We start from the raw sequence: 115,343 nt of genomic DNA on the forward strand, positions 1-115,343 counted from the left end.
CATAGAGGACCAGATCGCGCTGGTTCCAGTCGGGATGGGATGCGAGGTGGTCGGTCGCTGAAATCACCCGCAGAAACATTGTCCGGAAGTACCACTCTTCCCGGGAAAGGACGCCATCCCTGCGATAACGGGCCAACTGGTTTTGACTTAACTCCTGGTAGTAAGCGTCGGATTGGTTGTTTGGCAGACCATGGGCATTGATGTCGAGAGCCAGAAAGCCTTGTCCGGCCCAGTATTCAGCTACGGACAGATTGGCACTCCGAACCCCCGCACCGTGAAGGATCAGGATCGCGGGCAAAGATTGCCGGCCAGCATCTTTTGGCCGTGACAGATACCCGGAGACAGGCATTTCCCCGGCAATGTCAATTGTCAGGTTCCAGGATTCCAAACCGCTCTGCGACGATTCCACCGGAGTGAGCTCCGCTGTGTGGGGAAGGGCCCGCCAGGAGGCCATCTGGCTCTGCCAGAAGTCATCGAAATCAGCAGGCTCCGCTGTGGAAAGCTCAATGGAGGAGGGTTGAAACAGAAGGCCGATTGTCACGTTGTGCGCCGAACTTTCGTCATCATCGCGAAGCAATGCCGCATCAGCCAGGACCAATCCGGGCCCAGGGTCCTGTACTTCGAAAGTATACGATCCCTGCCCGACCTTCCAATTCATCTCCCTCGGCTCACCTCGCCAGCCATTCCTGACGGTTATCCGGCCTTGCCATCCGCTCTCCGCGGCAGTGTCGGGGTTGACCTCAACCGTTACCCGGGCTGTTTCACCCTCGTGATAGATGCCGTTCTCGCGGTCCAGCGACAGGGTTAAGAGATTCTCCTGTGCCGTCAGTAAAGGAACGATGAGCCAGGAGGAACAGACTGCCAGGGACAAGACGGCCTTGGCGGAAATTTTCGTGATAATACTCATAAATACTTTTTGGTTAGGCGAATTGACGTAGCCTACTTTTTCCCTTGTTCGGTCGCCGATCAAGGGTCAACCGCTTTGATGGTTCCGAAAACTGTATGGGTAAATGCAGCAGGCGTCCGGCCGGGGACTTGCAGCCGTAAGTCGCACGCTTTACCCGGGCAAGGTGCAGCCAGGGGCTTCCCTGGGCGTCGGCTGACGTGCGGAAAGCGGACTGGCGGAGCGTTCCAGTCGGAGGGTCAGGATGATGGTGCCGTCGGGGACGTTCGATTCCTTGCATCCAGCCCGCTGAGCGATTCTCGCTCACTTGGAGGTCGTGTTATCCGTCGGACGAAAATCGAGGGTTAAGTGGGGGATGAAAAGGGCGTTGATAAAGTCGTCTTGAAAACTTGGTTGTTCGTTGAGCTCCACGAATTGGAGCCGCTGAATCAGCCGCTCCATGCGGGTTTTAGCACCTGCGTCCACGGTGGCGTTGATCGCGCCTTTTAGGGAGGTGTTCCCGCAAACCTCGATCGCTTCTTCCGGCAAAGGAGGGAGAATGCCGATGTCCATCAAGTCGTGGAGGTCGACCCTCCGACCGAAGTTTCCGGCGAGGTAAACTTTTTTCAAATTGTTGATTTCGATCTCCGCCACGCGGCAGAGGGTGATGATTCCGGAGAAAACCGCCGCTTTGGCTTGGAGGAACGTGCTGATGTCGGTTTCGCTGACGTAGATGTCATCGGTCAGCGAATACACCTTCTCCCCCTCGCCGAGCAGGTTCTTGCGTTCTACTTTTGGATGGCGTCTGGCAAAGCGTCCTTTCTTGCGCAGGATGCCGGCGCGAAAGGCCGCCGCCACGAAGGAGATCACGCCGGATCCGCAGAGGCCGGTGGCGGGTTCGTTATGGATGGTGCTCCAGTGGATTTCCTCGCCGTCGTTCCAGACTTATTCGATGGCGCCGGGGATGGCGCTGGATCCGCAGGCAAGGCCGCCTCCTTCGAACGAGGGACCGGCGGGGACGGCCGAACAATAAAGTTTGCCGTTGGCTTTCAGCGCGATCTCCGCGTTCGTGCCCAAGTCGACGAAGAGCGTCCGGTCGGGGGCGTTCTCCCGGAGCTTTTCTGACCTCGGCTGATGCGAGATCATCGGACGGCGGCGAGTGAGTCCCTCAGAAGAAGGGTTTCGGAAATGTTGTCGGTCCGATTGCATCCTTCCCAGTCGACCCATACGTATTCAAGACATACATACCCGTCGTAGTCCCTGGAACGGAGGCGCCGGATGATCTCGGCGAAATCGATCGTGTTTCCCTTCACCGTCGCCTGCAGTTGCCCTTTGGCGCCCCCGCGGGCATGGAAGTGCGAAGCGTGGTTCAGGAGGGGGTGGACGACGGAATCCTCCATCCCCTGGTAAATGAAATGGCCGTAGTCGAGGGTAAGCGTCAGGCCGGGGACCGCTGCGAGAAACCTCAGGGTCGATTCGGGATCGGACAAGAGGGATCCGACGTGCGGTTCGATGGCGTAAACGATTCCTTCCTCCCGGGCGGCGTTTACCCGCCAGGCGGCCTCCTGCATCGCCAGTTCCCTATCTTTCTCCGCTTCGACTCCCGGGTGGGCGACGCCGGGAAGTCCGGTCAGGTGCCGGCAATCGAGACGGCGGGCGAATTCCAGCATTCCTCGGAAGGTGGCGCGGTTGCGTTCACGCACCGCCGGATCGGGAGCGTTGGCGGCCGCCACCGGCGGTTCTTCTCCGGTTTGTAAAAAAACGTCGGATACGGCCAGGCGGTGGTTCTCCAACTGGCGGCGCAATCGGTCGGCCTGGCCGGAGATGTCGCTCAAGACCGTGCTCGGATAAAGATGCGAACGTCCCTCGAAAATTCCGAGATCGACCGCGTCGAAGTCGAGCAGCCGAAGCAGAGCCAGCACCTTGTCGTGCGGCAGGAGCGGGAAGGTGAAGTCGGCGCAGGAGAATCGAATCATCGGGTCAGTCATTTCAGTTTAGAAAGGTTTCGATCATTGCGATCGCGTTTGGGGAAAAGTCCGCCGCCGTTTTATAAGTTGGTTTTTCAAGGTGATCAGAGTAATGGAAGCGGACCGGGAGGCAACCCCGACCGGTAGGCCGCGTCGAGTTCGTCCAAGGCCGCCGCCGGGCTTGCTCCGTCGCGCAGGCAACGGGCGAGGGCTTCCCCGCCTTTTTCCTGCAACGGCACATACCCGTCGTAGCGGGGACGGACGATCGCCTCTCGCTGGGCCTTTCCGGCTCCGGAGAAAAACCCACCGCAGATGCGGTCGAGTTCCGGGTCCTCCCATGCTTCGGTCCGCGAAGGCTGTCCCCCGGCGAGGGTATAGATTCCCTGTTGAACCTCGGCGCTTCCGGTGAAGAGCGCATAGTCGACCGCCAGCTCGATGTCTCGGCATTTTCGGGAAACCGCGATGCCGGTGCCCCCAATTACACTGCGGAGAGGACGCCCATCATCGAGTTTTATCAGCGGCCCGTAACGGAGGGAATGTTTGCCGAAACCCCGGCGGCAGTAGTTGCGGTAGGAATACGCGAACGGGCAGTAGGCGTATTCGTCGGCGGATGACAACTTTTCGGCGAGACGAATCGGGTTCAATTCGAAGATCGACGCCGGCATCCCGTCGGCCAGGTCCCGCAACAGGTCCAGGGCGGCCAATCCGGTTTCGCGGTCGATCATCCGTTCCCGGTCGGTGAAGCACTGCCCGCCGAGCGCTTCGCAAAGCATGTGGAAATTGAGATAAAGATCGGCCGACCATCCCGGCATGATCACCAGTCCCCGCCGGGAGAGCTCGATCAATTCCCGCCAAGTGGACGGGGGAGAGACGTCCGCCCGTTCCAGCAGGTCGGGACGCCAGCTCGGGGCGGGGGTGGCCGCGTCGACCGGAATCGCGAGGAGTTTGCCTTCGTAGTTATAGCTGTCGAAGGAGGCGCCGATCGAGTGTTGGCTCAATTCATCGATCCGTTCCCGGGGCAGGTGCTGGTTTAAGTCCAGGAGCAAGGAGCGGGCGAAGGCGAAACCGGCCCAGGGATGGTCGATGACCACCAGGTCGAACTTTTCCGCCAGGACGTCGACCGGCATGTGGCCGAACTCATGCAGCGACCGTTTCTCCCAGCGGATGCGGACCCCCGGATGGGTCTCCTCGTAGCGTTGCGCCGTGGCAACCAGGGGAGGGAGCGCCCGGCTGTGATCCCAGGTGATTCCTGTCAGTTTTCGAATCATCCTTAGCTCTCGACTCAGTCGAGATGGAAAACCTCCCGGAGCTCCGTCGCGGCCGGAGTTCCGTCGTCGTTGTATTCCATCACATCGCTCATGAACTCCCACCAGCGTTTGCAGGCGTCGGTCTCGGCGATCGCCGCCCAGCGGGCTTCGTCTTCGACCTCCACGTATCCGAACAATTGCCCGGTTTTCTCGTTCAGGAAGATCGAATAATTGTGGGCGCCATGCTCGCGGAGCACCGCGGCGAGGTCGTTCCAGATCGGATTGTGGCGTTTCTCGTATTCGGCTTCGCAGCCGGGGAAAACCTGCATCATAAAAGCTTTGCGAATCATGGTCTCCTTTCGTGATTTAATGGATGGTCACCGGTTTGCCGGCTTTGGCCGATTGGCAGGCGGCTTCGATGATTTCCATCGATGCGAGCCCGAGGCGGCCGTCGGATCCGTTGGGTGCGACTCCGAGGACGGCGTCGACGAAATTGTTCAAGGGGGCTTTGTCGGGGTAGCGGTCCTGCGCCGGGATTTGCGGAAGTTCCCGTCGTTCCCCCTCGAACGGAACGAACGTGCAAGTGCCGTTCCACAGCTCCATCAGGAGGATCGCCCTGGTCCCGTAAACCCGGACCTCGTAGTTCCTCTCCGACAACGGGGTCGCGGCGGTGCTGGCCAATGAAACGAGCGCACCGTTCTCCAGGGTGACCGTTAACACGTCGTAGATATCGTTGGGCGAGCCGGCGAAATCCATTTTGGCGAACACCTCGGCCGGTTTCAGTCCGGTCAGGAACTTTAGATAGGCGGCCGCGTGGGAAATCTGGCAATAGATCTGTCCGCCGCCGGCGATCGCCGGATCGTTGTAGGATCCTTTGGAGGGCTCCACATAGACCTCGTCCATGCCATGGGTCGGGGTGGTGTTGATTCCGGTCAGCAGTTTGTCGATCGGGTTGGTCATTAAAACCGAGATCATTCGGATCTCTCCCAGCTCGCCTTTCCGAATCATTTCCCGTGCTTCGAGACCGTGGCTGGTGAAATGCCACGGGCAACTGATCAGCAGTTGCAGGTCATTCTCGTCCGCCAGATCGCACAATTCGCGGGCTTCGCCGGCGGTGAAGGTCATCGGTTTTTCCAGCAGGACATGTTTCCCTTTTTGCAGGGCGGCTTTGGCCTGCCGGTAATGCATATTGGGGGTGGTGGCGATCACCACGGCGTCCAGCTCCGGGAGGTCGAGCAAGGCTTCGTAATCGGTGAAAGCCCGTCCGGCTCCGAAGTCTCTGGCGACCCGGTCGGCCTTCTCCTGGGTCCGGCACTGGACCGCCGCCAGCGTGGCCCGGGGATGATCGAGGATCGCGGGAATATGGGCGAAAGTCGCCCACCAGCCGGCGCCGATCACGCCGACGCTCAGTGTTTTTTCATTCGGCATCAGGGAACGTAAGGTTTAAGTTTATCGAAATTGAGCTCTACTCCAAAACCCGGTTTCTTTTCGTCCAGGGTGATGTGCCCGTTCACCGGGAGTGGTTCGCCGATGATGGTGTCGAAGATCGGGTGGAGTTCCTTGCCTTCGCCGGTACTGAGGAATTCGGCGTAGGCGCTATTGGTGTTGGAGAGCACGAAATGGTAATTATATACGGAAGCCCCATGGGGAATCACCTGCATGTCGTATGGTTTGGCCATTGCGGCGATCCGTCGGGTCGGGGTGAGACCGCCGCACCACTGGATTTCCGGTTGGATGATGTCGGTGGCCCGGTTGGCGATGATGTTGTGGAACGCCTTGTAATGATATTCCAGGTTGCCGGTGGCCAGTTGAATCGGGGCGATGCGTTCCCGCAGGTAGGCGTTTTGATCGGTGGCCCATCCGTTTTGCAGGGGATCCTCGAACCATTTGACGTCGTATTCGCGCACCCGTTCGGCCACCCGGCAGGTGAATTCCACATCCCAGGAGAGGTAGCAGTCGACCATCACCTCCATCTTCTCTCCCAGATCCTGACGGAGTTTTCCGATCAGATCGGCCATTTTCAGGATCCCTTCGCGACCCGATTCGACGCCCCACGGGGCGGCGATCTTGACCCCCAAAAAACCGCGATCCTTCCAGTGCTCGGCGTAATCCGGGTGAATGGTGACGTAACACGGGATCGAATCCTTGGTCTTTCCGCCGAGCAATTTGTAAACCGGAATTCCGAGCGCTTTGGCCACCAGATCATAGAGAGCCAAATCGACCCCGGCCATCGCCATGTTGGTGATTCCCCCCAAGCCATAGGGCAGGGTGGAGCGGTTCATCTGATCCCAGATCAACTCGATGTTGAACGGATCCTGTCCGATCAAGAACCGCTTGAAGTGTTGCTCGATCACGGCGCAGGCGAAGGCTCCGCCCCCGTAGTTGACGCAACTGCCGGTCACCCCCTCGTCGGTTTCGATCTCGATTGCGTAGGGATCCTGACCCGGTCCCATCCAGAGGGACCGTATCCGCGAATACTTGGAATGAACCGACATCGGGTTGGCGATCAGCGTCTGGGCCTGCCAGCCCCCGCCCCAGTACTGGGATTCCCCCTGGGCGGCCCCGCGGGCCCCGGTGTCGCCGCTCGAAATGGTGTACAATTTGATCCCGGTGATTTTCATAGTTGATGGAATCATCTCGCGGAACCGCTAGAGTGGCAAACCTCGTCGATTACGAATTTACGACAAATTGTTCTGGCTTTTCGGCACGAGATTCGCCAACCATGATCCGGTGAATACGTTTCATTATCCCCCGGTGAACGCCGCGGCCATGCGAGGTGGGTGTTATCTGACCTCAATCGGTTCCCTGGCATATGGCCGGTCCGAAGTTTATCCGGTTCAGGGGCATCCGGAAGAATTCGCTTTCGATTGGAACCAGGGGCGTGTTTTGTCCGATTTCGCCCTGGTGTTGATCGTGGAAGGAGCGGGGGAGTGGCAGGCGGCCGAAGAGGATCCGGTTGAAGTCCGGGCCGGGCACGGATTCCTGATCGTGCCGGGGCAATGGCACCGTTACCGGCCGCTACCGGCGACCGGGTGGGTGGAAAAATGGATTTGCCTCCGAGGGGCCGCGATTCACGGATTCGTGCGGGCCGGCATACTTCCGGCGGACTGCGTGTTGCTCCCGGATCGCTTCAGTTCGCGGATGGAAGCCCGCTTGGACCGGCTTCGAAACGACGTTCTGGCCGATCCGCTCCGCAATCTACCCTCGTGGGGCGCCCGGGCTTTGGCCATTTTGCTGGAGTCGTGCGGCGATCCCGCGATTCCCGAACATTCGGGGCCGCAACTGGAGCCGCCAGTGGAGAAGGCGGTCCGCTTTATCGAGAACAATTGCCACCGCCCGTTGCACGTCGACCAGGTGTCGACCGTGTGCGGACTGGAACGGCGGACCTTGGAGCGCCGCTTTGATGCGGCGGGGCTCGGACCGGTCGGACGCTTCATTATTCAACAGCGGATCGCCCGGGCGGAAATTCTCCTCGCCGAAAGCAGTCTCACTATCAAGGAGATCGCTTATAGCTGCGGGTTCGGCGCGCCCCAGCGAATGATCTACGATTTCCAACGCCACCGGGGGCTCACGCCCGGCCAATGGCGTGCCCGGAGTTGATTTCTAGCAAATTGTATTTCGGATTTACGACACTTTATTTCTTGCCTTGCGGACGAGAACCCGCTTCGGTATGGGGCTTACCCGATCGACTTCGACATGACCGATTCAACGATCCATCCGCCGAACACTCGCTATCATGACGGGCGCCCGGTGGCGACCATCCGGCTTCCAGCCCGGGACCAAGGCGTGGTATTTTCGCATGGTCAAGGGCCGGACGACTGTGACATTCGCAACGTCCGGGAAGCGGTGGTTTACCAGGAAGACGGTCTGTATCATCTTTTTTATGACGGCTGTGGGCCCAAAGGCTGGCTGGCTTGCCTGGCCATCAGTCGCGATCTTCTCACCTGGGAACGGAAGGGACCGGTCCTCGATTTCGGTGCACCCGGGAGTCCCGACAGCGCGGCGGCCACGTCGCCGTGGATGATCCACCACGACGGTTGGTGGCACATGTTCTACCTGGGAACGCCCAACGCCACGGCGGCACCGGATTACGTGCCGTCATTTCCTTACCTCACGTTGAAGGCACGGGCGCGCAAGTTGGCGGGTCCGTGGGAAAAGCAGCCCTCGGTGACGCCGTTTCTCCCGACGGAGAACACCTGGTATTCGCTTACCGCCAGCCCCGGTTACATCATCCCGCACGGCGAAACGTTTCTTCAATATTTCAGTGGCACGACCTGTGTCCATCCGTTGCCTGATAACGATGTTTCCCGGCTCGACCCCGACTCGGTCAAGCGTACCATCGGTATCGCCGTCACCCGGGATCTCAATGCGGAATGGACCCCGACGCCGGTCCCGATCGTTCCGATTGAGGAACAGATCGAAAACTCCTCACTTTATTACGAACCGGCCAACCAGACCTGGTTTCTTTTCACCAACCATATCGGCTCGGGCGAGGTGGACGGGGTGATTACTGAATTCACCGACGCCATCTGGGTTTACTGGTCTAAGGACCCGCTGAAGTGGGATCCCGCCGACAAAGCGGTGGTTCTCGACGGCTCCAATTGCATTTGGGCGAAGCGCTGCATCGGGATGCCGGCGGTGGTTCCCCATGAAGGTAAACTGGCCATCCTGTATGATGCGGCGCCGGGAGACTCGACCTCCCATATGGGACGGGACATCGGCCTTTGCTGGCTCGACCTGCCCCTGACGCCACCGACCGATCCGCAACACTCAACCCGGAAATGACATGACGCCCATTCGTGGAATCTTCTGCCCGAATATTATTCCATTTAACGACGACCGTTCCATCAACGAGGAGGAGCTTCGACGAATCATCCATTGGTTGATCGAAAAAAACATCGGCGGTTTATACCCGAATGGGAGCACCGGCGAATTCATCCGGTTGAGTTTCGAGGAGCGGTTGCGAGTGGTCGAGATCGTGGCCGAAGAGACCCGGGGACGGCGTCCGATTTTGGCGGGGGCCGCTGAAGGGAACATCGATCTCGTATTGAAAGCCTGCGCCCGCTATGCCGATCTCGGTTGCCGGGCTGTTTCGATCACCGGGCCGTATTTTTTCAAGGTCTCGCCGGAAAGCATCGAACATTATTTCCGCGAGGTGGCCCGGCAGTCGCCGATCGACATCGTTCTCTACAATATTCCTCAGTTTTCGAATGAGATTCCGGTCGAGACTATTCGCCGACTCGCCCTGGATTGTCCTCGAATCGTGGGTACGAAGGACAGCAGTCGGGACATGCCGCGTTTTCTGAATACGTTGAATTCGGTCAAATCCCAGCGTCCCGATTTCGCGGTATTGGTCGGGTGCGAGGAGATTCTCTTTCCCACCCTGATCATGGGGGGCGACGGTGGCACCATCGCCAGTGCTGGTGTGGTGCCGGAGGCGATCGTGAAAATTTGGGACGACTTTCAGTCCGGCGACTACGACTCCTGCAAACGGGTCCAACTCAAGCTGCTGGAATTGATCAACACGATGCTCTTCGCGGGCAATTTTCCGGAAGGATTCCGGGTGGGGGTCGGATTGCGGGGATTCCGCCCGGGCCCCCCGCGTCAGCCGATCAGTCCGGCCGAACAAGGGAAGATTGAGGAGGCCCGTCGGACGATGGCGTGCCTATTGGCGGAATGCGGTTTCAGCGAGGCGGCGGCTGCCTGCGGACGCGGCGCTTCCGGTGAGGGGGCGTTTTCGACCGATCAGTTCGAGGAAATCGTTCGGCAAGTGATGAGTCAGCTGCGGAATCATTGAGTCCGAGGTATCGGATTCCGATGGAAAGCGTTCACGCCAATTCACTTAGTTATCTCGTAATCGGAGTTTACTTTCTCTTTTTGTTGAGCCTCGGATTTATTTTCAAACGGCTCAACAAGGACGATACCGACTACTTCCGCGCTGGTTCCCGCAGTTCCTGGTGGCTGGTCGGGATGAGCATCGTGATGAGCGGGATCAGTACCCAGACGTTCATTGCCAATGCGGGGGTCGCTTACCGTTCGGGTTTCAGCATCCATTGGATCTATGTGGTCAACACGGTCTGTTATCTGCTGTTGTTTCTGGGAATAGCCGCCTGGTATCGTCAGGCGCGAGTGACGACGTTTGCGGAGATGGTCCGGGACCGATTTGGCGTCAGTTTTCAGCAGTTCTTCACTTATTACAGCATCGTCATGGTGGTGATGATGGGGGCGTTGGGGCTCTATCAACTCTCCCTCTTTGCCTCGACGATCTTTCATTTTCCAATCGAACGGGTGATCCTCGTCACCGGTCTGGTGGTGGTGTTTTACACCCTGCTCGGAGGAAATTGGGCGATCCTGGCGGCCGACTTTCTCCAGGGGTTGGTGCTCTTTTCGATGGCACTGTTGATGGCCATCCTTTCGCTGCAACTCATCGGGGGATTCGAAGGGTTTCTCGGGGCGGTCAAATCTCAAGGCTTGCAGAACGACTTCGCCATGGTGACGCGTGGCGGGAAAGGGGGGAATTACGGATTCAGTTGGTTGATTGGCGTGGGGGTCATCCAGATATACGCGATTCTCGGCATCATGGGGAGTCAGCGCTATTTTTCCTGCAAGGACGGCCGGCACGCGCGGAAAGCGGCACTGCTGGCGATGGTGGTTAGCGTCATCGGCATGGCGGTTTTCTTTATTCCTCCGATGGTCGCCCGCCTGCTCTTCGCCGCGGAGATCGAAGGATTGGGGGTGCCGAACCCGACCGACGTTTCTTACGCGTTCATGAGCATGCAACTGCTTCCCAATGGTTTCGTGCCGTTGATGGTGGTCGCCATGTTTTCCGCGCAAATGAGCACTCTCGACACCGCATTGAACGCGAACTCCGCCGTATTCGTTCGAAACGGTTATCCCGCGTTGATGCGGTTGCTGGGAAACATTCCGAGCGAGGATCCGAAATACTTGCTCCGCCTGGGACGCTGTTTTACCTCCGGCCTCGGGATCTGTCTCATCGCGCTTGCACTTCTTATTTCGCGGGTGAATCAAACCATCGGGGTGTTCGAGATTTTTCTGAAAATGGTCGGACTGGTCCTCGTTCCTATGCTCCTTCCGCTTTTCATGGGGATTTTTGTACGGGGGACGCCGATGTGGTCCGGTTGGTTCACGTTTGGGGTGGGCGCATCGGTTTCAATGACCTCGTTTTTCCTGGGGCAAACCGGTCTGATGGATATTCCAGTCCATTTGACGGTCGTCGTGATCAGCGTGGTTGGGGTGGTCGCATACCTTGCGACCATCCCTTTTTATCGGATGCGGCCGGCCGCGGAGCAAGCTCAGGTCGACGAGTTTTTTGTCCGCACCCGAACCCCGGTTGACTTTGAAACGGAGATCGGGGCCGCCAATGATGCCCAACAATTGAAACTCATTGGAACGTTAGCCGTCGTTCTCGGGGTGTTCATCCTCTCTTTTCTGATCTTTCCCAATCCGTTGGGAGGCCGTTTGCAGATTTTGGCGGTTTCGCTCGGGGTGATCAGTGTCGGCATTTTCCTGCTGTGGGCTCGTCGGCGGGTGGGATCCGACTGTTCCAACCCGGTTTCTCCGGGGCCGAACCGCAATGCACCGGTCGGGATCGATTCCGCTGACGACCGATAGGTAAAGGCAATCCGACTATCAGCTGCCTCCCATCCGGATGCGGGGATCGATCCACATCAGCATTCGTTGATGCCAGGAGGGACTGTTTTGCCAGGAAGGGGATGGCAGCTACGGAAGCGGCGGGCCCCACAGCGGAATCGTTGTTCCGTATGTCTACCTCTGGATGGATCCGCAGCTCGAGCCGCAACATCCGGAGGAGGCAGGCCTTCCTTTGAGTCGACGTTTTGCCCGGGGGCAGGTGACGATTCGCGACGGATGGGACGATCTTGATTCAATGGTGACTTTTACCTCGGGGGAGGGAATCACGGGGGTTTGGTACCATGCGGATGAAAATACATTCACTTTCTATGCGCGGGGCGAAAGGCTTGCGATCGACCCTGGAGCCCATCGAGGAAAGACCTCCGACCATAATGCGATTCTTGTCAACGGAGTCGGGCAGGACACCGACGGCGGTGCCGCGGCGGTGCAAGGGAGGCTTGTGGCTTTCGAGGATCTGGAAGATTTCGTGCACGTGACCGGCGACGCCGTCCACGCCTATCGACGACGGGTCGGTCTGCGGCAGGCGATCCGGCATATGGTTTTTGCACGGGCGCCCCAACCGTATCTGCTCGTGGTCGACGAGATGAAGAAGGACGATTCTCGGCATGATTTTACCTGGCTCCTGCAAACCGCTCCGGAAAACACCTTTGAGGTGGATCAGACCAACGGACGAGCGGTGGTCACCGGGAGCAGACGGGGTGCGCAACTGCACGTTCTTTTCTTCGACATCGCGGGGACTCTCTCTCGCTGGAGGCTGGAATCACCGGTGAACGGACCCAGAATCCGGTTTTAAAGGCGACGACGAACGCGGTGAACCCCGGCTTCGTCACCCTCCTCCTGGCGGCGGATCCAGGAGAGGAGTTGCCGGAGATTTCAACACGAGACGAGGGCGAAACGTTTATCGTGGAGCTCCGGTTCCCCGGCGGCGCGGTCGACATCCTGAGGGTCACGCCGGAGGGGATCGATGCGATCCGCAGGCCGTGACTCGGATCGCCCGCTTCGCTCAATAAACGCAATGACCACAGGCAGGAATGCCTGTTTCACTTTCCGCGGTGGAGTGGAGGATTGTATCCTTCTGATTGATACACATAATGGCGGATTTCCTGGAGAGAACCGAGTATTAGGGTGTATTCGTATTCGAATATTGTGTCCTTCTTCAAAACCATGGTCCGCAGTGGGGAAATGTAGCCGGTGGACGCGGAGAAAGGGCCGCCGCCGGGGGAGCCGTGGAAGCCTCCGACGAACAGTTCCGTTTCCGGATAATAAACACCGATGCCCCAGTGGTTTTCATCGACACAGGCCGCCCATTTTTCGTGGCGGCCGCCCTCGCCCCAATAAGCCCAAGGCGGACCGTTGTTTTCGATCCGAGTCAGGGGAGCGCCGGTGAACGGATGCTCGCCTTTGTAGGTGTAGAGCCGGTCGAGGTCGCCGATGGTGTAGACGGCGGGCAGTTCCTGGTGCCGGGCCTTTTCCACCCAGAGGTCGTCCGTCCGGAACTTCGTCAACCGGTTGCGCACCACCACTCGGTTTTCCTCGAGGCGGATCCAGGTTTCGAAGTGGCACTCCGCCGGTTCGTCGTTCATATCCCAGAGGAGAGGTTGGGTTTTGACGTAAATCTCCTCGCCGTCGTTGCGGTATTCCAGGACGCGGGAGGAATTGAAGTAGGTGTCGCCGACCTGGATCGGGTTCCACGGCCAGGGGGACCAGTTTCTCCGCTGTCCTTCGGCGGTTCGGTCGACCGGTTCTCCGGCGTAGAAGGACTGTTGGACCTGACGGCCGCGGTCGAAGTTGTTGATCAGGTTGCGCTCCGACCCGGAAAGACTCAGGTAGGTGATGGCGCCGCCGTAAACGGTGGTATTGATTCCGACCTTGATGGTCCCGTTGTCGAGCGACGATTCGTCGAGGCGGGGACGTTCCGGAGCGGCGGCGAGCGCGGCGGCCGATCCGAAAACCAGGAGCGAAAGTATCGAAACCGAGGGTCGAAGGAAGGTGGCCATGTTTGTAATCATTGGGGAGCCTGTGGTCTGTCCGCGTGTTTGAACCAACTCGGATACGGTTCGTCCTTGATCAGGATGAAGGTGCCGCCATGCTTCGGGAAGAAGGCGCCGAAGTTGCGGTTCTGACCCTGGGGACGGGAGGGATTCCATTCGGGATTCGGGTTCATTCGCTGAGCGTTGGTCTCATCGAGATGCTGCGCCAGTGCCGCGGCGAGGCGCTCGACGATGTCCGGATGGTCGGAGGCGAGGTCGGCGGATTCGGCCGGGTCGTTTCCCAGATCGTAGAGCTCATACTCATCGGTGAGAATGCTGTGATGGAGTTTCCAATCTCCCGAACGGTAGACCGACGAAGGGGTGTTCGTCCCCCGGTAATGGGGGAGATGCCAAACCAGGTCGCGATCGGGGAATCCGTCGTCTTCCTCTCGCAAAATGGGCAGAAGGCTTTGTCCATCCAGATGGGCGTTGGGCTGAAGCGGGAGGGCGGCCATTTCCAGAAAGGTGGGGAAAAAATCCGCGCTGTGGACCGGAACATCGGAGACCGTCCCCGGTTGGATCACTCCCGGCCATCGGATGATCAACGGCACGCGAATGCCGCCTTCATAGTTGCTCCCCTTGCCGTCGCGAAACGGCAGGTTGCTGGTCTCGCCAAGAAAGCCCCCATTGTCGGAGGTGAAGATGACGACGGTGTTGTCGGCCAGTTCGAGTTCGTCCAGTTTGTCGAGCAACGCTTTCACCGCGTCATCCATGTGCGACATCATGCCGGCGTATTCCTGGTTCCGATGGATTTCGCCCTTGGGGACGTCATCGTAGAGGGCCTTGTATTCGGGAGGAACGGCCAGCGGGATGTGTGGAGTATGGTGAAAAAGGGTGAGGATGAACGGGCGGTCCTTGTTTCGTTCGATGAAGTCGAGTGATTGTTCGGTCAATACATCGACTGCTTTGTCGACTTCGTTGATGTATTTGTAATCCGCGCCATAGACCTCGTCGAAGCCATACGTCTCGTGTCCCTTTTGTTGATAAAACACGTATTCGTTCCCCAGGTGCCATTTGCCGAACATGGCGGTCCAATAGCCGACCTCCCGCAAAGCCTTGGCGTAGGTCGCGTGGTAGTTGGGCAATTCCTTCAGGTGGTTGGCCGGGATCAGCCGCGGGTTTGGAGGAAGTCGATCCCAGGGGAGGGCGTCGGTGATATGGACGCGGTGGGGAAATCGCCCGGTCATGACCGATGCGCGGGTGGGGGAACAGACCGTGCTCGCGGAATAGGCCTGGGTGAACCGGATACCCTCCCCGGCCAGGGCGTCGAGGTGCGGGGTCCGATGGTAATCGCTGCCGTAGGAACCGAGGTCGGTGATGCCGAGGTCATCGGTCATGATAAACAGGATGTTCGGCGGCTTCGCCTCGGAACCGAAGGCGGAGGAGGCGAGGAGACAGGCTCCCAGCACGGAAACGGCGAGTGGTTTGGTTTTAATTGCAGGTGTCATTTTGAGAAAGGTGATGGTCACGGTTCCAGCGCGTGTTTTCAAGGATCGGTGATTTCAATTTCGACCGCCAGGAACCGGCGGCTTCCGGTGGCCGGTTCGGAGTCGCTGACGGTCACGACATCGCCTTCGATCTCGATGGCGGAGGCGCCGCTGTTGACGAACGGTTGACCTCCGGTGGCGGAGGCGATGGTCGTCCAGTTCCGGAGATTGGGGGAGGCTTTTACCCGGAAGGTCAGGTCGGTGGCGTTCGGGTTGCGGGTAAAGCGAACGCTCAGGAATTCGTCGGCGACGGCGGTGACCGGAATCGGGTCGCGGCTGGCCTGGTTGGGATTTCCCGCGAAGGCGTATTCGAGAAGATTCGCGATGCCGTCGCCGTCGGGATCGGCATCCGGGTGGGAGTCGGGGCCTGCATCGGGAAAGTGGATCCCGGCCCATCCGGCGTATCCGGAATCGTCGAGAAAACGGGTGATGACCAGGTTGTCGAATTTGGCTCGATGGTTGGCGTTTCCGTGTTGGGAGGAGAGGGTGATGTAGTTGTTCAGGAAGCCTCCTTCCCGGATGTAGCTTCGGTTGTCAAAGTCGTCGGGATCGAGGTCGAGTTGCCGGAAGCCGGCGCCATCGTGTTTGTCGACGAAGGCGTTGAGCGTCAGGGTGCCGGATCCGTCCCAGGCGGTGTTGGTGAAATCGACCCGGAAGGAAGTCATGGTGCCGTTTGGATTGGCGGTGCCGGCCGGGAACGTGAGGGTCGGGTCGGTTGCCAGGGCACCGGCCGGTTTCACCATGATCGCGCCGTTCGACTGCAAGCGGATGGTAAAAAGGTTGGTGCTGCCGCTCTGGCTGGCGATGGCGTCGTGGCCGAGCACCAGCGAGGCCCAGGGCGGGGCGGCGCCGGCCGCCAGCATCATGTCGACCTCGATTCGCATTCGGTTGTATTGAAAGTTCTCGGACAATGCCGTTCGGACGGATTCCGCGGTGTGGGAGGAGTGGGTGAGGCGCTGGTCCGCGGCGAGGATCTGGTGTTTGCCGGGTTGATTGCCGTTGTTTCCGATGGTGTAGGTGAGCGGAGCGAGGGTTCCCGTCTGTCCGGCGAGGGACTCGTTGTAAGGCGGCATGCCATTGCCGGTGACCGTGACAAACTGATCACCCGGCCCCGGGTTGGCGAACGTGTCGGAGAAGAGCACCTCCGGGATCCCCGGCGGATCGTCGTAGACCAAGCCTTCGAATTGATAAACCTGTTGCCGGATTTCGTCGAGGGTGCCCACGATCAGGACGTATTCGTATTCGAAGATGGTGTCCTTTTGGAGAGTCAAGGTTCGCAACGGGGAGATGTAACCGGTCGATGCCGCGAAAGTTCCGCCACCGGGCGATCCGTGGAATCCCCCGATGAACTGTTGGGTATGTTGATAATAGACCCCGACGCCCCAATCCTGGTTGTTGACGAACGCGGCCCACTTTTCATGACGCCCGCCCTGTCCCCAATAGGCCCATGGGGGACCGCTGTTTTGAATCCGGGTCAAGGGGGCGTGGGTGAACGGATCGTCGCCCGCATAGGTGTAAAGGCGCGGCAGATCGGCGATGGTGTAGACGGCCGGCAGTTCCTGGTGCCGGGCGACCGGTTCCCAGCGGTCGTCGGTGCGGAATTTGGTGAGCCGGTTGCGCACCACCACCTGGTTGTCGCGCAGGCGAATCCAGGTTTCGAAGTGGCATTCAGCCAGTTCGTTGTTCATATCCCACAGGAGCGGATGAGTCTTGACGTAGATCTCTTCACCGTCGTTGTGATGGTCGAGCACCGGTGAAGAGTTGAAGTAGGCGTCCCCGACCTGGATCGGGTTCCAGGGCCACGGGGACCAGTTGTTCCGCTGCCCTTCGCTCCGCCGGTCGATGGCCTGGCCGGCGTAGTAGGATTGTTGGACCTGTCTGCCGCGGTCGTGATTGTTGATCAGGTTGTAAGCCGAACCGGAAAGGCTGAGGTAAGTGATGGCGCCGCCGTAGAATGTCGTGTTGACGCCGACCATGATCGTGCCGTTGTCGAGGGACGATTGGGCGAGCGACGCCTCGGCGACATTGGCGAGGCAGAGCGCCCACGAGCACAAGGCAGCGACTCGGGAGATTGGCTTCATGGTTCCGGAAGGATGGACAGGATAACATACGAATCCGCAGCCGGCCTTACGGATGATGCCAAAGACAAGCACGATCCCGCCATTTGGGAAACGGGAGAAGGAGCAGGGCTATGATTTGTTGGAGTCCCGCCTTTAGGCGGTCCGGATGTCTGGAAAAGACCGGCTGAAGCCGGTACTCCAACAAGGCAGAGGCCCCACCGCGGGAGGGTTATCGGCCAGATGAAACAGCTCTGGGTGACGGAGGCTTGGCGAATTCGTGCGGATGATTGGCACGATCATGCGGCTGTTTAAAATCGCCCGGTTTCGCTTCGGGCCGATAGGGTCTCGGAATGAATCGCCGAAAGTTCCTTCAGGCCGGTCTCGTTTCGTCTTTCTTCATCGGCAACGCAAGCGTTCTCCGCGGAAGTTCATCCGGGCGTAGTCGTGCCGGCAAGGCCCGAAACGTCATTTTCCTCGTCAGCGATGGAATGAGCAGCGGAACCCTTGGTTTCGTCGACCAGTTCATTCGCTGGCGCGACGGCCGGCCCTCGAATTGGATCCGGTTGTATGAGGAAGAAAAACTGAAACGAGGTTTGATGGAGACGGCGTCGGCCAATTCGATCGTGACCGATTCCGCGGCTGCGGCGGCCGCCTGGGGATGCGGCTATCGCGTCAACAACGGCTCGGTCAACATCGGGCCGGGCGGCGAGCATCATCGCACGATTCTGCAATTGGCCAAAGCGGAGGGCAAGGCGACCGGTTTGATCACCACGGCCACCGCGACTCACGCCACTCCCGCCGGATTCGCCGCGAATGTATCGTCGCGCGGCCAGGAACCATTGATCGCGGAACAATATTTCGACCGCCGCCTGGACTTGATCCTGGGAGGCGGACGGAACCACTTTGTGGCGGACCGGCGAGAGGATGGGCGCGACCTTTGGCAGGAATTTAAGGAGGCCGGATACGACTGCGTAGCCAACCGGAAGGAACTGCGAGCCGTCCGAGGCAATCAAGCTCCGGTGCTGGGCCTTTTTGCCGATGGGCACCTTCCCTACGAGCTGGACCGGTTGAATAACGAGGAAGACCGGGACGGGATTCCGAGCCTGGCCGAAATGACCCGGATCGGTTTGGAAAAATTGAATCGGCGGGCCGAAGGATTCGTGGTCCAGATCGAAGGGGCTCGCGTGGACCATGGAGCTCACAGCAACGATATCGCCGCTCTGATGCACGATCAAATTGCCTTCGACGATGCCATCGCGGTAGCCACGGAGTTCGCGGAAAACCACGGCGACACCCTGGTGCTGATCACCACCGATCACGGCAACGCGAATCCGGGACTCAACTCCGGAGGAGACGGTGGGCAGCGAAGCTTTGGCATTCTGAGTGACTTCCGCGCGACCCAATCCGCGATATTGTCACGGGTCGACCGGGAAACGTCGCTGGACGTGGTGGTCGAAGCCATCCACGAAGTGACCGGGCTGGAGATCCCCCGGGCCGAGGTCCGTTTTCTCCGCGATTGGTATCGCGGACAGTATCGTGTCCCTTATGGCCGCATGAACCGGCCGACCGCCATCCTGGGGCAAATTCTGGCGAATCACATCGACATCGGCTGGGTCGGCAACGCCCATACCTCCGACCACGTCGAATTGGCGGCGATGGGCCCCGGAAGCGAGCATTTGAAGCCGTTTCAGAAAAATACCGATCTTTTCACGCTGATGGTTGAAAGCCTGGGAATTGGTGCAAGGGGGTAGGGAGTGATTCCGGATCCAGGTGCGCCGGCATAACGCCGGGGTGACATGTCACATTGAACGGAAAGCAGCGAACATGTCCGCGCTCCAAAACGGGGCTCCAGGCTTCTTCCGGGTGACGGCGCTGGCACGATCGTGCTTGCGTTTGGCTCTTTTGTGAAGGCGGTCAGCCATCGGTTGTTGATAAGATGCGGCCAAACCTTGCGAATCAATCTACCCTGCATGAAATGGAGGGTGCAGAATCAAGAAAAATACCATGGGAACGGATCCTGCAATCAATCGACGGAAATTCATCAAGACCAGCTTGGTTGCCGGTGCCGGCCTGGCGTTTCTGCCCGGCTTGACGAACCGGGCTTCGGGGGCGCCTCTCCCGGATGCACCTCTTCCGGGGGGACCAGGGACGGCTTCAGGGACGACCGGGGATCTCCGGTGGGCCGCGGAATATCTGACCGGCGACATGCGGCGGGACACCGTTTTGGCCAATGCCCAGCCGGAGGTGGTCACGGCCCTGCCGCAGTTGAAAACAGACCCCGGCGTCGAGACGATCATCGTCCTGCCCGACACCCAGTTCATGACGTTGCCCACGCGTCCCCCCGGTGCATCGACCCGACGCAATTTCCTCGATCAGGTGGAGTGGATCGCCGAGAACCGGGAGCGTTACAACATCCGCTACGTCATCCATGTGGGAGACATCGTGCAGGGGCGGAGTCATGACGTCTGGCGGTTCGCCCGCCGGGCGATGAGCGTGCTGGATGGGAAAGTGCCGTATGCGATCGTGGGCGGCAATCACGACTATGGTTCGGAGCGTCCGGGTGACACCAGGGAGACCCTGATGAACGATTATTTTCCGGTCGAAAACTTCAAGGCATCCCCGCATTTTGGCGGACTTTTCGAAGAGAACAGCATCGAGAACAGCTATCACCTGCTCACCCTCGGCAAGCAGAAGGTGATGATTCTGAACCTCGAGTGGTCGACGCGGGACGCGGTGGTGGAGTGGGCCAACGAGGTGGTGGCCGCGCATCCGGACCATCGTGTGATTCTGAATACCCACGATTACCTGTATTACGACGGGACCCGTTATGATTGGGACAAATACGGGCGGTCCCAATGGTGGAGTCCGAAGTGGGCTGAGCATTACACGCTGGCCCAGGACATGGAAGCCGCGGGTGGCATCAACGACGGGGAGGATCTTTGGCGGAAACTGGTTTCCAGGCATCCGAATTTCTTCCTGACCCTCAACGGCCATGTGCTTGCCACCGGGCTGGCCCGCCTGGAGAGCCAGGCTCCGGGAGGCAACCATGTGACTCAGATTCTCGTCAATTATCAATGGCCGATGTACGAGCACAAGGGATCCCAGGGATATTTGCGGGCCATGCAGTTCATGCCGGATGGGAAGACGGTGTTCAATTGCTCCTACTCGCCGTCGCTCGAACTTTATCGAATCGACGACTTGAACCAATTCACCTTCTCCATCAATCCGCCGTTTGAAACGGCGTAGTGAACCTTCGGGAATGTTGGCAATGCACGAACCCGCGGGGCGCGAACGCAGACTTCCGACCCTTTCTCTTCTTCTGGCCGGGATCTGTTTCTTCGCGCAGTCCGCCTCCGCCGCAACGTATGCCTGGGATCAGGGAGGCGGCAGCCGGGCATGGAGCGTGGCGGAAAACTGGGCCGGGAATGCGGTCCCCGTTTTCGATGGGACGACCGATCTGGGGTTCGACATCGATGTGGGAGAGTTGCACTTCCAGCGGATTATGGAACACCGGCGGGTGCGCTCGATCACCTTCGGAGAGAACCTCACCAGCGCCGCTGGAGTTTTCCAGATCCAGGGCCGCAATATGGGCGAGGAGAGGGCGCACTTCGTCCTGGCCTTCGGCGCGGATGAGGGGAACGCGTCGCTCCGGATCGTGGATGGGCTGGCACTGGAAAGGATCGATCTTCTCCACAGCCATGGATCCGTTGCGCTCGCCAGCGATCTGGAGATTCGTCATGATTCCACAACTACACTGCTCAGGATCGACCGGCCGGTGACGGGAACCGGGGCCATGATCAAGCATGGACCGGGTGCCATGGAGTTGCGTCGGCCGAGCGATTTCAGCGGCGGGCTCAGGATCATCCAGGGGACGGTGTATGCCTTCAATTCCGCGCAGGCGCTCGGCACCGGACCGGTTCGACTCGGGAAACCCGGGGGCGCGGACGATGTCATGTTGAGGCTCGGGGGCGTCTGGGACGGAGGCGGGGTCGTCTTCACCAACTACGTGGTGGTCTCGTCCGGGGAAGGGGCACGGATCATCCAAAATTCGAGCGAGCACGATGCCGTCGAGTTGCAGAGCGCCAACATCGTTCTGGCCGATGGCAAGGACGTGATCTTTCAAATCGACGACCATGGCCCGGGCAGGAACTCGATGAGCCTGACCCACAACATTACCGGCACGGGCGGAGTGAGGAAACTCGGCGACGGCACGCTGGTCCTGAACGCGGGCAACAATTTCACCGGCGTCACCGCGGTCGAGGCCGGAACGTTGCTGATTGATGAACGAGGTCTCTTGCACAACACCCGGATAATTGAGGTGAACTCCGGCGCCGCCCTCGGGGGCCGTGGAAGAATCGCCGGAGACATCCGGTTCGAAGCCGGAGCCCGGTTCGCGTTCGATTTCGAACGAAACGCGCCGTTGACCGTCGACGCGACGGTTGTTTTCGAGAGGTTCGGCTTCGACGACCTCGCCGGTTTCGGCGAGGATATTCCGCCGGGCTCTTATACCTTGATCGATGGCGATGTCCGGATCGATCCCGCGAATATCGCGAACCTGGGGAGCGAAAATCCTTACGAAATGGGTTCCGGAAAAGTCGCTTATTTTTCCATCTCCTCCTCGGGCGCTCTAGAGGTCATCGTCGAGGAAGAGACGGAAAACTGAGGTGGAGCAAAAAGCTCTCCCGGACCGTTGCCGTTTTACCAACGTTTCGACATCGAATATCATTGCCATGAAGAGGTTCGCTATTCTTAGCCACGCAGGTTTCGCTTTTCTCGGAGGGGTGTTGGTCGGGACCATTTTTGCCGGGGAACCGGCGTCGGAGATCCGTCCGAATTTCCTCTGGCTGGACGCCGAGGACGCGAACGTCAGTTGGATCGGCTGCTACGGCAATCCGGCGGTTTCCACCCCGAACATTGACCGGCTCGCCGCGGAGGGATTCCGGTATACCCATGCTTTTGCCAGCGCCCCGGTCTGTAGTCCTTCCCGCAGCACATGGATCACCGGGATCAACGCCGTGTCGATGGGCACCACCCCCCTTCGCACCAACAACGCCATTCCTCACGACCGAATTCGCTATTATGCCGATTACCTGCGGGAAGCCGGATACTTTGCTTTGCAGCCGGGCAAGACCGATTACAACATCGGCGGCCGACCCGACCGGGACGCATGGGACCGCGGCCGGAGTTGGGACGACCGGGCGGAAGGCCAACCGTTTTTTCATATTGCCCACTTTGCACAAAGTCACGAGGGCCAGGCTTTCGGCGATATCAGTAATCCCCGGCACGACCCGGAGCGGCAACGCATTCGCGCCTACCATCCCGACATTCCGGACATCCGTTACAACTACGCCCACTACGCCGACGCGGTTGAAAGAATGGATGCCGCCGTGGGAAATGTTTTGGCGAGACTCGAAGCGGATGGGTTGGCGGAAAGCACCATCGTCATCTTCACCACCGATTACGGCGGAGTGATGCCGGGCAGCAAACGCTTCTTGACCGACAGCGGCACCCACTCTCCCTTCATCCTGCGCATCCCGGAAAAATTCAAACACCTCTGGCCCGCGGAAGAACCGGGAATAGCGGTGGACCGCCTGGTAAGTTTCGTCGACATGCCAAAAACCTGGTTGAGCATTGCGGGAGCCGAAGTGCCGGATCATATGCAGGGCCGCATTTTCCTCGGTCCGGACAAGGAGCCGGAACCCGAAATGCACTTCGCCTTCACCAGCCGCCAGGCGGAGCGCTTTTACGAGATGCGCGCGGTGCGGACTAAAGACCTGCTGTATATCAAAAATTACAAACCCTACATGTCCACCGGCCAACGCCTGAGTTTCCTTTGGCAAATGATCGCCACCCGGGCTTGGGAAGCGCATCATGAGGCGGGGCTCACCGACGAGGTGACGGGAGCCTTCTTCCAGCGCCGCCAGCCGGTCGAATTGCTTTTCGACGTTCGCGAGGATCCCGACAACGTTATCAATCTGGTCGATCACCCGGATTACCAAGAGGCATTGGAGACCATGCGCTCGGCGCTTCGCGAGTGGCAACTGGAGGTCCGGGACACCGGGATCCTTTCGGAGGAGGAGATGGCTCGCCGGGCGCGGGAACGGAACACAACGATTTACGAACTGGCGCGCGATCCGGAGGCGTATCCCTTGGATCAATACCTCGACGCTGCCGATCTCGCCCTCGCGGCGGACCCCGCGAACATGGCGAGGCTCATTTCATTTACCAACCATGACGACAGCGGGATCCGCTACTGGGGCGTCGTTGGTCTTCTGATGTTTGAAGAGCGTGAACCCGCCTCCCTCGAGGTCTTGAAGGAGCGGCTCGCAGATGACGCCCACGACGTTCGCGCCCTCGCCGCATGGGCGCTCTTTGAATCGGGCGTGGCGAAGGAGGCGGTTCGGGCCTGCCTGATCGACCTCCTGGACGATCGGTCCTACGCGAGTTTGCTCGCGCTCAACGTCATCGATTTGATGGAGGACGATCTTGTCCACTACCTGCCGTCCGTTCGCAAGGTCGCCGCCGATTTCGGCAATTACACCATTCGGATGAGGGAATACTTTGAGAACGGTAAATCGTGGGACACGTTCGGCATGCGGATCCGCGACGGGGAACCGGTGCGGGCGATTCAGGAGTGGGAACGCCGTCGCCAAACGGGGAAAACTGGAAAAACCGGGGACGCGGCTGAAAAATTGGTGTTGGCCGAAGACGGCGCCTGGGGGTACAACTGTCCCCATGCGGTGCTGAGCGGCGGCAAGCTTTTCTTCAGCTACATCGACAGCGCGGGAATGATCCGGGTGGCTTCCCGCGACAACGAAACCAGAGCCATTGAGGAAAGCGCGGTGTTTCAGACGGACGCCGATCTTCACGAGCCGGGAGGCTTGGTGGTTCGGTCCGACGGCCGTATTCAAATATTCATTAACCAACGAGTGAACGGTCGTTACGTCCATGACAAAATCTTCTGGAGGGTCAGTGATGCGCCCGGTGATGTTTCGTCGTTCGGCGAGTTGAAAGAAAGCCCGTCCGTTGGGGCGATACAGGCGCGGCAGTTCTATCCTTTATTGCACCAGTCCAGCGGAGACGTTTTCGTGGTTCTGCCGGCCTATGATCAAGGCCGTCTGCGGATCGGCCTGTGGCGGTTTACCGACGGTGGAGATACGTTCGCGGATTATCACCTGATGTTCGGCCTGGCCGACGATTTGTCGAATAACCGAAGCTACACGCGGGCCTTTATCGAGGACGACGACATACATCTGGTTGCCGTCCGGGTGGGGTGGAACGAGTTATTCGGCGCGGGGACTCTCGGGCGCATCGAGGGGATTTATTACACGCGGTACAATATCGCGGAACAGGCGTTTTTCCATGCCGACGGCCGACGATCCTTCGGGCTCGACGACGCGCCGGTGCACGGCGCGGAGTATTTCGACGAGATCTGGCACTGGGAGCGGGACGGGGATCGGCGAAAACGCGCGAAATGGGCGGACATCGTCGCAAAAGAGGGTCGACCGTATATCGCCTTCACGGTGGTGCCGGCCGACGGCGACGATCCTTTGCACGAAGGTTATTGGGCGACGCCGGATGAGCGGGGCGAGTGGCGGTCGCATTGGGTGGCGACTCTCGCGCGCGGCTGGGACAACACCCCGCGGCGGTGCAATTATTCGATCGCCATTCATCCGGAGCATCCGGAGACGGTGTATGTCGCCATGAGCACGGACGCGGAAGCCGATCGTTCGCAGGTTCACCGGATGCAAACGACTGACGGCGGGCGAAGCTGGAGTTCGGTCGAAGTTCTGTCGGGTGAAGGCCGCATTTCGACTGTGGTTGTCCCATGGAGAATCGACGAAACCGACCGGGAAATCGAGGTGCTCTGGTTGGAGGGACCGATCCGCGGATGGCGGCAATTCGGAACCGGTATCAAAGCGCATCGAATCAACGGATACGAATAAGGACCGCTCATCGTGGCGGCCGTTCTGGTGTCGTTCGATCGTTCCTACCGTTCGATCGGCCGTTCCTACCAGTCGTTCGGTGGTTCCTACCGGTAGATCGGCCGTTCCTACCAGTCGTTCGGTGGTTCCTACCGGTCGTTCAGTGGTTCCTACCGGTCGTTCAGTCATTCCTACCGGTCGTTCAGTCATTCCTACCGGTCGATCGGCCACTCCTACCAGTCGTTTTATCATTCCTACCGGGTAATTTGGCCGTCGGGCGTTCGGTGGGACACAAACGAAGAGACGTTTATCCTTTTTTTATCACTTTCGGATACCATCCGCATCGCCTTGATCCAGGACGCGGTCACGCTGAAAAGCGCTTCGGGACTTATGGCCCGGTCGTCTTCGTGAAAAACGAAAGCCCCGCCGGTTGCGATGGTCCATCACACCCGGCGGGGCCCGTGTTTTCGATGGGTGAAATTATTGTAAGGCGACCTGGACCCGGTAGAAGGCGCGGTCGGCGGGAGTGTCGGTGTCGATCACTTCGGCGGGAGTGCCGTCGCCGATCACGGTGGATCCGACCGGTTCCCAGTTCACCAGGTTGGTCGATCGGGCGACTTGGTATTCGCGACCTTCGACAGTGTCGAAGGTGATCGCGAAGCCGTCTTCGGTCATTTCCATCGCGATCTCGAAGCGGGAAGCCGGATCGGTCGGATCAGTGCCGAAGAGATATTCCTCCCAGTTGGTCAACCCGTCGCCATCCGGATCGGCGTTTTCGTCGCGGTCGGCTCCGACCAGGCCGAAGCGGTCGGCCCATTCCTCGTAGGTTTCGATCGCCGCGGATTCATCCGCGACCACCAGGTCGAGGGTGTTCGGATCAAAATACGCGACCTTGCCTTCCCCGATGCTTTCGGCGTTGGAGGCGCCGAGATTCCGGATGGTGCTGCCGGCATCGACGGTGCCGTTGAAGAGCGTATAGGTTCCGTTTTCCACCGTCTCATCGAGATCGAGAACGTCACTGATTCCGAAATCCTCGAAGAGGATGGGGTCGCCGTTGATCGTGAGGGTGTCGGTGGCGCTAAAAACGAATCCGGCTCCTTCGCGGAAGATGACGTCGCCGATCACCGTTCCGGCGCCGCCGATGGCCTGGCCGTCCGCGAGATCGACTCCGGCGGTCGCGGCGGAGGCGTCCAGGATGCCGTCTTCGGCGATGATGATGCGGTTGCTGACGGTGATCGCGCCGTTCGAGCCGAGGGCGAGGGTGCCTTCATTGACGAGGGTCGGGCCGGAGTAGGCGTTGGTGCCATTGAGGGTGAGGGTGCCCGCTCCATCCTTGATGAGACCGGCGGCGTTGCTGGCGGCCAACCCGGTGGCCCAGGTGACGTCGTTTCCATCGGTGTCGATGCTGATCGCGTTTTCGCTGTTGATGATGCGTGGCGACCAGTCGGTGCCGGCGGAGGCGGCGGTGTAGCGGAGTTGGCCGATTGCGGCGAGACCGCGGAAGGAAATGTTTCCTCCGTTGCCGAGGGCGTTTTCGTGGCCGGCGACCAGAACACCTTCGAAGATCTGGGTCGTTGCCACGAAGGTGTTGTCGCCCGTCAGGATGAGGGTGCCCGCCGCCACCTTGCTCAACGAGGCTCCGCCCGGGTTATTGCCGGAAATAACGCCATCAAACGTGTATTCGTCGGTCCGGGCGAAGGCGAACGTGCCGGCGTTGAGGAGAACGTCTCCGGCCAGCGAGCCGGTTTCGCTGAGGTGACCGACCCGCAGTTGACCGCCGTCGATGGTGGTGCCGCCGGTGTGGGTGACGTCACCGAGGAGGCGCGTGGTGCCGGCCGTCTGGATGAGTTGTCCTTCGCCGGAGATGTCGTTGGGGAGGACCCGGAGGGCCGCGTTGAAGGCGGCATTTGTCCCTGAGTGCAAGGTCGCGCCTTCGGCGATGGTGATCGGACCGGTGCCCGGGAGGGCCACGTTTTCCAGAAGAAGCGTGCCTTCTTCGATGGCAGTGCCTCCTTCGTAGGTGTTGCCTACGTTCCAAAGGGTCAATCGTCCCGATCCGGTCTTGATGATTCCGCCGGAGCCGGTGACCGTGCTGGAGATGCTGATATTGAGAAGGGTTTCACTGTGTGCGATCGCGTCGACGGTGACGTCCTTTCCGGCAGAAAGGTCGATGTTGCCGGTGGCGATGGTCGGATTCGCGGCCTCAAGGTTTCGAATCGTGCGGGCTCCATCCCCGGAATTGACTACGATGTCGCGAGTGAAGTTTCCGTTGTTGATTGCGGCGCTGAAACCGCCCAGCAGCAGGGTCACATCGTTTTCGCTGCCGGTTTCGCCGAGGAAGATGCTTCCCGACCCGGCTCGTGGGTCATTGAAGAAGGTGACCGGACCCTCGAAGATGTTCAATGCGCCGGTCCAGGAGGTGTTGTTCCGGCGGAACTCAAGGTTTCCGAGACCGTATTTGGTGATCGTGCGAGGCCCGCCGGATTCGGTGATCGGCTGCTCGATCATCAAGTTCGCATGAGTCGAATGCTGGTGCACATCCAAGTCGCTTGCGAGGATGATCAAGGCGTTGTTGTTGTTATTGCCGAATCTCATCATTACTTGGGCATTATCTTTCCCGTATTCGTCTTCCATGATGAGGGTTGCATTGCCACTGTCGGCCGCGAAGGTCAGGTGGCGCCCCGGCGTATCGGTTGCCCCCCCACCGGCATTGAAACGGAAGTCGTAGGTTGTGGAACCCGAGACGAGGTTGGACCCCAATGTAATGGATCGTGCGGTTCGGTTCGCGCCGAGGAAAGAAAGGGAGGTTCCGGCCCCGGTGTTTGTATCCCAAACCAAATCGGTCTGGTTGTCGAAGGCGGGAAGGATGCCGCCCGACCAGTTGCCGGCGATGCCCCAGTTGCGGGCTTCCGCCGCGGTCACGCCGGTCCGGCCGACCCACTCGTGCGGAGTGGTGGCCGCGGCATGGGCGGCGAGGAGGAAGCCCAGGAGGGGCACGAAGAGTAGTCTGGAGAACCTTTTCATATTCATGAATGTTGGGAGTTCAATTTGGGTTTGGAGTCAGATTGACAGACCAGTTTAACTGAATTGCGTTCCGGAATGCCTTTGCGATTGGGCCAATCGTTAGCACATTTTGGCCATGAGAATCAGTGTTCCCCGCGAGCGCCTGCTACTGTTGCGTTCGGGTCCGGCGGGTTTCTCTCAGGAGGGCGTCCATTGCGGCGGCGTCGCGTTGGTAATAAGCCTGGAGAACAGCGGGATGCGCGGGCTCCGGCGTTTCGGCCAGGACTTTCCTGACGAAAAGTTCCTTCAGCCAATAGGCGTGGACGTATTTTTCGGCGACGGAGGTTCCCCGGGCGAAGCGAATGATCTCCTCGTCGGCGAGTTGATGGGCGAGGGCGACCCGAAAGAAGCGTTGGGCTTCGCGCCACGACCGGTTGACCGCGTTCGCGTTTTCCTCACGGAGCATTTCCCAATCCATCGTTGTTACGTCGAGGATCGGACCGGACGTGTCGATTCCCAACTCGTTGAGGTCGTCGACGCGGTTCGGAGTGCCGTTTCCATCATAATCGTAAACGATGGTGTCGATGTAGCCGTCACCGTTTTTGTCGAAATACTGGATCACTTCCTCCGGCCGAGTGGCTCGTTTGGGGGAAGAACGTCCCGTGGGATGGACCGCTCCATGGTATTTCGCCTCGCGGTCGACCAGCCAGACTCCGCGTTCCGCTCCGAGAAGGTGAATTTTGCCGTCCCAGGCCGCCCGGTAGAGTTTGCCTTCGCCGCTGAAGTCTTCGTCCCATTCGGCGCGATCGCCCAGCGTATCGGCCTGAGGGTGGTAAATCGGGGAATTCGGATGGCGTCCCTCCAGGATATAGGGGTCTCCGGGATAATAGATTTCGACCCGTTCCCACCGGAAATTGTCCTGATCCTCGTCGAAGGTCATGAATGCCCGCGCCCATTGGCCGCCGAAGATTTTGGCGATGGCATCGTCGCGCCCCAGGAAGCGGAATCGTGTGTTTTGGCGCCATTCGAAATGGCGGTAGTAAGGTTCGGCCCAGTCCGGTGCTTTGATTTGGGGGAATTCGTGGATCTCGTCGTCGTAGCGGACGCCAGGTTCTCCCGCGACGTAGAGGGTCAGGTCGTAGCGAAACTCGTTGCGGTGTCCGGCATCGTTGTGAATGTCGTAACTGACCCAGGCCTCGTTGATCAGGCCGTCATGACGGACCTGGCTTCGATTCGGCCCGGTCAGGACCCGGTCGTCGGCGACGCGGAGGGATACGTTGGGGGTTCCATCTCCGGTTGTATCCCAGAAATGGAACGGGTTTTCCCAGGTGTATTCAATATTCTCATGCGCCCAGGCCGGTGTGGCTTCCTTGAGGAAGGTGCTGTTCCCGGCGTAATTGGTCCGCCAATTACCCGGTTTGTCCCAGCGGGTGAAGCTCAGGGAGAGATCGGTCCAATCGAGATCGGCGAGGACTCCCGAACTGTCGTGATCGATCAGGACAAAGTAGGTGGGGCCGCGGGCGAAAACGCTCCGTGCCCCGGGAGGCGGATTTTGATTGAGTAACTCGATGTCCGGGATGCCGTCGCCGGTGGTGTCGGCCCATTTGATTGTCAGATCGGCCGGTCCGTCGAAGTAGCCGTCGCCATCTTCGTCGATCTGCAAGGCGCCGTTGATCATGTCGCCCCAGGTGCAGGAACCGGTCATCGTGCCGGCTTCGTCGAACCAGCGCATTCGTTTGCCCGCCCACCATCGTTCGAGGATATCCGGCTTGCCGTCTCCGGTCACATCGATGCGGATGATCTCGTCCTGCTTCGCCGGATCGAGTTGGGATCGCCTTGGCGACTCCGGGTCGGTTTCGCGTGGATACACGCCCTCCGCGGCGGCGTTCGCGGCGGCGAGGAAGACGGCGATGGAAACAGCAGCGAACCGTCCGATGGTGGCGAACGGCGCGGCGGAAAGGCTGGGATGATTGATCGCTCTCATCGTGGGTGCGCCCGTCGCCGGGTGGACCAGGCGCGGGCGGAGTGGGTTGGTCAGTCGTTCAAATCGAAAAGCTGGACCATGGCTTGGGTATCGTAGACGTAAAACCGGGTGTAATTGCCTCGCATCCATACGACGGCGCTTCGTCCAATTTCCCAGGCCGGAGAATACGGGCGGAGGTTGTCCGCCGGGGAGTCCTCCGTGAGGGGCGTCCATTTCCAGGTTGCCCCTTTGTCGTGGGTCCGGCCCATGAAAATCTCAAATTGCGGCCGACTGGTGCTCGAACTGACCAGCGGTTCTCCGGTGACCGGGTGGGCGTTGGTGGAAATGTAGACGACATCGGGATTCATCGCGTCGACGGTGGCCAACCCGGTGTAATCGGGCTGTTCCGGCAGGGCAAAATGTCCGCCGCCGTGGGCCAGGTGATGCACGTGGTAGCGCTCCCCATCGAAGCGGGCGTAGAAGTAGCGGTGATCGTCTTTGTCGTCGTTCGCCCGGAACTGAAAGACCGCCACCGGGTGGCCGTCGGGCATGACCCGGATATCGTTTTGCCACCCCCGCCGCATCGTCGCGCCGTCGACCTCGGTTCCGTCCTTGAGGAGAAGGGGGAGTTCCTGGGGCGGCGTCCCGTGCGGATTCGAGAGATTCGGATCGAGAAGTCGGCCCTCCATGTTGTACAGTTTGTTCTCCTCGATGTAACCGGCGTAAATGGAATTCAAATACGGCCCCGGACTGGTTCGGTCGCTGTTGAAGTTTACGATCGGGTGATCGTCGGTGGTGATGATGTAGACCCGTTTTTTGCCGTCGCCGGCGTATTTCACATAGGCGCGGCCGCCCTCGCGGCTATGGGGCCACGGATCGGGGGTGTCGATCAGCCGGCCGCCGTAACGCCAGGTCTCGCCGAGGTCGTCGGAGTGGATGATGTGATGGTCGAATCCCGTCGACCGAATTGAATTGAACACCATCCCTTGGCCGTCGTTGGCTTCGGCCAGATAGAACGGATGCGTGTAGCACAAGCTTTCGCCGGTGATCGCGTTCCGGTTGATCGGGCCCCACTCGGTCGGATCCCCGGGCCGGGTGGAGATTCGCCAACGGAGGTGAACGGATTCCCGATCCTGGGGGGAATAGGTCGGCGAGTTCCGGTCTCCATGCATGGTCCAGGTGGCGAGATAGCGTCCGTCCGGGCGGATCATCAGGCCCGGCGCGACGTGGTCGTCCAATTGCAGCCGGTCATCGAGCTCGAAGCGGCCGCGCTCGGGGTTGCCCGAATCCGCGGTGGCGAGATTGACCCAATAAAGATCGACGTCGCCGCGCTGTTCGCTGTCCGGTTCCCCGAACGTCACCACGGCGGCGAGAAGCAGGGGACGGTCCGGAACGCCGAGATCGATGACCGCCCGCGGGTCCTGGAACCAGCACCACATGGCGGGGCGGTCGGGATCGGAAATCGCGAAGGGCTCGGACCAGCTTCGGGCGATGGCCGAGCGTTCCACGATCGTCCCGGGCGCGTGACCGGCGGGGGTGTCTGGAAGGGACTCCTGGCTGATTCCGGGCCGGGCGGTGAACCGCTCGCCGTTCTCATCGGGTTCGAGGCTCGCGCCCGCCGGGAAAACCGAAAGTTGGGTGAGGCCGGCGAATGAGGCGCGGGTTGGGGGAATGTGGATCCGCAAGCGTCCGTTCACCACCCGAACCGCCCGTCGCTCCACCGCGAAAAGACCCGCCGGAACGACTCCCAGATCGATAGACGGCTCCGTTTCCCCCTGGAAGAAGAGCCGCGCGGTGGCCGGATAGGCCATGTCGCCGATCACGGCTTCGACGACATAATCGCCCGCGGGCAGCGCCACCGCGAATTCGGCGCCGTCGGAAAGAGAGTGGGAGACGGCCGCGAAGGTGTCGCGGAGGGTATTGTCGTGCATCCCCCGTTGGCGGAGCACATCCGGGGGCCGGACCCATCCCCACTGGTTTTCATCGGAGAATCGTGTTGTGCCCGTCTGGATCACCCGTTCCGGCACGTCTATTCCGTCCGGGCCGAAGTTGAACACCAGCGGGTTTTCGTGTGTGAATGACAAATTGGCGGCGGCCGAGTGCGCGAAAAGAGTTGGACCGAGGAGGAGAAACCCAGTCCATCGCCGGAGAGAATAAGGTGATTGAGTCATAGGAGCCAAAATCCGGGCCACGGATGAAGGGGCCGATGCTATCACGGTGCCGGTGCAATCCGCCTTATCGATCCTGCCAAACGGCAGCATGATCGTGCCAATGCCCCGCGGATGGCAGGAATGTGCTAGGAAATGGCCGAATGGTTAAGGCTGATCTTGTACGGATTGATGTAGGCTGGGACCCCGGTGAGAGTTGGGCCGTCAAAACAAGAGGATTCCGGCGGTTTCGCGTCGAAGATCGTATCTCGTCGAGCCGCGCCCGGGTCATTTTCCATAGATCTTTCTCCATGAAAATCGGACTTGGTCTTTACCGGCGGATGTTAACGCCGGACAATTATCGTTTCGCCCGGCAATGCGGATGCACGCATATAGTCGCCCACTTGGTCGATTATATGTCGGCCGGCCAGTTGCAGGGAACGGATGAAACCACAAGTTGGGGCACTAGCGGCAGGCGGGGTGACGATCTGTGGACGGTCGAGGAACTGGAGGGCATCAAGCGAGGGATCGAGGCGGAGGGACTGGTTTGGGAAGCGATCGAGAACTTCGATCCGGTGCATTGGCATGATGTGTTGCTCGACGGCCCCCGCCGGGATGAACAGATGGAAAACCTCAAGACGATGGTCCGACGCGTCGGCGAGGTTGGCATCCCGATCATCGGCTACAACTTTTCGCTCGCGGGAGTCTGGGGACATGTGGTCGGCCCGTGGGGCCGGGGGGGAGCTGAATCGGTGGCTTTTCGCGGACCGGCCGGACCCCGCGAGACCCCGGTGCCGAACGGGCAGGTTTGGAACATGGTTTACGATCCGTCCGCCCCGGCCGGTGTCATCTCGGCGCCCACCCACGAGGAACTGTGGAGCCGGGTGGAGCGCTTTTTAGCGGAGTTGGTCCCGGTGGCGGAGGAAAGCGGGGTTCGCCTTGCGGCCCATCCGGACGATCCGCCCATGCCGACATTGCGTGGGACGCCGCGTCTGGTTTATCAGCCGGAGTTTTACCAACGGCTGCTTGACCTGCGTCCGAGCAAGGCCAACGCCCTGGAGTTTTGTCTTGGCAGTATTTCGGAAATGACGAACGGGAATGTGTATGAGGCGACCGAAACCTATGCGCGGCAGGGGGCGATCGCCTATATCCACTTCAGGAACGTCCGCGGAAAGGTTCCAAACTACGAGGAAGTTTTTGTGGATGAAGGAGACATCGATATGAAACGAATTCTGCGACTCCTTCACCGGAACGATTATGACGGCGTGTTGATTCCCGACCACACCCCTTCGTTGCGCTGTGACGCGCCGTGGCATGCCGGGATGGCCTATGCGCTTGGTTACATTCGTTCGGCGATCGAGGATTTGAAACGATGAGCCAGGGGAAAGAACCAATAGCCGTTGGCTCCGTTTTCGCTCTCGACGGGGAACATGCGTTGATCACGGGAGGAGGAACTGGCCTTGGGCTGGGGATCGCCCGTTGCATGGTGGCCGCCGGAGCCTCAGTGACTTTGGTCGGCCGCCGGGAGGAGCCGTTGAGAAGTGCAGCGGAAGAAATCGGTGGATCCGTCGGATGGATCTCTCATGATATTACCCGCCTTGCTATGGCCGGCGTCCTTGTCGCGAAGGCGGAGGAAGATGCCGGGAGGACGGTCTCGATCCTGGTGAACAATGCCGGTATCCATTTCAAGAAGCCGACCGGCGAGATCTCCGACGAGGACTTTCAAGCGGTGATGCAGACTCATGTCTTTGCCGCTCACGCACTGAACCGTGCCGTGTTGCCGGGTATGCTGGCGCGGGGCGCTGGCAGCATCCTGATGATCGCATCGATGGCATCGCTTTTCGGGATACCGCAGGTGACTGCGTATTCGGCGGCGAAAAGCGCCTACGTCGGAATGGTCCGGACGATGGCTGCGGAAGTTTCCGAACGGGGAGTCCGGGTGAACGCGATCGCTCCGGGTTGGATCGAATCGCCAATGATGCGCGGCGCGCTGGCGGCCGATCCGGAACGTGAGCGGAAAATTCTCGCTCGCACTCCCGCCCGCCGCTTCGGTGCTCCAAGCGAAATCGGTTGGGCGGCGGTTTATCTTTGTTCGCCCGCCGCGGCTTTTATTACCGGCGTGGTATTGCCGGTCGATGGAGGCGCGAGCATCGGATTTTGAATCTGACCAATTAAACCTGAACACATGAAAAAAATTATAATTTGGATGCACGCGCGGAAATTGAGAGGCCCGGCTTTTCTTCTTTTAACCGTTTTGATTGCTCTGGGAGCGGGTTGCGGCGGTCAGGACGGGGCAACCATTATTCGCATTGGGCATGGTCTGCCGGAGGACCACCCGGTCCATCAGGCGCTTCTGAAGGTGCAAACCTACCTTGTGGAGAACGACGTGGGCGATATTCAGATCCGGGTGTTTCCCAACAACGTTCTTGGTTCCTCCGTCGATCACGTCCAAATGATCTCGACCGGACAGATCGATGCGGGAGTGATATCGGTCGCCGCACTTGGACGACAGGTTCCGGAGATGAATGTTCTAAATCTGCCGTTTCTTTTCCGGGACGCCAATCATCAGAGGGAGGTCCTCCACGGCGAAATCGGACACGAACTGCTCGGTCATCTGGAGAGCCGGAACATGTTCGCCTTCGGTTTCTTCACCTCCGGATCCCGAAACATCATGAGCAAGACCCCCGTTCGGCAGCCGGCGGACTTGTCCGGGCTGAACATCCGGGTCATGGAGAGCAGCATGCTTGTCAACACCATCCGTGCGATGGGCGGAAGTCCTGTGACAATGGACATGGCCGAGGTCTATGGGGCGCTGCAGCAGGGGGTTCTCGACGGGTGGGAAAACAACCCGCCGACGGCCTGGTTTTTTCGTATGAATGAAACGGGGACAACTCATTTCTCCTGGACTCACCACTTGCGAATACCCGATGCCGTTCTGGCGAGTGCCGCGCTGCGGACGCGCCTGACCGACGAGCAATTCGCAATACTCGAGGCGGCCTTCGCTTATGCGATCGAACGGCAATGGGAGGATTGGGAAAGATTCAGTGAAGAGGCTGTGGAGGAGCTTAAGCGGGCCGGAATGCAGTTTCACGAAGTTGACGAGAGTGTATTTCGCACCCGGGTTGAGGGTGTCTATACCGCATCCTACGAGCGCTTCGGAGAGGGATTTCGCCGCCTGGCGGAGGCGATACGAGCCCATGGTTCGTCCGATGAGGCCGGTCGCAACGAGTAACGGACCGATGTTTCCGTCCAAAAGGATTTTTGGCGAAATCGAAGAAATCGTTTCCTGCGTTTTGCTGGTGATGCTTTGCGTCACGGTGGCGCTCCAGGTGTTTTCCCGGTTCATCCTCCGGGATCCTTTCATTTGGGCGGAGGAACTGGCGAGGCTGTTCTTTATCTGGACGGCTTTTATCGGTGCGGCGGTGGCGTTGAAGCATCATCGCCATTTTGCGATTGAACTGTTGGCTGCTCGGTTGGCCCGCGGCCGGGGTTTGGCGAGACGTTCCGCGATCTGGATCCGACGGCTGGCGGTGTTATTAGTTGTCCTCCTTTTATTGATACTGACATGGCACGGGTTTGCCCACACATGGGCGGTGCGGGCGACCTCCACCGATATCCTGGAAATCAGTCTGGCCTGGACGTATCTTCCGTTGCCGCTGAGTTGCCTGACGATGTTGATCCGATCTTTGCCGATGTTGGTCAGTCCGCCCGATCCGTTTTCGGGGGCGGCCGAGTCCTCTTTAAAAAGTCGATAATCGCCATGGTCTTGTTTCTGCTCGCCGTTCTTTTCGTCATTCTCCTCGTCCTCGGGGTGCCGATCGCCTTCGCTTTGGTGGCCGCAGCGGTGGTGGCCATGGCGGCGGCGACACCGTTCAGTCTCGAAGTCGTCGTGCAACGGATGGTGGGTGGAGTGAACAGTTTTCCGCTGGTCGCGATTCCCTTTTTCGTGTTCGCGGGACTGATCATGGGGCGGGGAGGAATGAGTGACCGTTTGATCGCATTCGCCCGGAATCTGGTCGGCGCGCTGCCGGCGGGCTTGGCTCTGGTGATGGTGTTGGCCAGCATGATGTTCGCCGCGATCTCAGGATCGGCGGCGGCGACGACCGCGACCATCGGCGCGGTCATGATACCCGCGCTTGCCCGGGCTCCCGGGTTCAACGTTCCGTCCGCCGCCGCGCTGCAGACTACGTCCGGCTGTATTGGTGTGATCATTCCCCCGAGTGTACCCTTGATTCTGATGGGGGTGATCGCTGGAATCAGCGTTGGAGACCTTTTCCTGGCCGGAGTTATTCCCGGCATTCTGATGGGCGTCAGTCTGATGACGATGAGTGTCTTATACACGATCTGGCGGCGGCGGGAGGGAGACGAAGTGACGGGGGGGGCGGCGGCGCCGACGCTGAGGGAGCTCGGCCGGTCAGGGCTCCACGCGATTCTTCCGATGCTGACCCTGGTCATCATCATGGGAGGAATCATCGGCGGTCTGTTCACTCCGACGGAGGCGGGCATCGTGGCCGTCCTTTACGCATTGGTGATATGCACGCTGATTTATGGCGAACTGCGCTGGCGGCATTTTCCGTTGTTGTTGCGGGAAGCGGTGACAATCACGGCGGTCGTGGTCTTGTGTATTTCCGCCGCCGCTCCCTTCGCATGGCTGCTGACGATCGAGCAGGTGCCGCAACAGATTGGTCAAGCGATGCTCGCGCTTACCGAGAACCGAATGATGCTGGTGCTTTTAATGCTGGTTGTTCTGCTGGCGATCGGCACATTTTTGGATTTGACGCCGGCGATGTTGATTCTTGTGCCGGTTTTCCTGCCAATCGCGCGGGCGGTCGGCATGCCCGACCTTCAGTTTGGAGTGATGGTGACAATGGCGCTGGCAATCGGTCAATGCACGCCACCCTTGGGCGTTTCGCTTTTCGTGGCTTGCGGCGTGGCAAAATGCCATATTGCCGAACTGGTCCGACCGCTCTTGCCGTTTCTGCTGGCCCTCTTCATCGCCTTATTGGCGACGGCCTTCCTTCCCGCGCTTTCCACTTGGCTCCCGGCGACCTTTCGGCAATGAATCCGGTCGTCGGGTGACGGAGTTGAATTCGCTTCGAATCGAATACGATCCTGGGACAGAAGGTTACTCCGTCGTTTGCCAGAGGATGCGGTACTCGCCAGCGGGAAAACGGAAACGTTGATTTCCGTCGTCGTTTTCGACCGCGACGATTCCGGGAAGTTCGTCGATGGGGGTGTCGTCGACGCTGAGCGGTCGGGAGGTCGGGACCACCACCATGGCGGTCGAGTTCGGAGGTATCCGGATTTCCATGATCGTCTCATCTCCCTTGTGAGCCCAACCGGAATGGATTTCGCCGTAGGGGGATTTCATCGTGAGTGAGGCGTGGGAGAGGTTGGAGGGGATGTTGGGAGCGATGACGAAATCCTGCATTCCGATGCTGCCGGGGTCGAGACGGATTCCGCAGAGTACCTCGACGAACCAGTTGGCGAAGGCGTGCGACTCGGCTTGAGCGGTTGAATTCAGAGTGATTCCCCCGACCGGATCGCTCCGACTTTCGGGAATGCTGGTTAGGCCGATCTTTTCGGTAAAATAGGCGATGGCGGGATAATCGGTGGAGCGCAGAATCTCGACCGCATCATCCAGATAACCGTGGTCGCTCAGCATATACAGAACCCGGTACCATTCGCGACCCCCGTGGATGGCGTTGTCGAAATGGGTGTTTATCTCGCGGAACGAGATGTCGGCGAGTCGCTGGCGTTCCTCCGGTCGGGCGATTCCTTCCAATACCGCGATCGCGTTGGAGACCGGATTACCGCCGGATGTGAGGAAGCGGGGAGGGGTGCTTTGAATGCGTCGCGCGCCATAGGCGCCGGTTTTGGGGTCGCGCATCTCGCTGTCGCGGATTGCCTCGACGATCTCACCGATTAATTTTTCGTAGTAGGCTTGCTCGTCGGGTTCATTCAGTTTGGCGGCGAGCCAGGAAGCTTTGCGTAGCACATTGATCCAACGACCGAGGGTGACATAGAGTTGGTCCGATTCGAAGGCGCTCTCGGTCCGGCCGGAGGGATGATGCTGGGTATGGTCGCCGGTGTTGGTCGAGGGGGCTTCGGGATCGTGCCTCCACCGCTGGCCGTAACGCGTCGCCTTCCAGGATCGGATTCCCGCGAGGTAGCGCTTTCCTTTGTCGCCCTCCCAGTAAAAATCGATCCACCGGCGGATCAACGGAAAGTAGTTCCGCACCATTTCGATATCCCCGTAGTAGGCGAGGTAGACCCAGGGAAGGTCGATCACCGGGGTTTCGTGGATTGGAGTCGGTGGTATGGCGTCGCGGTAGCTGTAGGCGCGCAGGGTCAGCGTCTGACCGGAGGTCCGGCCATCGGGGAGAATCCAGAGCGCCTGGTCTTCGAGGAACTTGCGGTAAACCAGGGCGAAGTCGCCGATGGCGGTGTTCAAGGGGGCAGGCCAGGTCCAATGCCACGGAGTCTGGTTCCGTTCGGTGGAGTTGTCCCAACTCATCGACTGGGTGTTTTGAAGGGTCGACGAGGTCGCGGCCGCGAAGAGATTGTTGAAGACCGGTTCCGAAGATTCGAAAGTATGGTTCACCGGGAGGTCGTTGCGGATCAGGATCGCCGTGATCGTTTCCAGATCCGGCTTGAAGTCGAGGCCGGTCACTTCGAGGTAACGCATCACTTGCGGCGAGAACCTTGGCGTGAATGTGGTGGGACCGTCGCCGTCGGGAGTGACCGCCCAAGTCATGATCCCGATCGCGCCTCGCCGGAAGACCGGCGGCGCCGAAGCCATCACGGCCGAGGATCGATGCTTGGCCACGATCATTCCGGGGGTGGCTTCGCGGATGTTTCCGTCCGGGTAGCGCAGGTTGTGGTGCCAGTTTTGGGTGGTGATTTCCTCGTTCCAGAGCCACTCGGAAGGCCGCACGAACACGGTCGATCGCTGGTCGGCCGGAAGTTGGAGTTCGACGAAGCCGGTGACGGTTTCCGGCAATTCGAAGACCCAGACGCCAGGCTGCGGTTGCGTGAGGGCGATCGGCGTGACGCGTTTGACGTGCCGTTGCGGTTGGACGCTTTGGGCGATCATGATCGGATCGCCCACCGGATCTTCGAACGTGGAGACCGGACTCCATTCGGAGTCGTTGAATCCAGGAGCATCCCAGCCGGCCGGTTCCAGCTTTGCGTTAAAAATCTCGCCGAGGTAATGATTGCTTGCCAGCAAGCCGCCGTATCCCTGTTTCCATGACTCGTCCGTGCCGAAGATCTCCGAAGTACCATCGGTGAAGGTGATTTCCAATTCGGCCCGCAGGGCGGGGGAATTGTAATGGTGGCTGAACTCGGGGAAGGGCCAGGCCACCGCCTCGCGGGCCCAGCCTTCGTCGAGAATGAAACCGATGGCGTTGCGGCCGGGCTCAAGCATTGCGGTGACATCGTGGGTGACGTATCGCACCGCTTTGGAATACTGGGTGACCACTGGGTCGAGGACATGGTCCGACACCGGCAGGCCATTGAGGCGGGCGTCGACGAAACCGAAGGCGGCGTATCGCAGCCGTGCCGTTTCCACCGGGCGGTCAATTTCGATTTCGGTACGGAAATACGGAACTCGGGGAAGATCCCGGGCTCGACTCACGACGAGGCGGTCCCAGTGACGTAATTGATTCCGCTCGACGCGGTCCCAGTGGTTTTTCCGCGTTTGATAGACCGATTCCTCCGGCAGTATGGCCATTTTGACCCAGCGTTCGAAATCGGAGCCGGAGTTGGCGATGCGTTCCTGCGGCTCGATCCATCGGGCCCGCCATTCAGCGGGATCGAGCACGGCCATCTCGAAGCGGGCCGGCTCCGACCAAGGGCTCTCCTCCTTCTCTTGGTCCCAATAGCGCACTCTCCAGTGGTAGCGTCCCTTCGAAGCGAGCGCTTCGCCCTGGTAATGCACCAGATGGGACTGGCGGGACTCCACCCGGCCGCTGTCCCAGACGATCTCGGCGAATGAATCGTCCCGGGCGACCTGGATGCGGTAAGCGGTCTGCGCCGCCCCACGGCGGTCGTCTTCGAGTTGCCAGGAAAAGGGAGGCCCGGGGTTTTCCACCGCCAGGGGATTCTCGCGGAAATCACAAAGCAGATTTGTCGGCGGATGCGGCTGCCCATGAAGGGCCACCGAAGCAGAGAAAAACAGAGCGAGAAGGAGGACGGGCCTGGACATCGACTTAAAACAATTCGTCATGGCAATTGAAACAAACTATAGTTTTTCGCGTAGTCTAGCATCGGCGGTGCTTGGGAACCTTACCGATGCTGCCAATCGATAGCATTTTTCTGCCATTCTCAGATTTGGCGGCGCTCCGATTGGCAGAATCGTGCTGGGTTTTTGGGAAATCGTTAAGGTTGGGGTTGGATCGATTGTGGTAACTTCATGGCGGAAATCCCGAGGGATAACACGTTCGGGATTCCATGATTTACCATGCCACGAAAAAACAGATTTCATTTATCGTTTCACTTTCTTCTCCTGATCTTTTCGGCGGCCGCGGCCAGCGGATGGGCGGAGGAGCCCAGCGGACCGATCGGTCTCAGGTGCGACTTCCGGGACACGCCGTTAGCGGTGGAAAACCGCACTCCGCCGTTTTCGTGGCGGTTTGACGACGACCGCATCGGGGCGGCCCAAACCGCCTATCGAATCCAGGTGGCATCCGGAAAGGATTTCGGGGAATTGAAATGGGACAGCGGCCGGGTGGAGTCCCGGCGATCCCATCTCGTCCGTTATGAAGGGGAGCCGCTGCGGTCGAAGGGGAGATACTTTTGGCGCGTCCGGTATTGGGATCAGAATGACAATGAGAGCCCATGGTCGGAGCCGGCCCGCTTTGAGATGGGCGTGCTCGAGCCGGGCGAATGGGCGGCGAGGTGGATCCAGCCCGTTGAATGGGAACGGAACGAAGGTCCCGAGATACGGCGCTGGGCGGAGATGGCGATCTTCGCGCCGGAGGCGGTGTACGAAGCGAGGAAGGACCATTGGGACCGGGTGGCGCGAGGGACCTTGATGAATCACTGGGACCGCCTGATTCTCAGCCGGGTCCTCGATTTGAACCGGGTCCCTTACTTTCGCCGGGAGTTCGAATTGGATCGGCCGGTCGAGTCGGCGCGGCTCAGATACTCCGCCATCGGTTTCGTTGAAGTCCGGCTCAATGGCGAACCGGTATCCGGCGATTTGCTCGATCCGGCGGTGAGCCAGTATTCGGTGGCGGTCAATTACGTCACCCACGATGTCACCGGCCTTCTCGGGCCGGGACGGAACGCCCTTGGATTCATCCTGGACGATGGTTGGGCCCGTGAGACGGTGGCCTGGCCGTTCCCCGAGTTTCGGGACAACTACAACACCCCCGCCTTGCGGGCGGAGTTGGAAATTGAATACGCCGATGGCACGGTGGAGATTTTCGTCACGGACGAGTCCTGGAAGCAGGGGCGCGGGGGACTCCTGGCCAGCAATCATTACATCGGGGAGTTTTTCGACGCGAATCTGGAGCCGGAGGGTTGGGATGCGCCCGGTTTCGACGACTCGGATTGGCGGCCGGTGGCGAGTTTCGAAACGCCGGTCGGGGATCCGGTCATCCAGGCGCAAAGCGTCCAACCGCAAAGGGAAATCAAGCGATTTACGCCGATCGCGGTCACCGAACCCCAGCCGGGAGTCTGGGTCTTCGAACTGCCGGAGACCATCACGGGCAACGTGGAAATCAAGCTCCCCGCCGGACAGACAGGAACGGTTTACGTCCGCCCTTCGGAATGGTTGTGGAACGAGGAAATTACCACTCAAAACTGGCATCACAACCTGCGTTATCCCGATGGATCGATCCGGGAGGCGAGTCCTGGGATGATCGTGGCCAAGCATCGGTCCTCGGCCGTGATGAGCGACGCGCCACCGGTCTTCCGGCGAGGCGCGATCGGAATCACCACTTGGGCGGTGAAGCCGGACGGGCGAAATCCGTTGACCTATCAGACCCGGTTTTCCCCGCAAGTGATGCGGTATCTCGAAGTGACCGGGCTCGAATTCACGCCGGATCTCGACACGGTGACCGGCATTCTGATTCACAATGACCTCCCGGTAAACCACGATGCCTTCGACTCATCGGATGAACTGTTGAATCGCATTTTCAAGGCGTCGGCGTCATCGACGTTGCAGAACACCCAGTCGATGAGTTGGGACAATGCCACGGAGCGAAACCAGACTACCTGGCCGTGGACCTGGCCGGCGGCCTTCAATACGGCGATCGGCGATTTCGCGATGGTTTACCGGAAATTCCTCCGGGACCAGGAACTTTGGTTTCTTCCCAATGGCCGCACCTCCGGCCAGACGCTGACCCTGCGGGCCTACAGTTACCGCGATGTGATCCCGGTCATGCCGATCCATGAGACCCCGGTAGTCGATCTGCCTTGGTTGTATCTGACGTATTACGGAGATATTGATACCGTCCGAGACTACTTCCCGAAGATCCGCAAATGGATCGATTTCTATTGGGAAGGCGAAAAAGGGGAGCGTTATCTCGAAGGCATACGCTCGTGGGAAACCAGTCAATACGGCCAACGATGGAGGCCCGATCCCGACGTTCCCTCCACCAATACCGGCGATCACGTCCAACTCGAGCCGACCAGTCAAATGGAGAGCGACTCTTTTTCGGATCCGCTATTTGTGACGGTCGGCCGATGGCTCAACGTGCTGAGCAAAGCCGCCTGGATCGCCGGGCAACTGGGGGAAATCGAAGAACGGCGTTACTACGAGGATCTGGCGGCGGCAATCGTCGACGCGGTTCGGGAGAGTGCAATGCGCGATCCGGAAACCGGTGCGTATGGGGCCCGCCGGGTGAAGTCGGATCCGGTGCGATTTGTGACCGCCGGCGGGAATCCGGTATCGAACGCGATCGCGGTCGAGGAAGGGATCGCACGTCCGGATGAGAGGCAAGAACTTGCCGATCTTACCTTCGATGAAATCGAGACTTATTATGAAGGGGCGATTCCGGGGGGGCGCGAGTGGTATCGTGCATTGTATTTGATAAGTCAATACGGATATATGGACGAGGCCGTCGAAAAGTTGCGTTCGACGGACTTCCCGGCGATCGGATTTTTCATAGAAAAGTTGGGTTTGACGACCATTTCGGAGAGCCGCTCTTTTCCGACCGGAGGAATTCTTCCGAATTCGTCGGCTCAGGCGGAATCGCATGCGTTCGCGAACTGGTTTGTCGAATTGTTGTGCGGGATTCGATTCGATCCTGCCAGTGCAGGCATGCAGGATTTTATGATCGCGCCCCTTATTCCGTCTAATCTGGCCTTCGCGTCGTTGTCGATGGAATCTCCGTATGGGGAAATCCGATCCGGTTGGAAACAGGATGACGATGAAGGCCGGACGATCATGGAGATCCGGATTCCGCCGAATTCGACCGCCGCGGTGGTAGCTCCGACGGGGCGCCCCCTCCAGATCAACGGGCGAGGGATCGACGAGTTTGCAGGAGTTGTCTTGTTGAAATCGGAGGAGGAAGGGACGCAGCGTTTCCGCCTTCCGGCGGGAGAATTCCGGATCTCCTGGGAGAATCGGAAATCGGATTGACCGGATCAGGGGAGGGTTACGCCCGGCGAGTGGTTGTTCATCGGTTTGAGCCGTCCAGGCATCCGGCGGTTGAACTGTTTTTTGAATTCGCCGGGAGCCATGCCCATGATTTGCCGAAATTGGCGGGAGAAATAATTGCTGTCGCCGAACCCGCATTCGAATGCGATTTCGGTGATCGATTTGTCCGTCATTTCGAGGAGGTTCACCGCTTTCATGATGCGCAGGCGCAACAGGTAGGCGAGTGGTGCCTCCTTGGTGACCTCTTTGAACACCCGGTAGAAATTCCGGCGGGACATCCGGGCGATCCGGGCGAGATCGTCCAAATGAAGAGGCTCGGAATAGTGGGTTTCCATGTGGCCGATCGCTCGTCCGACGTTGATGACTTTGGAGGCGTCGGGGGGGGCGTGGTGGCTGTACCAGCGGGAGAGCAAGGTGATCAGGATCATGAAGTGGCCCATCGCGATCAATTCGTAGCCGCTTTCGCCGCCATGGATTTCTTTCTCCATGATGTCGGTCAACGCCCGGACGTTGATCAACTGTTTCATGTCGAGGTGCATGTGCCGTTGGTATTTGCCGCGTTGGCGAAAGGCCGGCTCAACCACGAAAAGCGCCTGATAGCCGGGCAGACTGGTCATTCCGAAGCTGACCTGAGCGAGAAGCGACGGCTCATAGGTGATGTTGATGACCGTGAGTTGATTTGTTTCGGTGTAGGCGTGGGGACGGGATCCGTGCAGGACGAAAACGTTGCCGGCGGAAAGGGGGAAGCGTTCGCCATCGACGACGTTGACCCCGGTCCCGGCGGCGATGATGACGATCTCGGAGAAATCGTGACTATGCATTGGGTAATCGGGGTGGTTTTCCCAAGTCGAAACGTCCAAGGGAAAGTCCCGTTTCCCGAAAACGATTTCGCGGCTGAGCCGTTTGCATTCATCCATGGGGCTCAGAGAGAACGAAGCGGACGGATTAGTCAATTCGTTGCGGTTGGCTGGGTTGGAGTTGTTTGGCGCTGGAAGTGCAAGCGAATTGGCACAATCGTGCTTGTCTTTGGCTCGTTTGTGAAGGTAATCGAGGCGAAATTCTGGTAACTTCCTTTCAATTCAGATTCTATTTCAACCTCGCAAAGATCTCCCGTATGCAAACGATTTCACCCACCTCAATCCGTCGCAAGGCATTCACGCTGATCGAACTGCTCACGGTGATTGCCATCATCGGCATCCTGGCGGCGATTCTGATTCCCGTCGTCGGGTCCGTTCGCCAGTCGGCCCGCAACACGCAGTGCATCACCAACCTTCGGGAAATCCATTTGGCGGTCACGATGTTTGTGGAGGATCGCGGCGGGTATCCGCGGGCGCGGTTGACCGATCTGCCGGGGCACGACCCGGCATTCTGGTTCGGCGCGCTAAGTTCGTACCTGGACGAGGGGCGTCGTTTTGTTCAGCAGGATTGGGAAACGCGAAAACCCTTTACGGTGTTCGCCTGTCCCGAGGGGGACCCCACGGTCTGGGCAAGTGATTACGGTCTCAACGGGTTTCTGCTCAACCCGGGCGTTTCCACTTCGGTGGGACAGACGGTGCCGGAAACCGCGATCGAGGACCATACCGGGGCTGTTTTGGTGGCCGACACCGCCACTTGGCAGCTCGGCAATCAATGGTCGGGCTTCACCACCAGCCAATTGCGTTTTCGGCACCGGGACCAAGCGAATTTGCTTCATTTCGCCGGGAATGTCAGCCAGGTCCGCGAAGCGGATTTGAACGATGCCGATTTCCTGAGGAGATTGGCCGGAAGGGATTGACCCTTCTCGACGCGGCCATCGAATCGGAGGGAGCCGTTGGCCTCCGCCCGAGAGGCGTTTGGCCGACTTGCAATTTGCCTCGGCACCCTCAAGGAATGTGGCTGGCTGCGAGACGATGATTATGGACCAAGCCTTTTGGAACGAATGGAACGATCCCTCAGCTGATTTGCGGGGGAAGCCGTTCTGGAGCTGGAACGGCGAACTCGATCCTGACGAATTGATCCGGCAGGCCCGTATCTTCAAGGAGATGGGAATGGGCGGCTATTTCATGCATTCGCGGACCGGACTGAAAACGGAATACCTCGGCGAAGAATGGTTTCGTTGTATCAACGCCTGCGCCGACGAGTCCGAAAAGATCGGGATGGAGGCGTGGCTTTACGACGAAGACCGGTGGCCAAGCGGATCGGCGGGGGGATTGGCGACCCGCGAGGCGCGCCACCGGATGAAATACCTTCGCCTGACGATGGTCGCTCCCGGGGAGGAACCGAGCTGGCCGGACGAAGAGCATTTTGCGGGCGCCTTTTCCGCCGAAGTCGACGGTCTGGCGCTCGGGGAATACGAAGCCGTCGGGTATCGCGGCGAGGCGACCCCGGGCCGGTCTGTTCTTCTTTTCGCCTGGGAGGAGATGGGCCCGCACTCTTTTTACAACGGCCAGACCTACCTCGACACGATGAGCGCCGAGGCGACCGAACATTTTCTCCAGGTCACGCACGACGCTTACAAGAAACATTGCGGCGACCGGCTGGGACGCAGCATCAAGGGAATTTTTACCGATGAACCGCATCGCGGCTTCGTTTTCTGCGATGCCCACGGGCAACCGGGTGTGCCGAATCCGGCCTGGGTGATTCCATGGACGCCAAAGCTATGGGAAGAATTCCTCGAAGCTTTTGGATACGATCTGCGCGAGCGCCTGCCGGAGTTGTTCCTTTGCCGGCGAGGTTCCAAACTTTCCCCGGTGAAATGGGCCTACATGGAACTCTGTCAGCGGCTCTTCCTGGAAAACTGGGCGCGCCCGATGCAACAGCGCTGCCAGGACCTCGGCTTGATTCTCACCGGGCATGTCCTCCATGAGGATTCGTTGACCGCCCAGGCGGTGCCGTGCGGCTCGATGATGCGGTATTACGAGTTTCTCGATTACCCGGGGGTCGACATCCTGCATTTGCGGAACGATAACTACTGGGTCGTTAAACAGCTGGCATCGGTCGCCCGGCAGTTGGGTCAGCCGTGGTTGTTGTCCGAACTCTACGGGTGCTCCGGGTGGCAGACGCATTTCGGAGACCACAAACGAATCGGCGATTGGCAGGCCCTTTTCGGAATCAATCTCCGTTGTCACCACCTGAGCTGGTATTCGATGGCCGGTGAGGCGAAGCGCGACTTCCCGGCCAGCATCTCGTTTCAGTCCGCCTGGTATCCGGAATACGCCGCGGTTGAAACGTATTTCAGCCGGATGCATCTGCTTCTGCAGACGGGTCGTCCGCTCTGCGATGTTTTGGTGATCAGTCCGGTGGAAAGCCTGTGGGGACAGATTCGTCCGGGATGGGCGACCTGGCTCGGGGCGGTCGATCCGCACGTGTTGGAGCTGGAAGAAGTCTATCGGAAAGTCTTTACCTGGCTTTGCGGTTCCCAGGTCGATTTCGACTACGGGGATGAAGCGCATCTGGCGGAACGCGGGTCGGTCGATGAGGAGGCCGGTCTTCTCTCCCTCGGAAAAATGCGCTACCGGGCGGTGGTGGTGGCGGGCATGGAAACCATGCGCCAAACCACCCTGGAGTTGCTGGCCCGCTTGCGGGAGGCTGGAGGAACGGTGATTTTCGCCGGTTCCGCGCCTGACTATCTCGACTGCTCGCCGTCGGACGATGCGGTCCGTCTGCGCGACCGCTGCCAGGCGGTGCCGCTGGAAAGAGAGGCCCTCGCCGCAGCCGTGCGGTCGGCCAGCGTCGTCGCCGATGAATTGACCTTGAGCGCCTCCGGCAAGGGACTTTTTTGCCAGGTGAGGGTCGAGGGAGACCGCCGGATTATCGCGTTGCTTAATCCCTCGGATACCGAATCCCGAACGAACGTGAGCATCCGGGCGGCCGGTTCCGGTCCGGTGACCGAGCTGAATTGCCTGACCGGGGAGGCGATCGCGGTGGAGGCCGTGGAGGGGAACGGCGAGGTGTCATGGACGACTGATTTCCATCCCTTGCAGGAACGGTTTTTCCTCTGCGGTGCCGAAGTTCCGGAGGCGAAAAGCCCGGCGGTGCCGGTCGAAGGGGAGGAGCGATCGCTCGAAGGGCCTTTTGAATACCAGCTGGACGAACCGAATATCGCGGTCCTGGATTCGGCCGAGTTCTCCGTGGCCGATGGGCCGTGGGAGGAAAAGGAGGAAGTTCTCCGGGTGGAACAAAAACTTTGCGAACGGCTCGGGACGTCGGTCCGCGGAGGGCAGATGGTGCAACCGTGGGCGAGGGGGAAGGAAAAGGCGCCAGGGAAGGGAACGCCGGTCCGTCTTCGTTTTGGTTTCGAGGTCAGGAGGATTCCGGATACGCCGGTCAGTCTCCTGATTGAGGAACCGGAGGCTCAGCGGATCTTCTGTAACGGGGTCGTTTTAGAGGTGCCGGCGAAAACCGAGTGGTTCATCGATCCCTGTTTCCGGATCGTTCCTATTCCCGAAGGCCTTCTCCGGGAAGGATCGAACGAATTGGTTTTGTCGCGGGAATTCCAGGAAGGGACCGACATCGAAGCGATCTATCTCCTGGGCGATTTCGGAGTGGATGCTTCGGAAGGAAAAGTCGCACTTACGGAGTTGCCCTACCGTTTACCGGTCGGCGATTGGACCCGGCATGGGCTTCCCTTTTACACGGGACGGATCGCGTTGCGGGTCGAGGTCGGATCTGCGCGAAAGATCGAAATGGATCCGATGGGTGCAGCGACGCTTGTGGTCCGGCATCCCGATGACGGAACCTCGCGGATCCTGCCTTGGGGACCATTCGCTTGCGATCTCGACGGGCTGGTGAACGACGAAGGGTTCGTGGTGCTCGAGTGGGTGCTCACCCGTCGAAACACGTTTGGTCCCCTCCATCTTGTTCCGATCGAGCAACGGAGCATCGGTCCGGTGCACTTCCGTTCCGAAGGTCCCGACTGGTCGGATGAATATCAACTGGTGCCAACCGGTCTGGCCGCCGGTCCGACCGTCATCGCATGACCGATCGGACAAACCCTTGAAGTATAAACCACGAACTGCCAATGACACAAACCATCCTTACAACCCTGGTTCTCGCGCTCATGTGCAGTGTTGCTTTCTGCGGGGACTTTCGCGTCGGTTCCGGTGAAACGCAGGTCTCCCATGGGACCTTTTCCTCGTCGACGACCGGTTGGGATGGCTCTCCTGAAAGTCCGGATGGCCGGACTGTGGCATATGCGGTTTATCCCGAGGTTCTCGATATCACGGGGCGTCGGGTTTATGATGTGGAGTTGTGGGTATGTGACCGGAAGGAAGATAACTCCTTTTCCAACCATCGTAGGATTTTGGGAGGTCTGAGGGCCGGTCTTCACTATGGGCTTTATCAGCAATGGATCGATCATCGATTATTGACGTATACCAGCTGGGGGCAGGCTGGGATAGTTGATATCGAGACGAACGAGCATGCCTATGGGCCTTTTCCTATGGTGAACTTGGGCCGGCGGCCTCATGGTTCGCGGGTGTTGCTGACCAATTACCGGGCCTCGGAAGCGGATATTCAGGTGCTGAGCGAGCGGCTGGGGATGGTTATGAGGGAGAACGGTATATATGAGCTGGATACTCAAACGGGGGAGGTCCACCTCGTCATATCGACTGCAAGGCTCCGCGAAGAGCATATCGATCAATTGAAGCGGCGAACCGAATTATCGGACAACGTGGCGGAATGGCATTTCAGTCATTTCGATTATTCCCCGGACGGTGAAAGGATCATGTTTATTTTTCGGGGAGGACGGGGAAATCTGAAGACCCATCCCCAGGTCGTAATGTTTATTGATAGCGACGGTGAGAATCTACTGATAACCGAAGGGCGAGCCCTGGTTCACACGGGCTGGTTCGCGGACGGGCTGTTATTATCGGGAATGCTGGTGCATCCGGAAGTCTGGAATTACGAGGAGTGGAATTTCACCGGCGCATCCAATTATGCGTTTCGCGAACCCGCGGAAATCGAGGCGTCCAGGGAGGACGATTCGGTGAAAGGGTCGATTGTCGCCAGAGCGGGGCGGGATTTGGCAAAAGTGGCGGTGGCGGCGGGCCCGGCGAATCATATCGCCCAATCCCCCGACCGGACGTTGATCGCCGGGGAGGTGCTCGCGAGCGATGGAGTGACGCCGCATCCATACCAGCTGTTTTTGTATGTTTTCGGCGAGACGAAACCGGCCGCGACCATCTTCCAAATTCCTTACGCGCCCGTGCTCCGGACCGGGGCGCATGTTGATCCATCTTTTTCCCGTGACGGCAGACGGCTTTATTACAATCGTCCGGTCGGGAACGAAACCTCGCGGATGTTCTGTTATGAAATACCTCCGGAGATCCTGGACCGGGCGGCCAAGGCATTGCCGATGGTAAAGGCGTTGATCGACCAATATGGGAATTAGCCGGTTTGGCACGGATGTGCTATTCAATGGCAGAATGTTTAAGGCCGTATTCCGCCGGATCGGGTATGGTGGCAGCACGATCGGAATTTTATTTTCATGCAAACTCCTGAAGTAGCGGTTTACTATTTCCCGAACTACCATCTCGACCCGCGGAACGAGGCGGTCCACGGTGCTGGCTGGACGGAGTGGGAACTGGTGAAGCGGGCCGAGCCCCGGTTCGAAGGGCATCAACAGCCCAAGCTCCCCCGGGACGGGTTCGAGGACGAAGCCGATCCCCAGGTCATGGCGAAGAAGATTGACGCGGCGGCGGACCACGGGGTGGACGCGTTTATTTTCGACTGGTATTGGTATGATGACGGTCCCTTTCTCCAGCGCGGTCTGGAGGAGGGATTTCTCGGTGCCCCGAACAACGGACGACTCAAATTCGCCCTGATGTGGGCCAATCACGACTGGCTTTCGATCCACCCGCAGAAACGGGCCGATCGTTTCAATGAGCCGAATCTGCTTTATCCCGGCGCGGTCACTCCGAAGACATTTGAGACGATTATGGACCATTGCCTGGAGCATTACTTCAGTCACGGTTCCTATTGGCTGCGGGATGGATGTCCGTATTTCTCGATCTACGCTTTGGAACGGCTGATCGTTGGTTTCGGAGGAATCGAGAAGACCCGCGAACTCCTCGACCGGTTTCGCCAGAAGGTGAAAGCGGCAGGTTTTCCGGATCTCCACCTGAATGCCATCTTGTACGAAAATTCGATTCTCGCCGGAGAGTGCATGCCGCGAAACGCCCTGCAGGTAGTGGAGGAATTGGGCTTCGACAGCGTCAGTTCTTATGTCTGGATCCATCACTACCAGACGGATGAGTTTCCCCAAGTCGAATACGCGGTAATCCGCGACGCCTACTTCGAATGCTGGGACGAAATGGCCGGGAAGACCTCGTTGCCCTATTATCCGAATGTCACGATGGGGTGGGATTCGTCGCCTCGCACCGTGCAGTCGGATGCATTCGATAATCTCGGTTATCCCTTCATGTATTCGATCAGGAATAATTCGCCGGCAGCCTTTCAACGGGCCTTGCAATTGACCAGGCAACGTTTGATGGAGCAGGACGTGCCCCATCCGTTCCTCACCATCAATGCTTGGAACGAATGGACGGAGGGAAGCTACTTGGAACCCGACTTGATCCATGGAATGGGATATCTGGAAGCGATTCGGGAGACTTTCCCGGAAAAGGTGGCAATAACCGACGGAACGGCCCGGGAAACGGTCTGAGATGAGGGTGCTGACGTATGTGGCCGGATGGATCGCTCTGGCCTCCCAGATGTTGCCCGGAAGTTTGGTTGCCGCCGACCCGACGGAGGCGCGGGCGTTGAAACCGAATATCATTTTCATTTTTCCCGACGACGTGTCGGCCCACCGGTTGGCGACCTACGGAGGCGAGATTGAGATGCCGGTTCTGGATCGCCTCGCGCGAGAGGGGATTCGTTTCAACGATGGATGGGCCTCCCCGGTCTGCGGTCCGTCGCGGGCCATGCTTCACACTGGAAAGTATCCGCACAATCAGGGTTATTGGCACAATCCCGTCATGCCCCGGTTGCTGTTCTATGAAGATCCCCGCCACGATCTTTGGATGCGGGTCGCGCAGAGGGAAGGCTATGTTACGGCATTCTTCGACAAGCTTCATCACGATGGAATGGAGCACGACCTCGAAAAACTGTCCGCGCAGATCGAGCAGTACGGAGTCGATTATTATTGGGTGAACCGTTACTGGGATGGCTACGACGGTCCGGACCAGGGGAGGGGAGGACCGGAACGCCGGGGGATGTATGGGGTCTCTTGGTTTTGGCATCCGGGTATTGTCCAAAACGGGAAACCGGTGCCCACTGGTCCGGACGATTTCGGACCGGATTTGTCGGCGCGCGCCATCAAGGACTTCATTCGCGATAACCAGGATCGGCCGTTTTTCATTTATTGGGCGACCTATCTTCCCCACAAGGCCTTCGATCCCGATGCGAACGTCTGGTATTACACCGACGTGCCGGAAGTCGATGCCGACGGGCGAAGGACCGGCGGACGGATTCCGGGAAGACTCGAATCGACCATGCGGCATCTCGACTTGCTGACGGGCGAGATAGTCGAGGAATTGGAGCAGCTCGGCTTGATGGATAACACCATACTTTTCTTCGTCGGGGACAACGGCACGGCCGATGGTGACAAGAATTCGTACGACCGCGACCGTGCGTTGCGGGTGCCGTGGGTCGTTTATGGCGGCCCGGTTCCGGCGCGAGGTCCGTCGGACGTAATGGTGAGCCTGGTCGACATGTGGCCGACGGTGGCCGACCTCACCGGCCACGCCGGTCCCCGCGATGTCGACGGACACAGTTTCGCTCCCTACCTGCTGGGAGAAGAGTTCGAGCCGCGGGAGACTTTGCTGATGGCGTTGAACAACGCCCGTTGGGTGCGGGATGCCGATTGGCTGCTCGACGGACGCGGTCGTTTCTGGGATGTCCGCGACGCCCGGTCGTGGGAGGAATACCGCGATGTCACAAATGTCCGGGATCCGGAGATCATCGAAGCCAGGCTTCGCCTGGAGGCGGTCCGTGATCGCGAACTTCTCCTGCCCGATTACCAAGACCCGCAAACCGTCGACTCCTGGCGGGTGTTTAGGCGTGGCAATCCCCCCGTGGAAGTTTATCGTCCGGATTTCCTGCCCAATTGATCGCCAGACCCGTCCCATGAAGAAGACGCCGAATATCCTTATCATCAACGTCGATCAACAACGTTACGATTCGCTCGGGTTCACCGGCAATCCGATCGTCCGAACACCCCATCTCGACCGGTTGGCGGCGCAGGGAATGCAGTTCGATTCGGCTTACACCCCCTTGCCGGTCTGTTGTCCGGCCCGGCAGACCTTCCTGTCGGGGGTCATGCCGGAAGTCCACGAAGGATTGTGGAACTTCGGTCCCGGCGGTTCCCTCCCGGTCAGCGCGCTTTCCCCCGAACGGCCGATCTGGGTCCGGCAATTGCGCGAGGCCGGATATCGCACCGCCTACCTGGGGAAATGGCACGTCCATCCGGAACTTGATCCGACGGCGTTCGGATATGAAACCTTCGACGATCCTCCCGGCGACAATTTCGCAACGCCCCACAAGGGGACGAAGTATCCCGTGCCGACCAATCCGTGGCCCCAGTTCCCGGTCGGGGCCTATGAAACCTTGCCGGTGGAACAGTGCCATACTCACGTCCTGGCCGATCTTTGTAATCGAAGAATAGATACGCTTGGGACGGGAGAAAGCCCCTGGCATATCCGGCTCGATTTTTCGGAGCCACACTTGCCATGCGTTCCAGCGGAGCCGTTTGCCTCGATGTATCCGCCCGAGTCGATCCCCCCCTGGCCGAATTTTGAGGACGATTTCAAGGGCAAGCCATTCATCCAGGGACAACAGTTGCGCAACTGGGGAATCGAACATTGGACCTGGAAGGAGTGGTCGATTTACCTCTCCGGTTACTACGGGGTCATCTCGCAGGTCGACGATGCCATCGGGAAAGTCATCCGGCATCTCGAAGAAAAAGGCCTGACCGAAGAGACGCTCATCATCTACACCACCGACCACGGCGATGCCGCCGGGAGCCACCGGATGATGGACAAACATTACGTGATGTACGAGGAAGAAGTCCGGGTGCCGATGGTGATCCGCTGGGACGGCGTGATCCGGCCCAACACGTCCTGCCACGATTTCGTGAGCCACTTTCTGGATCTCCCGGTGACGATCCTCGACCTGCTCGAACTGCCGACGCCCGATTGTTACCAGGGCCGCAGTTTTCTGCCGCAATTGCGGGGCCAGCCGGCCGGCGATCCATGGGAATACGGTTTCAGTACTTACAACGGACAACAGTTCGGACTGTATTGCCAGCGGATGATCCGGGACCGGAAATACAAATACATCTGGAACGCCACCGATATCGACGAATGTTACGATTTGGAGAACGATCCGTTTGAAATGAACAACCTGGCCGCCGATCCGGCCAATGAACCACTCTGCCGCCGCTATCGGCGGAAAGTCTGGAAAGTATTCTCCGAACTGAAAGACCCGCTGGTTTGCGGTCCGTGGAACAGCCGGTGGCTTCGCGGCGAAGTCTCGAGTCCCACCGGAGAACCGGCGGAATGAATCCGCCCGCGACCCTTTCACATTTTCTATGAGACAATCCATGCCAAAAACGAAACCCCGTCTTTCAATCCGTTTCGGCTTGAGCGCCGTTCTTGGCGGGCTTCTCCTCGGGTGCGATCCCGCCGGATCGGTGCGGGCCGAGAGCGAGCCTGCAATCCCGCCGGCGACCGCCGGGATCGAGGAGGATTTATACATGCTTTCAAAACAGGCGATCCTGGATAACTTTCTGAATCCACCAAACGAATACAGATTGGTGCAATACCAACTGAACGACAATACCCTGCAAAGATATCCGGAGTACGGAATCGGCGGTTTCATGGCTTTTTTTTATCGGGAACTGTATCAGCAGGGTCCAGCCGCCGCCGAAAAGATCGGGCCTTTGGTCGATGCGGCGGCCGAGAAAAAGATGCCGGTTTGGCTGGCGGACGATTTCGGCTATCCGAGCGGCATGGCCGGGGGGCGCGTGGTGGAGGAAAATCCCGAGTTCGAAGTCCGCGGTCTGGGCCGGGTGGTGCTGACCGGAGAGGGGGCCGGTCCGATCGTCGTGGAACTTCCGGAGAATGCGGAGCGCTTTGTTTCTGCCGTCCTGTATCCGGTGGCGGATGGAGCGGTCGATCTGGCCGGGGGCCGAGTCGTACCGGTCGAAGAACGAAAAATCGAGACGAGCGGATTGGAAGGATCCTGGCAACTCTCGGCCTTCGTCCGGTACGTGCGGGACCGGAATGTCCAGGCGCAATCGACCATGGCGCAGTTCAGGCATACCGGTCGGTTTCCCGATCTATTGAACCGCGATGCGGTCGCCAGCTTCCTGGCTCACATGCACGAACCGATGGTCGCACGGATCGACGATCTCCCGGCCAAGGTCGAAGGTTTTTACACCAACGAGCCGCAGTTGATGCAACTGCATTGGTCGATCGAGGAGGAAGCCTCCTTCGCCGCGGTTTCCTGGAACGAAGATCTTCCCGAACGGTTCCGGGAAATGCACGGCTACGATCTGATGCCGCTGCTCGACGCGCTTTACGAAGGGGATTCTTTGCAGGCCCGGCGGATTCGCATGCACTTTCACCAGACCGTGGCGGAGATGTTCGCCGACAGCTTCGCCCGGCAGATCGCCGATTGGTGCGCCGAGCGAGGCGTCGCCTCCAGCGGACATTTCCTTTTGAACGAATATCTTTCGATGCACGTGGCGGCCTACGGAGACCTGATGAAATTCGCCGCGGAGTTCCATGTGCCGGCGCTCGACATCGGGATTCCGAATCCGGACCGGTTTGATGATTTCGAATATCAACAGGCCAAGTTCTTCAGTTCCATCGCCGCCTGGAAGGAGATGGACACCGTCATTTGCCTGCTGGATCCGATCATCGGGGGAGGGGGGCTGTTGCGGCTTTCGCCGGCCATTCCGTTGTTGTTGAATTCGACCAACCGGGCTTTCTTCAACGGGGCGAATCTCTTTTCCTCCTACCTCCCTCTCGATCCGGTGAATACCGAGGACGCGCGGGGACGGGGCCGCCGGGCGACCGGGTACGAACAGGAGGAATACCGGGCCTTCAACGAATACGTGGGAAGAGTCTCCCTCGTCCTGCGGGGCGCCCGCCGGGAGACCGCGGTCGCCCTTTATTATCCGATCGCCATGTTCCAGACCGAATACCGGCCCTCGACCCTGCACTGGCGGGATGTGGTTCCCGACCACCGGGACCGGCAAGGTTTATGGGACCGGACGGAGAAAGTCCTTCTGGACGCCGACATCGACTACAATGTCATTCATCCGCTGGCTCTGGAGGAAGCCCGGATCGAAAATGGGGCGTTGCACGTCGGCACTGCCACCTACCGCTACCTGATCATGCCCCGGATGGAACTGCTCCCATTGTCGGCGGTCCGGAAAATCCGCGAGTTCGAAGAAGGAGGCGGTGTGGTGCTGTGGGTCGATTCGGTGCCCGGCGCCGGGGCTTACGAGCGGGAGGACCGGGAGGTGCGGGATGCCTTCCGTGGAGTCTCCCCGGTGAGCGTCGAGGAGATTCCGGGACGTATCGGGCAACCGTATTCGGACGCCTTCGACTTGACGTTTGAGCCTGGGCCGGATCGGTTGGGGGTGGCACGGTTTTACCGGAAGAATCAGCGTATTCATTTTTTGGTGAACCTGGCCCGAGATCCGCTGGATGTATCCGTCCAAGGTAGAAACGGCACCAGGGCAACGGTGTTGGATCCCACTTCGGGAGCGACGGAGGAAGTCGAACTCCCCGCTTCTCTGACGATCGACACCTACCGGAGTCTGCTGATCCTTCAGTAGTTTCCAAGAACGGAGAAAAAACAGATGACGAACTGGAAAACATTTTTGGCCGGGGGAATGGCCCTTACCTTTGGATTTGGTGTGACGACATCGGGGGAAGTCCCGGAGCAACCCAACTTCATCGTCGTGTTGATCGATGACATGGGCTGGATGGACAGCGACCTTTATGGCTCCACCTATTACGAAACGCCTCATCTGCGGCGACTCGCGCAGGAGGGGATGATGTTCACCGATGCGTATGCCGCGAGTCCGCTTTGTTCCCCGACCCGGGCCAGTATCATGGTCGGTCAGCATCCGGTGCGGCTTCACATGACATTGGCGATTACCACCAATTCGACGTTCGAGCCAACGTCGTTGCCTCCGGAGAACGGGCGCTACACCGGCACCGTCGAGTCCCGTGACCATTTGCCGGCGGATCTGACCACCCTGGCGGACCTGCTCCGGGAGAACGGCTACCAAACCGCCCATATCGGGAAATGGCATTTGAGCCGTCCGCATACGTTTGGAGACGAGAACCGTAGGATCTACAACGCGGAAAACCGAGGCTTCGATTTTGTCATTGGCGGAGACCATCAGCCCGGTCCGCCCGATTATTATTCGCCCTACAGCCGGGCTCCACAAAACCGCGAGAATTGGGTCAGCGAGATCCGGAACCTTGAGGCGGGACCGGAAGGCGAATACCTGAACGAACGCCTCGCCGAAGAAGCCGTCAAATGGCTGAAGACGGCAGGCGAATCGGGGCGGCCATTCTTCCTGAATTTGTGGCATTACGCCGTGCACACGCCCGTCATTCCAAGAAAGGACCTGATGCCGAAATACCAGGCGAAGGTGGATCCGCGCGGCCTGCAGGATTGCCCCGAAATGGCGACGATGCTGGAGAGCATGGATGAGAGCCTCGGGATCCTGCTCGATTATCTGGACCGGCCGGAAAACCACCAGGTTCGGGACAATACTTTCCTGGTTGTCTTGTCCGATAACGGCGGGGTCACGCATCAACGCGTCAATGGCCGCCAGATTACCTCCAATCGTCCCCTGCGCGGCGGCAAGGCGAACACCTACGAAGGCGGGATCCGGGTTCCCTGGGTCGTTCGTTTCCCGGGGGTGGTGGAAGCTGGAACGGTTTCTGAAGAACCGATCGTCAGCACGGATCTGTTTCCAACGCTGCTCGATTACGCGGGGGTCGCCGCGCCATCGGAACATCCGGTGGACGGAGTCAGTTTGCGTCCCGTTTTCGAAGGCGAAACGGTGGGGGAACGCCCGCTGTTTTTCGACTTTCCCCATGTATTCGGAATCTTGTGCGCTTCGTCCACCGCGGTCCGGCTGGGAGACTACAAACTGCTCCGTTTCTATTGGGCGGGCGACGAACCGGGAACGCATTATCACGAATTGTACGATCTAAGACGCGATCCGAGCGAAGCGATCAATCTCGCCGCATACAAACCGAAGAAGGTGAGCAGGCTGAGTCAATTGCTGGACGAACACCTGGAGCGGACAAACGCCCTGATCCCGATCCGCAACGAGGAATTCGCCGGCAATCCCCGGACCCCTCGCAGTCACGAGGGGCAGCGAGGTTCCCGTCCCGCTTCCCTTCGGCTCTCCGAAACCGAATGGGCGCTGACGGAACAACGCGGGAGCCGGACTGTTCGACTTTTGGACCAGAACGGTAAACCGAGGACTACGAGCGCGCTCCTCCTGGCGGCCGAAGACGCTTCCTGGCTGGAGGTCGAACATCTCCCGGATGGAGCGGTCGAAATTCGCTGGAACCAAGCCAGGCGTGAGAATGATGACGCCGCGAAGGTGTTGTTCGGCTGGAGTGGCGGGCGGTCGCCCTGGGAAATCAACGACTGGTCCTTCGATCCGATCGAGCTGATGATCGAGTAAAGAAAATCGCCAATCTATGAGAACAGACGTCACCAGTCCGGGCACAACGAAAGGCTCCTCGAATAGGCTTCCTCTGCGCGAGAAAGTTTCCTGGGGGTGCGGCGGATTCAGCGAGCAGCTCGCCGCCAACGGACTGAACAACTTGTTCGTTCCGATCTATAACATCGGGTTCGGGATGAGTTCTGTTTTCATCGGTTGGGCCATCACGATTCCCCGGCTGTTCGATATGATTTCCGATCCCTTCATCGGGAATCTGTCGGACAATTCCCGAACCCGCTGGGGCCGCCGCCGTCCCTTTATTTTCGCCGGGGCATTTCTCACCGCGTTCGCTTTCGGGCTTTCCTACATGGCTTCCCCGCATTGGGGAAGCGTGGCGCTCTTCAGTTACGCGGTCGCCGCCTGTATCTTCTTCTACCTGATGTACACCATCTTTTCGATCCCGTTCACCGCGCTGGGATTGGAATTGGTGGAGGATTATGATGAGCGGGCCGATGTGCAGAAGTTCCGGCTGATTTTCGCGTCGTGCGCCACCTTTATCATCCCCTGGTTGTATAAGATATGCCTGGCGTTGGGGCAACATGTCCGGGATGTGATCGAGGGAGGAAGCACGGTTTGGTATGCTTTCGTTTTTCAACCTTTGGCCACGATGGCGGCGGACGAAGGGGTGGCGGTCGAGATCATCGGGGTTCGATACGTCGCGTGGATGCTGGCGATCGGCATCATCATTACCGCGTTGCCGGCTGCCTTGTTCACCAAAGAAAAGGTACATGTCGAGAGCACGCAGAAGATCAATCTCCTGCAATCGGGCCGGCTGGTTCTGAAAAACCGGTCGTTTCGAAGCCTCTGCCTCATGATTTTCCTGGTCATCTCGGGAATGTTTTTCATGGGAGTCCTGGTGACCTACGCCAATATTTTTCATGTATTCGGAGGGGACAAATCAACCGGGGCCACCTGGAATGGCTGGTATGGGACCACCAACGGAATTGTTTCGCTTCTGGCGACTTTCCTCATCCCGGTCCTGGTCCGGAAGATGGACAAAAGGAAGGTACTCCTGGCCGGTCTTTCGATGGCCTCGGTCGGGATTCTTTCCTCCTGGTTCCTGTTGAATCCGAATTTTCCGGCGCTCCAACTGATCCTCGCCATGGTGATCGGATTCGGAATGACCGCTTGCTGGCTCCTGAACGGAGCGTTCATCGCGGACATCTGCGACGAGGATGAATATCACAACGGTTATCGGCGCGAAGGGATGTTCGCCGCCTTTTTTGGTTTCGTCATCAAAATGGGATTTGCCGGAATCGCCTTCACTCTTGGCTACGTGCTAACCTTCATTGGATACGAAGCGGGCGGCGACACCATGACCCCCGAGACGATCTACCGGCTCCGCCTGTTCATCGCCCTCTGGCCGAGTTCCTGCCTGATCGCCGCGATCATCGTGATCAGCCGTTACTCCCTGACCCGCGAGCGGGTGAATGAGATCCAAAAAGAACTGCGGCGCCGCCGCGCGGGGATCGAAGGTCCTTCGGAGTGATTTCCCGCTCTCGCCGGGATCAGCCGCCGATCACCACGGTTTCCATTCCGAGCAGGCGACCGAGCCTCTCGATCTTGCCGGCGATACGGCCGACCCCGACGGCGCAGTGGTGGGCTGGACCCTGGGCGTTCCATTGTTCGATGAAGCTGCGGGCACCCATTGGAAACCGGTACCGGCTGTTCGTGTTTCCGATCTCCAGGATCGGACCGGGGACCGACTCGCCTTCCGAGACAAGGAACTTGAGCGAGCCATCCACGTATTCGACCACGGATAACAGGGTGACCGGACCGTGTTTGACGCTCATTTCGACGGAAAGGCCTTTGCCGACCTTCCCATGGTAGACCTCCAGCGGGCGAACTTTCGTTTTTCCGTTGGCGATGCGGATGTGACCGGGCCCGTCGTGTCCCATTAGGACCACGTCGTCGTTGTAGTCGACAACATAATACTCGGTAAATGATCCCCCGATGCCGAATGTATCCAAAATCTTCATCGCTTGCGCGTTTTTCACTTCGTATTCCCCGGCCACCGGGACACCGCGAGCGGTCAGGAGTGAGTTGCCGAGAATGACTGAGCTCATGAGGTCTTCGTGTTCGGGAATGCCCGTGCCCATATGGTAATAGGCCATCGACCCGAGGTCTTTGACTTCCACTAGTTTGTCGAGGGCTACCGATGTGGCGGCGGCGCGCCTCAACTCCGCTTCCGGGCAGTCGGCCTGGATGTCGAAGGTATCGCGGAATTCGGCTAGTTTTCTATCGATTTCCGCCTCCGAGACGTCCCGCCGGATGGCGGCCAATTCCTCGACCTCGACGATTTCCATGTGTCCGCCAAAGTAGGCCAATTGACGCGTCGTGTCGGTGTAGATATCGAGCATGCCGTTGTAATAATGCCCCATCAATCCCATCCGATTGTGGGCCAGCGTATGGGCGACGCGCGCGGCCTCGACCCAGTCGTCAATTTCCTGCCATGCGGGGCTGTCGTCAGCCAGGACCCCGGTCACCTGATGGAAGTCGATGCGGGCGCGATTGAATGCGTTGGCGATCTCCGGAACGGGACACGCCGCGCAATTGGCGAGCCATTCGCCCGTCATCCTGGTTCTGTCACTGAGCGCGTTGAAGGCCGAGTAATCAATAGCCGCAGCGGGTTGCAGATTGAGGATGATGACCGGGACCTTCGCCCGCTGCACGACCGGAAGGACCGTCGAGGAAAGCGCGTAGGTTGTCACATGTAGAAAAATCACATCGACGTCGGCACGCCGGAAGTCATGGCCGGCGATCATCGCTTTTTCCGGAGAGTCGATCAGGCCGAGATTGACCACCTCGACGCCGGGCCGATTCAGCCTGGCGGCCACGGATTCGATGTAGCCTTGGAGGCGCTCCTTCATTCCTTCGAACTGCGGCCAATAAGCCTCCAGTCCGATCCCAAACAAACCGATGCGAAGTGAATAATTTGTGTTTTTCATGATTGGAAAGGTATTATTGGATGGGTTTGAGCAGTCCCAATTCGAGCAAGTCATATTCGCTGCCGGGGCGGGGTGTGTCGATGGAGAACGCATCGTGCCGCCAGAAGACAGCCCATGCCCGCTTGCGCGGCTTGTTCGCCACGTGCCAGGGTCCCCACAGGTTCTTGGCCAAGCCGATGACCCGGAGTGTGAAGACGTCGCCACGCGTCGGATCGAGAACAAAGCGAACATCGGGCCCATAGGCGATCTGGTTGTGAGAACCATGGCGCAGTTCGATGGCAGCTCCGGCCCAGGAGGTTTTCGGCAATGAAATCTGGCTCTTGCCCGCGTCCGGCGGGAGGCGGAAGTGATAATCGACCGCATCATCATAAAAGGGAAGCCCCTGCTCCCGCCATGAGCCTGGGTCGATTGCCTTCGGGGCTTCTTCGATCGCGAAGCCGATCTTCGTCGGCCTCACGGAGAAATCACCGAGCAGATAAATCGCGTCGATTTCCTGGCGCACTTGAAATGGTGAACCTTCGATCAGGATTTCGTTGTCGCCGTGGCGAAGATGTATTCCCACGTTCACCGCGAGGATTCGTGGATCGCGCCACGAACGGGCACGGGCGAAGGAAACTCTTTTCCCATTGACCGTCACCTTCCACAAGTCGGGGCCTTCCACCGCAAGCTGGATTTTGGAAAGATCCGTCGGCTTTCGTATCTCGGCTCGATAGCTGATGATTCCTCCGGTCCCCTCGTTGAAGTGCCGGTCGCGTTCGACCAGGCTTTGGCCGAGTTGGACCCGGGCGAACCACCCGTTTGCGGCGATCCCGTGGGCGGTCCAGTAGCGTTGGTTGGCGCGATATACCGACTCGATCGGTCCTCCTTTTCCGCGCATTTGGAGGCGGCACAGGTCGAGAACCAGCACATTCGGGGCGACGCGTTCAATGCCCGTTAATTTCGGCTGGATGACTGGAAGAGAATCAGGGGTGGAATGATTTGGGGAAGACCGGACCGGTGAGGCTTTGCCGCGCCAGATGATCCTGGCTTCGGTCGGGGGAATGCGAATTTTCTCCTCCCCGGCGAGATCCCGTTCGGTTCCGTCCAGCGGATTGTAGAGGGCGACTCTTCGAGGAGATCCCGGAAAAAGCGCTACGCTTTCAAGGGGCTCTTCCGGATGCGAGTTGACGAGGATGAAGAGTTCTTCGTTGTTCGGGAGGCGACGATAAAGATGGGCCAGGCCGGTGGAAGGGCCCTCTGTGAACGCTATTCGCGGCGGGACCAGGCTCCCGAGGAGATCGAGCAATTTTTCAGTCCGGTCCACCCATCGGATCTGTGCTCGAAAATTCTTTTTCCACTGGGTCAATAAGCCGCTCGGTCTTCCATTGATTTTAATCGTTTTTGGCCGGATGCCGACGAGCATTCCTCCGCCGGTTAGGAAAGATTCCAGCAGCGGGACGGTCGCGCCGCGAAGGTTGGTCATGTGGGGAGGCCAAACGATCACGTCGTAGGCCTGCTTTCCAACGCGCAGCTTTCCTTTGGAGGCGGAGCCGGATTCCTCCAGGATATACTCGTCGCCGATGTCGAAATCGAAGAGGCGGTCGCTCATCGACTGGACGAGGGCGCCGATCTCCCGGCGCATGACCGTGAACGAGGCGATTGAATGATCCAGGTTGAGAGGGTCCTGCGTCGTGTCTTTTTGTACCGCGGTGAATGCGTCCGCCTTGCGCGCCCGGCAGTAACCGGTGGTTAGTGCATCCAGAAATAGGATACGGTTGTCGGGGCGTCCCAAGGTGGCGGCTTGCGACAGGCGGGCGAGTTCGTCGTTCAGTGGCTTCAGGTATTCGAACCACGATGACTGGTCACTGAAAAACTGCGGGTGATCCTGCTTGCGCGTTCCGCGCAACGTCATGAACGAATGGTGAGGAACGAACTGGTTCACTCCGAGGACGGCGAGATATCGCCCGATGCGAGCCCAATCCGCCGGGGTCGAATCGTGTCCTCCGGCTCCCCAGCTTTCGCACATGACCCGCGGCTTGCGGAATTGATTGGCGACGCTCAGCGCTTGTTTGAGGTAGTAAAGCGCGTGTGGCTCCTGTCCGGGAACGGCGGGATCGAAGTTCTGGGGATCGGAAAAATCGTGGCCGAGTAGTTCGAAGCACTCCAGGAAGTCCGTCCCAGGCCAGTCCTGGTGGGCGAGAATATGCATTTGCCCCGGCGTCGCATAGGGGACCGGCCAGTCATGTTCGAGGTAATGGCCCGTGAGGGAAATGCGGTTCTTCCTGCACCAATTCTTCAGAGGAAGCGCCCAGTTCCGCACCCAAAGGTCGTGGAGCAAGTCGTAGAAGTCATGACGCACTGGCTCGCTCCGGGGGGTGTCGAAGAAGAGATCGGCCAGACGGGGCGGGAGCTCGTAATCGTAGCGTTTCTCGAATTCCGCCAGAATGTAGGGGGTCAAATGGAGCCCCTTGCCCCAGGGGCCGTGGGTGGAGCCGGGGAGGTGGGGCTCGTCGGTGAAGATGCTTCCCAGCGTCGCCCAGTCCGCGTCGTTGAGCTCGGCGCGATATCGTTCGTGCGTCGTCTGCAGGAAGATCTCCACCGTTCGCGGGTCAAGGAGACTCACGTAGGAGCTCTCCGCATGGAACGGCATATTCGGAAAATCGTGCATAGCGAAGGCGATCCAGGGCGTGCCTGGCTCGACTTCTTCTCGTTTGAGCATCTGGCCGGGCTCTTCTCCATCCCAGTGGTAGAGCGAAAGAGCATCGTGCGGGATATCCCGGGGACCGGAGCCGGTCTCGGGTTGGACGTACCGGCTGCGGACGTCGGGAGCGAGAGCCAATGTCTTGCCGCCGGCGAAGCCGCTGGGATAGCTGCACTCGTCGTAGAGGGCTGGAACCAGCCCCAGACGGCGGCATTCGCGGACGGTATGCCGGATCAATTCGAACCAGCGTGGCGAGAGGTATTCGGTGATCAACCCGGGACGCGGATGCGCGTAAGCTCCACCAAAACCGACCCGTTTGAACCCTTCCAGCATTTCGGTGACCCGCGCCTCGCCGAGTTCGCCTTCGTGTTCTTCGTTGAACACAAGGAAAGGCCAGGGGCGAAACTCTTCGGATGGGGTCTGGAAAATTTCCTGCAAATGTTTCATGGATTATTCGGATGGAGTCTAAAAAGCTACGGGCACAATCGGCCGCCCCATGCCTTAAGGGGGGCGGTCATGTTCAGGACGGAAAGACGGGTGCCCATAAACATCACGCCGGGGAAGGCGCGGCGGTGGTGGCTGAGAGCGCGGCTGGACACCATCCCGCGACGTCCTCGTTAAGAATGAAATTTGCGTCTTCGGCGATCTTCCGGACTCGTCCGTCCGGCCAGCGCAACTTCAGCGGGCTTTCGGTGTGGATGGTGTAGCGGATTTCGGCATCGTCGCGTTGCCACTCGATCTTGATCCAGCCACCGGCCGGGTGGGGAATACGGCCCGATGCTTCCTGGAGGGATCCCGGTTCCAAGTGGAGATCGAAGTCTCCGATCGCGCGATCACTGCGGGTGTGGAGTCCCAGCAGGTAGCGTGACATCTGCCACGTCGGACATCCCGACCATTGATGAGCGTGGCTCCAACGGGTGTCAAAGACCTCAATCCAGGTGGTGCGTCCATCCGCAAGCATGTATTCGCCCCAGCATGACCGGAATTGGGAGAGCACGAAATCCATCCGTCCTCGTTCGATGAAAAGAGGCATGGCGTAATGCGCGAAGTAGGGGGTGATCAACCGGGCGTTGAACGCGGTCGGATCGTCGTTCCGCGGAGCGTCGGGATCGTTTGGAAAGCAGTTGAGAAGATGTCGTTCCAGGTAGTCGAGACCACCTGTCTCATCCTCAATCAATCCGAGCCGCATCGCAAGGACCGTGCAATGATAGCCGAGCTCCTCCCAGCCCGTCTGGAGGCGGCTTGCGAGACGTTTCAGTAAGAGCGGGCGCAGCAGTTCTTCGTGCGTTCTGAAAAGGGTCGCGTCGCGCCCGAGTGCTTTCGCCCAGCGGGCCATCGCCCTTAACGACCAAAGGTAATGAAGGTTGCATGCCGTATCGATCGGGCCTTTCTCCGTTTGGTATCCCCAGTCGACGAAATTCCATCCGGCGACATTGTGCAGGCCGTCTTCACGCCAGAATGCCCGGATCGCTTCCATGTTTCTGAGGGCCGCGGACCAAAGTTCCTGCAACAGTCCGAGATCGCTGGTCAGACGATAATAGTCGACCACTGCGACCGACCATTGGAACGCATAGGTAGGGAGGTAGATACAGCCGCCAGGTGACATGCCCGCGACCAGGCCGTCCTCCCGGGGGCAAAGTGCCGCCTGAATTAACGCGCGCCGGCAAATGCGGGTATCGTGGTAGGCGACCGCCGCGATGTCGGAACCGACCGATGCGACGTCGCCGATCCATTGGCCGCGCTCGCGTGTCGGGTTATCGATCAAGGCATCTTCAGCGCAGGCGCGGTAGGTTTCGATGCCGACAGCCCAGATTCTCTCCAGCAAAGGATCGCCACACGTGAAGGAGGCTTTCGAGGGAGCGTGGTAGCAGCGTTCGAGAAATTCCTCTTCGAGGAACGAGACCCCCTCCTTGACATTGACAATGTGGATTTCCAAAAAACGGCCGCCTTTGGGAGTAATCGGTGAAAAAAACTGCTCTCCCCCTCGCGCCACGTAGCGGTCGAGGTTGCATGACGTCCCGGCGGAGAGCGCGATGTAGGGACTGACTCGTCCTTCTGTCAGAGACTCCGCCATCGCCATTTCGACGACAGCGCCCGCTGGCAGTTTCAGCCGGAATCGGGGACGGCCGAGCCGCACCCGTCCGAGGTCGTATCGCCGCCAGATTCCTTTTGCCGGCAAATTAACGCAGGACCGGTCGCGGGAGTGGAAGACGAAGGCCGGTTCGTCGGTCGCGTATCCAAATACATTTGCCAAGGGACCCTCGTCCTCTGCCGAAAGCTCATGAACGAAGGTGCGCACAGTTCCGAGTTCGGCCGCGACAGGCTCCGGCAAAATGGAGGCATCCCAAACTGGGGTTCGCCATTGACTGTCATCAAAATCCGGTCGCTCCCAATCCGTCGGTTCAAGGCGTGTGTCGCGCCATTCGATCCAACCGAGCTGCGGATTGATGCGCCGGGTTTGCGATGCTTGCGATTCGAGCGGGAGGCAACGCCATTCGATGGCGGAGGGTGAGCCATCCACCAGGACCCGGCACCATAGGAAGGGCGGCGTATCCTTCAGGATGCGGGTCTCGATGCCGATATGGTGGGCGTGAAACGCGATCAGATGATCTCCGGCATCAAGACGCACCCGCTCGATTTGGTATTCCGGGCGGTCGAGGGCGAAGCGTAGCGGCCCTTCGAGAAACGGCTCTCCATTCATCCATGCCTGATACCAGGAGGCGCCGACAACCTGCACCGTCACTTCCGCGGCGGCAGCTAGGTTGAACTTGCCGCGAAAGAGCGAGTAACTGTCGGGGAGGGGGGAGGCGTGTGACCAAAAGGAATTTTTCATGTTTTTTCACGCCGGTCCGATCCGGCTGGATTTGTTTCGAACAGCATCAGTTACGGCTCCGTTCGATGCGTAGTTCGGCGAATTCTCCCGCAGGGAGTATAAACTCCCGATCGACGCGGGAGTCCAAGGGCTTACTTTCTCCGCCGGAAGTGATGATCGCCGCTTGCCAATTTCCTTTGGGAAGGCGAACCGTCAACGGTTGGTCCACCTCGCCGGATTCGACGCGAAACGAGACTTCGTCGGCCGAGAAGTCAACATTGAACAGGAGATCGCGAAAGGCGATATTGGTTATGCCGAAAGATCGGACGTCTGTCGGCAGGCGAGGGTGCAAGTCGAAACCATCCGGACGTGGAACGAACCCGAGAAAGCCGTCCAGCGCCACGGCGGGCACCAGCACGCTTTCGAAAAACTCCTCGTCGATCCCCAGGCCGCCCGGAGTTCCTCCGCCCTGCAGGGTTCCTCGGCCGGGCACGTCGTAATAGGCGCGTTCGCCGCCGGCCTCTTCGATGTCGCGATACCAGGCGAAGATTTCCTGCAGGCGCTCCCAGGCGCTGTCGGGTCCCACGTGCTGGATGCGGGTCATCAGGTCGTGGTAGGTGAAGCCGAGCACCGCGCCGCCATCCTGGACCTGGTCGCCGAAGGCGAGCTGCTCCGGCATGAACCAGACGTATTGGTAATATTCGATGTTTCGTTTCGTGCTCGAACGGGGACCAAAGCGCCAGCGGTAAATATCCTCACCAGTCGAAGTGTCGCCCTCAACGATGCGCTCGCCGTCGAGCCAGGCCAAAATCTCTCTCGTCTGCTCCTCGCTGGCGAGCCCGTAAAAGATCGCTTCGTTGTTCACGAAGGTGTATCCATAATCTCGAAACCGGCGTTGGTCGTCGATCGGGGCGAAGCGGCCGGTCTCCTCGTTCCAGAAAGTCGTCTGGAACTGTTCTCGAACCCGCGCCGCGAGTTCGCGCAGCGAGGACGCATCCAGACCAGCCGCCGGCGGACCCGCCTGCACCTCCGCCGATTCGGCGAGGTATTCCTCAACCTCGGCCATTTGCTTGAGCGCGGCGTAAAGATAAGTGGTGCCGATCACGTCGTCCCCCCCAAACGGCATCAGGTCCCAGTAGTTGCCGCCGATGCCGACGCCGTAATGAATGATCTTCTCTCCCTCGGGAGTGATTTCCAGCCCGCTGCGGCCGTCATGTCCGACCCAGGGGCGACGGATCACGCCGGTCTCGCGCACCGCGAACTCGGAGAGCATGTAATCGACGGCGAGTCGCATTTTCGGGAGGTTGCCCAACAGCCAGTCGCGATCTCCGGTCCATCTGAAATAGTCGGTCGCGGCGATCAGGTAGTTGGGATTGTTGATCGGATGCCTGGAATCGACCGCCCCGAAGATCCGTTGCACGGTCACCTCTCCCGGAACGGGATTGCCGAACTCGACGCGGAGCCGGGTGAGGCGTCCTTCCGTGCCGGTGACTTCATGCACCGGAATGTCGAAGTCCTGAATGGGAAACCGGCTGGCGGTGGATGTGCGCGGAAACGGCATGCGCCCCGGGAGTCGTTCGCCCGCCTCGGTCACCAAGGTCCAGGAAAGGTGCGGGTCGCTGCCTTCGGGAAGGGCGGAGGCATCCCAGATGACGCGAATGAACGGGCTGACGAAAGCATCCACGTCGAATTCGGGGGATTCGATCCAGGCATTCGGTTCATCGAGCCTGATTTTCCAGCCTCTTTGCGGGCTCAGCTCCAACGACTCGGCCTTCCACAGCCGCCATTCGTTGACGACATCCACCAGGTTCAGCCCGAACTCCGGACCATACGGCTGGCCGGCGAGCGTAAAATAAAAACTGAAGCTCCGGCCCTGCTCCGGCAAGGGGAAGGGCCAACCCTCGGAATGCCCCAGGCCCGGGTGCTGATGACAGGAGACGTAACCTTCCGGACTGAGCAGCGTGTTGCCGATTCGGTTGGCCACCCGCCGGCGGGTGGGGGAGTCGCTGACGGGAGAGGCGTCGCCGACCCAGAGCATGGCCCGCGGCAGCCAGGCGATCGCGTAGGTGCCGGCGATGTCAATATTCGAAGCCGGATGAAACCGCCGGAGCATATCCGTAAGGGCGGAGACATCTGCGCCCTCGGCCGAAAATTCCGAAAAGATCGGTTTTTCGCCTGGCGGCAGGCTAAGCCCCCACGGATAATCGCCGTTTTTCCCGAACGCGCCGGCCGGAACGGTTGGAACTTCCCACTCTCCACTTTCCCAGTTACCGGTCGGTTCTTCCATGGCGGTTTCCCATTCGGGACCGGACAAAATCTTCACATTTTGCGCGGCTCCCGCGAGCGAAATGTCGAGGGTCACCAACAGGCCGGCCGGGCTGGGGCTGAAATTGTTGGCCCGCACGACGATCGTGTTGGCGCCCGGGGAGAGCAGCGCGCGCACTTCGCTCCGATGAAGCGGGTTCCAGCCTTCGAAATCCCCCACCTTTTCGCCGTTCACGTAAACCCACGCGCGATTGTCGACGGCGACATCCAGGATCGCTTTCTCGATTTCTGCTCCGGCGGAAAGCTCGAAGCCGCACCTAAAGAAAACATCGCCGGCAGGAGCCCAGGCGGTGGCATCCGGCACGTCGGGCGACCAGATCCAGCGGGGCTCATCGACGGACGCGGCTCCAGCAGCCGTCAGGCCGAGAAGGAAAGTGCCGCCCCAAAGGAAGGCGAGAACGAATGAGTGAGGAAGGACGCGGGAGGTGTGGATCGAATGAGTCATGCTGATTAGCGAGAATGGAATGTGTAGTTTAACTAATAGGTTTTAGGTTCAAAGGGGGGTCGTTGTCAACGCCATTAGGTCGAAAATCGTCGGGGCATCCCGCGGGCCACCGCGGAAAGACAGATCAACCTCCGGCGGTCGTGCGCCGGATCAAAACCTCGCAGGAGGGGATGGCCACGTGGACCGGCGGCTTCTCCCGGCCTTCGATCAGGTTGATCAGAATCCGTGCGGCCGCTTCGCCCATTTTCTTCACCGGCTCCCGAACCGTGGAAAGGCCGATGGCGGGGTGGCCGGACATCGGCAGGTCCTGCAGACCCATCACAGCGACATCGTCTGGTACGCGAATTCCCCGGTGCCCCAATTCCTGCAGCAGTGGGAGGGCCAGCGCGTCGTTCATGGCCAGAATCGCATCTGGGCTCGCTTCCTCTCCTCGTGAAAAGAACTGATCGACACCTCGCCGCGCGATCAAGTCGTGATCTAAATCGGCCGGAGGCATCGCGATCCATTCCTTCTTCACGGGAAGATCGTGGTCGCGCAACACCTGCGAGTAGGCTTTGAAACGATGCAAAGCGCCGATGCCCGGGTAATCGAACCCCAGGAAGGCGATTCGCTTCCGGCCGATCGCCACCAAATGTTGCATCGCGGCACGGGCCGCCGCCTCAGAATCCCAAACAGCCGAGCTGACTTCTTCCAATCCCGTCAAGACCTCGGCGAACAGCACCAACGGAACGCCCGATCTGACGATTTTCTTGTAAACATCTTCACCTCCAGGCAGCGGAAAGGCTATGATCCCTTCGTCCCGCCGACCGAGCGAAGAGAGAAGCTCCTTGCGATTTCTTTCCGTCTCGAACGAGTGGATGGCGACAAATGGCACGTGTCCGGTCGCATCAAAGACACGGCGCATGCCCTGCATCGCGGCTTCGGCGAAATCGAGCTTGAAGTTGCCCAGAACCACGCCGACCACCCCGCTGCGCTTCCTGTGGAGCGAACGGGCGAACGGATTGGGAATGTAATTATATTTTTCGGCGGCGGCGCGCACCCGCTCCGCGGTTTTCGCGGCGATCTTCTTCTCCTCCGCCAGCCCGTTGAGCACAAACGAGACCGTTGTCGGAGAGAGGCGAAGTTTTTTCGCCAACTCCACCGAAGTGATCGGGCGCTGAATCGGGTCCTCCGCCCTGGTGACGCGCCCGTTTTCCTTCCCGTTGGTCTTTTCTTTCATCCCTAAAAGTGTTTAGTTGATTCGGCGGATATGACAAGCCTGGATTGCCGCGAGATTGCCCGGTGAGTGCCCGGTGAGTGGTCTCCAGCCTTGACTTGTTCCTTGCAAAGAGAAAGGTTTCTTGCCATGCCGCCGACGCCATCACGAACGATTGCCGCCGCTCTCGCCGTGGTTTTCTGTCTGGCGAATGCGAAGGCCGATTTGCGTTATTGGCACCCGGTCAAGGATCTTGAAGACGTCCGCCTTGAAGGTGAGGTCCTGAAGGGGCGCTCGACCGGGATCGCTCCGATTTTCCAAACGGACGCGATTCACCTCGATGCTGAGACGGTTCAGCGAATCACCGTGGACATGCGCTCGCCGGCGTGCGGTTTTGCCGAAGTTTTTTGGCGGAGCGCCAGCACCGGCGGCATGTCGCCTGCCCGCAGTGTTCGGGTATCGGTGGCGGGAACCGGCGACTGGGAGACGCTCCACTTCGATGTTGGCACGCATTCCCTGTGGGGACCGGCCCCGATCGTCGGGCTGCGGTTCGACCCGATTAATTCAGCCGGCGTCGAGTTCGAGATCCGGGCGGTCTCCTTCGGTGCCGCCATTCCCCGGCGCTCGCTGGCCGAGCCTCGGTCTTCCGCTCGCCGGAGCCGCGCGTCCGATGTCGCGGGACGCCCGAACTTTTTGATCCTGCTGACCGACGACCAGCGATGGGACGCCATCGGCGTCAATAATCCGGACCTCGCAATCGAGACACCGAACATCGATCGCCTCGCGACCGAGGGGATCAATTTCGTCCAAGGCTTCGTCACTACTCCGATTTGCGCCGTCTCCCGGGCCAGCATACTTTCCGGCCGTTATGCGCGCAATGCCCGGATTCACTGCTTTCTCATTCCTTTCCCGGACGATGTTTTTCCGACCACGTATCCGGCGGTGCTCAAGGAGGGCGGGTATTTTATCGGCCAGCTCGGGAAATACGGCGTCGGCGCGACTCGCGAGCAGCAGGCCTTTTTCGATTTGTTCGACGGCGACCTGGCGCAAGGGGAGGCTTTTAAGGATTACAACGGGGAGTTGCTGCACGATTCCGAATGGTTGACCCGACGCACGCGGGATTTTCTCGAAGAGGTACCGGATGGCGTGCCGTTCGCTTTGCAGGTCAATTACAAGGCCCCGCACCCCTCCGCCGCCGTCGCCCCGCAGGACGAGGCCACACTGGCCGGGGTAACCTTTCCGCGGGCGGAGACGGACACGCCCGAGGACGCGGGGACGCTGCCCCGGGAGGTGCGACGGGGGTTGGGAGCTTTCGCCTACCCGAGCGACTTTGGTGACGTCGAGCGGCGCAGCCGTTGGATCGGCCGCTACCTCGAAAAAATCATCAGCGTCGATCGGTCGGTTGGCGCGATCCTGGCGGAGTTGGAAAAGCGCGGCCTAGCGGATAACACCGTCATCTTTTTCCTCTCGGATCACGGCACCCATTTTGGCGAGAAGCAGTTGACGGGGAAATGGAGCCCCTACGAGCCGAGCCTGAAGGTCCCGTTTCTCATCTACGATCCTCGGGCGCCGGAGACCGCCGGGACGATTCGCGAGGAGTTGGCATTGAGTATAGACATTGCGCCGACGGTGATCGACCTGGCTGGCCTGCCTGTGCCGGAAGGCGTCGACGGGGCCAGCCTCGCTCCGTTCCTCCGCGGCGAGCCTCCGGCGGACTGGCGGGAACACTTTTTCTTCGAGCACTTGACCGCGCCGGCCATGATTCCTCGTCCCTTGCCGCGTAACATGGGAGCGCGCAGCGAGACGGAAAAATACCTGATCTGGTCGGATGTTGATCCGCCATCGGAGGAATTCTACGACCTGGTGGCTGACCCGATCGAGCGCTTCAATCTTATCGAAACGACTCCAGAGCGCGCCGACCGTTTGCGTCGCCTATTCAACCAATGGCAAGAGGAGAATCCCGACAACTACGACTTCATGCCGTATTCCCACCGTTCCCAATCCGGCGCTCCCGACATCGACTGGCAGAGACTCAAGGCCGCCCATCCGGTACCGTACGCACGGATCGAGGCCGAAATCGAACGGCGGGGCGTGACCTGGGAGGAGGCGTTGGAAAATCCCGAGCTGCGGTGGGAGATCGGTCTCGCCGCCCAGTGGTTTTATTGAGGAACCTGACAGCATGGGGCTGGAAACTCGCCGTTATTTCGCGTGTCAGCGGAGCGAACAGTTTGATGAAAACCCATATACTCTCGCCTGTCGCTTTTTTGCGCCCCCTGTTTCTGGTGGCGGCTTTCCTTTGCGCGATCCGTGCCGGCCTTTATTCGGCGGAGCGGCCTGATATTATCTTCGTTTTGCTGGACGACATCGGCTATTCGGACGTTCGTTCCTACGGCGGGGAAATCGAAACGCCGACTCTGGACCGCCTGGCCCTGCAGGGGCTTCGTTTCTCGAATTTTTACAATGCCGCGAAGTGCGAGCCGACCCGCGCATCCATCATGTCCGGGCAGCATTGGCCGGTGGCGGGACTCGGTCACAAGAATGGCATGACCGTGGCCGAAGCCATGAGGAAAGCCGGTTACGCGACCTTTGCGATCGGCAAATGGCACCTCGACGGCAACCCGGTCGACCGCGGGTTCGACCGCTACTTCGGCCATCTCGACGGCGCCTCGCAGTATTTTCCGCCCCTCAGCACCGCCTTTCGCCTCGATAGCGAACCGTTCACCACCAACGACCCGGATTTCTATGCAACCGATGCGATGACCGATTACGCTATCGCGTTTATCGAGGAGAGTCACGAACGGGATCCGGACAAACCGTTTTTTCTCTACCTCGCTTACAACGCGCCGCACAATCCTTTGCAGGCGCCGCGCGAGGACATCATGCGGTATCGCGGCAAATATCTGAAGGGATGGGACCGGATCCGCCAGGAGCGCTATCGGCGGATGGTGGAGATTGGGTTGCTCGATCCGGAGACCGCGCCTCTTTCGCCCAGGCCGGCGAACGTTCCCGCCTGGGACAGCCTGACACCAGAGCAGCAGGACCTGGAAGACCTGCGAATGGCGGTCTATGCGGCGATGGTCGATCGCGTGGATCGGAATCTTGGCCGGTTGCTGGAGGCGATGGATCGCCTCGGCCGGAGCGAAAACCTGCTTTTTCTCTTCATGAGCGACAACGGCGCCTCACCGTTTTGGAGGACCGACGAGATCATGATCGCGCAAGGCAAACTGCCGGGCGATCGCGAGTCGAACTGGGAAATAGGCCTCGGATGGGCCAACGCCAGCAACACGCCCTACCGCCTCTACAAGCGCAACAATCACGAAGGCGGAGTGAACACGCCATTCATTGTCTGGTGGCCGGGCGTTATCCTGAACGGCGGAGAATGGATCCGCCAACCTGGACATGTCATCGATTTGATGCCGACGTTTCTCGATGTCGCCGGCGGCGAGTATCCGGAGCGTTTCGGAGGCAGAGCGAATCCGCCCCTTCACGGGCGTTCCCTGGCGCCGCTCTTTCGCGGGGAGGAGAGGGAACCGCACGAGGCTCTCTACTTCCTGCTTTACGATCATGCCGCCATCCGAATGGGCGATTGGAAGCTGGCCCGCGTCGATGGCCATCCGTGGGAGCTCTTCGATCTTTCGATCGACCGGACCGAGACCAGGGACCTCGTCGCCGACAGGCCGGAGATCGCCCGGCGTCTGGATCAGGCTTTCAACCGCTGGCTGGAGGCGGTTGGGATGACGGCGTACAGGAAACCCACCCCGTCGGCGGATCGTCGCGACGACCGGGGCGCGGGCGTCCCTTACGTTCCCTCGGCGATGCCGGAGGAATTAAAGGGTCGTTATCCTTTTCCGCCAGGCGCTCACGGCAATCGCGAGCTTCCCTCTGAAGTACGTTGACCGCGCGAATACAATCGCTCCGCCGTGGGCAGGGCCGATCCCCGGTAATATGGTTGTTTCGCCTTGCCACAGGAGAGCGTTTCCGCAACGCTCGGGAAAGGACCGCTTCTTGGCCTGAGCATGACCTCCCCATCCTTCAATCGCATTCTCTTACGCTCTCTGACTAAAACGTTTGTGTCTTTGCTGGCAGTCGGTGGCGGAACCATATCGGCGGAGCCACTGAACGTGATTTTTATCATGGCCGACGACCTCGGGTGGAGCGACACCACGCTCTACGGGACGACGGAATTATTCGAGACCCCAAACATTGAGCGGTTGGCGGAGCGAGGGATGACCTTTACCCGCGCCTACACGGCCAGCCCGCTCTGCTCCCCAACTCGCGCGAGCATTTTGACCGGCCAGACTCCGGCTCGCAACGGGTCGACCGCCCCGCAGCATCATCTGGAATTCGTGCGCCTGGAGGCCAGTGTCCAGGCGACCGCTCCGGCTGATCAAAAGGTATTGCCGACCGTTTCGGTCACCCGGCTCGACACCACCTGGCCGACGCTTGGCAAACAGCTTCAGGCGGCGGGAGTTCGGACCGCTCATTTCGGAAAGTGGCACCTGGGCCGGTCCCCATATACCGCGCTCGAGCACGGCTTCGAGCTCGATCTTCCCCATTGGCACGGTCCCGGCCCCGCGGGCGGGTATATCGCGCCCTGGGGCTATCCGAATTTCAGTCCCAACTATCCCGGCGAGCACATCGAAGACCGGATGGCTGAAGAGGCGGTCAACTGGATGCGAACGGTGGCGGACGAGCGTTTTTACCTGCAGTACTGGCAGTTCTCCGTGCATGGCCCGTTCGAGGCCAAAGAGGAGTGGATCGACTATTACCGGACGAAGGTCGACCTCGACTCCCGGCAACGTTCTTCGACCTATGCCGCCATGGTGCACTCGCTCGATGAGGCCATCGGCACAATCCTCGACGAGGTGGACCGGCTCGGCATCGCGGACCGGACCGTCATCGTCCTTTTCTCGGACAATGGCGGCGACATGTTCACGGAAATCGCGGAAACGGATTCCGACGGCCAGCCGTATACCGCGGTCCCGACCAGCAACGCTCCATTGCGCAGCTCCAAGGGGACCATCTGGGACGGGGGCGTGCGCGTGCCGATGGTAGTGGTCTGGCCTGGCGTTACTGAGCCTGGCAGCGTCACGGACGCCCTAATCCAAAGCACCGATTTTTATCCCACCTTTATCCGCATCCTGGGCGCGGATTTGCCGGAGGATTGGCCGATCGACGGGGTGGACTTCACCTCAGCGTTGGAGGGAGAGGCATTCGATCGCGGGCCGATCTTTAACTATTTTCCCCATTCGCCGCCCGCGCCTCCAGAGCAGTTGCCGCCCTCCATCTCCGTTCACAAAGACGACTGGAAACTGATCCGGCTTTTCCACCAGGGGGACAACAAGGAACATTCCTATCTGCTCTTCAACCTGGTCGAGGATATCGGTGAGCAGAATAACCTGGCGGCGGCCCGCCCCGACCAGGTGGCGCAGTTGGACGCCTTGATCGAGGCGCACATTCTGGATGTGGAGGCCGTGGTGCCGTTGCCGAACCCGGCCTACTGGCAGCGAAGCATCTGGACCGGCGAAACGAGTCCGAATTGGAGCGATCCCGGCAACTGGATCCAAATGCCGGAGAGCGGCTCGAACTTGATCTTCGCCGGCTCGAACAACACGGAAACCTGGAACGACTTCGCGCCGGGCACCGCTTTTGGCACAATATTCTTTGAGTCCACCGTCTCCGCGTTCACCCTCCGTGGAAACAGAATCGCCAGCGACGATATTAGCGTGACTGTCGATCCCGACGTCCCGCTCACCCACGCGATCGAGCTCGATATCGTTCAGACCGTGGGGCAGAGAATAACCACCAGCGCAAACGGTTCCCTTCACCTGAGCGGCGACCTGTCAGGACCGGGCAACCTCAATAAGCATGGCGAAGGACTGTTGTGCCTCACCGGAAACAATTCCTTCGACGGCGTCCTCCAGGTGATCGCAGGTACCCTGGTTGTCAATACCATTGGAAACGCCGGCCAGAACAGCGCCATTGGCTCCGGGAACCGCTTTCGGATCGGACACGGAAACATGCCCGGAACGCTGATTCTTGGAAGCTCTACGGTGGCGCAGGCGACTGACCGGTTTATCTTTGTCGGGTCGAACACGGCGGATCACACCGGCGGCGGAACATTTCGCAACGACAACACGGATCCCGCCCGCACGATCGCCTTCACCGGCGGGATTTTCAACGCGTTGCAAGGGAACGTAAACCGCGACCGTTCGCTCACCCTGGGCGGTAGTAATGAAGGAATGAATACGATCGCCGGCGTCATCCAAAACAACAATGCCGCGAGCGCCGTGCGCTTGCGCAAGGAGGGCACGGGGCACTGGGAGCTCGCCGGAAACAACACCTTCAGCGGAGGACTGGAGGTCAACGGAGGCACCCTGGTTCTGGCGGGAGAGCAGAGCTACGCGGGCGGCATCGTGCTCAATGCCGGGGGCACGCTGAGCGTATCCGCTCACTCAGCCAGCACCGGCAACCTCGCCGGCCAGGGCAACCATATTCTCTTTGCCGGCGGCACGCTCAAGGTGACGAGTTCGGCAACCGAGCACTTGAACGCGGGCGCGGCTCGCAATTTCATCCTTGCGGGCGACGCCATTCTGCACGTCGAGGCCGGCCGTAACCTGCAGTTGCCGGGAACGACCGATACGGGCGGCAAGGTGACTGGCGTTGGCGACGTCACAGTCACCGGCGGCGGTCGCTTCACGCCATCCAACGTGCAAAACGACTTCACTGGCGCCTGGCGGATTCTTGACGGTTCCTCGGTGTCGCTGTCCACCACCTTGATCCAGGGGTCCAACGGGCGGCTGGGCCATCCGGCCAATCCCGTTTTGCTGGATGGCGGCGCGCTCGTTTTTTCGGGCTCGGGTATCGGGGCCGGCAATACGCATCATCGCTCACTGGCCTTGGGGCCCGGCGGGGGAACGTTCATTGCCGGACATGCGGACGCGCAGAATCCGACGATTACCTGGGCGGGCCCGGTGACCGGCGAGGGCGGCCTGATCAAGGACACCTTCAGCACCTCCGGCGATCTCGGGACGCTCGCCCTGACGGGTGCCGGGAGCTACGCGGGAGACACCTGGGTCAAGGCTGGAATCTTTCATTTGGGCGAAAACGGATCGCTGACGTTTTTCGTTGGCGGGGCGGGGGATTGTAACCGGATTTATGGTACGGGTAACGCCCGCCTCGACGGTCGCTTCGATTTCGATTTGTCGGGGGCGGGGACTGCCGAGGGCGATTCGTGGATCATCGTCGATGTGGAAACCCTGACGGCGACCTTTGGCGAATCTTTCAGCGTGTCCGATTTCAGCGACGAGGGAGGCGGGATCTGGACCCGGGTGGCGAACGGCGCTGAATACGGCTTTTCCCAAAGCACCGGTGTGCTGTCGGTCATTGTTGGGGCGCCGGTCACTTTCGATGCATGGATTGCCGGCTTTGACTTGCCCGAAGCGGATAGAGGATTACTGGCGACGCCGGCCGGTGACGGGGTTTCCAACCTCATAAAATACGCGCTCGATTTGAATCCCGCGATTTCCGCCGCAGGCGCTTTGCCACGCGCCCACATTGTCGGGGAGCCCGGATATCTTGAGATAAAAGCGGTCGTCCGGACGAACGATCCGGCGCTCAGCGTCACGGCCGAGGCCTCGGCCAACCTGGCGAGTTGGGGGTTGGACGTTGTGGAGGTGACCGGTGTCGATCAATCGGAAGTCCCCGCGGGTTTCGAGCGCCGCGTGTGGCGCGGTTCTGCCAGCATCGATGGGAGCGAGCGGCTGTTTTTGCGATTGAAAGCGACTTTGGAATGAAGGCTGCTATGGTCGAAGGCCGGCACTCTCGCTCTGGATGAAAGCAGAACATTGTCGTTCGTCATTGGTGAGAGCGGGATCAACAACCGACCGGGAACGTGGTCGCGCTCTACCAGGCGGCGGACCTCGGCCGCTATCGATAGGCGAACCGCGAAATCAGGAGGATTGCGCCGCGATCGAGTCCGGGGTCTGCTGGGCGGGCGAGTTCCTCTCTTTGAGCAGGCGCCGGGTCTCCTCGGAGCGCTCGCGGGTGATCGGATAAAGGAACATCAGGCCGATTGCCACGATCAATCCGAGCGACTGGAAGCCAATCAGGAGGGCCTTCATCCTGAACGCGATCTCATCATCGAGCCCGACTTCCGCGACGACCGCCGGATCGAAGCCGGCCGCCGTCGCCATGTAACCTCCGATCCCGAAGGTGATCGCCTGGGCCGCCTTAAGGGCGAATCCGATTGCGGCGCTGAACATGCCCTCACGCCGGCGTCCGGAACGGAGTTCGTCGTCGTCGCAAACATCCGCTGTCATTGAGGAAACCATCAGCCAGCAACCCTGGAGCGCGAGAAAAGTGATTCCGGCCGCCACATAGAGTGCCCAGGGCCAGCGCGGGTCAATCGCGAAGAAATTGGCTATGGTGCCGACGAGGACGATGGTCAACCCGATGATCATGGCCATTTTCTTATTGGTCCGCAGCGAGATCCAGGTGATCAGGAACATGCTCAAATACGAGAGAACGACTGCCATGGTCCCAATCGTACCCGTAAAATTACCGATCGCCCGGGTGCTCCCCCCGAAGACATAATGCTGCAGGAGCAATGGAGCGATGCTCTGCGCCGAAAACAGCGCCACGATGATCATGACGTAGGCGAAGAAAAGAATGACGAATGGCCGGTTGGTCATCGAGTAACGGATCGCCGGCCCCAGCCGAATGGGTTCCTGCTTCTCAATCTCCAGGTTTTCCCGGCAGCCAATCACCGGGATCATCCCGGCGACCAACACAATGCAGGCCACCCCGACCGATACCCAGAAGGCCCCGACGCCCAGGTCCGGGAAGCGGTCGGCATCCGCAAGACGGAAGAGCCAGGCGGCGCTGACCGAGCCGAACAGACCGATATACATCCGCCACGCAAGCGTTCGCGTCCGTTCGTCGTAATCCGGGGTCAGCTCGAAGCCTAGCCCCGTGTAAGGAACGACAAAGAGGGTGTAGGCGATGGCCAGGAGGCTCCCGATGAAGACGATGTAGAGAAACGGCAGGTTGCTGTGCCATGGGTTTGCCGCAGTTTCGGCGCCGGGAACGGTCCAGAGCAGGGGAAGCAAGAGAACGCAGGCGATGACGCCGAAAAGCATGAACGGCCGGCGGCGACCAAAACGAGTCTTGGCGTTGTCGGAGAGATTGCCGATCAGCGGGTCGGTGAAGGCGTCGATCAGGCGGGGAAAGGCGAGGGCGAGGCCGGCCAGCGCGGGGCTCAGGCCGAAGTGATTGACGTAAACAAGCGTCCCCAACGCCGCAAGGGTGTTGAACATGAAGTTGTCGGCCAAGCCGCCGAAGCCCCAGATGATCTTGGTTCTTAAAGGAACCTTGTCGGAAGGAGCGGTATGCGATGAAGCGATGGTGTGCGGCATGTGCGAAGAAGAGATGTTCCGGCTTCGGAACGCCGGATCGTTTTAAATAAATCCTTTTAGGTAACTGGCGCGCGACGGTCAAGTGGGGATTTGATGTGAGTGAAGAAGAGAGGGTTTCTAAACGCGAAAGCCGTCTCTCTGCAACGAGAAGAATCGAGGTCCAGGGGCTTACGCAAGAGGTTTATGGAAAAAACATCTCAATTTCCGTTGACAGGGGCTAAAAGATTTCTTCTTTTTAAGACTAAAAGGTATTAAGTTTTGCCTCGGGCTCGTCTGATCACCGAAAATGGGCGACCACGCCACAGAACGACATGAAAAAATCTCCTTCCAGTTGCTTCACGAGCGACCCCCCCAACCCGCTCCCCCAGTCCGCAAATCGAGCGGCGTTCACTCTCATCGAACTGTTGACCGTGATCGCGATCATCGCGATCCTCGCTTCGATCCTGATCCCCGTGGTGGGCCGGGTGCGAGACGGGGCGCGCACGGCGAAATGCACGACGAACCAGCGCCAGATTGCGACAGCGGTTATCCTCTATGCGGAAGATCATGGCGGCGCAATCCCCTTTGGCCGGGACACCCCAACGCCAGGGGTTCCGGGGGGAGTTTATCCGCTGATCATCGGCGAATATCTTCCGGGGCGATATCAAGGCACGGGGATTCCTTTGGCAGGAGGAAACTCCGAGGTTTTCTATTGTCCAAACCAGGACCCGCACCACGGACAAACCGACTATGGAGTTAACGATTTTATAATGCTGACCAATGTCTCCGGTCCGAGCGGTAATTCGCAGCGGAGCCCGCAGCTGACATGGATCGACGAGCCGAGCCGGACCCCAATGATCGCCGACGCCCAGTTCGCCGGCGCCGGCGGGCAGATATTCGGATCGTGGCAGCTTCATGTCGCGAAGTTTCTCGCCACTCCCGACGACCGGAGCGGGTCGTTTCCCGGCCCGCGGCATGGGGGAGCTTCATTGAACGTCGCTTTCTTCGACGGACACGTTGAGAGAATTACGTTTGAGGATCTGAAAGAGCATCGTCACGAGCTTTTCCGCCTGGATTTTCGAAGCGGGCAGTGATCTCTCCCCTGTTTCCCGTTTCTGGCTACGGCGCAACGCGTCTCGAATTCCAACACCTAACTTCTCTCTTAAGAAACTCTGTATGATGAAGATTCCCGCACTCCTTCCCGCCATCGCCCTGGCTGCCAGCGGATTGCTGGCGGCCGAGACCAAGCCGAACATTGTGTTTGTCATGACCGACGACCTTGGTTGGCGCGACATCGGCGCGATGGGCAGCACGTTTTACCAGACGCCCAACATCGACCGCCTGGCGGAACAAGGGGTCCTGTTTACGAATGGTTATGCCGCCAATCCCCTCTGTTCGCCGACGCGGGCGGGGGTTCTGACGGGAATGCACCCGCAGCGCACCGGCTTTACGGCCCCGTGGGGTCATCTCCCGCAGGAGGTCTTCGAGGCCAGCGTCGTCCCAACCGCCCAGCCGTGGGCTCGCGCCCAGAATGTGGCTTCGGCCACGCGGCTCGACACCCGTTTCACAACCTACGCCACCCTTTTACGCGACGCCGGATACAAGACCGCGCATTTTGGCAAATGGCACGTCGGCTACTCTCCCTACATGGCCACGGATCATGGGTTCGACGTGGATATTCCGGCCTGGAATGTCCCTGGGCCTCCGGGGCCGGGAGGGTACATTTATCCATGGAATCATCCGGCGCATCCCCATTTTCCCGGCGAGCCCGGCGAACATCTGGAGGAACGGATGGGCCGCGAGATCGCCGCTTTCATCCACGAAAATAAAGATCGCCCGTTTTTCGTAAATTACTGGGCTTTCACTCCGCACGCCCCTTACAACGCACGTCCCGATTTGGTTGAGAAATACCGCAAGAAAGTTGATCGGACCGATCCGCATCAGAGCGCGACGATGGCGGCGATGCTCGAAAGTCTCGACATCGCCATGGGGACCATCATGACGGCCCTGGAGGAGGCGGGAGTGGCGGAAAACACCGTTATCATCTTCACGTCCGACAACGGCGGCAGCGCCTTTGGCGACTCCGACGGCGTGTTGCCCACCAGCAACGATCCGCTGAAATCCGGAAAAGGGACGATTTACGAAGGTGGAGTTCGGGTTCCTCTGATCGCCCATTGGCCGGGGGTGGGGGAGCCGGGTCGCGTTTCGCCGGCACTTGTCCAGACAACTGATTTTTTTGCCACTTTCCTTGAAATGGCGGGCATCCCGCTGCCGGAGGATTATCCGGGCGACGGCGTCAGCATCGTGCCGCTCCTGACCGGCGATAAAGAGTCGGTGCGGGATGAGATTTACACGTATTTTCCGCATAACATCAACGCCACGGGAAACATATCTGGAGCGTCGGTGCGCCGGGGCGATTACAAGCTGATCCGTTTTTTTGTCGACAATGAGGACGGGTCCGACCGGTTGGAACTCTATGATCTGGCGGAAGACATCGGCGAGACCCGCAATCTCGCGGAGGAACGGCCCGACCTGGTCGAGGAATTGAACGAACTTCTGAGCGTTTATCTGGAAGAGTCCGGCGCCCTTCTTCCAGGAAAAAACCTTGCCTACGATCCCAATGTGGAGCGACCGTGGGAACTCGATGCTCTTCATGGCAGGCTTTCGGATGCCGGTCCGTCGATTCCGAACGGCCGGTTCGACAATCCTGTCATCGATAGCGCCGAGACCTGGCTGAGCCCGGGGAGACCGGGATGGGAGACGACCGCGCGTGAGTCCGGGTGGGATTTCGGCTTCTTCGCCGGGATTTCGCGGGCGAACGCGGGCCCGGCGGAAGGTATCGCGGCCGCCGCCGGCTCGCAGGTTGCATTCCTTCAGGGTGATCGTCGCGTCGGTGAGGCTCCGTCGCAGGTCAGGAATATTTTTGGCACCGACATCACCGGGCTCCTTCCCGGGCGGACCTACGAACTCTCCTGGCAGCAGGCGGGGCGCCCGTCCGACGGCGGGACCGGTCTCCTGAGCGTGGCGCTCAACGTGCCGGGGCGGAGAGCCTTTCAGATTCACGAGGGGGAGCCGGTCGCCGCCAACGGCGAATGGGAGGCAATCGCTCGTCCCTTCATCGCCATCTCTCCCACCATGCGGGTGAACTTTATGCACGCGGTCGAAGAACCGCAGCGCGATGGGGCGAGGGAGAAGACGACGCTGATTGACGATGTGCGAATTCGGGAACTCGAATGAGGGGCCGAAGGCGGCGCGTTTTCGCAGAGCGGGGACGGCAGTCGTAGCCAGGGGACCCAACCACTTCGCCTCCTGATGAGCACGAGGATCACTTTTCGTTTTTCCGTCTTCCTCGGCGCCTTCGCCTTTTGGCCGGTCTCCCAGACTTCGGCGTCCGACCCATTGCAGACCGGCGGATCCGCGGCCTGGATCTGGTCGTCGGCCTATCCGCTGGCCGCGATTCATGCGCCGGCCGACACGGTCGCTTTCACACGAACCTTCGAAATTCCCGCAGATGCGGAGGTGACGACCGCGGAACTCTTGATTTCGGTCGATAACGAGGCGCGGATCTTCCTTAACGGCGCGCCAGCCGGTAAGACCCACAGTTGGAATCCGATGAGGCGTCTGGATGTCACCCGGCTGGTCGAACCGGGCAAAAACACCTTGCTCATCGAAGCTTCCAACGGCCTGCCGAGCCCGGCGGGATTGCTTGTCGAGTTGACCGTCACGTTGGCGGGTCATCCCGCGGTGCGGATTGTCACCGACGACGGTTGGGATACGGCGATAATCGCGAAGGACCGGCAGGGGGAGGTTCTCCCTTCGGTGGTGATCGCGCAAAACGGCGATTCCCCCTGGGGGCTCTGCCTGCCACCGGGAGGGAATTCCGTTTTTCCTGAGTTTTCGGCCGATGGCGCCGACATGCGGGTCTTCCAGGAAATGCTTCGCCGCTTTCACGCGGCCTGCAAAATCGAAGCGACCGGCACCTACGCGCTGGCCTGGCTGCCGCGCGCCATGCTGTGGGTGGGGGACAGTGTGCCGGTGGCCGATTCGCGCAACCGCGCCCGCGTGGCCCATCGCATCGCCACGATGCGTATCAGTCCGGAGGGTTATGTTTCGGGCCACCACCGGGACGGCCTCGGCCATTCCGAGGGCTGGCCTTTTCCGTTTCCCGAGCAGAGCGGAGGGTTCAGTTTCTATTTCACGACCTCCGGGCTGCCGTGGGGGGCGAATTTCGGTATTCATCCCGTAGATACGATCGACGGCTGGGAACTGGAGGGCGTCAGGACAGTTAGTCACGATCTCGCCACCGGATGGCTGGTCGACCTGGAGCCGGACGCCGCCATCGTTTCGCCGGTCTTCGATGTGGACGCGTTCGTCACCCCTTTTATTCGTGTGAAGTGGGATGCCGCCGGGCTTCCCGAGGGGATCGAACCCTTCATCGAATGGGCCACGGAAATCGAACCTGAGTTCTCGTCGGCCCGCCGGATGAGTTTTCCCGCCAAGTCCTCTTCGAGCCGGGGGACGATCCAGGATTTCGACATTCCGGTGCACCAACTGACCGGGGCGACCGGTCGCATCACCCGGCTTCGGCTCGCTTTCGGCAATCCGACTGCGGGCCGGGTAAATCTCCTGCGGATATTTTCCGCGGTTGATTCGCGCCACCCGATCAACAATCCGAATTATCTGATCGCGGCGACCGACTATTTTAACTGGACCGGGGATACCGCCTGGCTGCTTTACAATCTGCCGAAGATGCGCCTGGCCCTCCGCTACATGATCGATGAATTCGCGGTGCGCGAGACTGGCGTTATCCGCCGTCCCTGGGTCGGTCACGATGGGCGCAGCGGGCTCGAAATCACGCCCGAGGGAGAGAAAATCATTCATCCGGGGGTCGGTATCGGCGGGAACTACTGGGACCTGATGCCGTTCGGAGGAGACGATGTGATCGCGTCGACTTACCTCTACGCGGCGCTGGTGCAGATGGCGGATGTCGAGGCCTATCTGGCCCAGGCGCCGGATCTGCGCGTCGATGCCGCCGCGCCGGGTCACGGCCCATCGGATCTTCGGGAACTGGCCACGAAGGTTCGCGAGCAATTCCAGGTCACATTCTGGAATTCGGAGACCGGTCGCTTCGCGCCGATCGACGATCAGCGCGAATTCCGGGATTTTGGATACACATTCGTGAACAACGAGGCGATCTTCTACGGACTGGCCAGCGATGAGCAGGCGAGGGAGATTCTTGCCTGGTTGGACGGCAATCGTATTGTGGAGATTGATACGTCGGTCGGGGAAGATATCTACCGCTGGCGTTTCGGCCCGCGGGCGTCGACCCGGCGAAATCTCGACTACTACCAATACGTCTGGTTCGCGCCGGAGAATCTGGAATTCGGTGACCAGGTGCAGGATGGGGGAGCGGTGCTTGGTTTTGCTTATCACGATCTGATGGCACGAATCCATCATATCGGCCCGGACAGCGCGTGGAGCCGGATCATCGAAATGTTCGAGTGGTATGAAGATATCGAGGCGGCTGGGGGGGCGCGCGCCTATTACGCGGAGCCGGGACGCGGAACCCTGCAAGGAGGAGGAACGCCAGGTGGACTCGGGATCGACGAGGAGTTTTATGAGAGCGTGCTGGTGCCGGCCATTGTGCTGGACGGCTTCCTGGGATTTTCGGTCAGGCCGGACGGATTCGACGTCAATCCCCGCCTGCCGGACGAAGTGGGAGCTTTCGGCATCACCCACATCGCTTACCGCGACCTTCTGTTGCATGTGGAATTTTCTCAAGACTCCATCACCTTTGATGTCGAATCGGGCGAGGTGGACCGCCTTCTTCGGGTCGGCTTGCCGGCCGGCGCCTGGGAGGTGACCTTCCTCCGCGGGCCGGCCGATCCCCCCGTCACCTTCTCCGCCTCGGAAACGTTTTCAATCGAACCCGGACCGTTGACCCGACTCATCCTTAGACGCTAGCGAATCTATGAAGATCCAGACGCTTATTCCCGCCCTCGCCCTTGCGGTCTCCAGCCAGTTGGCGGTCGCCGAGACCCGTCCGAATATCGTCTTCATCATGACCGACGATCTCGGCTGGCGCGATCTCGGCGCCACCGGCAGCGCCTTTTACCAGACGCCCAATATCGACCGCCTTGCCGAGCAGGGGATGCTCTTCACCGACGCCTACGCCGCGAATCCGCTTTGTTCGCCGACCCGTGCGGGAGCGCTCACGGGGCTTTACCCGCAACGCACGGGTTTTACGGCTCCGGGTGGGCATAGAGGAGACGAGACCTTCACCTATCGGATCGCGCCCCGGGCGCAGGCATGGGCGCGGGCGCAGAACGCGACCTCCGCCTCGCGGCTCGACACGAGTTTCACCACGTATGCCACGCTCCTGCGCGACGCCGGATACACGACCGGTCACTTCGGCAAGTGGCATGTCGGCTTCTCGCCCTATATGGCCGAGGACCACGGCTTCGACGTCGATATTCCCCGTTGGAACGTTCCAGGGCCCGGTGCGGGCTACGTTTATCCGTGGAACATGCCGGGGCAACCGCAGTTTCCCGGAGAGCCCGGCGAGCATCTCGAAGAGCGTATGGGGAGGGAGATTGCCGCCTTTATCCGGGCCAACCGGGAGAATCCGTTTTTCGTCAATTACTGGGCCTTCACGCCTCATTCTCCCTACGACGCCCGTCCGGATTTGGTGATGAAACATGCCGAGCGGGTGGACCGAACCGATCCCCAGCAAAGCGCGACCATGGCCGCGATGCTGGAGAGCCTCGACATCGCCGTAGGCTACATCCTCGACGCACTGGAAGAGGAGGGGGTGCGGGAAAACACGGTCATCATTTTTACCTCGGACAACGGCGGGAGCGCCTTCGGCGACTCCGACGGCGTGCTCCCGACCAGCAACGTGCCGCTCAAAGCCGGGAAGGGAACCATTTACGAGGGAGGCACCCGGGTCCCGCTGATTATCGAGTGGCCGGGGGTGACCGTGGCGGGGACCGTCTCTTCAGCGATGGTCCAAACGACCGACTTTTTCGCCAGCTTCCTGGAAATGGCCGGCCTTCCGCTGCCGGAGGATTATCCCGGCGACGGCGTGAGCATCGTGCCGGTGTTGAGCGGGGAGAAGGAATTCGTGCGCGACACCATTTTCTGTTATTTCCCGCACAATGTCGATGCGACCGGTAATCTCTCGGGGGCGTCGATCCGGAGAGGCGACTTCAAGCTCATCCGCTTTTTCGTGGACAGTCCTGACGGTACCGACCGCTTGGAGCTTTACGATCTCGCGGAGGATCTTGGCGAGACACGAAACCTCGCGGAGACCATGCCGGAACTCGCGGCGGAGCTGAACGAACTGCTCACCGAATACCTGGAAAAGAGCGATTCGCTGATCCCGGGGAAGAATCCGGCTTACAATCCGAATGCCCGTCGCCCATGGGAGGTGGAGGCCCTCCACGGCGAACCGCCCGCCTCGGGACCGCGGATCGGGAACGCCAGCTTCGAAGAGCCGGTCATCGATGGAGGCGAGCCTTCACTCGACCGGACCGTGCCGGGATTCGCGGCCGCCACGCGGGAGACCGGCTGGACCTTCGGGTTTTTCACCGGGATCTCGCGCGAAAACGCCGGAATAGCCGAAGGGGTCTCGGCCGCCGATGGCTCCCAAGTAGCTTTCCTCCAGGGCGACCGGGCGTTGGTTAATCACGAGGCGGCGGTCCGGCATATATTCGGAACCGACATCGTCGACCTCATTCCCGGGCGGACCTACGAACTCTCCTGGCAGCAGACGGGCCTCCTGGCCGACCGCGGCACTGGGGCGCTGACGGTCGCCCTCAACGTGCCCGAGCGGCGGTCTTTTCCACTCGTCAGGCGCGAGCCCGTCAAGGCCCAAGGGGAGTGGGAAATGGTCATGCGTCCCTTCATCGCGATTTCGCCCACGATGCGCCTGAATTTCATTCACGCCGTTGCCGAAGCCGCCGACGCGGACCCCGGCACCGTGACAACACTGATCGACGACATTCGGATCCGGGAAAGAAATTCCCCGATTTCGGGCAAATAGTATTTTTTTTATGGTAAAGAGGTTTCAGTTGTCCCGTGCTGCCGCCAACCGTTTCTTGGTGATGCTGCCGGAATATGTGCTGGCCCGATTCGGTCGCTCTCTTCTGGCCGGGGGATTGCTCGCGGCAAGCCCCGCAATCGCCCTGGCATCCGAACCCGCGAACCCGGTTCAGCCGAATGTCGTGTTTATCCTGGCCGATGACATCGGGTGGACGGATCTGGGGGTTTATGGAAGCGAGTTCCATCAGACTCCGAATATCGACGCGCTTGCGGAGAAGGGGCTTCGATTCACCCAGGCTTATGTTGCTCCCATGTGCTCACCCACGCGCTCGAGTATCATGACCGGCCTGGAACCGGCCCGCACGGGCATGACTTATCCGGACATCGGGCACCAGATCGTTCATCTTGAGAAAAGACTGCTTCCGGAGGCTCCGCCGAACGAGCCGTTCTTGAACGCAGAACCGGTCACGGTCTTGAGCGCCGACGATTATTTCACTCTCGGCATGGCTTTCCAAGCGGCCGGCTACACGACCGGTCATTTTGGCAAATGGCATCTGGGGAAGCCTCCCTTCAGTCCGCTGCAGCACGGATTCGAGGTCGATATTCCCCATACCAATATTGCTGGACCGTTAATGAACGGTTGGTTTTATCCGTTCCATGTGTGGCCCGGACACGGTGAACCGGGCGATCACCTGGAGGATTTGCTGGCGGAGGCCGCGGCCGAATTTATCAAGGAAAACAAGGACCGGCCGTTTTTCCTGAATTACTGGGCGTTCCAGGCGCACTCCCCCTGGGAGGCTTCCGAAGAACAGATCGAGCGCCACGCGGCTAGAGCCGATCCGGACGCGGCCCAGAGCAATCCAGTTTACGCCGGAATGGTTGAATCCCTCGACGATGCCGTCGGCACGCTCGTGGCCGCGCTGGAAGAGGCCGAACTGATGGAGGACACTGTCATCGTGTTTTTGTCCGACAACGGCCCTTTTATTTATGCGCATCCGCCGCCGGTCATGGATGCCCGGTTTACCCACATTCCGCCCACCAGCGCCGTGCCCTTGCGCGACGGCAAGGGCACGGTTTACGAAGGCGGCATCCGGGTTCCGCAGATCATCATCTGGCCCGGGGTGACAACGCCCGGAGCGGTTACCGACGGGCTGTCCCACAGCAACGATCTTTACCCTACCTTTATCGATTTATTGGGCTGGGAGGATGCACGTTTCCCCGATTTCGACGGCGTGAGCCTGCGTCCGGTGCTGTCCGGTTCGGATTCGGCGCGGAACTATGTATTGACGCATTTTCCCCACGTGGGGACCCCTGCCGCGAGCCTTCGCAAGGGAGACTGGAAAATTATTCGGTTCTTCGCCGGCGGTCCCGATGGTGAAGATCGCTTCGAACTCTACAATCTCGCTGACGACATCGGCGAGGCCAACGACCTTGCTGAGACCGCCGTCGAACGCGGGGCCGCAATGAACCGGGCTCTCGATCGAAAACTCGCCGACACCGAAGCCATCATCCCGCGTCGCAATCCGGCCTACGGCGGCGTGACCGGGAGCGAGGGGCGATAATTGACGCGAAAAATCACGACACATTTATGAAAAAAAACTTGAGACACTCCTTCCCCGCCCAAGACCGGGGGATAACGAAGGCGGGCAGCCTGGGGCGTAGCCTTTTGATCGGCGGTTTGCTTGCGGCGGTTCCGGTGGCCACTCTCGCTGGCGAAGTCAGGTCCGACCCTTCGCGAAAGCCGAATGTGGTGCTTATCCTCGTCGACGATCTCGGTTGGATGGATACGGGAGTGTATGGCAGCACCTTTCACCAGACGCCGAACATCGATCGGCTGGCGGAAATGGGTCTGCGATTCACCCAGGCTTACACGGCTCCGCTCTGCTCTCCAGCCCGAGCGAGCGTTTTGACTGGTTTGGATCCCGCCCGCACCGGCATGACTTATCCCGATATCGGTCACCAGATCGTGCGGTTGGAGAAGGGTTTGCAGGAAGCGGCGCCACCGAGCCAACGGTGGCTCCTGGCGCATCCCGTTACCGTGTTGCACCCCGATCTGTTCACCATGGGCATGGCTTTTCAAGCAGCGGGGTACGCGACCGGCCACTATGGTAAATGGCATCTGGGCCGCTCGCCCTACAGTCCGCTGCAGCACGGATTCGAGGTTGATATACCGCACACCAATGTTCCCGGACCACTGTTGAACGGCTGGTATCATCCCTTCCATGTCTGGCCCGGACACGGTGAGCCCGGAGATCACCTGGAGGACTTGGTGGCGGAGGCCGCCGCCAAGTTTATTCTCGAAAACAAGGACCGGCCGTTTTTTCTGAATTACTGGGCGTTTCAAGTGCATGCGCCATGGGAGGCGAGCCAGGAACAAATCGACCGCTACGCCGCCAAGGCCGACCCCGATGCGCTTCAGCGCAATCCCGTTTACGCCGGGATGGTGGAGTCGCTTGATGATGCGGTCGGCGCGCTCCTGGCCGCCCTGGAAGAAGCCGGCGTGCTTGAGAATACCATCATCGTTTTTCTATCGGATGACGGACCTTTCGTCGCTCCGCACCCGGGGCCCGTCATGGACGTCCGCTTCGCGAACATTCCACCGACCAGCGTTCTGCCGTTGCGGGGAGCTAAAATGTCGGTCTATGAAGGCGGTATCCGAGTGCCGCAGATCATCATCTGGCCCGGGGTGACGACGCCGGGAACGGTCACCGACGAGTTCTCGCACAGCAACGATCTTTACCCCACCTTTGTCGATTTGCTCGGCTGGGAAGACGAGCGTTTCCCCGAGTTCGATGGCGTGAGCCTGCGCCCGGTTTTGACGGGGACGGGAAAGGCGCGCGATCACGTCTTTGTGCACTTTCCTCATCTTCAGGAGACACGGGCTTATGAGAGGATGCCGGCTCCAGGTTCTCCGGCGCCTGCCGCGAGCTTGCGAAAGGGCGATTGGAAGATCATCCGTTTCTTCGCCGACGGTCCCGATGGCGAGGATCGCTTCGAACTCTACAATCTGGCCGAGGATATCGGCGAAACCAACAATCTTTTCGAGACGACCGTCGAACGCGCGGCTATCATGAAGCGAGCGCTCGATCAAATGCTTGCCGAAACCGAAGCCGTCATCCCCCGGCGGAACCCTGCTTATCGGCCGGCCGACTAGGGATGAATTCCGTTCCTGGGGAATCAGTCGCCCCTTCCCGGCATCTATCCAGTTATTACACATACTCTCCATGAGAATTCGAACGATCCTTCCAGCGCTCGCCGTTTTGGCCGCCAGCCAGTTAGCGGCCGTCGAGACCAGGCCGAACATCATTCTCATTTATACGGACGACCAAGGTTATGCCGATGTCGGTGCCTACGGGCATGAAGCCGATGTGCGCACGCCCAATCTCGACCGGCTTGCTGCCGAAGGCGTGTTGTTTACCCGCGGTTACGTCACCGCGCCGCAGTGCATTCCGTCGCGGGCCGGCATTGTGACGGGCCGGCATCAAAATGCCTTTGGCGTGGACGACAATTCGGGCGGCCCCTTGCCCCATGACGAATACACCGTCGCCCAACGTTTGCGAGACGCCGGCTACGTCACGGGAATGATCGGCAAGTGGCATCTCGAAATCGGCTTTGACCGGAACAGGCAGCCTTACTTCTCGCGTGAAAACCTGCCGGACCGGCATGGCTTCGAGGAGATGTTCGCCGGGTCCATGCAGCAGTACCACGCGAATTTTGACTTGGAAGGCCATTGCCTGCCAGATGATTTCCAGATGATCGTCGACCCGCATTACCGTATCGATATTCAGACCCGCGCGGCCCTGACGTTCCTGGAGCGGCGTAGGGCCGACGACCGACCTTTTTTTCTTTACCTTTGCTGGTTTGCGCCGCATTCACCGATCGAAGGCCCGCCGCAATACACGGAGCGCCTGCCCCATGTCGAAGAGAGAACACGCCGGGAGGCGTTGGCTTCCATATTGGCGATGGATGACGGTCTCGGAATGATCCGTGATAAGCTCGAGGACATGGAGTTGACCGAAAACACACTGATCTTCTTCATCAGCGATAACGGAGCTCCATTGGCGGAGGGAGCTTATGTCGGTTCGCTTAACACACCGCTGATCGGCGAGAAAGGAATGCTCACCGACGCCGGTCAGCGGGTTCCTTTCATCGCCGCCTGGCCGGGGAAGATTCCGGGCGGCCAGGTGTTCGACGAGATGGTCTGGTCGCTCGACGCGGCGGCGACGGCGGTCGCTCTGGCTGACGCGTCTTTGGACGACCGCATCGAGGGAAAAAATTTAATTCCCTGGTTGTCGGGTGAACGCGCGGGCTCGGTCCACGAAGCTTTGTATTGGCGGTGGCGGACGCAAGCGGCGATTCTGACCGATGACTGGAAGTTCGTCCGTCTCGGAGGCGACCGCCGCTATCTCTTTGCAACAGGCGAATTGGGGAAAGAGCGGGCGGAGCACAATCGTATCGATGAGTTTCCGGAAGTGGCCCGGAGTTTGGAGGAGCAACTACTCCGCAAAGCCGATACGTGGGCCACATCGGGTTTGCCGGAAGGTGCGATCATTCACGACCGTCGTTTTTTCGACATGCACGTGGATGATACAACGCCCGGCCCGCCCCTGGAGGGAGGGCGCACGGGCGCCCGTCTTCCCTGGGATGACGCCCGGCCGCAAACGCGCCCGGACGCGCCGGTCGCCGAGTGGCGCGCGGCTTCCCTCAGCAGTCGGCAGATCGTGGCGCCGACGGGCGTGCCCCATGCTGACGCGGAGCGAATGCAAGGTTGGTTCGTCCGCCAAGGGGAGGTGGAATCGCATGCGGAATCCATTCGGGTTTTATCCAACAGGCCGGAGGCGCCGACCTTTTTCGGACGCGCTTTTCCGGAGGGCTTAATCGCACCTGTGACCGTTGAAATCGAAGCACGGGCGCCCCGGCCGACCACGCTACGAATGACGTGGCTCCCGGAGAGCGGACGCGGCGCGCTAGACTTTGTCGGCCATCCACGCGCTGAGTTGACGATCCGGGACGGACGGGATTGGACGAATACTCGCGCCACCGTGGAATCGCCCGAACGCGTTAAAATCTTGCGGGTTCTGCTCGAGGGGACGGGCGAGATCCCGGTGGAGGTGCGAACCATTCGCTTGCGGGAGGGGAGTGGCGCGTTGCGCGAATTCCATTTCGGCCTCGCATCCGCTTCTCCGTGATGGGCAGTCTGTAATCCGCGCCGCGACATCGCCGTCGGCTACATCCTCGACGCATTGGAGGAGGAGGGGTTGCGGGAAAACACCGCCATCGTTTTCACCTCGGACAACGGCGGTAGCGCCTTTGGGGACTCCGACGGCGTGCTCCCGACCAGCAACGTGCCGCTCAGAGCCGGGAAGGGAAACATTTACGAGGGGGGACCCGGGTCCCGCTGATCATCGAGTGGCCGGGGTGACGCCAGCGGGAACCGTATCATCGGCGATGGTCCAGACGACCGACTTTTTCGCCACCTTCCTGGAAATGGCCGGCGTTCCGCTGCCGGAGGATTATCCCGGCGACGGCGTGAGCATCGTGCCGGTTTTGACCGGCGAGAAGGAATCCGTGCGCGACACTATTTTCTGTTACTTCCCGTACAACGTTCTCCAGCCCGGGAACCTCTCGGGGGCGACGTTGCGCCGGCCGGCTGCTCCCTCGGCGCCGCCCGATCTCCCCCCCGCGACCAAAGCCGACCTTCATCACTGGGTGGTGCGCTTCGGTCAGGCTTTCCGGCTGGAGGAGGGCCTGCGCGTCGTGTCGGCGGCGGATGCACGCGGTGGTGGCTTTTTGGCGCGCCCCGGTCTTCGCCTGCGGCCGCCGGTCACCGTCGAAATGGAGGTCCGGTCCGTTCAGGCGGTGGAAATCGCTCCATCCTGGCGGGGAGCCGGAACAACAGGGGATGTCTGGCACAGCGATGCAGGACGGGTTCTGACCGTTCCTGGGGGCGGGGAGTGGACGACGGTCGCGACTGAAATCGGGGGAGAGGAATCCATCATTCACGTTCGGTTGGCACTGCCGGTCGCATGGACCGATCGCCTGGATATCCGACGCATCACGCTCCGGAATGGCGACGGACAGGAGGAGACCGCCGAGTTTAGCCATTGATCCGTAGGCGTTTGCCTAGATTCGTCAGCGTAACGGGCTTCGTAGAATCACGGTTTTTCCCACTGACTAAAAGGTTTTTGCTTGCGTTCTTGTGACATTCACCGAGAATCGGTTCGTTTTCGGAATCTTCTTCCCACCTAAACTCGTTTATTCCATGAAAAATCGACATCTGCTCTGTATCGCCGCGCTGCTAGCCAGCCTTCCGCTTTTCTCCGCCTCGTTGTTTTCCTCGACATTTATCTTCAATGGAAGCGTCAGTAATTCCTGGGCAGTCGATGAGAACTGGGAGGGCGGTGTAGCACCGCCGGTGATCGGACCGGAAACCGATTTGGTCTTCTACGCCCCCGGGACAACCCGGCCGAATGCTTTGTTTGCGGATTCCTACACCATCCGGAGCATGACGTTTAACGATAACATCTTCGAGAACTTTACCGTCAACACTGGGGATGCGACGGTGACCCTCACCGTCGAGACAATCACTATCGACTCGGGCGTGGCCGGGACGATCTTCACAGGAGGCGGAACCCACGTCGGCTCAAACAACCTCGTTGTCACTAATAATTCCGCTGTGCGGATGAGATGGGAGAACACCCTTCGGGCCGACAGCACCGGCCAGGTCCAGTTGCGAAACGGCGAGTTCGAGTCGAGGACCGGCGCGGCCAATAACAGCCAGTGGACCGGGGGTACTCTGATCGATAATGCTTTGTGGAACATTCAGACGGCGAATGCGGGTGCCCGGCCGACTCCTTTCGGCTTTGGGGCGATTGTTTTCGGCGATGTTGGATCCACGGACCCGGCAACCCTGCGGATCACTTCGCTCAGGGCGGGCACCGCCACTACCTTCAACAACGCCTTCGTGGTGAACAGCCCGGACGCCATTCTCGATATCGTGCAGGCGGGAACGTTGTTTGTGGATGGCGACATCAACTTGGTGGCCGGCAGCAACTTGGAGACGCGGAACGCCCAGGTCACCTGGCTGCGCGGGCAGATCTCCGGTCAAGGCGATCTCCATCTTGGCGCCAACAGCGTCGGTACCACGGTGGTGAGGGGCGACAATACGTTTGAAGGGGATGTGACAATTTCCGGGACGACCCAGGTGAGGTCAGCGGTTAATGGACTTGGCGACGCCGCTAATGTGGTCACGGTATTGGCCGGTCTGGTTCGCTACTTTGTCGAAAGTGACGGCGGGTCGGTGACCTTGGACAACGATTTTGTTTTCACCAATCCAAGCCCCAACGTCGGTTTGGTGGCGGTGCCGGCGGCGATTCAAAGTTTCGCCAACGCCAACGGGGATATCAATCTCGCGGACGGCTCTACCCTTACGCTGTTGGCGACCACGAATCCTAACGCCGCCCAGAACCTGACCTTTAATCTTAACGGCGCCATTCGCGACGGCGAAAATACCGCTAACGTGTTGATAAACGGCGGAGGTTTGGAGGGATCGACCTCGACCTTCAACCTCGGCGGCCAGAATGTTTATAGCGGGACGACCACCCTCAACGCTCCGGCGGCGGGCGAGGTTTTTGTGAACGTCAACGGATCCCTTAGCAACTCCACCATCTCCATCGGAGCGGGCACGCATCTCGGCGGGTCCGGCACCCTGGTTTATAATCTTGACGGATCGGCCTCCGACCTGGTGACCGTCGAGGGGACTCTCGACATCGCTTCGCTCACCTTGGACATCGCCGAGTCCGATTCAGGGGCGACCATGAGCAGCTACATTATCGCCGATTATGCTGCCGGATCGCTGAACGGGGCGGAGTTCGCGAATATTCTGAATCTGCCCGCGGGCTATCAGATCGATTACAATTTCAATGGCGCCAGCCAGATTGCTCTGGTTAGTGACGAGCCGGAGGAATCCTTCCAGGCGTGGATGGATGGTTTGCCTCCAGAGGACCAGCCGCCTCCCGATCAGCGTGGACCGGGCGATCAACCGGCCGGGGACGGAATGACCAACCTCCTGAAGTATGCCCTCGGTCTTCTGCCGATGGTTCCGGCGCCTGACGCGGCGCCGCGGATCGTCCTAGTGCCGGTGACGGAAAACGGGACGGAGAGCCATTATCTCGCCCTGGAATTTGTCCGTTCGAAGACTGCCGCGGTGGAGTTTCAAGTGGAGGCCTCGCCCGACCTTGTGCTCTGGAACTACCCCCCGTTTACCACGGTGGTTCTCGATCCGGATGTCGGCGACAACCGCGAGCGAATTCTCTTGCGCACTTCGATTGCCAGCGAGGAGGAGGCACGGCATTTCCTGAGTCTCGTCGTAACCGCTCTGTGAATCGAAAATAGGCTCCGGTAGACCGCAAGATTGCCAGCCGTTTCCCCGGCTGATCTCGCGTGTCGGAACGGGTGCGTTGCCGGCATCCGTCACTGGCGAATACACGATTTAGCCCGTAGTCTCGAACAAACAGCAAGGAAAACTTGGATATGCAGCCGATCAATCGACGTCAGTTTATTCGCACTGTTTCCTGTGCTTCCCTCATGCTGGGAGCCGGAGTTCCGGCTTTCGCCGCATCGTCGAGGCGATCCTGGTCAATCGTCCTTCTCCCCGACACCCAATTTTACAGCCGGCATGAACCGCACGTGTTCACCCGCCAGACCGAATGGATTGTCGCGAATAAAGAGCGCCTCAATATCCAGTACGTCATTCATCTCGGCGACATTGTCCAGGGTCAGACCAGCCGGTGGGTTTGGGAAAACGCCCGGAGGTCGATGGCGGTCCTGGACGGTAAGGTTCCTTACGCCCTCAACACGGGCAACCACGACTATGGATCGGTCAGCAATTCATCGGATCGAGCCAGTTATTTCAACGAATATTTTCGTCACGAAGATTACATCGGCCGGCCTGGATTTGGAGGGACCATGCGTGACGGAACGATGGAAAACACCTTCCATGTTTTTGAGGTAAACCATCAAAAGTGGCTGATTCTCTGCCTCGAATGGGCACCGCGAAACGGTGCGGTCGCATGGGCCGACGAAATCCTCGCCGCCCACCCGGACCATAATGTTATCTTTTCCAGTCACTCGTTTCTTTATTCGGACGGCACACGCTACGACTGGCAAAAAAAAGGGCAGTCCCAGGCATGGTCGGTCCACAGCTACCCCATCGCCGATGATCCCGATGGCGTCAATGACGGGGAGGCCATCTGGCAAAAGCTGCTCAAAAAATATCCGAACGTCCGGATGACATTCAATGGTCATGTGCTTCACCACGGCGTCGCCTACCTGAAAAGTCGTGGAGATGCCGGGAATGACGTCCATCAGTTCCTGGTCAATTTCCAATGGCCCATCCCGTATCTGCCGCGCGACGGAACGTCGAGCGCGCATCAAACGGTTTTCGACGACGGCTCTTTGCGCATCGTCCAATTCGACCCCGACGGCCGCTTGGTTCAGATGACCGACTATTCACCGTTTAGAGATTACTATGCCGTCGGCGACCTCCATCAGTTTGGCTTCCGCCTGGAACATGTAATTTAGGAAATTCGTCCTCATATCGTTTTCCGAACAAGCCTTCATGAAGTATTTTCTTCTTCCTTTCCTGGGAATCTTCGGAATCGTCGCAACCGCTTCACTGGCAAACGAGCGCGGCTCATCAACGGCCGCTGGGAACGATTCATCCAGCGCCATGGTTTTCGTGCGCGGCGGAAGTCTGCCCCAGATTTCCGGCGTCAGGCCACAGGTCGCCCCGTTTTCCTTCCACATCGGCCGTTACGAAGTCACGTGGGGAGAATGGAAAAAGGTTCGCGCCTGGGCAGTGGAGAACGGATACGATTTGGAGGGGGTCGGAGCCGGCGCGGGCGACGATTATCCTGTGCATTCGATACCTTGGATCGATGCCCTGAAGTGGTGCAACGCCAAGAGTGAAAAGGAAGGTTTGACACCCGTATACCGAATCCGAGGCGAGGTCCTGAGAACGGGTCTGGGCAACGATCCCGTGATGGTTCCCGACGCAAACGGGTATCGTTTGCCAACGGAGGAAGAATGGGAATTCGCCGCGCGCGGCGGCGCCTCGAGCAGGGGCTATATCTTCAGTGGGGGAGATGACCTGGACGTTGTCGGATGGTACCGCGCAAACTCCGGGGGAGGGCCTCGTCCGGTCGGGCAAAAGAGACCCAATGAACTGGGACTTTACGATATGAGCGGAAATGTGGCCGAGTGGGCCTGGGAAATCTACGCGCATTTTCGCGTGATCTGCGGAGGCTCGTGGAACGTCCACCCGAGCAGCGCCGCCATGGTGTCGCACCGAGCGCACTTCAATCCACGGATCGGGGACGATACCATCGGGTTCCGCCTGGTTCGCTCGGCGGAACCGGAGAGCCCGAGGGGCACGCGCGAGATCGCGGGTTGGCGTTCCACTCGCCCAACTCTGGGTGTTCGAGTGGTTGACGGTGAACTGGTTGTCCACTCGACCGCCCCCGATCCAGCCATCTTCAAGGCTCTACAAACTCCCATCACCGACGGAGCGCCATTCACGCTCCGGTTCGAAATCAACGCCAGCTTCACCAACCCTTTAAGAATCTACAGTCGTTCGAATTCAGGTCCATTCGAAGTGAGTGACCGCCAGATCCTGCCCCCGCCAGCCCTCGGCGAATGGGATGAGCTCTCAATCGAACTCGTGACCACGGAACCGTTGGCGTTGGTGCGAATCAACTTGCCGGAACGCGGCGAATCCCGTTTGCGGAATGTCCGTCTTGAAAACGCCGATGGCGCCGTCGTGGGGGAGTGGTTCACGAAGTGACGTGGCCGGAAACTGGGAAGGCAACGTCGCCCCGCCTTTGATCGACTCGGAAACCGACTTGGTATTCTTTGCTCCCGGGATCAGGGAGCACAGCCGCACAACTTCGAAACGGGAATGGTTATCTCGCTTTCGAGGTCGTTCGTTCGAAGACCGCGGCGGTCGAATTTGAGATGAATTCCTCAAGCGACCTTGTTCTCTGGGATGAAATATCATTTACCACGGTCGTTATCGACCCGGACGCCGGTGACAATCACGAGCCCGTCCAACTGCGCACGAAAATCTCCACCGAGGAAGAGGCCAGGCATTTCCTGCGCGCCCTCCCTGGGCTGGATTTCTCAAACACGCATTCGACACCTGCAAACTGCCCCCTGGGCGTTTGCAGGTGTTCGCGTTTAACAATAAGAATAGTCCCCGATCGTTTATCGTCGGGCGCATCAAGGCCGCCCTTTACGGAACGCGATGCCGCTGAGGGTGGGGTCCGGTCGATCGATGCGATTGCAGATACGCAACAGGCATTCGCCTTGCGGACGGAACCGCAGCACCTGGCCCTGTTGGAAATTCTCGACTTTGCGCACGGGAAGCACGAGATGCCGTGCGGGCTCGGCCAGCACATCGACGGAGACGATCGTCCCTTCTCCGCGCGGGTCGGCGAAGTAGAGTGCGACTTCCTCCATAGCGGAGATATTTCCGGCAAGACGGACCCGCACCGTCTGTTGGCAGGGTGTCGGACCCCGCCCGCGGAGGGCGCCCCGCAGCAGGAGAGGGGCTTCCGCCTGGTCCGGCCAGGGTTCCCGGCGAGCGAGGGAACTGCGCGAGAAAATCCCCCCCGGGAGCGTTACATCTTCGATTGGGATTTCACCTTCGATATCGGCCAACACTTCGACCCCAAATTCCGTGAACCGCTCGCTGATATCCTTGCCGTCAGGTCCGGCGGCGAAGGCGATCCACCCCCAATCGTCACTCAATTCCGAGTATGGATCGCCATCAGTTAGCCACTCCCATTCGTGACGGCAATTGAAACCGGAGAGGGAAACCGAAGACGGTCGGTGCCGTTCTTCAAGTCGGTTCTCCCCGGGCACCAGGTTCTCGCCCCCGGGACCGCTGCCGCGGATTTCGTCGGGAAGGAAAAGGTTAATGGCCGCGCCGTTCCGTTCGATTCGAATCTCGCCCCGGGGGGTCGGTATGCTACCCGAAACCTCCGAGGCGAGTCCGTTTGAGGGGGCGACCCGGATGGAGGAAAATCCCGGAGCCGCCGGAGTCACGCCGAGGAGATGGTCGCTCAGCCAGCGGGTGGGACCAGCGCTCCACGGGTGGCAAAGGCTCGTGTAGCCCTGCGTTCCACAGAAGATCGGGTCGTTGGACTTCATACAATCTAACCATTCGGGACGGAAGCTCTCCCAGAAGGTAGTCGCGCCGAGGCGTAGCATTCCGCCCCAGCAGCGGTCGAGCAAGGCTCCGGCGGCTTCCCACTGTTCCGTCTCGGCCATGCCTTGGAGCACGAAATAGTTGTTGAACGGGGAGTAGGATACGGCGCGGATCGGATCGCCGTAGATTCGTTTCGCGAGTTCGACGCGTTCTCGGGGATCTGTGATTACCCCGGCCAGCAGAACCTCGGTGCCGTCGTGCAGTCCGGGCTCGCCGGGGTCGGTGGCGTTGAGGCGATCGACTGTGGCGATGAGGACTTTTGCCGCCCGACGGACGGAAGCGTTTGATTCGTTTTCGGGAAAGGCGCCGAGAAGGCCGAAGACTTCGGTGGCTGTCCGCCGGGCCAGGAAGCGATAGAGGCGGAGGTTGCCCGTTGGCGTGTCTTCGGCGAAGGCTCCCAACCGGTCATCGTGTCCGCAAAAGGCTCGATAGCCGAGGAAATCACGCCCCTCCGAGACGTTCGCGGCATGGGCGAGTTTCGCCGCAACCCTTGTTATCTGGCTCTCCCAGAAGGTGCGGTCTCCGGACCAGCGGACGTAGTCGGCAAGCAACTGTATCCAGTAAAGAGCGTACGTTTCAATGCCGTTGTCGTCGTCGCGCATCCGGTTGGTATTCATCCGGACAGCGGCGAAATTGCCGAAGGAGGCGAGGGAAGCGGCTTGGGTGACGTAGGCGTCCCCTGTCCACGAATGACGGTCGCCCCGCTCGGTCAGGATCGAGCCGAAGTGATCCTTTTGGAGGTTGAGTTTTACCGAGTAGGCCCCCGCTTCCCAGATCCGGTCGAGCATTGCCTGGGTGCTCCGGAAAGAGCCCAGGTAGTTGACCGGTTTGACCTGGCAGACGGCGCGGAGGTTGCGTAGCACCCACGGCTTCGTGCAGGAACTGACGTGTATCCATCCGAACCGGACACCTTCGTAATGGAGATCGTTCAAGCGGAGACGCCAGGTGTTGCCGGTCCGTTCGGGAGTCCCTGTTTTGCGAGGGCTTTGGGCACCTGCGTTGGCGATGCCCGGACGATTGAATTCGCTGATCGAGAGTTCGACCTCGCCGTTGAGATCGCTGCTTTCGAATTCCAGCCAGGCGGCGGCTTCGACGCCGAAGTCGACACGCAGGCAGACGGGTCCACTCACGTTCAGGATGGACCCCGGCCGACCCAGACTCTCCAGTCCATCGACCGTCCCTGACTCGATGGTCGCATCCACGGGCAACACCGCATAGCATTGAAGCGGCTCCAGTGGGTCCGTCGAAAAACGCGGATCCCAGACGTAGCCACGGAGGGGATCCGGCGACCGGTCAAAGCCGCCATGAATCCATCTTCCTCCGTGCAGGTATGGGTGCAGTGGAGGAGTGGCGTCGGCGGGCCATTCCGTCAGAATGGCAGGATGATTAAAGGTGGGGATGGATGATGGTCTCATTCGATATGTGTCATGGGCCAAAAAAACTTGAATGAAGAATCGGGGCAAGCGGAAATAACTGAAAGGTTTTAGTTGACGGAATGGAGGGCTTCTGCGCTCCATTCGCTCGAATGGAGAAGTTCTTTTCAGGCAGGAAAATCTGGTGTCGAACGGGCGTTTGGCATTTCTGTGCTATTTGATGGCCTAATTTTAAAGGTTTTCAGACAAATGAGAGTGGTATCCTCAATCACACGCATGAACCGATATTTTAACGGTTTTCCGTTTCGTGATTTTAATGAAGAAAAGAAATTGTTCCCCTTTCGCGAAAATCAGTTGTTTTCTCGGATTCCTGGTTGCGGCTTGCTGGGCCGGTGGACAACCGGCCGACGAACAGGGTCCGGAGTCTTACGAGCAACTGGTCATCACTTCCGTTTCCCTGCCGGACGGATTGCTGATCGTCGACCGGAAGGCCTCCTTCCAGGTCGAAGTCGAGAACCGGGGGGGGGACCTTCCGGCGGGTTGGAGCATCGCCCTGGGAGAGAACCGGAAATCCGGTCCCGCGCTTTCCGGCGGCCAGACGGTGAAAGTGGAATTCGAGAAGTCATTCGCTTACGCGGGTTGGAAGGAAATCACCGCCCGCCTCGATAATGGATCGGATAAGGCGGTCGAGTTCTATTGTTTCATGGACCCTGACATCCGGTCCCGTTACGACCTTTCCGCCGAGGAATTGCGGCGCTATTTTTCGTACCCGCCGAATGAATATCGTCTGATTTTCTATTCGCACGACCTTGAACCGGATTTCGCCACCGACCTTCGGAACCATGGCATCGGCGGAGTCCTCGCGCTCTTTTACAAATTCCTCGATCCACGCGAGAATGCTGATCGAAGCGAGATCCAGAGGCGGGTGGAATTCGCCAATTCCCAGGGGATGCGGGTCTGGCTCGCCGACGAGTTCGGCTATCCGAGCGGCATGGCTGGCGGCCGGGTGGTGGAGGAAAATCCCGAATGGGAAGTTCGCGGTTTGATGCGTATTTCCACGTCGGGCAATGGTGAGGGCAAGACGCGGATCGCGTTGCCCGACGAGGTGGAACGGGCGGTGGCCGCCGTGCTTTATCCGGTTGTCGAAGGGAGGCCGGATTTCCTGGCGGGCCGCGTGGCTTCGGTCTCGGAACGAATCATTGGGACCGGTGGCATTGAAGGGCCGTGGCAACTGCACGTGTTTGGCACGATCGCGCGCGACCGCGACGTGCAGGCGCAGTCGACCATGCGTCAGTTCGGTCACACTGGTCGCTACATCGATCTGTTGAACCCGAATGCCGTCGACCGGTTTGTCGAACGTATGTATCAGGAGCAAGCCGATGAGATCACGGAGTTTTCCCAGCGCACCTATGGCCTTTACACGTTGGAGCCTCAGCTCATGCAGGTTCACTGGGTCTGGGATCGTGATGCGGATTACGCGTTTGTTTCCTGGAACGATAAACTTTCGGCCAGGTTCGAGGAGATGCACGGCTACGATCTGCTGCCGGTTCTGGGAGCCGTGTTCGAGGGAGATCGCCCGGAAGACCGGCGGATCCGGATGCATTTTCATCAAACCGTCGGCCGGATGTTGAGCGAGACCTATGCGCGGCGGCTCACGGAATGGGCCGACGCCAACGGAACCTTTTCCAGCGGGCATTTTCTCCTGAACGAGTATCTTTCGATGCACGTGGCCTGTTACGGCGACTTGATGAAATTCGTGTCGGAGTTGCACATCCCCGGCGTCGACACCGGCATTCCTGATCCGCACGAAATGGAAGGCTGGCCGTATCAGCAAAACAAGTTTTTCAGCTCTATCGCCGCGTGGAAGGATCTCGATACCGTCAACACCTTGCTTGATCCGATCATCATGGGACGCGGCAGGATGCGAATGTCGCCGGAGGTCCCGGTGATGCGGAACATCACCAACCGGGTCATGCTGAATGGGAGCAATCAACTCCACACCTACACCCCCCTGCATCGCCGGGAACCCGATCCAAATGCCGTGCTGACCTCGGCGGCCGCCGGTTACACCGAAGAAGAATTTCGGGGACTGAACGAATATATCGGACGAATCTCCGTGATGCTGCGGGGAGCCCGGAACGAGACGGCGGTGGCGGTTTATTATCCGATCGCGATGTTCCAGGCAGATTACAAGCCGTCGAAAGAACATTGGCGGAAGTCGGTGGTCGCCTACGAGGAACGCCAGCGTGCGTTTGAGAAGGTCGAGTGGACGTTCGTCGAGCACGGGATGGATTACAACATCGTCCACCCCGAAGCCGTGGAAGCGGCCGAGGTGGAGGAGGGATTTCTCGTCATCGGTTCGCATCGTTACCGTTATCTGGTGATGCCGCAAATGGAGATGATCCCGCTCGGCGTATTGGAACAGGTGGAGCGCTTCGAAGCCGGGGGAGGAAAGGTCTTCTGGGTGGACTCCGTGCCGGAACGGGGTGGGTATCCGGCGGAGGACGAGGAAGTTGCCGGGAAACTTCGCGGCGCCTCGCCGGTGCCGGTGAACGCCATCGCCGGAGCGGTGAACGAGCCCTTCGCTCCGGAGTTTTCCCTGGAGTTCGAGAGCGCGGACGACGAAATCCTCGTCGGACGTTTTAGGCGACAGGACCGGCGAATTTATTTTGTGGTGAATACCACGGGCGAGCCCGTGGCGGTCGAGGTCTCCGCGGGATCCGCGTCTCGTTCCGTCGAGTTTTACGATCCGTTGACCGGTGATATTCAGGAAAGAATCTTGCCGGTAGTGGGGCGGATCGCGGGATTCAGCAGTCTGCTTGTAGTCGAATAGCATATTTGAGTTGCCAATGTATTTGAGGAATAATGACAAAAACCTGGGATCCCTCTTCGGCGGTGTCGCATCGGCTTTGATGCCACTTATGCTGGCGGGGTGCGCCACCGGTGGCGCACCGGTCGCCGACCGTACCGTTGTGCCGGATCCGACGGGGGACCGGCCGAACATCGTATTTATTCTGGTGGATGATCTCGGGTATGTGGATACAAACGCCTACGCCGAGCGGGTGACCGGCGTGCCGACCGTGGAGCAATTTTATGAAACGCCGCATCTGGACCGGCTGGTCGCGAGTGGACTTGCCTTTTCCCACGCGCAGGCGACGCATCTTTGTTCGCCGACCCGGGCGAGTCTGCTGACTGGCCGGAACGCGGCCAGGATCGGTTTCACCACGGCCACTCCTCACTTCGCCCGCTCCTGGTACAGCCGAAACCTGGAGCCGCCGGGCGATTACCTGGCGCAGGACGCGGTCCATTGGGGAGACGATATTGCAACGCCCCAGGCCTTGCTGAACGGTTCAACGCTTTTGGCGCTTCCCTCCGGCCAGCCGGGTGACCGGGGGCGGAACGAGACGACGTTCGCGGAGGCGCTTCCGGATTACCGGTCGGCCTTCATTGGCAAATGGCACGTCGGGGGGCACGGTGCGGTCGGCTACCAGCCGCACGATCAGGGATTCGAAACGATCAGTTATTTCGATGCCGGTGGTTCGCCCTATTTCGACTGGCGGGAGTTGTGGAACCAGACGGAAAAGCACTATCCGGAAATGCCGCAGGAGAAGTTGCGGTGGGGCGGCGCCGGGCCTGACATGGGCGAGGAATACCTGACGGACGAGTTGACCGCGCAAGCCGTCGATTTCATCCGGTCCCATGCCGCGGAGCGGCCGGAGCAGCCGTTTTTGCTTTATCTCTGCCATTTCGCTCCGCATACCCCGCTGGAGGCGAAAGCCGAAGACATCGAGTATTTCGAAAACAAACCGACCCGCGGGTGGAACGGGCATCATGATCCGGTCTACGCGGCGATGATTAAGAGCCTCGACGATTCCGTCGGCGCGATCCTGGCAGTGCTGGAGGAGGCCGGCATCGCGGAAGAGACCCTCGTCATCTTCATGAGCGACAACGGCGGCGTTTCCTGGGTGACCGGAAAGAACATGAAACCGATCACCAGCAATGCCCCGCTCAAGGGGGGCAAGGCGATGAAATTCGAGGGCGGGGTCCGGGTTCCTTTGATTTTTCATTGGCCCGGCGTGATTCCGGCTGGCCAATGGACCGATGTGGCGATGGATGCGAGCGATTTATTCCCGACCCTGTTGGAAGTCGGCGGCTACGACGTGGCTACGTTCTACGAGGCGGGTATCGAGGGGCGCAGCCTCGTTCCGCTGTTCGCGGACCCGGAAAACGCGACCGGAGGTTATCCGCGCGACACGTTTTATTGGCATTATCCGTTTAATGTCGTGCCGTTGCATCCGGACGATAATCTTCCCCTCACTCCGCATTCGACCATTCAGCGGGGCGGTTATAAACTGATTTACGACTGGCACGGCCGCCTTTTCTTATATGATGTCGCGCGGGATCCTTTCGAACAAAGCAACCTGGCGGAAGGCCGTCCGGAACTGGCGCGCGAGCTTTTTGTCCAGCTCAACGACTGGATCGACGAGAACGTAGCCGTCCGCTACACGCCCGCCTTGAATCCGGATTACGACCCTGCGAGGGAAGTTCGGGAGAACCCCTTCGTCGACTTGCGGCGGAAATATCTCGGGGACGAACGCGCCATACGTCATCCGGAAGACGATCCAAGGTTTCAGGTTCTGCGCGAACTCGGCGAGATTCGAAATTAGATTTCCCGTTTATGAAAAAGAAACAGATTGCGATCTCAATTTCCCTCCTGGGACTTGCCGGGAGCGTTTGCTTCGGAGCCGATGCCGCGAAGGGTGAAACCCCCTCGCCCCTTCCCGAGCGTATGAACGTCCTCCTCATCCTGGCCGACGACCTTGGGTGGAGCGACACCACGCTCTACGGGACGACCGAGCTCTATCAAACGCCTCACCTGGAGCGACTGGCCGGGATGGGAATGACTTTTTCTCGTGCTTACGCCCCGGTGCTCTGTTCACCCGCCCGTAGTTCTATCCTGACCGGTCAAAATCCCGCCCGTATCGGTTTTACCGCGGCTCATGGTCATTTGCCACGGGCGGTGTTGAATCCCCGGGTGGTGGGCGACTATACCGAGGAGTGGCCGGCTCTTCCCGTGAACTCGGTCACGCGGCTGGACAATCGCCTGCCCACTCTCGGTAAAATGTTGAAGGAAGCCGGGTATGCGACCGGGCATTTCGGCAAGTGGCATCTGGGCGAGCCTCCCTATTCCCCGCTCGAGCACGGGTTCGACGTGGATATTCCCCATTGGTCGGGACCCGGCCCCGGAGGGAAAGGATACTTGGCTCCGTGGTCTCCCGATCTTGACTGGGACCGACCTGGCGACCATATCGAAGACCGTATGGCGGAGGAGGCGGTCCGATGGATGGAGCAACAGGTGGCACAAGGGGAACCGTTTTTTTTGAATTACTGGATGTTTTCCGTCCATGGCCCTTTCGATGCCAAACTTGAATGGGTCGAACATTACGAAGCGAGGCGCGATCTCGATTCTTCTCAACGTTCCGCGGTTTACGCGGCCATGGTCCACTCCCTGGATGATGCCGTCGGCACCTTGTTGGATGCGGTGCAGTCGCTGAGTATCGCGGATCGGACGGTGATTATCTTTCTTTCCGACGATGGCGGGGCCATGTATTACGGGGTTCCGGAAGCGGGACCCGATGGAGAGGTTTTCCTTGCTCCCCCCACCAGCAACAGACCTCTCCGCGGGGGAAAGGGGACTCTTTGGGAAGGAGGAATTCGCGTTCCCCTGGTCATCCATTGGCCGGGGCTGACCCAGCCGGGCACCCGCAGCGATGCCCTTGTGCAGACGATCGATTTTTACCCGACGTTGCTCGGCCGGTTTGGAATCCCCTGGCCGGAGGATCATCCTGTCGATGGCGTCGATATCGTCCCAGCATTGCGGGGAGAGACGTTCGAACGTCCCGACGGAATCATTACTTACTTTCCCCGGCACGTGCGGGTGCCGGACTGGCTTCCGCCAGCCATTGCCATCCACGTGGGAAATTGGAAACTGATTCGGATTTTTTTCGACAATCCCGACCAATCCCATCGATACAAGCTTTTCGACCTCGATGCCGACCCCGGGGAGGAAAACAATTTGGCCGACCGATATCCGGAGCGGGTTGCCGAGATGGATCGCTTGGTCGATGATTACCTCGCTCAAGCCAACGTGGTCACTCCGGAACCCAATCCGAGTTTTAATCCGGACCTCTACCGCCGGGAGGTCATCGGTGTTCAGCCGGGTGGTTTGGTCGAGGTGAGGGATTTTCGGGCCGAACGGAAGGCCGACGGCGTGAAGTGAATATGAGGCGGATGATTATGGAACGTATCATCATTATGTCGACCTGCGCGATGGGTATCGCCGGCGCTCTTTATTCCGGTAATCCGGCGGCACTCGCGCACACGAGCGCTCCCCATTCGGCGGTCGAGCGCATGAACGTCCTGCTCATCCTGGCTGACGACCTCGGGTGGAGCGACACCACGCTCTACGGGACGACGGATCTCTATGAAACGCCCAACATCGAGCGTCTGGCGGAGCGCGGCATGACCTTCACCCGGGCCTACTCGGCCAGCCCGCTTTGTTCTCCCACCCGGGCCAGCATCATGACCGGGCAGAACCCGGCTCGGCTCGGCTTGACCAATCCGAGCGGCCACCTTCCGGTGGTTAATCTTGAGGCGCGTCCGGCCCGCAGCGGTCCGGCCGAGGACAAAGTAACGCCGATGCGCGGAGTCAGCCGACTCGATACGAAATATCCGACGCTCGCCAAGCTCCTTCAGGCCGACGGTTTTGCGACGGGGCATTTCGGTAAGTGGCACTTGGGCGCACCGCCGTATTCACCATTTGAACACGGATTTGAGGTGGACTTGCCGCACTGGCCCGGGCCGGGACCGGGGCAAAGCTATATCGCGCCCTGGTCCTTTTCGGATTACTTCCAGGAAAACTATCCTAATGAACACATCGAAGACCGCCTGGCCCGGGAGACCGTTAACTGGATGCGGCAAGTACGTAACGAGCGCCCGTTTTACGCGCAATACTGGCAGTTTTCCGTGCACGGACCGTGGGAAGCGAAACCGGAGCTGGTCGATTATTACCGGTCGAAAATCGATCTCTCGACGCCCCAGAATTCGCCCACCTATGCGGCCATGGTGCATACGCTTGACGACGCCGTAGGAGCGCTTCTCGAGGAGATCGATCGTTCGGGTCAGGCTGACCGGACCGTCATCATTTTTTACTCGGACAACGGCGGCAATGTTCACAGTCCGGTCGACGGCACGGTTCCGACTGACAACGCTCCCTTGCTCGGCGGGAAGGCATCCATCTTCGAAGGGGGGATCCGGGTGCCGGCGATTATCGTCTGGCCAGGTGTGACGGAGCCTGGGAGCCGGTCGGACGCGATCATCCAAACGACGGACCTTTACCCGACCGTTCTTTCGATGTTGGGGCTGCCGCTGCCGGACGGGCATCCGGTGGATGGCGAGGACATAACCCCGGTGCTGCGGGGAGAAGAGTGGGAGCGATCCCGGCCCATGATCACCTACTTTCCTCACGATCCACGCGTCCATGACTGGTTGCCGCCGTCGATGGCGGTTCACCAGGGCGACTGGAAGTTGATCCGGCTCTTTCATCAAGGCGAAGACGGGGCGCACGACTACCTGTTGTTTAACCTTCACGAGGACATAGGTGAAACCACCAATCTCGCCGACCGTTATTCGGACCGGGTTCGCGCTCTGGACCGGATCATGCAGGATTATATCGAAGAGGCCAACGTGGTGACGCCGATCCGGAACCCCGATTTCGACCCCGCACGATACCGCCCGGACCTGATCGGCGTCCAAAATGTGGGGGGACGGCCGCGCCCGCCGGTGATTCCGGACCGCGTCCTTGGCAGGACCGTTGAGCGGCACGCCGGGTGGGTTGCCCGCCGGGCGGTGTTCGAACCGGCGAACGAAGGGGTGTATTTCCACTCTCAAGGAGAGGGTGGCTTCATTGGCCGTGCAGGCTTGGTGATAAGCTCCCCGGCCGCGTTGGAGCTTCTCCTGGAAGCCCCGGAAGACGGGAAAGGACGAATTCAATGGCGGACGGCTGCCGAGGTCGACTTCAGCGACGATTCCTTTGTCGAGTTTCGCCTGACCGCAAGAGAGGAGCAAGTGACTGTTTCGCTCCCGGTCGCCGCCGGGCAAACGGTTGAGCAGCTCCGTGTATTCCTTCCGCCGATGCCCGGAGGCATTCTGGTCCGCGAAATCCACTTGCGCGGCGACGACGAGACCGTGAGCAGCCATCGTTTTTAGAACCAACCAGAAAGACGCGGGATTCTTGGCCATGAAACGACCTGTTGAAAATAAACGCCGTCCCAACCTGGTCTTTGTGTTCACGGACCAGCATTCGCGCGATATGCTGGGATGCTACGGCAACGACGACATTATTACGCCCAATCTCGACGCCTTCGCCCGGGAGTCGGTTCAGTTCGAGCACTGCGTTGCATCGAGCCCTGTTTGCACGCCATGGCGGGGAATGCTTTTGAGCGGACAGCACCCGCTTCACAACGGGGCGGTCCACAACGATGTCCCGTTGCTGGCCGATAACGGCAAGTATTTCGGGCATGTGTTGACCGAAGGGGGATACCGCACCGGATACATCGGCAAGTGGCACCTTTACGGCCATGAGCGGGACCGGCCGGTTCCGCCGGGCAAAATGCGCTACGGCTTCGACGGCTGTTTCCTGACCAACAACTGCCACGTCGATTACCGGCCGGGACATTGTTACTACTGGAACGACCAGGGAGAGAAAGTCTTTTTCGACGAGTGGGAGGTCGATGGCCAGACCCGTCAGGCGATCGATTTTCTGGATACGTGCTCGGACGAGGAACCTTTTGCTTTATTCGTTTCGTGGCATCCGCCGCACGACATCGGAATCGATCCGGAGAGCCTGTTTTTCCGCTACGAGACGGAGCTGGAACTGATGGCGCAATATGATCCCGAAAAGATTCGTCTTCGGCCCAGCGCCACGGAATCGCCCGAGCTTCGACGCGCCTATCACGGCTATTACGCGATGTGCACCGGCGTGGACCGGGCCTTCGGACGGCTCATGGACAAGTTGAAAGAAAAGGGTTTTTACGACGACACCATCATCGTCTTCACCGCCGATCATGGCGACAATCTGCATTCCTACGGATATCGGATCGCCAAAGGCCATCCGGAGGATACCGCGGCCCGCGTGCCGCTGCTGGTGCGGTTGCCCGGCGGAACGATCCGGCGCCGGAGCGAGTTGCTGGTCGGCGCGCTCGATCTGATGCCGACCATTTTGGGATTGATGGACCTGCCGGTTCCTCCGACCTGCCAGGGGCGCGACCTTTCGGACCCCATCCTGGCCCGCGATGATGACGCGGTGGAGTCAGTCCCGCTCTTTTTTCACAATCCCGGATGGAGTGGGGTTTACACTAAAGACCATACCTACGGTTATGGGCGGTTCGAAGGTTTCGATCATGATGAGGCGGGAGAGTTGGTGTTGAACTGGCTGCCTCTCCGGGTCCTCTACGCACGGAAGGAAGATCCGAATCAATTGCTCAATGTGTATGATATGAATGAATACGCTCAGGTTCGGGCGCGGATGGAGGAGCTCGACGCCGAATGGCGCGCCCGGTTCGGGGATCCCGGCGGCATCGGTTTGAAGGATATCGAGTCGTCTTACCGTTTGCCAAACGGGCGCTTTCCCGAGAGCACGAATGATACCGGATTCCGGGGGCGCCCGGTCGACCTGCTTCAAACGATGCCGGATTGATCGGCCAATTCCGGGTCGCAGGCAAAGCTTGCCTGATCGGTGGCGAGCACCGTATCGAGACACAGCGGATGGATGAAGCGATCATGTGTGTCGCTCTTCTCTGCCAGGTTTGGCTCATCTGCCGACGCGGCTCCGAATGTCAGGAGCAGGGGAAGGATGAGGCCATACCGGCGGAGGTGGAGTCCGTATCCGGCAAATCGTTGATGTTTCATTCGCAGAGCATGGACCGGCGAGGAAGGGTAGGGCAATGTTTCCGCCACCGAAATACGGGCGCTTTCTCCGATAATTCGAAACGGGAGAAGGGGGCACATTTCTTTTATGGCTTGTTTGAGCCGGAACCGAGCGACTGTTCGAGATTGCTGGCGGTCGAAATGGCGAGGAAGAAGGATTTCCGGATGTCCGGAGAATTCACGGGGTTGACCCGACGGCTAAAAAAAGGACCACCCGGTAATGGATGGTTTTTTTTCGTCTCTATTCGCCCCTTGTTTCGTAGCGGGACGCTTTCCGTTCCCTCCCGGCGTGAAGCGTAGCGTTCCACCCGGGCCGGCGGCCGGACTCGGCCACGGCGGCGGGTCCCTATTCTTCCCGGATCCGGTGAGCGAGGGAAACCTGGGCGGTCGACAAACTGGAGGGGACTCATTCCAAGCTTGCGGGCGGTCTCACTCAACCCGCGTCCTTCGGGCAAGGCGCTCACGACGGCCGCCTCCCGTGGGTTGAGGCTTTCGCCCAATTCTTCCCAGGCGAGGTGGCGCAGGGCTTCCGATGCGGATCCTCCCTGTCGTCTGCCAGCACGTCCGTGAGGGTTATCGGCTCTTTCTGATCAAACTTGATCGGCTGGTTGGTTGAGACCCACCTGAGGTTGATTTATAGTGGGGTAAGATGGGGTGGCTGACGGGACTTGAACCCGCGACCCCCGGAATCACAATCCGGTGCTCTAACCAACTGAGCTACAGCCACCACGTGGGAAAGCCAATTAAAAGAGCCCGATTTCGCGGGGGTGTCAACGGATTTTCCGAGTTGGTTGGTCCTTTTTTTGGGTTTCCACAAACCGGATTGAAATCGAGGTCTCAAAAGAGGATCAGTCCGGCCGGGAACGATTCGCCGAAGAGTTCGGCTTGGTCCGAGAGTTCCAACGGGACGTATTCTTCGACCACCCGGAGTTGCTCGGGGCGGGCTCCCGAGGCTCGCATTTTTTGGAGGATTTTGGTCCGGGAATCGTCGTCGAGGTCGTGGTGACGGAGGCCGGTGATCCGGGCGGCCCGGGCGAAGGTTTCGGTGAGTCCGGTCAAGGCGGGGGTCCAGTCGAGTTTTTCCAGTTGGGCGAACGCCTGGAGCACGACGGCGGGAGGCACCACCGAGTCGGGGCCGGCGTAGAGCGGGGTCCGGCTGAGGAGGCGTCCCAGCGCCCAAATGGCGTCGCCGGTGGCGCGGGCTTTGCCGCTTTCGATAATACGGACCAGATGGCGGGCGAGTTCGCTTTTGGTTTCCTGGTTGATCCGTTCCAACGAGCCGACGAAGCGGAAGAGTTCGGCTCCGTCGGCGCTTTTGTTTTCAAAGGATGAAAGGAGAGGGGAGAGGAGGATTTCCTGCCGTTCCCGGTCGAGTCCGCCGGCGGCGCGGCGCCAGAGGATCCACCATTGGTTGACGACCCGCTTCTCCTTGGGGAAGGAGAGCGCGAGCCCTTGAAGTCGCCACAGCTCGTCGATGCGGAACGGATCGAGGTCGGCGCCGTATCCGGGACGGAGCACCCAGCCGGCGAGGTTGAGCCAGGTCGCCTCATGATCGGGGGAACGGCTTTTCAAGGTCATGCCTTGCTGGAGGGGGGGCCAGAGCGATCGGAGCAGGAGGAGGTTCCAATCCTGCTTTTTGGCTCCGAGGGTTTCCTCCAACTCCCGGAGGAGTTTGCGGGGTTTCAGGTCGGAGGCATCTTTGGCCTTCTTTTTGGAATAGATCGTTTCGATCCGTTCGAGCGCGGCGGCGATCTTTTCTTCCGGGACGCCCGGGCCGGTTTCGCCGGGGGAGGAGGTTCCGGACTCGTCGGCGGAGGCGGCCCGGCGAAGGTTGAAGTCGAGGTCCCAGCGGAAAGAACGTTCGTCGGCGGTTGTGTGGACGCAGGTGATTTGGAGGAGTCCGAGTTCATTCAGGGTCGCCTCCAGGGCGACGGAGAGGCGTCCGTCGGCCGGTTTGGTCAGGCCTTCCCGCAAGGAAATGCCGGTTTGCAGCGACGGGAGCGGTCGGAATAACTCGGGGTCGAGGTCGATGACGTCGCCCGGTTTGTCGTCGGAGCGGAAGGTGGAGAAATACGGTTGGAACCGGACCGGTTTCCCGACGAGCAGTTTCAAATTCAGGGTGTCGATGCGGCTGGCGTCGCCTTCTTCGAACCCTTTCGGGAGCAGGCAGACCAGGCGAGGGGCGGTTTCTTTGCCGCGGGTTTGGATCTCCAGGTAAAGAGAATGTGGATAGCCGCCGGTGATCCGGCCGAACGGTTGGTGGAGGATCTCGCCGTAGCAGGCGGCTCCGCGGGCAACGGCGAGGTCGAGGTCGTCGTTGGCGAGATGGGCGATCGGGTGGCCGGGTTGCCAATCGGAGAGGGTCGCGAGCAGCCGTTCCTGGATCGAGCGGGGTTTCAATGCTCCACCGGTGAAGAGAACGGCGTCGATTTGTCGACCACGCAGGAAGGCGGCGATGTGACGGGTGATCGCAGGATCGGCGGCGTAGGGGAGTCCGAACTCCTGCAAGCCGGAGGAGGTGCGGTCGGGGAGTTCGTCGGCTTGGCAGCGCGGGAAAAACCCGTCGCGGATCCGATCCTCGACTACTTTGCGGGTGATCTGGGCGGTCAAGGTGCCGGCGAACAACTTGGCGCCGGTTCCGGGGATGGAGACGTTGAAGGTCTCGTCGGGGCCGCTCGTTTCGTCCCCGAGCGCCCGTTCCTTCAGACGGCGGGCCTCGGCGATCAGGAAAGCCCATTGTCCGGAGGAGAGTTTTTGTCCGGGACCGGTCAGCTTCTTTTCGAGCGAATGGGCGAGGGCGAGGTCCATGTTGTCGCCTCCGAGGAGAAGGTGGTCGCTCACCTCGACCCGGCGGATCGCCGGAACGCGGTCGGCCGAGGGGAGCGGATCGACCGCGAACAAACTGAAATCCGAGGTGCCGCCGCCGATGTCGCAGATCAGGATGGTTTGGGTTTCCTCTTGGAGGCGCGGGAGCAATTCGAGCAAATCCCGTCCCTGGCCGTGGCGGTTGAGCCAATGGTAGAAGGCGGCTTGCGGCTCTTCGAGTAACCGGACCTGGCGGGGAAATCCGGCCAGGGCGGCGGCCTCCAAGGTGAGCCGTTGGGCGGCTTCGTCGAAGGAGGCGGGGACGGT

The 115,343-nt window shown here is 59.8% G+C and carries 68 protein-coding genes, 1 tRNA gene and 1 pseudogene (2 of these 70 running past the window's edge); 45 read left to right on the forward strand and 25 right to left on the reverse strand.

Annotated features, from left to right (window positions below):
- From ACWUI2_RS18065 to ACWUI2_RS18095, 7 genes and pseudogenes are all read right to left on the reverse strand, one after another.
- A protein-coding gene (locus ACWUI2_RS18065; RefSeq protein WP_486984244.1) for an acetylxylan esterase crosses the window boundary here: on the reverse strand, positions 1–907 show its 5' portion. The gene continues 413 nt to the left of window position 1, outside the view; 907 of the gene's 1,320 nt are visible here — the first part of the coding sequence; its start codon is at positions 905–907; its stop codon lies beyond the left edge, outside the window.
- A gap of 300 nt (positions 908–1,207) precedes the next feature.
- A pseudogene (locus ACWUI2_RS18070) lies at positions 1,208–2,110 on the reverse strand (ATP-binding protein).
- Positions 2,026–2,871: a sugar phosphate isomerase/epimerase family protein gene (locus ACWUI2_RS18075; protein WP_486984245.1), complete on the reverse strand. Its 846-nt coding sequence runs from the start codon at positions 2,869–2,871 to the stop codon at positions 2,026–2,028. The pseudogene ACWUI2_RS18070 and the gene ACWUI2_RS18075 overlap by 85 nt, the downstream one beginning before the upstream one ends.
- An 83-nt stretch (positions 2,872–2,954) precedes the next feature.
- The gene (locus ACWUI2_RS18080) at positions 2,955–4,118 is read right to left on the reverse strand and encodes an ABC transporter substrate-binding protein (RefSeq protein WP_486984246.1); all 1,164 of its coding nucleotides are present in this window, start codon (positions 4,116–4,118) and stop codon (positions 2,955–2,957) included.
- 14 nt (positions 4,119–4,132) lie between these two features.
- On the reverse strand, positions 4,133–4,447 hold the full coding sequence (gene rhaM, locus ACWUI2_RS18085) for an L-rhamnose mutarotase (protein ID WP_486984247.1): 315 nt from the start codon (positions 4,445–4,447) through the stop codon (positions 4,133–4,135).
- Between the two features lie 16 nt (positions 4,448–4,463).
- Positions 4,464–5,525, reverse strand: a complete 1,062-nt coding sequence (locus ACWUI2_RS18090) for a Gfo/Idh/MocA family protein (protein ID WP_486984248.1) — start codon at positions 5,523–5,525, stop codon at positions 4,464–4,466.
- Positions 5,525–6,718 carry an enolase C-terminal domain-like protein gene (locus ACWUI2_RS18095; protein WP_486984249.1) on the reverse strand — a complete coding sequence of 398 codons (1,194 nt, stop codon included), beginning with the start codon at positions 6,716–6,718 and terminating at the stop codon, positions 5,525–5,527. Before ACWUI2_RS18095 ends, ACWUI2_RS18090 begins: the two co-directional genes overlap by 1 nt.
- A 109-nt stretch (positions 6,719–6,827) precedes the next feature.
- Between ACWUI2_RS18095 and ACWUI2_RS18100 the strand changes: the two genes are divergently transcribed.
- The 6 genes from ACWUI2_RS18100 (at position 6,828) to ACWUI2_RS18125 (ending at position 12,752) form a co-directional block, all read left to right on the forward strand.
- Positions 6,828–7,697 carry a helix-turn-helix domain-containing protein gene (locus ACWUI2_RS18100; RefSeq protein ID WP_486984250.1) on the forward strand — a complete coding sequence of 290 codons (870 nt, stop codon included), beginning with the start codon at positions 6,828–6,830 and terminating at the stop codon, positions 7,695–7,697.
- 96 nt (positions 7,698–7,793) lie between these two features.
- On the forward strand, positions 7,794–8,882 hold the full coding sequence (locus ACWUI2_RS18105; RefSeq protein WP_486984251.1) for a glycoside hydrolase family protein: 1,089 nt from the start codon (positions 7,794–7,796) through the stop codon (positions 8,880–8,882).
- A gap of 1 nt (position 8,883) precedes the next feature.
- Positions 8,884–9,894: a dihydrodipicolinate synthase family protein gene (locus ACWUI2_RS18110; protein WP_486984252.1), complete on the forward strand. Its 1,011-nt coding sequence runs from the start codon at positions 8,884–8,886 to the stop codon at positions 9,892–9,894.
- A gap of 20 nt (positions 9,895–9,914) precedes the next feature.
- Complete coding sequence (locus tag ACWUI2_RS18115; protein WP_486984253.1) at positions 9,915–11,729, forward strand: sodium:solute symporter family transporter; 1,815 nt, start codon at positions 9,915–9,917, stop codon at positions 11,727–11,729.
- 163 nt (positions 11,730–11,892) lie between these two features.
- Entirely contained in the window at positions 11,893–12,561 is a 669-nt protein-coding gene (locus ACWUI2_RS18120; protein WP_486984254.1) for a heparinase II/III domain-containing protein, read from the forward strand.
- A 17-nt stretch (positions 12,562–12,578) separates the two neighbouring features.
- Complete coding sequence (locus ACWUI2_RS18125) at positions 12,579–12,752, forward strand: hypothetical protein (RefSeq protein WP_486984255.1); 174 nt, start codon at positions 12,579–12,581, stop codon at positions 12,750–12,752.
- Between the two features lie 56 nt (positions 12,753–12,808).
- Here ACWUI2_RS18125 and ACWUI2_RS18130 read toward each other — a convergent pair whose 3' ends face one another.
- The 3 genes from ACWUI2_RS18130 to ACWUI2_RS18140 are packed head-to-tail and all read right to left on the reverse strand — an operon-like array spanning position 12,809 to position 17,366.
- Positions 12,809–13,765: a hypothetical protein gene (locus ACWUI2_RS18130; RefSeq protein WP_486984256.1), complete on the reverse strand. Its 957-nt coding sequence runs from the start codon at positions 13,763–13,765 to the stop codon at positions 12,809–12,811.
- An 8-nt stretch (positions 13,766–13,773) separates the two neighbouring features.
- A complete protein-coding gene (locus tag ACWUI2_RS18135) occupies positions 13,774–15,246 on the reverse strand; it encodes a sulfatase (RefSeq protein WP_486984257.1) in 1,473 nt (490 codons plus the stop codon).
- 38 nt (positions 15,247–15,284) lie between these two features.
- Complete coding sequence (locus tag ACWUI2_RS18140; protein WP_486984258.1) at positions 15,285–17,366, reverse strand: hypothetical protein; 2,082 nt, start codon at positions 17,364–17,366, stop codon at positions 15,285–15,287.
- 329 nt (positions 17,367–17,695) lie between these two features.
- Between ACWUI2_RS18140 and ACWUI2_RS18145 the strand changes: the two genes are divergently transcribed.
- The 4 genes from ACWUI2_RS18145 (at position 17,696) to ACWUI2_RS18160 (ending at position 25,291) form a co-directional block, all read left to right on the forward strand.
- Positions 17,696–19,096 (forward strand): alkaline phosphatase, encoded by a 1,401-nt coding sequence (locus ACWUI2_RS18145; RefSeq protein WP_486984259.1) that lies wholly within the window; start codon positions 17,696–17,698, stop codon positions 19,094–19,096.
- A gap of 253 nt (positions 19,097–19,349) precedes the next feature.
- Entirely contained in the window at positions 19,350–20,591 is a 1,242-nt protein-coding gene (locus ACWUI2_RS18150; RefSeq protein ID WP_486984260.1) for a metallophosphoesterase, read from the forward strand.
- A 22-nt stretch (positions 20,592–20,613) separates the two neighbouring features.
- Positions 20,614–22,008, forward strand: a complete 1,395-nt coding sequence (locus tag ACWUI2_RS18155) for an autotransporter-associated beta strand repeat-containing protein (protein WP_486984261.1) — start codon at positions 20,614–20,616, stop codon at positions 22,006–22,008.
- Between the two features lie 67 nt (positions 22,009–22,075).
- Positions 22,076–25,291, forward strand: a complete 3,216-nt coding sequence (locus ACWUI2_RS18160) for a sulfatase-like hydrolase/transferase (protein ID WP_486984262.1) — start codon at positions 22,076–22,078, stop codon at positions 25,289–25,291.
- A 459-nt stretch (positions 25,292–25,750) separates the two neighbouring features.
- Here the strand turns inward: ACWUI2_RS18160 and ACWUI2_RS18165 are convergent, their stop codons facing one another.
- From ACWUI2_RS18165 to ACWUI2_RS18175, 3 genes are all read right to left on the reverse strand, one after another.
- The gene (locus ACWUI2_RS18165; protein ID WP_486984263.1) at positions 25,751–28,294 is read right to left on the reverse strand and encodes an autotransporter-associated beta strand repeat-containing protein; all 2,544 of its coding nucleotides are present in this window, start codon (positions 28,292–28,294) and stop codon (positions 25,751–25,753) included.
- Between the two features lie 145 nt (positions 28,295–28,439).
- Entirely contained in the window at positions 28,440–30,257 is a 1,818-nt protein-coding gene (locus tag ACWUI2_RS18170; RefSeq protein ID WP_486984264.1) for a hypothetical protein, read from the reverse strand.
- Positions 30,258–30,307: 50 nt separating this feature from the next.
- A complete protein-coding gene (locus ACWUI2_RS18175; protein ID WP_486984265.1) occupies positions 30,308–32,407 on the reverse strand; it encodes a hypothetical protein in 2,100 nt (699 codons plus the stop codon).
- A 287-nt stretch (positions 32,408–32,694) separates the two neighbouring features.
- Here ACWUI2_RS18175 and ACWUI2_RS18180 point away from each other — a divergent pair, with 287 nt between their 5' ends.
- From ACWUI2_RS18180 to ACWUI2_RS18200, 5 genes are read left to right on the forward strand one after another with little or no spacing between them, the layout of a single operon-like run.
- Positions 32,695–33,759, forward strand: a complete 1,065-nt coding sequence (locus ACWUI2_RS18180) for a mannonate dehydratase (RefSeq protein ID WP_486984266.1) — start codon at positions 32,695–32,697, stop codon at positions 33,757–33,759.
- A complete protein-coding gene (locus ACWUI2_RS18185; protein ID WP_486984267.1) occupies positions 33,756–34,544 on the forward strand; it encodes an SDR family NAD(P)-dependent oxidoreductase in 789 nt (262 codons plus the stop codon). Before ACWUI2_RS18180 ends, ACWUI2_RS18185 begins: the two co-directional genes overlap by 4 nt.
- A 24-nt stretch (positions 34,545–34,568) precedes the next feature.
- Positions 34,569–35,615, forward strand: coding sequence for a TRAP transporter substrate-binding protein DctP (dctP, locus tag ACWUI2_RS18190; RefSeq protein ID WP_486984268.1), 1,047 nt, complete (start codon positions 34,569–34,571; stop codon positions 35,613–35,615).
- Positions 35,616–35,622: 7 nt separating this feature from the next.
- The gene (locus ACWUI2_RS18195; protein WP_486984269.1) at positions 35,623–36,138 is read left to right on the forward strand and encodes a TRAP transporter small permease; all 516 of its coding nucleotides are present in this window, start codon (positions 35,623–35,625) and stop codon (positions 36,136–36,138) included.
- A 5-nt stretch (positions 36,139–36,143) separates the two neighbouring features.
- Entirely contained in the window at positions 36,144–37,445 is a 1,302-nt protein-coding gene (locus ACWUI2_RS18200; RefSeq protein ID WP_486984270.1) for a TRAP transporter large permease, read from the forward strand.
- 63 nt (positions 37,446–37,508) lie between these two features.
- Here the strand turns inward: ACWUI2_RS18200 and ACWUI2_RS18205 are convergent, their stop codons facing one another.
- Positions 37,509–40,592 (reverse strand): family 78 glycoside hydrolase catalytic domain, encoded by a 3,084-nt coding sequence (locus tag ACWUI2_RS18205; RefSeq protein ID WP_486984271.1) that lies wholly within the window; start codon positions 40,590–40,592, stop codon positions 37,509–37,511.
- A gap of 255 nt (positions 40,593–40,847) precedes the next feature.
- On the opposite strand from ACWUI2_RS18205, the gene ACWUI2_RS18210 reads away from it, so the two are divergent.
- Positions 40,848–43,976 carry an alpha-L-rhamnosidase N-terminal domain-containing protein gene (locus ACWUI2_RS18210; RefSeq protein WP_486984272.1) on the forward strand — a complete coding sequence of 1,043 codons (3,129 nt, stop codon included), beginning with the start codon at positions 40,848–40,850 and terminating at the stop codon, positions 43,974–43,976.
- 5 nt (positions 43,977–43,981) lie between these two features.
- On the opposite strand, the gene ACWUI2_RS18215 is transcribed toward ACWUI2_RS18210, so the two are convergent.
- Positions 43,982–44,911, reverse strand: coding sequence for a helix-turn-helix domain-containing protein (locus ACWUI2_RS18215; RefSeq protein ID WP_486984273.1), 930 nt, complete (start codon positions 44,909–44,911; stop codon positions 43,982–43,984).
- Positions 44,912–45,108: 197 nt separating this feature from the next.
- On the opposite strand from ACWUI2_RS18215, the gene ACWUI2_RS18220 reads away from it, so the two are divergent.
- From ACWUI2_RS18220 to ACWUI2_RS18260, 9 genes are all read left to right on the forward strand, one after another.
- Positions 45,109–45,768: a prepilin-type N-terminal cleavage/methylation domain-containing protein gene (locus tag ACWUI2_RS18220; RefSeq protein WP_486984274.1), complete on the forward strand. Its 660-nt coding sequence runs from the start codon at positions 45,109–45,111 to the stop codon at positions 45,766–45,768.
- A 121-nt stretch (positions 45,769–45,889) separates the two neighbouring features.
- On the forward strand, positions 45,890–48,952 hold the full coding sequence (locus ACWUI2_RS18225; RefSeq protein WP_486984275.1) for a glycosyl hydrolase family 2 protein: 3,063 nt from the start codon (positions 45,890–45,892) through the stop codon (positions 48,950–48,952).
- Positions 48,953–48,993: 41 nt separating this feature from the next.
- Positions 48,994–50,364: a hypothetical protein gene (locus tag ACWUI2_RS18230; RefSeq protein WP_486984276.1), complete on the forward strand. Its 1,371-nt coding sequence runs from the start codon at positions 48,994–48,996 to the stop codon at positions 50,362–50,364.
- 96 nt (positions 50,365–50,460) lie between these two features.
- Entirely contained in the window at positions 50,461–51,636 is a 1,176-nt protein-coding gene (locus tag ACWUI2_RS18235) for a glycosyltransferase WbsX family protein (RefSeq protein WP_486984277.1), read from the forward strand.
- Between the two features lies 1 nt (position 51,637).
- A complete protein-coding gene (locus ACWUI2_RS18240) occupies positions 51,638–53,083 on the forward strand; it encodes a sulfatase-like hydrolase/transferase (RefSeq protein ID WP_486984278.1) in 1,446 nt (481 codons plus the stop codon).
- A 16-nt stretch (positions 53,084–53,099) separates the two neighbouring features.
- Complete coding sequence (locus ACWUI2_RS18245) at positions 53,100–54,533, forward strand: sulfatase family protein (RefSeq protein WP_486984279.1); 1,434 nt, start codon at positions 53,100–53,102, stop codon at positions 54,531–54,533.
- Positions 54,534–54,573: 40 nt separating this feature from the next.
- Positions 54,574–56,820 carry a glycosyl hydrolase family 2 protein gene (locus ACWUI2_RS18250; RefSeq protein WP_486984280.1) on the forward strand — a complete coding sequence of 749 codons (2,247 nt, stop codon included), beginning with the start codon at positions 54,574–54,576 and terminating at the stop codon, positions 56,818–56,820.
- A 24-nt stretch (positions 56,821–56,844) separates the two neighbouring features.
- Positions 56,845–58,701 carry a sulfatase gene (locus tag ACWUI2_RS18255; protein ID WP_486984281.1) on the forward strand — a complete coding sequence of 619 codons (1,857 nt, stop codon included), beginning with the start codon at positions 56,845–56,847 and terminating at the stop codon, positions 58,699–58,701.
- A gap of 16 nt (positions 58,702–58,717) precedes the next feature.
- Complete coding sequence (locus tag ACWUI2_RS18260) at positions 58,718–60,229, forward strand: MFS transporter (RefSeq protein ID WP_486984282.1); 1,512 nt, start codon at positions 58,718–58,720, stop codon at positions 60,227–60,229.
- Between the two features lie 19 nt (positions 60,230–60,248).
- Here ACWUI2_RS18260 and ACWUI2_RS18265 read toward each other — a convergent pair whose 3' ends face one another.
- The 5 genes from ACWUI2_RS18265 to ACWUI2_RS18285 all read right to left on the reverse strand — a co-directional run bounded on the left by ACWUI2_RS18265 (position 60,249) and on the right by ACWUI2_RS18285 (position 71,169).
- Entirely contained in the window at positions 60,249–61,688 is a 1,440-nt protein-coding gene (locus ACWUI2_RS18265) for an arabinose isomerase (protein WP_486984283.1), read from the reverse strand.
- Between the two features lie 13 nt (positions 61,689–61,701).
- Positions 61,702–64,815 (reverse strand): glycosyl hydrolase family 2 protein, encoded by a 3,114-nt coding sequence (locus tag ACWUI2_RS18270; protein WP_486984284.1) that lies wholly within the window; start codon positions 64,813–64,815, stop codon positions 61,702–61,704.
- 103 nt (positions 64,816–64,918) lie between these two features.
- On the reverse strand, positions 64,919–67,201 hold the full coding sequence (locus ACWUI2_RS18275; RefSeq protein ID WP_486984285.1) for a family 78 glycoside hydrolase catalytic domain: 2,283 nt from the start codon (positions 67,199–67,201) through the stop codon (positions 64,919–64,921).
- A 46-nt stretch (positions 67,202–67,247) separates the two neighbouring features.
- Positions 67,248–69,950, reverse strand: coding sequence for an MGH1-like glycoside hydrolase domain-containing protein (locus ACWUI2_RS18280; RefSeq protein WP_486984286.1), 2,703 nt, complete (start codon positions 69,948–69,950; stop codon positions 67,248–67,250).
- A gap of 124 nt (positions 69,951–70,074) precedes the next feature.
- On the reverse strand, positions 70,075–71,169 hold the full coding sequence (locus tag ACWUI2_RS18285) for a LacI family DNA-binding transcriptional regulator (RefSeq protein ID WP_486984287.1): 1,095 nt from the start codon (positions 71,167–71,169) through the stop codon (positions 70,075–70,077).
- A gap of 126 nt (positions 71,170–71,295) precedes the next feature.
- On the opposite strand from ACWUI2_RS18285, the gene ACWUI2_RS18290 reads away from it, so the two are divergent.
- From ACWUI2_RS18290 to ACWUI2_RS18300, 3 genes are all read left to right on the forward strand, one after another.
- Positions 71,296–73,311: a sulfatase-like hydrolase/transferase gene (locus ACWUI2_RS18290; protein WP_486984288.1), complete on the forward strand. Its 2,016-nt coding sequence runs from the start codon at positions 71,296–71,298 to the stop codon at positions 73,309–73,311.
- Between the two features lie 65 nt (positions 73,312–73,376).
- Positions 73,377–75,041 (forward strand): arylsulfatase, encoded by a 1,665-nt coding sequence (locus ACWUI2_RS18295; protein ID WP_486984289.1) that lies wholly within the window; start codon positions 73,377–73,379, stop codon positions 75,039–75,041.
- Between the two features lie 174 nt (positions 75,042–75,215).
- Positions 75,216–78,941 (forward strand): sulfatase, encoded by a 3,726-nt coding sequence (locus ACWUI2_RS18300; RefSeq protein ID WP_486984290.1) that lies wholly within the window; start codon positions 75,216–75,218, stop codon positions 78,939–78,941.
- 156 nt (positions 78,942–79,097) lie between these two features.
- Here ACWUI2_RS18300 and ACWUI2_RS18305 read toward each other — a convergent pair whose 3' ends face one another.
- Positions 79,098–80,561, reverse strand: coding sequence for an MFS transporter (locus ACWUI2_RS18305; protein ID WP_486984291.1), 1,464 nt, complete (start codon positions 80,559–80,561; stop codon positions 79,098–79,100).
- A gap of 311 nt (positions 80,562–80,872) precedes the next feature.
- On the opposite strand from ACWUI2_RS18305, the gene ACWUI2_RS18310 reads away from it, so the two are divergent.
- From ACWUI2_RS18310 to ACWUI2_RS18365, 12 genes are all read left to right on the forward strand, one after another.
- Positions 80,873–81,634: a prepilin-type N-terminal cleavage/methylation domain-containing protein gene (locus ACWUI2_RS18310; RefSeq protein ID WP_486984292.1), complete on the forward strand. Its 762-nt coding sequence runs from the start codon at positions 80,873–80,875 to the stop codon at positions 81,632–81,634.
- Between the two features lie 82 nt (positions 81,635–81,716).
- Positions 81,717–83,777: a sulfatase gene (locus ACWUI2_RS18315; protein WP_486984293.1), complete on the forward strand. Its 2,061-nt coding sequence runs from the start codon at positions 81,717–81,719 to the stop codon at positions 83,775–83,777.
- 75 nt (positions 83,778–83,852) lie between these two features.
- Positions 83,853–86,504: a glycosyl hydrolase family 65 domain-containing protein gene (locus tag ACWUI2_RS18320; protein WP_486984294.1), complete on the forward strand. Its 2,652-nt coding sequence runs from the start codon at positions 83,853–83,855 to the stop codon at positions 86,502–86,504.
- Between the two features lie 7 nt (positions 86,505–86,511).
- Positions 86,512–88,584, forward strand: a complete 2,073-nt coding sequence (locus ACWUI2_RS18325) for a sulfatase (protein WP_486984295.1) — start codon at positions 86,512–86,514, stop codon at positions 88,582–88,584.
- Between the two features lie 10 nt (positions 88,585–88,594).
- Complete coding sequence (locus tag ACWUI2_RS18330) at positions 88,595–90,145, forward strand: sulfatase (protein ID WP_486984296.1); 1,551 nt, start codon at positions 88,595–88,597, stop codon at positions 90,143–90,145.
- 26 nt (positions 90,146–90,171) lie between these two features.
- Positions 90,172–91,737, forward strand: a complete 1,566-nt coding sequence (locus ACWUI2_RS18335; protein WP_486984297.1) for a sulfatase — start codon at positions 90,172–90,174, stop codon at positions 91,735–91,737.
- 70 nt (positions 91,738–91,807) lie between these two features.
- Positions 91,808–93,772, forward strand: coding sequence for a sulfatase family protein (locus tag ACWUI2_RS18340; RefSeq protein WP_486984298.1), 1,965 nt, complete (start codon positions 91,808–91,810; stop codon positions 93,770–93,772).
- A gap of 27 nt (positions 93,773–93,799) precedes the next feature.
- The gene (locus tag ACWUI2_RS18345) at positions 93,800–93,985 is read left to right on the forward strand and encodes a sulfatase-like hydrolase/transferase (RefSeq protein WP_486985079.1); all 186 of its coding nucleotides are present in this window, start codon (positions 93,800–93,802) and stop codon (positions 93,983–93,985) included.
- Positions 93,986–94,001: 16 nt separating this feature from the next.
- Entirely contained in the window at positions 94,002–94,691 is a 690-nt protein-coding gene (locus ACWUI2_RS18350; RefSeq protein WP_486984299.1) for a sulfatase/phosphatase domain-containing protein, read from the forward strand.
- 154 nt (positions 94,692–94,845) lie between these two features.
- Positions 94,846–96,966 (forward strand): autotransporter outer membrane beta-barrel domain-containing protein, encoded by a 2,121-nt coding sequence (locus tag ACWUI2_RS18355; RefSeq protein WP_486984300.1) that lies wholly within the window; start codon positions 94,846–94,848, stop codon positions 96,964–96,966.
- A 149-nt stretch (positions 96,967–97,115) separates the two neighbouring features.
- Complete coding sequence (locus ACWUI2_RS18360) at positions 97,116–98,165, forward strand: metallophosphoesterase (protein ID WP_486984301.1); 1,050 nt, start codon at positions 97,116–97,118, stop codon at positions 98,163–98,165.
- Between the two features lie 148 nt (positions 98,166–98,313).
- Positions 98,314–99,426: a formylglycine-generating enzyme family protein gene (locus ACWUI2_RS18365; RefSeq protein ID WP_486984302.1), complete on the forward strand. Its 1,113-nt coding sequence runs from the start codon at positions 98,314–98,316 to the stop codon at positions 99,424–99,426.
- 434 nt (positions 99,427–99,860) lie between these two features.
- On the opposite strand, the gene ACWUI2_RS18370 is transcribed toward ACWUI2_RS18365, so the two are convergent.
- The gene (locus tag ACWUI2_RS18370) at positions 99,861–102,266 is read right to left on the reverse strand and encodes a hypothetical protein (RefSeq protein ID WP_486984303.1); all 2,406 of its coding nucleotides are present in this window, start codon (positions 102,264–102,266) and stop codon (positions 99,861–99,863) included.
- A 274-nt stretch (positions 102,267–102,540) separates the two neighbouring features.
- On the opposite strand from ACWUI2_RS18370, the gene ACWUI2_RS18375 reads away from it, so the two are divergent.
- The 5 genes from ACWUI2_RS18375 (at position 102,541) to ACWUI2_RS18395 (ending at position 111,981) form a co-directional block, all read left to right on the forward strand.
- Positions 102,541–105,057: a glycosyl hydrolase gene (locus ACWUI2_RS18375; RefSeq protein ID WP_486984304.1), complete on the forward strand. Its 2,517-nt coding sequence runs from the start codon at positions 102,541–102,543 to the stop codon at positions 105,055–105,057.
- Positions 105,058–105,136: 79 nt separating this feature from the next.
- Positions 105,137–106,891, forward strand: coding sequence for a sulfatase (locus ACWUI2_RS18380; RefSeq protein ID WP_486984305.1), 1,755 nt, complete (start codon positions 105,137–105,139; stop codon positions 106,889–106,891).
- Between the two features lie 11 nt (positions 106,892–106,902).
- A complete protein-coding gene (locus ACWUI2_RS18385) occupies positions 106,903–108,504 on the forward strand; it encodes a sulfatase (RefSeq protein WP_486984306.1) in 1,602 nt (533 codons plus the stop codon).
- A gap of 17 nt (positions 108,505–108,521) precedes the next feature.
- Positions 108,522–110,492 carry a sulfatase gene (locus tag ACWUI2_RS18390; RefSeq protein WP_486984307.1) on the forward strand — a complete coding sequence of 657 codons (1,971 nt, stop codon included), beginning with the start codon at positions 108,522–108,524 and terminating at the stop codon, positions 110,490–110,492.
- Positions 110,493–110,523: 31 nt separating this feature from the next.
- Entirely contained in the window at positions 110,524–111,981 is a 1,458-nt protein-coding gene (locus tag ACWUI2_RS18395; protein ID WP_486984308.1) for a sulfatase-like hydrolase/transferase, read from the forward strand.
- On the opposite strand, the gene ACWUI2_RS18400 is transcribed toward ACWUI2_RS18395, so the two are convergent.
- The 3 genes from ACWUI2_RS18400 to ACWUI2_RS18410 form a co-directional block, all read right to left on the reverse strand.
- Entirely contained in the window at positions 111,963–112,193 is a 231-nt protein-coding gene (locus ACWUI2_RS18400; protein WP_486984309.1) for a hypothetical protein, read from the reverse strand. The two genes, ACWUI2_RS18395 and ACWUI2_RS18400, sit on opposite strands and share 19 nt — an antisense overlap.
- Before the next feature lie 668 nt (positions 112,194–112,861).
- Positions 112,862–112,938: transfer RNA gene (locus tag ACWUI2_RS18405), tRNA-His, on the reverse strand.
- A 110-nt stretch (positions 112,939–113,048) separates the two neighbouring features.
- Positions 113,049–115,343, reverse strand: the 3' portion of a protein-coding gene (locus tag ACWUI2_RS18410) for an Hsp70 family protein (protein WP_486984310.1). It continues 495 nt past the right edge of the window; the window shows 2,295 of its 2,790 coding nt (coding positions 496–2,790); its start codon lies beyond the right edge, outside the window; its stop codon occupies positions 113,049–113,051.

It is taken from the genome of Verruconatronum alginivorum (assembly GCF_056590205.1).

Excerpts from the sequence above, each read along its gene's own strand:
- ACWUI2_RS18075 (WP_486984245.1), bottom strand. The coding sequence starts at position 2,871 with ATGACTGACCCGATGATTCGATTCTCCTGCGCCGACTTCACCTTCCCG.
- ACWUI2_RS18080 (WP_486984246.1), bottom strand. The coding sequence starts at position 4,118 with ATGATTCGAAAACTGACAGGAATCACCTGGGATCACAGCCGGGCGCTC.
- rhaM (WP_486984247.1), bottom strand. The coding sequence starts at position 4,447 with ATGATTCGCAAAGCTTTTATGATGCAGGTTTTCCCCGGCTGCGAAGCC.
- ACWUI2_RS18090 (WP_486984248.1), bottom strand. The coding sequence starts at position 5,525 with ATGCCGAATGAAAAAACACTGAGCGTCGGCGTGATCGGCGCCGGCTGG.
- ACWUI2_RS18095 (WP_486984249.1), bottom strand. The coding sequence starts at position 6,718 with ATGAAAATCACCGGGATCAAATTGTACACCATTTCGAGCGGCGACACC.
- ACWUI2_RS18105 (WP_486984251.1), top strand. The coding sequence starts at position 7,794 with ATGACCGATTCAACGATCCATCCGCCGAACACTCGCTATCATGACGGG.
- ACWUI2_RS18110 (WP_486984252.1), top strand. The coding sequence starts at position 8,884 with ATGACGCCCATTCGTGGAATCTTCTGCCCGAATATTATTCCATTTAAC.
- ACWUI2_RS18115 (WP_486984253.1), top strand. The coding sequence starts at position 9,915 with ATGGAAAGCGTTCACGCCAATTCACTTAGTTATCTCGTAATCGGAGTT.
- ACWUI2_RS18120 (WP_486984254.1), top strand. The coding sequence starts at position 11,893 with ATGGATCCGCAGCTCGAGCCGCAACATCCGGAGGAGGCAGGCCTTCCT.
- ACWUI2_RS18130 (WP_486984256.1), bottom strand. The coding sequence starts at position 13,765 with ATGGCCACCTTCCTTCGACCCTCGGTTTCGATACTTTCGCTCCTGGTT.
- ACWUI2_RS18135 (WP_486984257.1), bottom strand. The coding sequence starts at position 15,246 with ATGACACCTGCAATTAAAACCAAACCACTCGCCGTTTCCGTGCTGGGA.
- ACWUI2_RS18140 (WP_486984258.1), bottom strand. The coding sequence starts at position 17,366 with ATGAAGCCAATCTCCCGAGTCGCTGCCTTGTGCTCGTGGGCGCTCTGC.
- ACWUI2_RS18145 (WP_486984259.1), top strand. The coding sequence starts at position 17,696 with ATGAATCGCCGAAAGTTCCTTCAGGCCGGTCTCGTTTCGTCTTTCTTC.
- ACWUI2_RS18150 (WP_486984260.1), top strand. The coding sequence starts at position 19,350 with ATGGGAACGGATCCTGCAATCAATCGACGGAAATTCATCAAGACCAGC.
- ACWUI2_RS18155 (WP_486984261.1), top strand. The coding sequence starts at position 20,614 with ATGCACGAACCCGCGGGGCGCGAACGCAGACTTCCGACCCTTTCTCTT.
- ACWUI2_RS18160 (WP_486984262.1), top strand. The coding sequence starts at position 22,076 with ATGAAGAGGTTCGCTATTCTTAGCCACGCAGGTTTCGCTTTTCTCGGA.
- ACWUI2_RS18165 (WP_486984263.1), bottom strand. The coding sequence starts at position 28,294 with ATGAAAAGGTTCTCCAGACTACTCTTCGTGCCCCTCCTGGGCTTCCTC.
- ACWUI2_RS18170 (WP_486984264.1), bottom strand. The coding sequence starts at position 30,257 with ATGAGAGCGATCAATCATCCCAGCCTTTCCGCCGCGCCGTTCGCCACC.
- ACWUI2_RS18175 (WP_486984265.1), bottom strand. The coding sequence starts at position 32,407 with ATGACTCAATCACCTTATTCTCTCCGGCGATGGACTGGGTTTCTCCTC.
- ACWUI2_RS18180 (WP_486984266.1), top strand. The coding sequence starts at position 32,695 with ATGAAAATCGGACTTGGTCTTTACCGGCGGATGTTAACGCCGGACAAT.
- ACWUI2_RS18185 (WP_486984267.1), top strand. The coding sequence starts at position 33,756 with ATGAGCCAGGGGAAAGAACCAATAGCCGTTGGCTCCGTTTTCGCTCTC.
- dctP (WP_486984268.1), top strand. The coding sequence starts at position 34,569 with ATGAAAAAAATTATAATTTGGATGCACGCGCGGAAATTGAGAGGCCCG.
- ACWUI2_RS18195 (WP_486984269.1), top strand. The coding sequence starts at position 35,623 with ATGTTTCCGTCCAAAAGGATTTTTGGCGAAATCGAAGAAATCGTTTCC.
- ACWUI2_RS18200 (WP_486984270.1), top strand. The coding sequence starts at position 36,144 with ATGGTCTTGTTTCTGCTCGCCGTTCTTTTCGTCATTCTCCTCGTCCTC.
- ACWUI2_RS18205 (WP_486984271.1), bottom strand. The coding sequence starts at position 40,592 with ATGTCCAGGCCCGTCCTCCTTCTCGCTCTGTTTTTCTCTGCTTCGGTG.
- ACWUI2_RS18210 (WP_486984272.1), top strand. The coding sequence starts at position 40,848 with ATGCCACGAAAAAACAGATTTCATTTATCGTTTCACTTTCTTCTCCTG.
- ACWUI2_RS18215 (WP_486984273.1), bottom strand. The coding sequence starts at position 44,911 with ATGGATGAATGCAAACGGCTCAGCCGCGAAATCGTTTTCGGGAAACGG.
- ACWUI2_RS18220 (WP_486984274.1), top strand. The coding sequence starts at position 45,109 with ATGCAAACGATTTCACCCACCTCAATCCGTCGCAAGGCATTCACGCTG.
- ACWUI2_RS18225 (WP_486984275.1), top strand. The coding sequence starts at position 45,890 with ATGGACCAAGCCTTTTGGAACGAATGGAACGATCCCTCAGCTGATTTG.
- ACWUI2_RS18230 (WP_486984276.1), top strand. The coding sequence starts at position 48,994 with ATGACACAAACCATCCTTACAACCCTGGTTCTCGCGCTCATGTGCAGT.
- ACWUI2_RS18235 (WP_486984277.1), top strand. The coding sequence starts at position 50,461 with ATGCAAACTCCTGAAGTAGCGGTTTACTATTTCCCGAACTACCATCTC.
- ACWUI2_RS18240 (WP_486984278.1), top strand. The coding sequence starts at position 51,638 with ATGAGGGTGCTGACGTATGTGGCCGGATGGATCGCTCTGGCCTCCCAG.
- ACWUI2_RS18245 (WP_486984279.1), top strand. The coding sequence starts at position 53,100 with ATGAAGAAGACGCCGAATATCCTTATCATCAACGTCGATCAACAACGT.
- ACWUI2_RS18250 (WP_486984280.1), top strand. The coding sequence starts at position 54,574 with ATGCCAAAAACGAAACCCCGTCTTTCAATCCGTTTCGGCTTGAGCGCC.
- ACWUI2_RS18255 (WP_486984281.1), top strand. The coding sequence starts at position 56,845 with ATGACGAACTGGAAAACATTTTTGGCCGGGGGAATGGCCCTTACCTTT.
- ACWUI2_RS18260 (WP_486984282.1), top strand. The coding sequence starts at position 58,718 with ATGAGAACAGACGTCACCAGTCCGGGCACAACGAAAGGCTCCTCGAAT.
- ACWUI2_RS18265 (WP_486984283.1), bottom strand. The coding sequence starts at position 61,688 with ATGAAAAACACAAATTATTCACTTCGCATCGGTTTGTTTGGGATCGGA.
- ACWUI2_RS18270 (WP_486984284.1), bottom strand. The coding sequence starts at position 64,815 with ATGAAACATTTGCAGGAAATTTTCCAGACCCCATCCGAAGAGTTTCGC.
- ACWUI2_RS18275 (WP_486984285.1), bottom strand. The coding sequence starts at position 67,201 with ATGAAAAATTCCTTTTGGTCACACGCCTCCCCCCTCCCCGACAGTTAC.
- ACWUI2_RS18280 (WP_486984286.1), bottom strand. The coding sequence starts at position 69,950 with ATGACTCATTCGATCCACACCTCCCGCGTCCTTCCTCACTCATTCGTT.
- ACWUI2_RS18285 (WP_486984287.1), bottom strand. The coding sequence starts at position 71,169 with ATGAAAGAAAAGACCAACGGGAAGGAAAACGGGCGCGTCACCAGGGCG.
- ACWUI2_RS18290 (WP_486984288.1), top strand. The coding sequence starts at position 71,296 with ATGCCGCCGACGCCATCACGAACGATTGCCGCCGCTCTCGCCGTGGTT.
- ACWUI2_RS18295 (WP_486984289.1), top strand. The coding sequence starts at position 73,377 with ATGAAAACCCATATACTCTCGCCTGTCGCTTTTTTGCGCCCCCTGTTT.
- ACWUI2_RS18305 (WP_486984291.1), bottom strand. The coding sequence starts at position 80,561 with ATGCCGCACACCATCGCTTCATCGCATACCGCTCCTTCCGACAAGGTT.
- ACWUI2_RS18310 (WP_486984292.1), top strand. The coding sequence starts at position 80,873 with ATGAAAAAATCTCCTTCCAGTTGCTTCACGAGCGACCCCCCCAACCCG.
- ACWUI2_RS18315 (WP_486984293.1), top strand. The coding sequence starts at position 81,717 with ATGATGAAGATTCCCGCACTCCTTCCCGCCATCGCCCTGGCTGCCAGC.
- ACWUI2_RS18320 (WP_486984294.1), top strand. The coding sequence starts at position 83,853 with ATGAGCACGAGGATCACTTTTCGTTTTTCCGTCTTCCTCGGCGCCTTC.
- ACWUI2_RS18325 (WP_486984295.1), top strand. The coding sequence starts at position 86,512 with ATGAAGATCCAGACGCTTATTCCCGCCCTCGCCCTTGCGGTCTCCAGC.
- ACWUI2_RS18330 (WP_486984296.1), top strand. The coding sequence starts at position 88,595 with ATGGTAAAGAGGTTTCAGTTGTCCCGTGCTGCCGCCAACCGTTTCTTG.
- ACWUI2_RS18335 (WP_486984297.1), top strand. The coding sequence starts at position 90,172 with ATGAAAAAAAACTTGAGACACTCCTTCCCCGCCCAAGACCGGGGGATA.
- ACWUI2_RS18340 (WP_486984298.1), top strand. The coding sequence starts at position 91,808 with ATGAGAATTCGAACGATCCTTCCAGCGCTCGCCGTTTTGGCCGCCAGC.
- ACWUI2_RS18355 (WP_486984300.1), top strand. The coding sequence starts at position 94,846 with ATGAAAAATCGACATCTGCTCTGTATCGCCGCGCTGCTAGCCAGCCTT.
- ACWUI2_RS18360 (WP_486984301.1), top strand. The coding sequence starts at position 97,116 with ATGCAGCCGATCAATCGACGTCAGTTTATTCGCACTGTTTCCTGTGCT.
- ACWUI2_RS18365 (WP_486984302.1), top strand. The coding sequence starts at position 98,314 with ATGGTTTTCGTGCGCGGCGGAAGTCTGCCCCAGATTTCCGGCGTCAGG.
- ACWUI2_RS18370 (WP_486984303.1), bottom strand. The coding sequence starts at position 102,266 with ATGAGACCATCATCCATCCCCACCTTTAATCATCCTGCCATTCTGACG.
- ACWUI2_RS18375 (WP_486984304.1), top strand. The coding sequence starts at position 102,541 with ATGAAGAAAAGAAATTGTTCCCCTTTCGCGAAAATCAGTTGTTTTCTC.
- ACWUI2_RS18380 (WP_486984305.1), top strand. The coding sequence starts at position 105,137 with ATGCCACTTATGCTGGCGGGGTGCGCCACCGGTGGCGCACCGGTCGCC.
- ACWUI2_RS18385 (WP_486984306.1), top strand. The coding sequence starts at position 106,903 with ATGAAAAAGAAACAGATTGCGATCTCAATTTCCCTCCTGGGACTTGCC.
- ACWUI2_RS18390 (WP_486984307.1), top strand. The coding sequence starts at position 108,522 with ATGGAACGTATCATCATTATGTCGACCTGCGCGATGGGTATCGCCGGC.
- ACWUI2_RS18395 (WP_486984308.1), top strand. The coding sequence starts at position 110,524 with ATGAAACGACCTGTTGAAAATAAACGCCGTCCCAACCTGGTCTTTGTG.
- ACWUI2_RS18400 (WP_486984309.1), bottom strand. The coding sequence starts at position 112,193 with ATGAAACATCAACGATTTGCCGGATACGGACTCCACCTCCGCCGGTAT.